General features: G+C 71.6%; 99 protein-coding genes, 1 tRNA gene and 2 pseudogenes. 59 read left to right on the top strand and 43 right to left on the bottom strand.

The annotated features are described in order from the left end of the window. A pseudogene (locus tag CGQ25_RS13310) lies at window positions 1-984 on the bottom strand (pyruvate dehydrogenase (acetyl-transferring), homodimeric type); the annotation flags it as partial. Between the two features lie 153 nt (window positions 985-1,137). Here CGQ25_RS13310 and CGQ25_RS13305 point away from each other — a divergent pair. After that, a complete protein-coding gene (locus CGQ25_RS13305) occupies window positions 1,138-1,905 on the top strand; it encodes an SDR family oxidoreductase (RefSeq protein ID WP_208710351.1) in 768 nt (255 codons plus the stop codon). On the opposite strand, the gene CGQ25_RS13300 is transcribed toward CGQ25_RS13305, so the two are convergent. Further along, the gene (locus CGQ25_RS13300; protein ID WP_208710350.1) at window positions 1,906-2,313 is read right to left on the bottom strand and encodes a sterol carrier family protein; all 408 of its coding nucleotides are present in this window, start codon (window positions 2,311-2,313) and stop codon (window positions 1,906-1,908) included. A gap of 14 nt (window positions 2,314-2,327) precedes the next feature. Then, window positions 2,328-3,338 (bottom strand): asparaginase, encoded by a 1,011-nt coding sequence (locus CGQ25_RS13295; protein WP_208710349.1) that lies wholly within the window; start codon window positions 3,336-3,338, stop codon window positions 2,328-2,330. A 34-nt stretch (window positions 3,339-3,372) separates the two neighbouring features. On the opposite strand from CGQ25_RS13295, the gene purD reads away from it, so the two are divergent. Together purD and CGQ25_RS13285 are read left to right on the top strand one after the other, a co-directional pair. Beyond that, window positions 3,373-4,695 carry a phosphoribosylamine--glycine ligase gene (purD, locus tag CGQ25_RS13290; RefSeq protein WP_208710348.1) on the top strand — a complete coding sequence of 441 codons (1,323 nt, stop codon included), beginning with the start codon at window positions 3,373-3,375 and terminating at the stop codon, window positions 4,693-4,695. Continuing rightward, entirely contained in the window at window positions 4,695-5,606 is a 912-nt protein-coding gene (locus CGQ25_RS13285; protein ID WP_208710347.1) for a phosphoribosylaminoimidazolesuccinocarboxamide synthase, read from the top strand. Before purD ends, CGQ25_RS13285 begins: the two co-directional genes overlap by 1 nt. 60 nt (window positions 5,607-5,666) lie before the next feature. Here the strand turns inward: CGQ25_RS13285 and CGQ25_RS13280 are convergent, their stop codons facing one another. Beyond that, window positions 5,667-6,938 (bottom strand): helix-turn-helix transcriptional regulator, encoded by a 1,272-nt coding sequence (locus CGQ25_RS13280; RefSeq protein ID WP_208713085.1) that lies wholly within the window; start codon window positions 6,936-6,938, stop codon window positions 5,667-5,669. A gap of 201 nt (window positions 6,939-7,139) precedes the next feature. Between CGQ25_RS13280 and CGQ25_RS13275 the strand changes: the two genes are divergently transcribed. From CGQ25_RS13275 to CGQ25_RS13270, 3 genes are all read left to right on the top strand, one after another. Further along, window positions 7,140-7,316, top strand: a complete 177-nt coding sequence (locus tag CGQ25_RS13275; protein WP_208710346.1) for a hypothetical protein — start codon at window positions 7,140-7,142, stop codon at window positions 7,314-7,316. A 173-nt stretch (window positions 7,317-7,489) separates the two neighbouring features. After that, on the top strand, window positions 7,490-7,639 hold the full coding sequence (locus CGQ25_RS18725) for a cation-transporting P-type ATPase (protein WP_369802227.1): 150 nt from the start codon (window positions 7,490-7,492) through the stop codon (window positions 7,637-7,639). Between the two features lie 42 nt (window positions 7,640-7,681). Beyond that, window positions 7,682-10,210, top strand: coding sequence for a cation-translocating P-type ATPase (locus tag CGQ25_RS13270; protein WP_369802226.1), 2,529 nt, complete (start codon window positions 7,682-7,684; stop codon window positions 10,208-10,210). Window positions 10,211-10,278: 68 nt separating this feature from the next. Here CGQ25_RS13270 and CGQ25_RS13265 read toward each other — a convergent pair. The 5 genes from CGQ25_RS13265 to CGQ25_RS13245 all read right to left on the bottom strand — a co-directional run bounded on the left by CGQ25_RS13265 (window position 10,279) and on the right by CGQ25_RS13245 (window position 17,663). After that, window positions 10,279-10,355: transfer RNA gene (locus CGQ25_RS13265), tRNA-Pro, on the bottom strand. 166 nt (window positions 10,356-10,521) lie between these two features. Then, window positions 10,522-12,432: an ABC transporter ATP-binding protein gene (locus tag CGQ25_RS13260; RefSeq protein WP_208710345.1), complete on the bottom strand. Its 1,911-nt coding sequence runs from the start codon at window positions 12,430-12,432 to the stop codon at window positions 10,522-10,524. Continuing rightward, window positions 12,429-14,303: an ABC transporter ATP-binding protein gene (locus CGQ25_RS13255; protein WP_208713084.1), complete on the bottom strand. Its 1,875-nt coding sequence runs from the start codon at window positions 14,301-14,303 to the stop codon at window positions 12,429-12,431. Before CGQ25_RS13255 ends, CGQ25_RS13260 begins: the two co-directional genes overlap by 4 nt. A 95-nt stretch (window positions 14,304-14,398) precedes the next feature. After that, window positions 14,399-15,370 carry a metallophosphoesterase gene (locus CGQ25_RS13250; protein WP_208710344.1) on the bottom strand — a complete coding sequence of 324 codons (972 nt, stop codon included), beginning with the start codon at window positions 15,368-15,370 and terminating at the stop codon, window positions 14,399-14,401. A gap of 4 nt (window positions 15,371-15,374) precedes the next feature. After that, on the bottom strand, window positions 15,375-17,663 hold the full coding sequence (locus CGQ25_RS13245) for a transglycosylase domain-containing protein (protein ID WP_208710343.1): 2,289 nt from the start codon (window positions 17,661-17,663) through the stop codon (window positions 15,375-15,377). Window positions 17,664-17,699: 36 nt separating this feature from the next. Between CGQ25_RS13245 and CGQ25_RS13240 the strand changes: the two genes are divergently transcribed. From CGQ25_RS13240 to CGQ25_RS13230, 3 genes are read left to right on the top strand one after another with little or no spacing between them, the layout of a single operon-like run. After that, entirely contained in the window at window positions 17,700-17,858 is a 159-nt protein-coding gene (locus tag CGQ25_RS13240) for a DUF4177 domain-containing protein (RefSeq protein ID WP_208710342.1), read from the top strand. Then, complete coding sequence (locus CGQ25_RS13235; protein ID WP_208710341.1) at window positions 17,855-18,358, top strand: RidA family protein; 504 nt, start codon at window positions 17,855-17,857, stop codon at window positions 18,356-18,358. Before CGQ25_RS13240 ends, CGQ25_RS13235 begins: the two co-directional genes overlap by 4 nt. Further along, entirely contained in the window at window positions 18,342-19,310 is a 969-nt protein-coding gene (locus tag CGQ25_RS13230) for an NUDIX hydrolase (protein ID WP_255405313.1), read from the top strand. The genes CGQ25_RS13235 and CGQ25_RS13230 overlap by 17 nt, the downstream gene beginning before the upstream one ends. Before the next feature lie 117 nt (window positions 19,311-19,427). Here the strand turns inward: CGQ25_RS13230 and CGQ25_RS13225 are convergent, their stop codons facing one another. Continuing rightward, on the bottom strand, window positions 19,428-20,105 hold the full coding sequence (locus tag CGQ25_RS13225) for a Crp/Fnr family transcriptional regulator (protein WP_208710340.1): 678 nt from the start codon (window positions 20,103-20,105) through the stop codon (window positions 19,428-19,430). Between the two features lie 204 nt (window positions 20,106-20,309). Between CGQ25_RS13225 and CGQ25_RS13220 the strand changes: the two genes are divergently transcribed. Continuing rightward, window positions 20,310-21,494 (top strand): MarP family serine protease, encoded by a 1,185-nt coding sequence (locus tag CGQ25_RS13220; protein ID WP_208710339.1) that lies wholly within the window; start codon window positions 20,310-20,312, stop codon window positions 21,492-21,494. A 13-nt stretch (window positions 21,495-21,507) separates the two neighbouring features. Here CGQ25_RS13220 and aroQ read toward each other — a convergent pair whose 3' ends face one another. Further along, on the bottom strand, window positions 21,508-21,981 hold the full coding sequence (gene aroQ, locus CGQ25_RS13215; protein ID WP_208710338.1) for a type II 3-dehydroquinate dehydratase: 474 nt from the start codon (window positions 21,979-21,981) through the stop codon (window positions 21,508-21,510). An 87-nt stretch (window positions 21,982-22,068) separates the two neighbouring features. After that, on the bottom strand, window positions 22,069-24,036 hold the full coding sequence (gene acs, locus CGQ25_RS13210) for an acetate--CoA ligase (RefSeq protein WP_208710337.1): 1,968 nt from the start codon (window positions 24,034-24,036) through the stop codon (window positions 22,069-22,071). A 285-nt stretch (window positions 24,037-24,321) separates the two neighbouring features. Here acs and CGQ25_RS13205 point away from each other — a divergent pair, with 285 nt between their 5' ends. The 3 genes from CGQ25_RS13205 to CGQ25_RS13195 are packed head-to-tail and all read left to right on the top strand — an operon-like array spanning window position 24,322 to window position 27,439. Further along, window positions 24,322-25,932: a hypothetical protein gene (locus tag CGQ25_RS13205; RefSeq protein WP_208713193.1), complete on the top strand. Its 1,611-nt coding sequence runs from the start codon at window positions 24,322-24,324 to the stop codon at window positions 25,930-25,932. Further along, window positions 25,929-26,765 (top strand): endonuclease III, encoded by an 837-nt coding sequence (gene nth / locus CGQ25_RS13200; protein ID WP_208713083.1) that lies wholly within the window; start codon window positions 25,929-25,931, stop codon window positions 26,763-26,765. Before CGQ25_RS13205 ends, nth begins: the two co-directional genes overlap by 4 nt. Beyond that, complete coding sequence (locus CGQ25_RS13195) at window positions 26,762-27,439, top strand: CoA pyrophosphatase (RefSeq protein ID WP_208710336.1); 678 nt, start codon at window positions 26,762-26,764, stop codon at window positions 27,437-27,439. Before nth ends, CGQ25_RS13195 begins: the two co-directional genes overlap by 4 nt. A gap of 22 nt (window positions 27,440-27,461) precedes the next feature. On the opposite strand, the gene CGQ25_RS13190 is transcribed toward CGQ25_RS13195, so the two are convergent. Then, entirely contained in the window at window positions 27,462-29,156 is a 1,695-nt protein-coding gene (locus tag CGQ25_RS13190) for a bifunctional 3'-5' exonuclease/DNA polymerase (protein ID WP_208710335.1), read from the bottom strand. 122 nt (window positions 29,157-29,278) lie between these two features. Between CGQ25_RS13190 and ssd the strand changes: the two genes are divergently transcribed. The 7 genes from ssd (at window position 29,279) to CGQ25_RS13155 (ending at window position 34,398) form a co-directional block, all read left to right on the top strand. Beyond that, window positions 29,279-30,430, top strand: coding sequence for a septum site-determining protein Ssd (gene ssd, locus CGQ25_RS13185; RefSeq protein ID WP_208710334.1), 1,152 nt, complete (start codon window positions 29,279-29,281; stop codon window positions 30,428-30,430). Beyond that, window positions 30,427-31,611, top strand: coding sequence for a TadA family conjugal transfer-associated ATPase (locus tag CGQ25_RS13180; RefSeq protein ID WP_208710333.1), 1,185 nt, complete (start codon window positions 30,427-30,429; stop codon window positions 31,609-31,611). The genes ssd and CGQ25_RS13180 overlap by 4 nt, the downstream gene beginning before the upstream one ends. Before the next feature lie 155 nt (window positions 31,612-31,766). Next, entirely contained in the window at window positions 31,767-32,483 is a 717-nt protein-coding gene (locus CGQ25_RS13175) for a type II secretion system F family protein (protein WP_208710332.1), read from the top strand. Beyond that, window positions 32,480-33,082, top strand: coding sequence for a type II secretion system F family protein (locus CGQ25_RS13170; protein ID WP_208710331.1), 603 nt, complete (start codon window positions 32,480-32,482; stop codon window positions 33,080-33,082). Before CGQ25_RS13175 ends, CGQ25_RS13170 begins: the two co-directional genes overlap by 4 nt. Window positions 33,083-33,195: 113 nt before the next feature. Then, window positions 33,196-33,621 (top strand): DUF4244 domain-containing protein, encoded by a 426-nt coding sequence (locus tag CGQ25_RS18515; protein ID WP_255405309.1) that lies wholly within the window; start codon window positions 33,196-33,198, stop codon window positions 33,619-33,621. 74 nt (window positions 33,622-33,695) lie between these two features. After that, entirely contained in the window at window positions 33,696-34,001 is a 306-nt protein-coding gene (locus CGQ25_RS13160) for a TadE family type IV pilus minor pilin (protein ID WP_369802225.1), read from the top strand. 16 nt (window positions 34,002-34,017) lie between these two features. Continuing rightward, the gene (locus tag CGQ25_RS13155) at window positions 34,018-34,398 is read left to right on the top strand and encodes an Rv3654c family TadE-like protein (RefSeq protein ID WP_208710329.1); all 381 of its coding nucleotides are present in this window, start codon (window positions 34,018-34,020) and stop codon (window positions 34,396-34,398) included. Between the two features lie 70 nt (window positions 34,399-34,468). Here CGQ25_RS13155 and CGQ25_RS13150 read toward each other — a convergent pair whose 3' ends face one another. Both CGQ25_RS13150 and CGQ25_RS13145 read right to left on the bottom strand, forming a co-directional pair. Next, window positions 34,469-36,859 (bottom strand): DEAD/DEAH box helicase, encoded by a 2,391-nt coding sequence (locus tag CGQ25_RS13150; protein WP_208710328.1) that lies wholly within the window; start codon window positions 36,857-36,859, stop codon window positions 34,469-34,471. A 57-nt stretch (window positions 36,860-36,916) separates the two neighbouring features. Beyond that, window positions 36,917-37,603 carry a GNAT family N-acetyltransferase gene (locus CGQ25_RS13145; RefSeq protein ID WP_208710327.1) on the bottom strand — a complete coding sequence of 229 codons (687 nt, stop codon included), beginning with the start codon at window positions 37,601-37,603 and terminating at the stop codon, window positions 36,917-36,919. A 94-nt stretch (window positions 37,604-37,697) separates the two neighbouring features. On the opposite strand from CGQ25_RS13145, the gene CGQ25_RS13140 reads away from it, so the two are divergent. After that, complete coding sequence (locus CGQ25_RS13140) at window positions 37,698-38,642, top strand: rhodanese-related sulfurtransferase (RefSeq protein ID WP_208710326.1); 945 nt, start codon at window positions 37,698-37,700, stop codon at window positions 38,640-38,642. Here CGQ25_RS13140 and CGQ25_RS13135 read toward each other — a convergent pair. Beyond that, window positions 38,621-39,205, bottom strand: a complete 585-nt coding sequence (locus CGQ25_RS13135) for a hypothetical protein (protein WP_208710325.1) — start codon at window positions 39,203-39,205, stop codon at window positions 38,621-38,623. The two genes, CGQ25_RS13140 and CGQ25_RS13135, sit on opposite strands and share 22 nt — an antisense overlap. 143 nt (window positions 39,206-39,348) lie before the next feature. On the opposite strand from CGQ25_RS13135, the gene CGQ25_RS13130 reads away from it, so the two are divergent. The 7 genes from CGQ25_RS13130 to proC all read left to right on the top strand — a co-directional run bounded on the left by CGQ25_RS13130 (window position 39,349) and on the right by proC (window position 48,230). After that, the gene (locus CGQ25_RS13130) at window positions 39,349-40,917 is read left to right on the top strand and encodes a methyltransferase (protein ID WP_208713081.1); all 1,569 of its coding nucleotides are present in this window, start codon (window positions 39,349-39,351) and stop codon (window positions 40,915-40,917) included. A 76-nt stretch (window positions 40,918-40,993) separates the two neighbouring features. Next, complete coding sequence (locus CGQ25_RS13125) at window positions 40,994-41,665, top strand: MarR family transcriptional regulator (RefSeq protein WP_208710324.1); 672 nt, start codon at window positions 40,994-40,996, stop codon at window positions 41,663-41,665. A gap of 156 nt (window positions 41,666-41,821) precedes the next feature. Further along, window positions 41,822-44,602: a type I DNA topoisomerase gene (gene topA, locus CGQ25_RS13120; protein WP_208710323.1), complete on the top strand. Its 2,781-nt coding sequence runs from the start codon at window positions 41,822-41,824 to the stop codon at window positions 44,600-44,602. Further along, on the top strand, window positions 44,599-45,075 hold the full coding sequence (locus CGQ25_RS13115; RefSeq protein ID WP_208710322.1) for an SseB family protein: 477 nt from the start codon (window positions 44,599-44,601) through the stop codon (window positions 45,073-45,075). The genes topA and CGQ25_RS13115 overlap by 4 nt, the downstream gene beginning before the upstream one ends. Window positions 45,076-45,082: 7 nt before the next feature. After that, window positions 45,083-46,102 carry a Ppx/GppA family phosphatase gene (locus tag CGQ25_RS13110; RefSeq protein WP_208710321.1) on the top strand — a complete coding sequence of 340 codons (1,020 nt, stop codon included), beginning with the start codon at window positions 45,083-45,085 and terminating at the stop codon, window positions 46,100-46,102. Beyond that, the gene (locus CGQ25_RS13105; RefSeq protein ID WP_208710320.1) at window positions 46,099-46,938 is read left to right on the top strand and encodes a sugar phosphate isomerase/epimerase; all 840 of its coding nucleotides are present in this window, start codon (window positions 46,099-46,101) and stop codon (window positions 46,936-46,938) included. Before CGQ25_RS13110 ends, CGQ25_RS13105 begins: the two co-directional genes overlap by 4 nt. 461 nt (window positions 46,939-47,399) lie before the next feature. After that, window positions 47,400-48,230 (top strand): pyrroline-5-carboxylate reductase, encoded by an 831-nt coding sequence (gene proC / locus CGQ25_RS13100; RefSeq protein WP_208710319.1) that lies wholly within the window; start codon window positions 47,400-47,402, stop codon window positions 48,228-48,230. A 61-nt stretch (window positions 48,231-48,291) separates the two neighbouring features. Here proC and CGQ25_RS18720 read toward each other — a convergent pair whose 3' ends face one another. Beyond that, window positions 48,292-49,812, bottom strand: coding sequence for an HD domain-containing phosphohydrolase (locus tag CGQ25_RS18720; protein ID WP_208710318.1), 1,521 nt, complete (start codon window positions 49,810-49,812; stop codon window positions 48,292-48,294). Window positions 49,813-49,904: 92 nt separating this feature from the next. On the opposite strand from CGQ25_RS18720, the gene CGQ25_RS13090 reads away from it, so the two are divergent. The 3 genes from CGQ25_RS13090 (at window position 49,905) to CGQ25_RS13080 (ending at window position 52,487) form a co-directional block, all read left to right on the top strand. Next, window positions 49,905-50,771, top strand: a complete 867-nt coding sequence (locus CGQ25_RS13090) for an alpha/beta fold hydrolase (protein ID WP_208710317.1) — start codon at window positions 49,905-49,907, stop codon at window positions 50,769-50,771. Window position 50,772: 1 nt separating this feature from the next. Further along, window positions 50,773-51,594, top strand: coding sequence for an alpha/beta fold hydrolase (locus tag CGQ25_RS13085; RefSeq protein ID WP_208710316.1), 822 nt, complete (start codon window positions 50,773-50,775; stop codon window positions 51,592-51,594). Window positions 51,595-51,656: 62 nt separating this feature from the next. Next, window positions 51,657-52,487 carry a uracil-DNA glycosylase gene (locus CGQ25_RS13080; RefSeq protein WP_208710315.1) on the top strand — a complete coding sequence of 277 codons (831 nt, stop codon included), beginning with the start codon at window positions 51,657-51,659 and terminating at the stop codon, window positions 52,485-52,487. Between the two features lie 65 nt (window positions 52,488-52,552). On the opposite strand, the gene CGQ25_RS13075 is transcribed toward CGQ25_RS13080, so the two are convergent. Together CGQ25_RS13075 and CGQ25_RS13070 are read right to left on the bottom strand one after the other, a co-directional pair. Then, window positions 52,553-53,191 carry a TrkA family potassium uptake protein gene (locus CGQ25_RS13075; protein ID WP_208713080.1) on the bottom strand — a complete coding sequence of 213 codons (639 nt, stop codon included), beginning with the start codon at window positions 53,189-53,191 and terminating at the stop codon, window positions 52,553-52,555. Between the two features lie 52 nt (window positions 53,192-53,243). Continuing rightward, window positions 53,244-54,656, bottom strand: coding sequence for a TrkH family potassium uptake protein (locus tag CGQ25_RS13070; RefSeq protein WP_208710314.1), 1,413 nt, complete (start codon window positions 54,654-54,656; stop codon window positions 53,244-53,246). Between the two features lie 119 nt (window positions 54,657-54,775). Between CGQ25_RS13070 and CGQ25_RS13065 the strand changes: the two genes are divergently transcribed. Together CGQ25_RS13065 and CGQ25_RS13060 are read left to right on the top strand one after the other, a co-directional pair. Next, window positions 54,776-56,017 (top strand): acetoin utilization protein AcuC, encoded by a 1,242-nt coding sequence (locus CGQ25_RS13065; RefSeq protein ID WP_208710313.1) that lies wholly within the window; start codon window positions 54,776-54,778, stop codon window positions 56,015-56,017. Between the two features lie 71 nt (window positions 56,018-56,088). Then, window positions 56,089-56,802 carry a helix-turn-helix transcriptional regulator gene (locus tag CGQ25_RS13060; RefSeq protein WP_208710312.1) on the top strand — a complete coding sequence of 238 codons (714 nt, stop codon included), beginning with the start codon at window positions 56,089-56,091 and terminating at the stop codon, window positions 56,800-56,802. A gap of 533 nt (window positions 56,803-57,335) precedes the next feature. Here CGQ25_RS13060 and CGQ25_RS13055 read toward each other — a convergent pair. Beyond that, a complete protein-coding gene (locus CGQ25_RS13055; protein ID WP_369802332.1) occupies window positions 57,336-58,064 on the bottom strand; it encodes an IclR family transcriptional regulator in 729 nt (242 codons plus the stop codon). Between the two features lie 216 nt (window positions 58,065-58,280). Here CGQ25_RS13055 and CGQ25_RS13050 point away from each other — a divergent pair, with 216 nt between their 5' ends. The 3 genes and pseudogenes from CGQ25_RS13050 to CGQ25_RS13040 all read left to right on the top strand — a co-directional run. Continuing rightward, window positions 58,281-58,997, top strand: coding sequence for a CoA transferase subunit A (locus tag CGQ25_RS13050; protein WP_208710311.1), 717 nt, complete (start codon window positions 58,281-58,283; stop codon window positions 58,995-58,997). Window positions 58,998-59,112: 115 nt separating this feature from the next. Then, the gene (locus CGQ25_RS13045; protein ID WP_208710310.1) at window positions 59,113-59,811 is read left to right on the top strand and encodes a CoA transferase subunit B; all 699 of its coding nucleotides are present in this window, start codon (window positions 59,113-59,115) and stop codon (window positions 59,809-59,811) included. Next, a pseudogene (locus tag CGQ25_RS13040) lies at window positions 59,811-60,266 on the top strand (thiolase domain-containing protein); the annotation flags it as partial. The gene CGQ25_RS13045 and the pseudogene CGQ25_RS13040, both read left to right, overlap by 1 nt. 166 nt (window positions 60,267-60,432) lie before the next feature. On the opposite strand, the gene CGQ25_RS13035 reads toward CGQ25_RS13040, so the two are convergent. From CGQ25_RS13035 to CGQ25_RS13020, 4 genes are all read right to left on the bottom strand, one after another. Then, complete coding sequence (locus tag CGQ25_RS13035) at window positions 60,433-61,464, bottom strand: YihY/virulence factor BrkB family protein (RefSeq protein WP_208713078.1); 1,032 nt, start codon at window positions 61,462-61,464, stop codon at window positions 60,433-60,435. Window positions 61,465-61,564: 100 nt separating this feature from the next. After that, window positions 61,565-62,257: a nucleoside/nucleotide kinase family protein gene (locus CGQ25_RS13030; RefSeq protein WP_208710308.1), complete on the bottom strand. Its 693-nt coding sequence runs from the start codon at window positions 62,255-62,257 to the stop codon at window positions 61,565-61,567. 497 nt (window positions 62,258-62,754) lie between these two features. After that, entirely contained in the window at window positions 62,755-63,477 is a 723-nt protein-coding gene (locus CGQ25_RS13025) for an ANTAR domain-containing protein (protein ID WP_208710307.1), read from the bottom strand. Window positions 63,478-63,713: 236 nt separating this feature from the next. Beyond that, window positions 63,714-64,733, bottom strand: coding sequence for a LacI family DNA-binding transcriptional regulator (locus CGQ25_RS13020; protein WP_208710306.1), 1,020 nt, complete (start codon window positions 64,731-64,733; stop codon window positions 63,714-63,716). 131 nt (window positions 64,734-64,864) lie between these two features. Between CGQ25_RS13020 and gdhA the strand changes: the two genes are divergently transcribed. The 4 genes from gdhA to CGQ25_RS13000 all read left to right on the top strand — a co-directional run bounded on the left by gdhA (window position 64,865) and on the right by CGQ25_RS13000 (window position 68,025). Further along, window positions 64,865-66,205 (top strand): NADP-specific glutamate dehydrogenase, encoded by a 1,341-nt coding sequence (gdhA, locus tag CGQ25_RS13015; RefSeq protein WP_208710305.1) that lies wholly within the window; start codon window positions 64,865-64,867, stop codon window positions 66,203-66,205. 242 nt (window positions 66,206-66,447) lie between these two features. Further along, window positions 66,448-67,593, top strand: a complete 1,146-nt coding sequence (locus tag CGQ25_RS13010) for a 3-deoxy-7-phosphoheptulonate synthase (protein ID WP_208710304.1) — start codon at window positions 66,448-66,450, stop codon at window positions 67,591-67,593. Between the two features lie 10 nt (window positions 67,594-67,603). Then, complete coding sequence (locus CGQ25_RS13005) at window positions 67,604-67,813, top strand: helix-turn-helix domain-containing protein (RefSeq protein WP_208710303.1); 210 nt, start codon at window positions 67,604-67,606, stop codon at window positions 67,811-67,813. Between the two features lie 113 nt (window positions 67,814-67,926). Continuing rightward, a complete protein-coding gene (locus tag CGQ25_RS13000; RefSeq protein ID WP_003792170.1) occupies window positions 67,927-68,025 on the top strand; it encodes a 30S ribosomal protein bS22 in 99 nt (32 codons plus the stop codon). A gap of 154 nt (window positions 68,026-68,179) precedes the next feature. On the opposite strand, the gene CGQ25_RS12995 is transcribed toward CGQ25_RS13000, so the two are convergent. Continuing rightward, a complete protein-coding gene (locus CGQ25_RS12995) occupies window positions 68,180-68,989 on the bottom strand; it encodes an HAD family phosphatase (protein WP_208710302.1) in 810 nt (269 codons plus the stop codon). Between the two features lie 54 nt (window positions 68,990-69,043). Between CGQ25_RS12995 and CGQ25_RS12990 the strand changes: the two genes are divergently transcribed. Together CGQ25_RS12990 and CGQ25_RS12985 are read left to right on the top strand one after the other, a co-directional pair. Further along, window positions 69,044-69,298, top strand: coding sequence for a glutaredoxin family protein (locus CGQ25_RS12990; protein WP_208710301.1), 255 nt, complete (start codon window positions 69,044-69,046; stop codon window positions 69,296-69,298). A gap of 153 nt (window positions 69,299-69,451) precedes the next feature. Continuing rightward, entirely contained in the window at window positions 69,452-70,195 is a 744-nt protein-coding gene (locus tag CGQ25_RS12985) for a redox-sensing transcriptional repressor Rex (protein ID WP_369802222.1), read from the top strand. Window positions 70,196-70,321: 126 nt separating this feature from the next. Here the strand turns inward: CGQ25_RS12985 and CGQ25_RS12980 are convergent, their stop codons facing one another. The 4 genes from CGQ25_RS12980 to CGQ25_RS12965 form a co-directional block, all read right to left on the bottom strand. After that, a complete protein-coding gene (locus CGQ25_RS12980) occupies window positions 70,322-70,990 on the bottom strand; it encodes a hypothetical protein (protein WP_208710299.1) in 669 nt (222 codons plus the stop codon). Between the two features lie 4 nt (window positions 70,991-70,994). Further along, window positions 70,995-71,516, bottom strand: a complete 522-nt coding sequence (locus CGQ25_RS12975; RefSeq protein ID WP_208710298.1) for a hypothetical protein — start codon at window positions 71,514-71,516, stop codon at window positions 70,995-70,997. A 435-nt stretch (window positions 71,517-71,951) separates the two neighbouring features. Continuing rightward, entirely contained in the window at window positions 71,952-72,704 is a 753-nt protein-coding gene (locus tag CGQ25_RS18500; protein ID WP_255405307.1) for a hypothetical protein, read from the bottom strand. A 121-nt stretch (window positions 72,705-72,825) separates the two neighbouring features. Beyond that, window positions 72,826-73,374, bottom strand: a complete 549-nt coding sequence (locus CGQ25_RS12965; protein ID WP_208710297.1) for a YceI family protein — start codon at window positions 73,372-73,374, stop codon at window positions 72,826-72,828. Between the two features lie 207 nt (window positions 73,375-73,581). On the opposite strand from CGQ25_RS12965, the gene CGQ25_RS12960 reads away from it, so the two are divergent. From CGQ25_RS12960 to ccsB, 5 genes are read left to right on the top strand one after another with little or no spacing between them, the layout of a single operon-like run. Further along, window positions 73,582-74,250: a histidine phosphatase family protein gene (locus CGQ25_RS12960; RefSeq protein WP_208710296.1), complete on the top strand. Its 669-nt coding sequence runs from the start codon at window positions 73,582-73,584 to the stop codon at window positions 74,248-74,250. Between the two features lie 20 nt (window positions 74,251-74,270). Further along, window positions 74,271-74,906, top strand: coding sequence for a TlpA disulfide reductase family protein (locus CGQ25_RS12955; RefSeq protein WP_208710295.1), 636 nt, complete (start codon window positions 74,271-74,273; stop codon window positions 74,904-74,906). 1 nt (window position 74,907) lies between these two features. After that, complete coding sequence (locus tag CGQ25_RS12950) at window positions 74,908-75,657, top strand: cytochrome c biogenesis CcdA family protein (protein ID WP_208710294.1); 750 nt, start codon at window positions 74,908-74,910, stop codon at window positions 75,655-75,657. After that, window positions 75,657-77,435, top strand: coding sequence for a cytochrome c biogenesis protein ResB (locus tag CGQ25_RS12945; RefSeq protein ID WP_208710293.1), 1,779 nt, complete (start codon window positions 75,657-75,659; stop codon window positions 77,433-77,435). The genes CGQ25_RS12950 and CGQ25_RS12945 overlap by 1 nt, the downstream gene beginning before the upstream one ends. Next, window positions 77,435-78,547 (top strand): c-type cytochrome biogenesis protein CcsB, encoded by a 1,113-nt coding sequence (gene ccsB / locus CGQ25_RS12940; RefSeq protein WP_208710292.1) that lies wholly within the window; start codon window positions 77,435-77,437, stop codon window positions 78,545-78,547. Before CGQ25_RS12945 ends, ccsB begins: the two co-directional genes overlap by 1 nt. Before the next feature lie 47 nt (window positions 78,548-78,594). On the opposite strand, the gene CGQ25_RS12935 is transcribed toward ccsB, so the two are convergent. After that, on the bottom strand, window positions 78,595-78,858 hold the full coding sequence (locus CGQ25_RS12935; protein WP_208710291.1) for a PLD nuclease N-terminal domain-containing protein: 264 nt from the start codon (window positions 78,856-78,858) through the stop codon (window positions 78,595-78,597). A 25-nt stretch (window positions 78,859-78,883) separates the two neighbouring features. On the opposite strand from CGQ25_RS12935, the gene CGQ25_RS12930 reads away from it, so the two are divergent. Next, window positions 78,884-79,258: a DUF4229 domain-containing protein gene (locus CGQ25_RS12930; RefSeq protein WP_208710290.1), complete on the top strand. Its 375-nt coding sequence runs from the start codon at window positions 78,884-78,886 to the stop codon at window positions 79,256-79,258. On the opposite strand, the gene CGQ25_RS12925 is transcribed toward CGQ25_RS12930, so the two are convergent. From CGQ25_RS12925 to CGQ25_RS12910, 4 genes are read right to left on the bottom strand one after another with little or no spacing between them, the layout of a single operon-like run. Then, window positions 79,255-80,985, bottom strand: a complete 1,731-nt coding sequence (locus CGQ25_RS12925) for an HNH endonuclease signature motif containing protein (RefSeq protein WP_208710289.1) — start codon at window positions 80,983-80,985, stop codon at window positions 79,255-79,257. The two genes, CGQ25_RS12930 and CGQ25_RS12925, sit on opposite strands and share 4 nt — an antisense overlap. Before the next feature lie 45 nt (window positions 80,986-81,030). Beyond that, window positions 81,031-81,912, bottom strand: coding sequence for a 1,4-dihydroxy-2-naphthoate polyprenyltransferase (locus CGQ25_RS12920; protein WP_208710288.1), 882 nt, complete (start codon window positions 81,910-81,912; stop codon window positions 81,031-81,033). A 53-nt stretch (window positions 81,913-81,965) separates the two neighbouring features. After that, window positions 81,966-83,138, bottom strand: coding sequence for an AMP-binding protein (locus CGQ25_RS12915; RefSeq protein WP_208710287.1), 1,173 nt, complete (start codon window positions 83,136-83,138; stop codon window positions 81,966-81,968). An 8-nt stretch (window positions 83,139-83,146) separates the two neighbouring features. Then, complete coding sequence (locus CGQ25_RS12910; protein ID WP_208710286.1) at window positions 83,147-84,109, bottom strand: 1,4-dihydroxy-2-naphthoyl-CoA synthase; 963 nt, start codon at window positions 84,107-84,109, stop codon at window positions 83,147-83,149. Between the two features lie 77 nt (window positions 84,110-84,186). On the opposite strand from CGQ25_RS12910, the gene CGQ25_RS12905 reads away from it, so the two are divergent. Further along, the gene (locus CGQ25_RS12905) at window positions 84,187-85,140 is read left to right on the top strand and encodes an L-lactate dehydrogenase (RefSeq protein ID WP_208710285.1); all 954 of its coding nucleotides are present in this window, start codon (window positions 84,187-84,189) and stop codon (window positions 85,138-85,140) included. 55 nt (window positions 85,141-85,195) lie between these two features. On the opposite strand, the gene CGQ25_RS12900 is transcribed toward CGQ25_RS12905, so the two are convergent. After that, window positions 85,196-85,633, bottom strand: a complete 438-nt coding sequence (locus tag CGQ25_RS12900; protein WP_208710284.1) for a VOC family protein — start codon at window positions 85,631-85,633, stop codon at window positions 85,196-85,198. Between the two features lie 247 nt (window positions 85,634-85,880). Here CGQ25_RS12900 and CGQ25_RS12895 point away from each other — a divergent pair, with 247 nt between their 5' ends. Then, complete coding sequence (locus CGQ25_RS12895) at window positions 85,881-87,533, top strand: ATP-binding cassette domain-containing protein (protein WP_255405306.1); 1,653 nt, start codon at window positions 85,881-85,883, stop codon at window positions 87,531-87,533. Between the two features lie 41 nt (window positions 87,534-87,574). Here CGQ25_RS12895 and CGQ25_RS12890 read toward each other — a convergent pair whose 3' ends face one another. Together CGQ25_RS12890 and CGQ25_RS12885 are read right to left on the bottom strand one after the other, a co-directional pair. After that, complete coding sequence (locus tag CGQ25_RS12890; RefSeq protein ID WP_208710282.1) at window positions 87,575-88,276, bottom strand: YceI family protein; 702 nt, start codon at window positions 88,274-88,276, stop codon at window positions 87,575-87,577. Window positions 88,277-88,282: 6 nt separating this feature from the next. After that, window positions 88,283-89,017, bottom strand: a complete 735-nt coding sequence (locus CGQ25_RS12885) for a CPBP family intramembrane glutamic endopeptidase (protein ID WP_208710281.1) — start codon at window positions 89,015-89,017, stop codon at window positions 88,283-88,285. Between the two features lie 158 nt (window positions 89,018-89,175). Between CGQ25_RS12885 and CGQ25_RS12880 the strand changes: the two genes are divergently transcribed. The 6 genes from CGQ25_RS12880 (at window position 89,176) to CGQ25_RS12860 (ending at window position 94,275) form a co-directional block, all read left to right on the top strand. Further along, window positions 89,176-90,402, top strand: coding sequence for an acetyl-CoA C-acyltransferase (locus CGQ25_RS12880; protein WP_208710280.1), 1,227 nt, complete (start codon window positions 89,176-89,178; stop codon window positions 90,400-90,402). 62 nt (window positions 90,403-90,464) lie between these two features. Then, on the top strand, window positions 90,465-91,235 hold the full coding sequence (locus CGQ25_RS12875; protein WP_208713076.1) for an enoyl-CoA hydratase/isomerase family protein: 771 nt from the start codon (window positions 90,465-90,467) through the stop codon (window positions 91,233-91,235). A 4-nt stretch (window positions 91,236-91,239) separates the two neighbouring features. Beyond that, window positions 91,240-92,109 (top strand): 3-hydroxyacyl-CoA dehydrogenase family protein, encoded by an 870-nt coding sequence (locus CGQ25_RS12870; protein ID WP_208710279.1) that lies wholly within the window; start codon window positions 91,240-91,242, stop codon window positions 92,107-92,109. A 155-nt stretch (window positions 92,110-92,264) separates the two neighbouring features. Next, window positions 92,265-92,918 (top strand): hypothetical protein, encoded by a 654-nt coding sequence (locus CGQ25_RS18495; RefSeq protein ID WP_255405304.1) that lies wholly within the window; start codon window positions 92,265-92,267, stop codon window positions 92,916-92,918. Between the two features lie 29 nt (window positions 92,919-92,947). Beyond that, on the top strand, window positions 92,948-93,706 hold the full coding sequence (locus tag CGQ25_RS18490) for a tyrosine-protein phosphatase (RefSeq protein WP_255405303.1): 759 nt from the start codon (window positions 92,948-92,950) through the stop codon (window positions 93,704-93,706). After that, window positions 93,685-94,275 carry a GNAT family N-acetyltransferase gene (locus CGQ25_RS12860; protein ID WP_208710277.1) on the top strand — a complete coding sequence of 197 codons (591 nt, stop codon included), beginning with the start codon at window positions 93,685-93,687 and terminating at the stop codon, window positions 94,273-94,275. The genes CGQ25_RS18490 and CGQ25_RS12860 overlap by 22 nt, the downstream gene beginning before the upstream one ends. 64 nt (window positions 94,276-94,339) lie before the next feature. Here the strand turns inward: CGQ25_RS12860 and CGQ25_RS12855 are convergent, their stop codons facing one another. The 3 genes from CGQ25_RS12855 to CGQ25_RS12845 form a co-directional block, all read right to left on the bottom strand. Then, complete coding sequence (locus CGQ25_RS12855; protein WP_208710276.1) at window positions 94,340-95,245, bottom strand: SGNH/GDSL hydrolase family protein; 906 nt, start codon at window positions 95,243-95,245, stop codon at window positions 94,340-94,342. Between the two features lie 204 nt (window positions 95,246-95,449). Further along, a complete protein-coding gene (locus CGQ25_RS12850; RefSeq protein ID WP_208710275.1) occupies window positions 95,450-96,271 on the bottom strand; it encodes an SGNH/GDSL hydrolase family protein in 822 nt (273 codons plus the stop codon). Window positions 96,272-96,459: 188 nt separating this feature from the next. Beyond that, the gene (locus CGQ25_RS12845) at window positions 96,460-97,269 is read right to left on the bottom strand and encodes an SGNH/GDSL hydrolase family protein (RefSeq protein WP_208710274.1); all 810 of its coding nucleotides are present in this window, start codon (window positions 97,267-97,269) and stop codon (window positions 96,460-96,462) included. A 256-nt stretch (window positions 97,270-97,525) separates the two neighbouring features. Here CGQ25_RS12845 and paaZ point away from each other — a divergent pair, with 256 nt between their 5' ends. From paaZ to CGQ25_RS12830, 3 genes are all read left to right on the top strand, one after another. Further along, entirely contained in the window at window positions 97,526-99,700 is a 2,175-nt protein-coding gene (gene paaZ / locus CGQ25_RS12840) for a phenylacetic acid degradation bifunctional protein PaaZ (protein WP_208710273.1), read from the top strand. A 133-nt stretch (window positions 99,701-99,833) separates the two neighbouring features. Beyond that, window positions 99,834-100,238, top strand: a complete 405-nt coding sequence (locus CGQ25_RS12835; RefSeq protein WP_208710272.1) for a VOC family protein — start codon at window positions 99,834-99,836, stop codon at window positions 100,236-100,238. 135 nt (window positions 100,239-100,373) lie between these two features. Continuing rightward, the gene (locus tag CGQ25_RS12830; protein WP_208710271.1) at window positions 100,374-101,792 is read left to right on the top strand and encodes a CoA transferase; all 1,419 of its coding nucleotides are present in this window, start codon (window positions 100,374-100,376) and stop codon (window positions 101,790-101,792) included. Between the two features lie 19 nt (window positions 101,793-101,811). On the opposite strand, the gene CGQ25_RS12825 is transcribed toward CGQ25_RS12830, so the two are convergent. The 3 genes from CGQ25_RS12825 to CGQ25_RS12815 are packed head-to-tail and all read right to left on the bottom strand — an operon-like array spanning window position 101,812 to window position 106,048. After that, complete coding sequence (locus tag CGQ25_RS12825) at window positions 101,812-104,259, bottom strand: HAD-IC family P-type ATPase (protein ID WP_208710270.1); 2,448 nt, start codon at window positions 104,257-104,259, stop codon at window positions 101,812-101,814. A 44-nt stretch (window positions 104,260-104,303) separates the two neighbouring features. Then, a complete protein-coding gene (locus CGQ25_RS12820; protein ID WP_208710269.1) occupies window positions 104,304-105,389 on the bottom strand; it encodes a beta-propeller fold lactonase family protein in 1,086 nt (361 codons plus the stop codon). A 2-nt stretch (window positions 105,390-105,391) separates the two neighbouring features. After that, entirely contained in the window at window positions 105,392-106,048 is a 657-nt protein-coding gene (locus tag CGQ25_RS12815; RefSeq protein WP_255405302.1) for a GrpB family protein, read from the bottom strand. Window positions 106,049-106,247 lie beyond the last annotated feature (199 nt).

Genomic DNA, 106,247 nt, shown 5'->3' with positions numbered 1-106,247 from the left:
GTGCCCCTCGCGGTCCTTGGACAGGAGCGAGTCCCACTCGCGGCCCCAGACGACCTTGATGACGTTCCAGCCAGCGCCGCGGAAGAACGCCTCGAGCTCCTGCATGACCTTCCCGTTGCCGCGCACCGGGCCGTCGAGGCGCTGCAGGTTGCAGTTGACCACGAAGGTGAGGTTGTCCAGGTTCTCGTTGGCGGCGAGCTGGAGCAGGCCGCGGGACTCGGGCTCGTCCATCTCGCCGTCGCCGAGGAAGGCCCACACGTGCTGGTCCGAGGTGTCCTTGATCCCGCGGTTGTGCAGGTAGCGGTTGGACTGGGCCTGGTAGATGGCGTTCATCGGCCCGATCCCCATCGAGACGGTCGGGAACTCCCAGAACTCCGGCATGAGGCGGGGGTGCGGGTAGGAGGAGAGGGCGTGGCCCTCGCGGGACTTCTCCTGGCGGAAGCCGTCGAGGTCCTCCTCGGACAGGCGCCCCTCCATGAAGGCCCGGGCGTACATGCCGGGGGAGGCGTGCCCCTGGAAGAAGACCTGGTCGCCGCCGCCGGGGTGGTCCTTGCCCCGGAAGAAGTGGTTGAACCCGACCTCGTAGAGGGTCGCCGCGCCCGCATAGGTGGAGATGTGCCCGCCCACACCGATGCCGGGACGCTGCGCCCGGTGCACGAGCACGGCGGCGTTCCAGCGCATCCACGCGCGGTAGCGGCGCTCGGTCTCCTCGTCGCCCGGGTACTCGGGCTCCTGGTCCGCCGGGATCGTGTTCACGTAGTCGGTGGTGTGCACCATCGGCACACCGACGCTCTGGGCGCCCGCGCGCTGCAGGATGCTCTTGACCATGAACTGGGCGCGTTCGGTGCCGCGCTCCGCGACGAGCGAGTCGAAGGACTCGATCCACTCCGCGGTCTCTTCCGGGTCACGGTCCAGCCCGGCAGCTGCGCTGCCGCCAACCTGGCCGCTGAGGAACTGGGTAGGCTCTCCAGTCAACACGTCCAACCTCTTTCTGCGCGCTCAGGTGGTGCGCGCGGAGTCTGGGGGGACCTCGTCATCCCCAAAATTCCGTAATACGGAACCCAAATACTACGATGTGAAACTAGACTGGCGTCCTGACGTGATGCCCGTCAAATTCGCGACGAACGGAGACAAACGATGACAGACACCGCGGGGTCCCGTGTGGCCGTCGTGACGGGCGCGGGAAGCGGGATCGGGCGAGCGGTCGCCCGCCGGCTGCTCGCCGAGGGCTGGAGCGTGGCGCTCGCCGGGCGCCGAGAGGCGCAGCTCCGCGAGACGGCGGCTGCCGTCCCTGCTCCCGGCCGCGTGCTCGTCGTGCCCTGCGACGTGACCCGGCCCGACGACGTCGAACGCCTCTTCGCCGAGACGAAGGCCGCTTTCGGCCGCGTGGACGTCCTCTTCAACAACGCCGGGACGTTCGGGCCCGCCGGGGATGTGGGCGAGATCGACCTCGCCGGCTGGGAGTCGACCCTCGCCGTGAACCTCACGGGGAGCTTCCTGTGCGCGGCCGCGGCGTTCCGCGTGATGAAGGCGCAGGAGCCCCAGGGCGGCAGGATCATCAACAACGGCTCGATCTCCGCGCACAGCCCGCGGCCCCGGTCCGTCGCGTACACCACGACGAAGCACGCCATCACGGGCCTGACCAAGAGCGTCGAGCTCGACGGCCGCCCCTACGGGATCAGCTGCGGGCAGATCGACATCGGCAACACCCGTACCGAGATCATGACGACGCTCGGCGTCGGCGAGGGCGCCCTCCAGGCCGACGGCACGCGGCGGGTCGAGCCCACGTTCGCCGTCGAGGAGGCCGCGAAGGCCGTCGCGTTCATGGCGTCGCTTCCCCCGGAGGCGACGGTCGGGAACCTGCTCATCACGGCCGCGGGCATGCCCTTCGTCGGCCGCGGGTAGCTACGCGAGCGGCAGGAACTCGCTCAGGTCCGTCCTGATGCCCGAGGCGCTGAGCTTCCCGGACGCCAGCGCCTCGGGCCATGTCTGGGCCCCGGTTGCGAGCGCGAGCCACGTGTCGGCGTCGGTCTCCACCACGTTCGGGGGAGTGCCGCGCGTGTGCCGCGGCCCCTCGACGCACTGCGCGACCCCGAACGGCGGCACCCGCACCTCGACCGAGTTCCCCGGGGCCCGCTCGGCGAGCTCCTCGAGGAGGTAGCGCACCGCCGTCGCGAGCGTCTGCCGGGGAACGGTCCCGCGCACGACGGCGCCCTGGTCGCCTTCCCCGCTGCCGTCGCCCGAGCGCGCGGCGCGCCAGTCGGCGACGGCGGCGCGCCCGGCGTCGTGCGCGATCCTGCGTCGGACAGCCATGTGCGTCGGTCCTCCTAGTCCAGCAGCGCCGAGACGGCGCGCCCGAGGCGGATGCGGCCCACCTGGCGCCCGCCGCCCATGACGGGTTCGACGACGCGTTCGAGGACGCGGGCGACCTCGGGGACATCCACGGCGTCGGCGGCGGCGAGCATGGTCAGGCCCACGAGCGTCGTGGCGCGGAGGCTGCCGTCGAGGACCTTGACCGCGGCGGCGGCTCCCTGCGGGGTCGCGAGCACGAGGACGCCCTCGGCCCCGATCTTGGCCAGGATCCCGAGCTCCTCCATGACCACGGTGTTCTCCCTGTCGCGGCCCTGGACGGCCCACGGGTAGTCGAGCATCGAGGTCGCGACCGTGGCCGCCCGGGCGTTCGCCCCGGGGTCTCCCGGGGCCTTCGCGAGCTTCGAGTACGCCCTGGCCAGGCCCTGCAGCGAGAGGGCGGCCACCGGCGCGCCGCATCCGTCGATCCCCAGGTGGGCGATGAGCTCCTCGGCATACTCCTCGATGGTGGCCCGGACCCGGTGCTGGAGGGGGTGGTTCGGCTCGAGGTAGCTGCGCCGGTCCCATCCGTTCTCCACACACGCCCAGAGGAACGCCGCGTGCTTGCCGGAGCAGTTGTAGGCCAGCTTGCGCCGCCCCTGGCCCGCGCGGACAAGCCACGCGCGGGCGTTCTCGTCGGCCGGCCAGTCGGCCGGGCAGAGGAGGTCGTCCTCACGCAGGCCCGCGGCGTGCAGCATTCCCTCCACGACGTCCATGTGGTCCAGCGAGCCGGTGTGCGAGGCGCACGCGAGCGCCACCTGGCTGCCCCTCAGTGGGACCCCCGAGATCATGGAGGCGAGCGCCTGGAACGGCTTGAGCGTGGACCGGGCGAGGATCGGGCTGCGGATGTCGCCCAGCTCGGTCACGACGCTGCCGTCCCCGGCGACCACGACGCCCGCGCCGAGGTGCCGCGACTCGATGAAGCCGCTGCGCTCGATCACGGCGAGCTCGACCGCGTCGTCCGCCGCGAAGGTTGCGTGAGAGGCCATGGCGACAGTCTATGGTCGGGATACCCTTGGGGGCGTGAAGGTTCTCGTGATCGGCCCGGGTGGCCGCGAACACGCCATTGTCCGCTCCCTCCTCGCCGACCCGGGCGTCTCCGAGGTCCACGCGGCGCCCGGCAACGCCGGAATCGCGCAGGACGTCCCCGTGCACCCCATCGACGCCAACAGCCCCGAGGCCGTCACGGCCCTCGCCCAGGAGCTCGGCGTCGACCTCGTGGTGGTCGGCCCCGAGGCGCCACTGGCCGCCGGGGTCTCCGATGCCGTCCGCGCGGCCGGTATCCCGGTCTTCGGCCCGAGCCGGGCCGCGGCGCAGCTCGAGGCCTCGAAGTCCTTCGCCAAGCAGGTCATGGCCGAGGCCGGAGTCCCGACAGCGATGGCGCGCGTGGCCGTGAATGCCCAGGAGGCCGCTGACGCCCTCGACGCGTTCGGCGCCCCCTACGTCGTCAAGGACGACGGGCTCGCCGCTGGCAAGGGCGTCGTCGTGACCTCGGACCGTGACGCGGCGCTCGCCCACGCCCAGGCCTGCTTCGACGCCGGCGGCTCGGTGGTGATCGAGGAGTTCCTCGACGGGCCCGAGGTCTCCCTCTTCGTCCTCTCGGACGGCTCGACCGTGGTCCCGCTCGCTCCCGCCCAGGACTTCAAGCGGATCTTCGACAACGACGAAGGCCCCAACACCGGCGGCATGGGCGCCTACAGCCCGCTCGAGTGGGCCCCCGAGGGCCTCGTCGACGAGGTGGTCGAGCGCGTCGCCCAGCCCACCGTGGACGAGATGGCCAAGCGCGGGACCCCGTTCGTGGGCGTCCTCTACTGCGGCCTCGCGCTCACCTCCCGCGGCACGCGCGTGATCGAGTTCAACGCGCGCTTCGGCGACCCGGAGACCCAGGCCGTGCTCGCCCGGCTCACGACGCCGCTCGGTGGGCTCCTGCTCGCGGCCGCGACCGGGCGGCTGGACCGGGCCGAGGAGCTGCGCTGGGCGCCCGAGACCGCGGTCGCCGTCGTGCTCGCCTCGAAGGACTACCCCGACACGCCCCGCACGGGCGACCGCATCCGCGGCCTGAAGAAGGCCAACGCGCTCGAGGGGGTGCATGTGCTCCACGCGGGGACGAAGCTCAACGACGCCGGCAAGGTCGTCTCCTCGGGTGGTCGGGTCCTCGCGGTCGTCGCCCTCAGGGACGGACTGGCCCAGGCGCGCCAGCGGGCGTACGAGGGCATCGCCCAGCTCGAGCTCGACGGCGGCCAGTACCGCACGGACATCGCCGCCAAGGCCGAGCGCGGTGAGATCACCGTGCCGGGTGGGCGCAATCCGGTGGAGTCCGGTGCTGCCGGGACGGGGGCCGAGTGATGGCCGGCTACCAGACCGAGACGCTCGATCTCCCGGGGTGGCGCCACGTCTACTCCGGCAAGGTCCGCGACCTGTACGAGCCGGCGGACTCCGGGCCGGGCGAGAGCGACCGCGTCCTCGTCGTCGCGAGCGACCGCATCTCCGCCTACGACTTCGTGCTCGCCAGCACCATCCCGGACAAGGGCCGCATCCTCACCCAGCTGAGCCTGTGGTGGTTCGACCAGCTCAACGTGGCCAACCACGTGCTCGGCTCGACCGCCGAGGACGGCGTCCCCGCGGAGGTCGAGGGCCGTGCCATGGTCTGCCGCCGGCTCGAGATGTACCCCGTGGAGTGCATCGCGCGCGGCTACCTCACGGGATCCGGCCTCGCCGAGTACCGCGAATCCGGCACGGTCTGCGAGATCCCGCTGCCCGCCGGGCTCGTGGACGGCTCGCGCCTGCCCGAGGCCATCTTCACGCCGTCGGCCAAGGCCGCCGTCGGGGAGCACGACGAGAACATCACCTACGAGGACGTGACGGGGATGGTGGGCGACGACGCCGCCGCCCAGCTGCGCGACCTCACCCTCGAGATCTACCGGGAAGCCGAGAAGATCGCCCGTGAGCGGGGCATCATCCTCGCGGACACGAAGGTGGAGTTCGGCCTCGACCCGGTGACCGGGTACATCACCCTCGGCGACGAGGTGCTCACGCCGGACTCGTCGCGCTTCTGGGACTCCGAGACCTGGGAGCCGGGGAAGGCGCAGCCCTCGTTCGACAAGCAGTACGTCCGGGACTGGCTCACCTCGGCCGAGTCCGGGTGGGACCGTGCCTCCGGCCAGGAGCCGCCCGCGCTGCCGGCCGCCGTCGTCGAGCGCACCCGCGCCCGCTATGTCGAGGCCTACGAGAAGCTCACGGGCCGCAGGTTCGCGTGACGCGCCTGCGCAGACCGGGCGCCTGACGCGTCCGCCGGGACGCGTGCCCGGCAGAGGCGCTCAGCTTCCGTTCGAGACGGCGCCCTTCTCGGCCCGCTGCTCGGCGAGGCGAATCTCGAGGATGGCGTCCATGGTCTGCTGGACCTTGTCCGAGGCGCCCGCGTAGCTGAACTGCTCGCGGGCGTCCTTGAGCATCTCGAGGGCCTCGTCGTTCCGGGCGAGGGCCTTGAGTGCGCGCCCGTAGAGCAGTGCCACCTCGCCGGCGGTGTGCCGCCCGAGCACGGACTTCTCGGCGTGGATCGACTTCAGGATCTCGATGGCGCGCGAGATCTCCCCGTTGAGGTAGAGCCAGCGCGCGCGGATGAAGTTCACCTCGAGCTGCTCGGTGCGCGAGCCGCCCACGATGCTCAGGGCGAGTTCCGCCCGCTCGATCGCCGCGAGGGTTTCCGGCTCGATGATGCCGCCCGAGAGGCGGACGGCCGCGGAGGCCTTGTTGAACCGGGCCCACAGCTCGATGTCGTTGGCGGGGGAGAGGAGCTTGGCCGCACGCTCGTGGTGCTTGACGCCCTCCTCGTAGTCGGCGCGCATGAAGGCGACGTTCCCGATCACCCATTCGACCTCGCCGGCGAGCTGGCCCATGGAGTCCTCGTCGATGAGCGTTGCGAGGATGCGGCACTGGTCCCACGCCTCCTCGAGCTTCCCGCTCTCCGCGAGGGCGCCGATGAGGGCGCGGAGCGCCCCGACATAGATGGTCGAGCCGGCCGGCAGCTGCGCGCCGAGCCGCACCGCCTCGCGGGCGTGCTCGATCGCGGTCCCGAGCTGCCCGAGCCCGTGGCAGACGGCGGCGAGCATCTGGCGCGCGCGCACGGCCAGGCCCTTGGATTCCGAGACAATCGGGTGCTCGAGGAGGTGCTGGACGATCCGCTGGCACTCCGCGAGCTCGCCCTGCTTCATGAGGCACTCGGCCTGCATGTAGGTCATGTTCCACCACGCGCTGTTGTTCTTCCCCTCGAGGGCGAACTGGGCGGCGGTGGCGGCGTGGGTCGCGGCCTGCGCGTAGTCCCTCAGGTCCCACGCCTGGCGCGCGTAGAGGCCGGCCAGCACGTATTCGGCATCGTTGGCGCTCACAGGCTGGCTCCAGGCCTCGAGCGCCTTGGGCGCGAGCTGCAGCCTGCGGGCCAGCTCCTGGATCACCTCGGCCGTGGGCTCGCGGCGGCCGGTCTCCAGCAGGGAGATGTAGCTGGGCGAGTACAGGTCTTTCCCGAGTTCGGCCTGCGTGAGCCCGCGTTCGAGCCGCTCCGCGCGCAGCTTCTCGCCGAATCCACTGCCCACACTGTCCTCCTGGCCCCCGGCGCCGGTCGTACCGGCCATCAACACCTTCTACTATGGACAATCATCGCGGACCCCGCCGCGTCTTGACAGGCCATGTGGAAATTATTTTACTTGGTGTGTCAATCATGACAAAGCACGCTCTGCCCGATCCACGCACCCTTTCCCGGGTCGCTCCCGGGATGAACCCACAAGGACATGATCATGCTCAAGAAACTCATTGCCGCCCTGGCCGTGGCCGGTTCTCTCGCGATCTCCGGGGTTGCCGTTGCTCCCACCGCGATCGGCAACTCGCCTGACTCGGTGAGCGGCCCGGTCGCCGGCTCCGCCAAGGGCGGCTCGACGACCCCGATGATCGGCAACTGGCCGGACCCGATGTAAGAGGCACGCTCTTCAGCGGGCTTCGAGAGGGTCGCTTCGGAGATATTCTCCGAAGCGACCCTCTGCTGTCTCCCGGCGGGCTGTCTTCCGGCTGTCAGTCCTGGTTCCGAGCGCACCGCCGCGGGACCTTCGTCCCCTTCCCGCCCCGGCGCTGCTGACGAAGAATGAATGGCGTGAGCGCAACGGACCATGCACCGGTCGGGTCCCGCCGTCCTCACTCCGCCGTGCACGGCATTCCCGCCGGGCTGGACGAGGCCGCCGCCGCAGCGCTCAGGGAACGGGTGGGGCCGAATGTCCTCCCGCGGGAGAGGCCGCGCCCCTGATGGGTCCGGCTCGGCGCCGAGCTGGGCCACTTCTTCGCGCTCATGCTGTGGGCGGCGTCGATCCTCTCGTTCGTCGCCGGGATGCCCGAGCTCGGCTGGGCCATCGCCGCCGTTGTCGTGGTGAACGGACTCTTCGCGTTCCTCCAGGAGGCCAGGGCAGAGCGCGCCTCGGCGAAGCTGCGCGAGCTGCTCCCGAACCGCGTCCAGGTCAGGCGCGGGGGCCACACACGCGTGGTCGACGCCGCGGACCTCGTGCCCGGGGACATCGTCCTCCTCGCGGCGGGGGACAGGGTGCCGGCCGACCTCGACCTCGTCTCCGCCTCGTCCCTCACCCTCGACGAGTCCATGCTGACCGGCGAGAGCCTTCCGGTCCCCCGCGAGGCGGGCGACGCGGCAGCCGGCGGCACGTTCGTCGCGGCGGGAGACGCCGTCGGGCGTGTGATCGCCACCGGAGCGGCCACGAAGCTCGCGGAGATCGCCAGCCTCACCACGCGCGCGGTGCCGCCGGCGAGCCCCCTCGACCTCGAACTGCGGCGCATCGTGAGGATCATCGCCATCGTCGCGGTGACCGTGGGCGCGGTGTTCTTCGTCATCTCGCTCCTGATCGGGAACCCGATCACCGGGGCGTTCCTGTTCGCCATCGGCGTGACCGTGGCGCTCGTGCCCGAGGGGCTCCTCCCGACGGTGACGCTCTCGCTCGCCATGGGGGCCCAGCGCATGAGCCGCAGGCACGCCCTCGTCCGCAACCTCGAGGCCGTCGAGACGCTCGGGTCGACCACCTTCATCTGCACCGACAAGACCGGGACGCTCACGCAGAACCGCATGAGCGCCGTCGAGGTCTGGACCCCGCACGGAACCGTCGTCCTCGAGGGGACCGGCTACGCTCCCACGGCGGCGGTCGAAGGCCCCGACGCCGCGCGGTCGGCGGCCGCGCGGCTCGCGACGGGCGCCCGCGCCGCCTCGCAGGGCGACGTCGAGGAGCACGACGGCGAGTGGCGCGCCGTGGGCGACCCGATGGAGGCGGCCCTCGTGGCCCTGGACCGGCGGCTCGGCGGGACGGAGGCCGGCGCCGTTCCCACGGCGGGCTTCGCCTTCGACGAGGAACGCAAGCGGCAGAGTGCAGTCCTGGCGGATGCGGGCGCCGCGGAACTGTGGGTCAAGGGCGCGCCCGAGACGCTGCTCGGACTCTGCACCGGCGACGGCGCGGAGCGCGGCGCGCCGGGAGGAGCGGACGACGGCGCGTGGCTCGCCCGGGCCGAGGAGGCCCTCGAGGCGCTCGCGTCTCGGGGCCTGCGCGTGCTCGCCGTGGCGTCCCGCGGGCTCGCGCCCGCCGAGGCGGCCGACGCCGAGCAGGGCCGGGCGGACGCCGTCGTGCTCGAAACGGGACTGGTGCTGCGCGGGCTCATCGGGCTACACGACCCGCCTCGGCCCGCCGTCGCGGGAGCGATCCGGCAGGCGCGGGAAGCCGGGATCCGCCTCGCCATGGTGACCGGGGACCACCCGACGACCGCGGCGGCGATCGCCCGAGAGATCGGTCTCATCGGGCCCGGCCGCGGCGCCGACGCGGTGATCGAGGGCGGTTCCCCGCCGGAGGACCTCCAGGTCCTCGGCGCACTCCTGGACCGGGACGGCGTGGTCATCTCCCGGGTGAGCCCCGAGCAGAAGCTCGACGTCGCGCGGGCGCTGCAGGCCCGTGGGCATGTCGTCGCGATGACCGGTGACGGCGTCAACGACGGCCCGGCGCTCGAGGCTGCCGACATCGGGGTCGCAATGGGCCGCAGCGGGACCGACGTGGCGCGGAACGCGGCCGACCTCGTGCTCCTCGACGACGACTTCGCGACCATCATCGCCGCCGTCGAGCAGGGCCGGGCGACCTACGCCAACATCCGGCGCTTCCTCACCTACCACCTCACCGACAACGTCGCCGAGCTGACGCCGTTCATCGTCTGGGCGCTCTCGGCCGGGCACTTCCCGCTCGCGATCGGCGTCCTGCAGATCCTCTTCCTCGACATCGGCACCGACCTGTTCCCGGCGCTCGCCCTCGGGAGCGAGCGGCCGAGCGAAGGGGTGCTCAAACGGCCTCCCGAGCGGCGGCACCTCATGGACGGAAGCCTCCTGTTCCGCGTGTTCGCGGTCCTCGGCCCGGTCGAGGTGCTGTTCGAGATGGCCGCATTCACCGTGGTCCTGTGGCTCGGGGGCTGGCGCCCGGGCGGGGACCTCCCGGCGCCCGACGTCGTGGCGGCCGCCTCGGGGGCCGCGTTCACCGCCGTCGTGCTCGGCCAGCTCGCCAACGCCTTCGCGTGCCGGACGGCGAGCAGGCCCGCGTGGAGGCTTCCCTGGGCGGGGAACCCGCTCCTGCTCTGGGCCGTCGTGGTCGAGGGGGCCCTCCTCGCGGTGTTCCTCTTCGTGGGGCCGATCGCCCGGCTCCTGGGCCAGGCGCCGCCGCCATTGGCGGGGTTCATCCTCGCGGCGCTCGCGATCCCGGGAGTCCTCGCCGTGGACGCGCTGCACAAGTGGTCCCGCCACCGGCTCGGACGGGGACTCACGCATCCCGTCCTGCCGCACCACTGACCCGGCGGGCTCCCGGCGCGGTCCGGGCATGCGAGAGGCCCCGCAGCTCAGGCTGCGGGGCCTCTCCGTGGTCGGGATGACAGGATTTGAACCTGCGACCTCTTCGTCCCGAACGAAGCGCGCTACCAAGCTGCGCTACATCCCGATCCGTCCCCCGGGTCTCCCCGGAGCAACTCATCCAGAGTACCCGATTCGCCCCCGAAGGCGAAATCGACGAGCCCTGCCGCGAGGGGGTCAGGTCACCGCGTCGAGGGGTCACTTCCTCCGCGTCGTGCGGGCCGGGTCCATGCTGTGCGCGGGGCCCGCGGGAGTCAGACGAGCGAGTCGCGCCACGCGCTGTGCAGCGCTGCGAAGCGGCCGCCGCCGGAAAGGAGGTCTGCGGGGGAGCCGTCCTCGACAATCCGGCCCCCCTCCATGACGAGCACCCGGTCGGCGATCTCCACCGTCGAGAGCCGGTGCGCGATGATGATCGCCGTCCGGGCTGCGGGCGGCGCCGGACTCCCGCCGCCCGCCCCGGGTGAGCGGGCGCCGTCGTGCGCGCTGCCGCCCAGCAGTCGCGCCAGCCCGGCCTGGACGAGCCGCTCCGAGGGAATGTCGAGCGAGCTCGTGGCCTCGTCGAGGATGAGCACGGCCGGGTCCGCGAGCACCGCCCGCGCGAACGAGATGAGCTGCCGCTGCCCCGCCGAGACGCGGCCGCCGCGCTTGGTCACGTCCGTCTCGTAGCCCTCGGGGAGGGCGGCGATGAAGTCGTGGGCGCCCACGGCGCGGGCCGCCTCCTCGATCTCGGTCCGGGACGCCTCGGGCCTGCCGAGCGCGATGTTGTCCGCGACGGAGCCCGAGAAGAGGAACGCCTCCTGCGTGACCATGACCACCGCCCGGCGCAGGTCCCGCGTCGAGAGCCTGCGGAGGTCGACGCCGTCGAGCGTCACCGAGCCTGCCGCGGGATCGTAGAACCGGGCCACGAGTTTGGCGAGGGTCGACTTCCCCGCCCCGGTCGCGCCGACGAGCGCAACGGTCTGCCCGGCAGGGATCCGCAGCGAGAACTCCGGCAGGACCTCGGGACCGTGGCCGTAGGCGAACGCGACCGACTCGAACGCAATGTCGCCGCGAGCCTGGGGGAGGGGGATCGGGACCCGGGGCGGCTGGACCGTCGGGACCTCCTCGAGCAGTCCCGACACCTTCTCCAGTGCGGCCTGGGCGCTCTGGAAGGAGTTGTAGAACATCGCCATCTGCTCCAGCGGGGCGAAGAACCGCTTCGTCGAGAGCACGACGGCGAGGAGCACGCCGACCTCGAGGCTTCCCCCGAGCACACGGAACCCCGCGACCAGGAGCACCACCGCGACCGTCACATTCCCGATCAGCACGAGGCCCGGCTGGAACACCCCGTGCAGCCTGATCGAGCGGAGGGTCACGCCGGCATAGTCGTCGGCGAGCCGCCCGTACGCGTCCGCGTTCTCGCGCTCCTTCCGGAACGCCTTGACGGCGCGGATCCCCGTCATCGTCTCCACGAAGTGCACGATCAGCCGCGCCGACACCACCCGCGACGCCCGGAAGGCCCGCTGCGAGCGGATCTGGTACCAGCGGGCCAGCAGCGCCATGGGAACCGCGGCGCCGAGCATGATCAGCCCCGAGGGCCAGTCGAGCAGGAAGACGGTCACCGCCGTGAAGCCCATGAACAGCAGCCCGGACGCGAGCGCGCTCACCCCCGAGTCCAGGAGCTCGCGCAGGGCCTCGAGGTCGGAGGTCTGGCGGGAGATGATGCGCCCAGAGGTGTACGACTCGTGGAAGTCCAGGCTCAGCCGCTGGGTGTGCCGGAACACCCGCACGCGCAGGTCGAGGAGCATGCTCTGGCTCATCGCCGCGGTGGAGGTCACGTAGCCAGCGGTGAGCAGCGCCGTCGTGAGCGCGGCGGCGAGGTAGCCGCCCCCCGCGAGCCAGAGGGGCGCGGAGTCGCCGGCCGCGAGAGCGGGGAGCGCCCGGTCGATCCCGAACGCGATGAGCGCCGGGCCGGTCGCCCGCGCCGCCTGCGAGACGACGACCATCGCGAGTGTCGCCCACAGCCGGGTCCGCACCGGCCGGATGAGGTCGCCGAGGAGCCTGAGCGAGCGCCGCCGCGCGGCGCGGCTCTCCTCCCGGGAGAGGTCGACGGCGTCCTCCGCCGCGGTGCCGCGGCCCACCGGCCGCCGGGGCTGCCCGTGCCCCGCGCCTGACCCGTGGCTCATCGTGCCTCCTCCAGCGTCTCGTCGAGGTCCGGGTCCGCGCGGCCGTCCAGGTCGCGCGGTCCGGCCGGGAGGCTCGCGATGACCCAGCGGTAGTGGGCGCTGCGCCGGAGCAGCTCCGTGTGGGTCCCCACGTCCTCGACCACGCCGTCGCGCAGGAGCGCGACGCGGTCCGCGAGGGCGACGGTCGAGGGCCGGTGGGCCACGATGAGGGTCGTCACCTGGGCGAGTGCGTCGCGCAGGCGTGCCGAGACGCGCTCCTCGGTGGCGACGTCCAGTGCGGAGAGCGGGTCGTCGAGGACGAGCACGGCAGGCCTGGCCGCGATGGCCCTCGCCAGCGCGACGCGCTGCCGCTGGCCGCCCGAGAGGCTGAGCCCTTCCTCGCCGATCGTCGTCGCGAGGCCGTCTGGGAGCGAGTGCGCGAACTGGGCCTGGGCGACCTCGAGCGCCTCCTCGAGCGCGGCCTCCGCCTCGGGCCCTTCCCGCACCGGAGCCCCGAGCAGGACGTTGTCCCGCACGGAGGAGGAGAAGAGGGTCGTGTCCTCGAACGCCACGGCGACCAGTCTCCGCAGTTCCGCGAGCGGCAGCCGGCGGACGTCGACGCCGTCGATCTCCACGGCGCCGCCGGTCACGTCGTAGAGCCGCGGGACGAGCTGCAGGAGGGTGCTCTTCCCGGAGCCCGTCGCCCCGACGAGTGCCATCGTCTCGCCAGCACGCACCTCGAGGTCGACGCCGCGCAGCACCTCCCCGGACGAGCCGGCTCCCGCCGTGGTCCCGTCCGCACCCGGCCGCGCGGCGCCGTCGTGCGCGAATCCGAACCGCACCCCACGGAAGGTGAGCGCACCGCGGGGGGACGGAAGATGCACCGGCTCCGCAGGGTCGGTGACGGTGCTGCGCGCGTCCATGACCTCGAAGTGCCGGTCCACGGCGGTCTTCGCGGTCAGCGCCATGCCCACGAGCATGCCGCTGGCCTCGACCGGCTGCGCGACGGCAGCGGCCGTGGCGAAGAAGGCCGCGAGGGACCCGATCGAGATCTGCCCCGTGGAGGCCAGCCAGATCCCCGTGACGAGCCCGGCGCCGAGGGCGAGCTCGGGCAGGAGCGTCACCACGAGGCTGAACAGGGCCTGGTGCCGGGCCTTCGCGACCTCCGTGTCGCGCAGCTGCTCAGCCTGCTCCGCGAAGCTCTCGAGCGCCTCCCGTGCACGGCCGAACGCCTTGAGCACGCGGATACCGTGCACGGACTCCTCGACGGTCGTGGCGAGGTCGCCGGCCTGGTCCTGGCTGCGTCGTGTCGCGAGGGAGAACCGCCGGCGGAACACGGCCCCGTACACCATGATGGGCAGCGCCGCGGCGAGGAAGATGAGTGCGAGCTGCCACGAGATCGAGAACAGGAGCACCACCCCGAGTGCCACCGTGCTGACGGAGACGACGAGGAAGATCGCGCCGAAGGCGAGCCAGCGGCGCAGGAAGCCGAGGTCGGCGACCGAGCGCGAGAGAAGCTGCCCCGAGCCCCAGCGGTCGTGGAAGGCCACCGGCAGGTCCTGCAGGTGGCCGTACATGGTCAGGCGCATCTCGCGCTCGAGCCGGACGCTCGGCTCGATCACGAGGCGCCGGCGCAGCACCATCATCCCCGCCTCCGCGGCGCCCAGCACGAGCACGACGCCGGCCGCCCACCACACGGCGGACGGCTGGGTCCCGGGGCGCACGAGCTCGTCGATGACGCGGCGCAGCACCTGCGGGATCGACAGGGCGAGGGCGGCCCCGGCGAGGGCGACGACGAGGCCGAGGACGAGCCGGGGCACGATGGGGCGCACGATCGGCCCGAGACGGGCGATGGAACGGATGAACGAACTCTGCGGGACCTGCTGGCGCATGCCGGCGCTCACGACCTTCCGGGGAGGAGGAAGTCAGCTGGGGGTACCTACCCTACGCCCGAGAACCGGTTTCCGGCGGTCCGGGGGCGCCGATGTCAGGGGCGGGCGGCGAGGGTCAGCAGGACGGCCTCGGGCCGGCAGGCGATGCGGACGGGCGCGAAGCGGGAGGTCCCGATGCCTCCCGAGACGTTGAGCGGCACGACGCGGCCGTCGTTCTCCCACGGCGTCAGGCCCTTGGCCCGCCACGTGGGCAGGTCGCAGTTGGAGACCAGGGCGCCGAAGCCGGGGAGGCAGATCTGGCCCCCGTGCGTGTGGCCGGCCAGGATCAGGTCCGCGCCGGCGTCGGTGAAGTGGTCCAGGACGCGCTGGTACGGGGCGTGGATCACCGCGACCCTGACGTTGGGCTTCGTCTCGTGGCCTGACGCTCCGCGGGGCCAGTCGGCGTACCGCTCGCGCCTGAGATGGGGGTCGTCGACTCCCGAGAAGTCGAAGCGGACGTCTCCCAGGCTCAGAGACTGGGAGCGGTTCGTCAGGTCGATCCACCCCCCGGCGCCGAAGCCGGTGAAGAGGCGCCGCCAGTCGAGCTCGATCCTCTTTGGCAGCGGCTTCCGGTTCGAGGGCCCGGCGAGGTAGCCTGCGGGGTTCTTCAGGACGGGGGCGTAGTAGTCGTTGGACCCCGGGACGAAGACCCCCGGGAACCGCAGCAGCGGTCCGACCGCCGCGAGCAGCGGTCCGACCGCCTCCGGGTGGCTCAGGTTGTCGCCGGTGTTGACCACGAGGTCCGGCTCGAGGTCGGCCAGGCCGGACAGCCACCGCGCCTTCTTCTCCTGGCCGGGCACGAAGTGGATGTCACTCAGGTGCAGGACGCGGACCGGCCGCGACCCGGCGGGGAGGACTTGGACCGTCTCCCTCCGCAGCACGAACTGCTCCTTCTCCCACCATCCGTAGGCGGCCGCGGCGGCGCCGGCACTGGCGCAGAGCCCGGCGGCCAGCGCAGCCCGGCGAGCCCCTGTGAGCGTGGCCGCGGACAGCCGGGTCGCCGTCGTGCGCGGTGCGGTGCGGTGCATGCGGCTAGCCGTTGCCGTTGCCGTTGTTGCGCTTGGTGCTGTTCCCGCCGGGCGCCGGAGCCGGCGCGGGCTGGGGCGCCTGCGGCTGTGCCGGCTGCTGCTCAGGCGTGGACGCCTGCGGGGACGTCGTGGTCCTGTTCGTGGTGCTGCCGCCGGTCATCGAGGCGGGCGGGGCCTCGAAGGGGTCGGTCTTGTACAGCTTGGCGACCTGGGCCATGTAGTCCCCCCACTGCGGACCGGCGATGTACGCGCCGTCCACCACCGGGTAGAACTTGCCGTTGATCGTCACGTTGCGGCCGAGCCGCGAGCTCGGATCCTGGAGCGCCTCGCCGAAGAACGACGCCGTGACGAGGCCCGTGGTGAAGCCGAGCACCCACGTCTGGCTGTTGAAGTTGTTCGTACCGGTCTTCGCGGCCGAAGGCGCGCCGATCTTCGGGATCTGGTAGCCGGAACCGCGGATCAGGACGTCCTGGAGCGCGAAGTTCACACCCTTGGCGACATCCGGCTTGATGACGTTCTGCTGGCAGCTCGGGGCCTGCCCGCCGATCTTGTCGCCCTTGACGTCCGTCACCTCGGCGATGCTCATCGGGGCGCAGTAGGTGCCGCCGCTCGCGAACACCGCGAACGCGCTCGCCATGGTCATCGGGGAGACGTTGTACGGGCCGAGGAGGCTCGAGAGCGTGGACATGTCCAGCTTCTCCTTGCCCTCGCCGTCGTGGAGCTGGACGGCGTCCGCGATCCGCTGGATGTCGCAGAAGTCGTTCAGCCCCGCGGCCGTCGCGTACGTGGCGGTGTTGATCGAGTTGTAGAGGCCGTAGTTGATCGGCATCGACCGGTAGAAGCCCTCGTCGTTGTTCTGCAGCGTCGGGGCGGCGCCGAGGCTCTCCTCGGCGCTGTTGAAGGCGCCGGTGACCCGGTTGCACGTGGTCTTCCAGGGGTAGTTCAGCGGGTAGACGCGCCGGGACGCGTCGATCGTCTGCGTCGCGGACTTGCCCTCGGTGAGCCACGCGGAGAACGTGAACGGCTTCATCGTCGAGCCCGGCTGGAACCCGCCGGCGCCCCCGATGTCGTTGCCGTTGGCGTCCTTGCGGTCCACGTTGAAGTTGTAGACGGTCGAGAAGTTGGAGCCCTGACCCGGGAGCATCCGGGAGTTCTGCGCCATCGCGAGGACCTTGCCGGTGCCCGGCTCGATGGTCAGGAGCGAGGCGCCCCACTTGTCCGGGTTCGCGCCGGCGGTCGCGTCCACCCGGGCCTGGGCCGGGGCCTGGAGCCGCGGGTCGAGGGTGGTCTTGATCGTCAGGCCGCCACGGAAGACCTTCTTCTCGCGATCGTCCGGGGTGGCCCCGTAGGCCGGGTCATTGAGGATCTGGTGCAGGACGTAGTCGCAGAAGTACGCGGCCTGGGACGCGTACGCGCAGCCCTGCTTCGGCGGGTTGACCTTCAGCTGGATCGGCGTGGCGATGGCCTCGTCGTGCTGCTGCTGGTTGATCTTGCCGTGCTGGAGCATCGCGTCGATCACGAGGTTGCGCCGCTGCAGCGCGTTGTCCGGGTTGATCTCCGGGTTGTACATCGTCGGGCTGTTCACCAGCCCGGCGAGCATCGCGGCCTGCGGGATCGTCAGGTCCTTGGCGTCCGTCGAGAAGAAGTACTGGCTCGCTGCCTGGATGCCGTACGCGTTGCGGTTGAAGAACACGATGTTGAGGTAGCCCTCGAGGATCTGGTCCTTCGAGTACTGCTTCTCGAGTGCGATCGAGAGCTTCATCTCGCGCAGCTTGTCGCCAACGCCCTTCTGGCCGTTGAGCACGACGTCGGCGTCCTTGCCCTGGGCCACGAGCGACTCGTTGATCACGTTGGTCACGTACTGCTGGGTGATCGTCGAGGCGCCCTGGCGGCTGCCGCGGACGTTGGCCGCGAGGGCGCGCAGGATGCCGGTGGTGTCGACGCCGCCGTGCTCGTAGAAGCGCGCGTCCTCGATCGCGATGATGGCGTCCTTGATGTTCGGCGACATCTGGTCCAGCGGGACGCGCGTGCGGTTCTCCGCGTAGAGGCTCGCGATCTCGGAGCCGTCCGCGGCGAGCACCCGGGTCACCTGCCCCGGCTGGTCCACCTTGAGCTCGCCTGGGAGGCTGTCGAAGAACTGGACGGAGCCGTTCGCCGCGCTGCCCGTGACGGCCGCTGCGGGCACCATGAGCCCGGCCACGAGCACGCCGCAGATCGCACTCACGCCAAGGAATGCGAGGATCTTGCCCAAGGTGGTGGCCGTGTCAAAGACAGGGTTCTTGCCAGACGCCATGTGTGCCAGTCTACCGGGAGGGGCTAATCTGGCCTCATGACCGCCTGGGAATACGCCACCGTGCCGCTGATCGTGCACGCCACGAAGCAGATCCTCGACCAGTGGGGCGCGGACGGCTGGGAACTCGTCCAGGTCGTTCCCGGGCCCGGCGGAAACGGGCTCGTCGCCTACATGAAGAGGGAGAAGCAGGCATGACCCAGGAGGCATCCAAGACCGGCGCGGACGCCGAGGTGGCCAGCGCCGTCGAGCGCCGTCTGGCAGACCTCGGCCTCGCGCTGCCGGAGGTGGCCGCCCCCGTTGCCGCGTACGTCCCGGCCGTGGTGACCGGCTCGACCGTGTACACGTCCGGCCAGCTGCCCTTCGTCTCCGGCCAGCTCCCCGCCACCGGGAAGGTGGGCGCCGAGGTGACCGCGGACGACGCGAAGAAGTACGCGGAACTGTGCATCATCAACGCGCTTGCCGCGGTCAAGGCCCAGATCGGGGACCTCGACCGCATCACGCGGATCGTCAAGGTCGTGGGCTTCGTGGCCTCCGATTCGCAGTTCACCGGCCAGCCCGGGGTCGTCAACGGGGCTTCGGAACTGCTCGGCAAGGTCTTCGGCGATGCGGGGACCCACGCCCGCTCCGCCGTCGGCGTCGCGGTCCTGCCGCTCGACGCCCCAGTGGAGGTTGAGTTGATTGCCGACTTCGCTTAGGCGCCGTTTCATCCTGCCCAAGCGCCTGCAGGGCGCGGCGCGCAGCTGGCTCGACGAGGTCGAGCGCGCGCCCCGCAAACCCCGCTTCGCCTCGTCCGTGGCGCTCGTGCGCGACTCCGCGGACGGGACCGAGACCTGGCTGAGCTACCGCGGGGGTGAGTCACCGCTCGGCGTCGTGGGCTTCCCTGGCGGTTCGGTCGAAAACACCGACCTCGACAGCTTCGACTGGTTCGGCCCCTCCGTGGGCCAGTGGGCCGAGCTCCTCGGCACCGAGGACTACGCGCTGGCCCGCACGCACGTCGTCGCGGCCATCCGCGAGCTCTTCGAGGAATCCGGCGTCCTCCTCGCCGGTTCCGACGAGTCCGTCGTGGTCGAGGGCACGAGCACCCCGGACTGGACGCGCGCCCGCGAAGCCCTCGCCGGGCAGGAGATCAGCTTCGCCGAACTCCTCGCCAAGAGGGGACTCGGGCTGCGCACGGACCTCCTGCGGCCGCTCGTCCACTGGGTCACGCCGGACTTCGCCCATCGCCGCTTCGACACGCGCTACTTCGCCGCGACCCTGCCCGTCGGGCAGACTCCGACCCTGCTGCCGAGCAAGGGCGTGTGGGGCCAGTGGGTGTGCGCCGGGAAGGTCGTCGCCGAGCGCGAGACCTCTGCCCTCGGAGACGAGATCGGCCAGCCGGACACCCGCGGGCTGCCGCTGCCCGAGCTGCTGGTGCCGGCCACGGAGATCATCCTGGCCAAGATGGCCAAGGCCAAGGGCTGCATCGCCTACCTGAACATCCGGCGCACCACCCACACCTACCAGGCCCAGCTGGCCGAGGACTCGGGCCAGCTCTTCCTCGAGGTCGAGGCGCCGGGCGCGGTCGCGCCGCCCACCGAGGCCCTCCACACCGTTCCGCACGGCGGCGCTGCGCACCCGTCCGCGGTGGCGCACGACGGCGGGGCCTGACCGCCGCCGCGTCCTCGCCTGAGCATGGGGCGCGGCGAACAAGCAGACAAGGAGCCGGTCCCCTGCAGGGGACCGGCTCCTTGCCTTGTCGGCGGCGCCTTGTCGGCCGCCGGGCGGTCAGCGCGAGCGCTGGCGGAGGCGCTGCATGTCCAGGATCACCACGGCGCGGGCCTCGAGGCGGATCCAGCCGCGCTGGACGAACTCGGCGAGCGCCTTGTTGACGGTCTCGCGGGAGGCGCCCACCAGCTGGGCCAGCTCCTCCTGGGTGAGCTCGTGGGCCACGAGGACCCCGTCCGTCGCGGGACGGCCGAAGCGGTCCGCGAGGTCCAGGAGGGCCTTGGCGACGCGGCCTGGGACGTCGGAGAAGACCAGGTCCGAGAGCGAGTCGTTCGTGCGCCGCAGGCGCCGTGCGAGGGCCTGGAGCAGCTGGGCCGAGACCTCGGGACGCGAACGGAGCAGGGCGTTGAGGGACTCGTTCTTGAGGCCGGCGAGGCGGGTCTCGGAGACGGCGGTGGCCGTCGCGTTGCGCGGAGCCGGGTCGAAGAGGGCCATCTCGCCGAACAGCTCGCCCGGGCCGAGGATGGCGAGGAGGGATTCGCGGCCGTCGGGGGAGGTGCGCCCGAGCTTCACCTTTCCGGAGACGATGAAGTAGAGCTGGTCGCCCTGGTCGCCCTCGCGGAACACCGACGCGCCGCGGGACAGGTCCACCTCGGTGAGCTCGTCCGTCAGCAGGCGGAAGGCGTCGTCGTCGAGAGTCGCGAAGAGGGGGGCCCGGCGCAGTACTTCGATGTCCAATTCAATCTCCTCTGGTGATGTTCAGTGCAGGCGCTGCGGTCATTGTTTCAGATTCCGCGCGGGTTTGTGACGTACTTGGCAGGCGACACAGGGGCGGCGAACCCGAATTGGGCGGCACCACAGCTATAGCAAACGTAAAGCCCTCGCGTTCTGTTCCGCTATCGCGGTCAGTGTGCGCTCAGGCCCCGCCGATAGACTCCGAGGGTGCTTCTCGGCGTGAACCTCCTCGACGTGCTCCTCCTGCTCGTCCTTGTCGGCTATCTGGCCAACGGGATCCGGGCCGGGTTCGTCGTGAGCCTCGGCGGGATCCTCGGCTTCGTGGCGGGCGGCGTCGCGGCGTTCTTCGCCGTGCCCCTTGTGAGCGGCTGGCTCGTGGACTCCGGGTGGCGCGTCGCGGGGATCATCATCACCGCCGTCCTGCTCATGGCGGCCGGCAACGCCGTCGGCTCCGCGCTCGGCCACCGCGTCAAGCGGGGGATCCGCTGGAAGGGGGCCACCGCCGTCGACCGTGGGCTCGGCGGGCTCGTGAGCGTCGTCGTCGCCGCCCTCGTGATCTCGATGACGGCCTTCACGGTCTCGAGCATCGGGGTCCCACTCCTGTCGCAGCAGATCGCCGACTCGAGGGTCGTGCGCGCGATCGACGATCTCACGCCCGATCCCGTGAAGGAGCAGGCGGCAGGGTTGCGCGCCTTCGTGATCGGCGACGGCCTGCCCAAGCTCATCGAGGGCATCGGCCCGATCCAGCCGGTCCCGGTGCCCGACTCGGTCGACACGCCTGAACTGCGGGCGGCGTCCGAGTCTGTGCTGAGGATCACGGGCACCGCGTACCAGTGCGGGCAGAACCAGACAGGCAGCGGCTTCGTCGTCTCGCCCGGGCGTGTCGTCACGAACGCGCACGTGGTGGCGGGCGTGTCGGAGCCCGTCGTCGAGGTTCAGGGGGGAGGCGCACGGACCGGGCGCGTCGTGTACTTCGATGCGGTCCAGGATCTCGCCGTGATCGCCGTCGACGGACTGCGCGCGCCGCAGCTCGCGCTCACCTCGACGAGCCCGTCGGGGACCACCGCGGCGTTCGCCGGTTACCCGCTCGGCGGCCCCTACCAGGTGCGGCCGGCCGTCGTCCAGGGCACCACCACGGTGCTCGCCCCGGATATCTACGGCGCCAACGAGGTGCCCAAGCGCGTGTACCAGCTCTCGGGCAATGTCCAGCAGGGCAACTCCGGCGGCCCGCTCCTGACCCTCGACGGACACGTCACCGGGGTGGTCTTCGCCAAGAGCGAGTCGACGGCGGACGTCGGCTACGCCCTCACGATGGAGGAGCTGAGCCCGGTGGCGCAGGAGGCCGCGTCGCTGAGCCAGCCCGTCCAGCCCGGGACCTGCACCCGCAAGTGAGCCGCTGCCGGGCTCAGACCTGGACGGGAAGGCGCGTGTCTGTGAGGTCTGCGAGGTAGTCGATGCCGAAGCGGTACCCGAGGACGCCCGCACCGGCAATCACGGCCTTGGCGATGTCGCTCAGGTACGAGTGGTGGCGGAAGGGCTCGCGGGCGTGGACGTTGGTGATGTGGACCTCGACCGTCGGAAGCTGCGCCGCGGTGATCGCGTCCCGGATCGCGACCGACGTGTGGGTGTAGGCGCCGGCGTTGATGACCAGGCCCAGGGCCGTGCCCCGGGCGGCGTGGATCGCGTCGATGATCTCGCCCTCGTGGTTGGACTGCACGCAGTGGACCTCGAGGCCGTGGGCCGCCGCCGCTTCCGCGCACAGCCGCTCGACGTCCATGAGGGTGTCTGTGCCGTACTTCTCGGGCTCGCGTGCACCGAGCAGGTTGAGGTTGGGTCCGTTGACCACGAGGATCATGCCGCGGGGGGTCTCTTCCGTCATGGCATCACTCTAGGCGCTCACGCCATACGACGGCGGCGCCCCACCCCCCGGGGGTGAGGCGCCGCCGTCGTGCGCTGGCGGGGCGCGCTACTTCCGCAGGTCCGCAGCGATCTTCTGCATGACCGTGGGGTCCGCCAGGGTCGTGGCGTCGCCCGGATCGCGGCCCTCCGCGACGTCCTTGAGGAGGCGGCGCATGATCTTGCCCGAGCGGGTCTTGGGCAGCTCGGGGACCACCAGGACGTGGCGCGGCTTGGCGATCGGGCCGATCTCGTGGCCCACGTGGGCGCGCAGGACGGTCGAGGGATCCTCTCCCTCGGCGATCTGCGCCTCGCCGCGCAGGATCACGAACGCCACGACGGCCTGGCCGGTCGTCTCGTCCGCTGCGCCCACGACGGCGGCCTCGGCCACCCACGGGTGGGAGACGAGGGCAGACTCGATCTCGGTCGTGGAGAGGCGGTGGCCGGAGACGTTCATGACGTCGTCGACGCGGCCCAGCAGCCAGATGTCGCCGTCGTCGTCCTTCTTGGCGCCGTCGCCCGCGAAGTACATGCCCTCGAAGCGGGACCAGTAGGTGTCCTTGAACCGCTCCGGGTCGCCCCAGATGTTGCGGAGCATGGCCGGCCACGGCTCGCGGATGACGAGGAAGCCCCCGTGGCCGTTCGGGACCGCGTGCCCGGCCTCGTCCACGACATCCACAGCGATGCCGGGCAGCGGGACCTGCGCCGAGCCCGGCTTCGTGGCCGTCACGCCGGGGAGCGGAGCGACCATGATCGCACCGGTCTCGGTCTGCCACCACGTGTCGACGATCGGCGCCTTCCCGTGCCCGATGACCTCGCGGTACCACATCCAGGCCTCGGGGTTGATCGGCTCGCCCACGGACCCGAGCACCCGGATGCTCGAGAGGTCGTACTTGGCCGGGATGTCCTGACCCCACTTCATCATGGTGCGGATCGCCGTCGGGGCGGTGTAGAGGATCGAGACCTTGTACTTCTCGACGATCTCCCACCAGCGGCCCTGGTGCGGGGAATCCGGGGTGCCCTCGTACATGACCTGGGTGGCGCCGTTGATGAGCGGGGCGTACGCGACGTAGGAGTGGCCGGTGACCCAGCCGATGTCCGCCGTGCACCAGTACACGTCCGTGTCCGGCTTGAGGTCGAACACCGCGGAGTGGGTGAAGGCGGTCTGCGTGAGGTAGCCGCCCGTGGTGTGCAGGATGCCCTTGGGCTTCCCCGTGGTGCCCGACGTGTAGAGGATGAACAGCGGGTGCTCTGAATCGTGGCCCACCGCGGTGTGCTCGGGGGAGGCGGCGCCCATGACCTCGGACCAGTGCAGGTCCCGGCCCTCGGTCCACTCGACGTCCTGGCCGTTGCGCTTGACCACCACGACGTGCTGGACGGTATGGCCGTCCTCGGCCAGGGCCTCGTCGACGGCCGGCTTGAGGGACGAGGGCTTGCCGCGGCGGTAGGTGCCGTCCGCGGTGACCACGAGCTTGGCCTCCGCATCGTCGATGCGCGAGCGCAGCGCCTCGGAGGAGAAGCCGCCGAACACGACAGAGTGGACCGCGCCGATGCGGGCGCAGGCCAGCATCGTCACGACAGCTTCAGGGATCATCGGCAGGTAGACCGCGACCCGGTCGCCCTTGGTGACCCCGAGGGACTCGAAAGCGTTCGCCGCGCGCTTCACCCTCTCAGTCAGGTCCGCGTAGGTGATGGTCTCGGTGTCTCCGGGCTCGCCCTCGAAGTAGATGGCCACCCGGTCGCCCAGACCGTTCTCGACGTGGCGGTCCAGAGCGTTGTACGCGGCGTTGACCTCGCCGCCGACGAACCACTTCGCGAACGGCGGGTTGGACCAGTCGAGCGCGGTCTCGAAGTCCTTGGACCACGTCAGAAGGGCCCGGGCCTGATCGGCCCAGAACGCGGGGCGATCGGCGCTGGCCTCTGCGTAGATGTCCTCCTGGACGTTCGCGGAGGCCGCGAACTCCTTCGACGGCGGGAACTGCCGCTCCTCGCGGAGCAGGTTCTCGAAGGCGTCTCCTTTGACGGTTTCCTGGGACATTGATGTCCTTTCGGCTCGTTCCTCGCGTGTTCCAGCCGGCGCTTCGCCCAGCCGGAGGACTCCCGCCTCCGGATGTGACGCCGCGCACTTCTGCTGCCTCTTCCACAGTAGCGCGGCTGGAGTCGCACGAACGTTGCGTCGATCACATTCCGGCGGTGGGCGGTCCGTTCCCTGCGCCGGGCGGTACGCGTCCGACGGCGAGCGGTCGCCTTCCGGAGCCCGCCCCATCTAGGTGGAGGCGCCGGGGTTTGGCTAGGCTGAACGGGAAGACCGAAGGAGTGACTCATGTCTGTTCCCAGCCAGAGCCCGTCCGAGGGGCGCCACAGCCAAGCCGTTCTCGGGCCGTTCACCGTCCGCGACCTGACCCTCTTCGGCGGTGTCCTCATCCTCTTCGTGGGCTCGCTCCTTCCGCTCCTCGAGCGCACCGTGCTGCTGAACCTGTGGAATTCGCAGAGCATCTTCTTCCTCGCGATCGGATTCCTCGTCCCGGCGGCGGCCGCTGCCCTCTTCGCCTGGCGCCGCGTCGAGCCGCACCGGCCCCTGCGGGTCGGGTCGCTCTCGGTGGACCAGTTCGCGTCCGTGGCGGCTGTCCTCTGCGCCTCCTACTTCTTCGTCTTCACGGTCATGACCCTCACACCGGGCGCCGTCGTCGGCCTCCTGGGCGCCGCGGGACTCCTGGCCTCCACGACCTTCGCGAGGCTGATCCCGGCGTTCGCCGCCGACTTCGCCGACCGGCCGGAGTCGCCCGCGCACATCGTGGCCCGTGACGCAGCACGCCCCGCTCCCAAGGCCCCTCACGGGAAGTCGGAAGACCGGGCTGCGCGCGAGCCCCGAGCCTCAGTGCCGGCGGGGGGTGCTGTGCAGGCGGGGGGTGCTGCGCCGGCTGCAGGGGGTGCTGCCGCCGCCGCGGCCGCCGCAGGAGCGTGGGGAGCGTCCACTGCCGGAGCGTGGGGCTCGCACCCGGGCGAGCCCGAAGGCGCGGGAGAGCCGTCGCCTGCCGAGTCTCCCCGCCCAGCAGCGGCGTGGGCGCGCCCGGCCGAGGCGTCCTCGTCCCCGAGCGGCGCGTCGTCGGCGGCCGGGGAGCTGCCCGAGGACACCCCTGTCGCGGACGACATCACTGCAGGCGGCACAGACCAGGGACCCTCGGCCGGGCGCGGCACTGAGGGCGGCTCCCATGCGGCGGGTGCCCGCTCGGAATCCGACGGCGCCGCACCGGCGGACGTCGCACCGGCGGAGGTCGCACCCGCCGAGGCCACCCCCACGGATGCCCCGAGTGCGGGCGGCGGTGACCTCGCCTCGCGGATCCTCTCTACCGAACCGCAGCCGCCCACTCGCGTCTCCCCAGCGGTGGATCCCACCCTCGGTGGGGGAACCTACGCGCAGGCCGACGGCGAGGCGTACGGTGCTCCGCAACCCGCCGTCGCCGAACCGGTGTCGGTCGAACATGCAGCACCGGAACCGGCGGCACCCGGAGCGGCAGCGCCGGGACCAGCAGCACCAGGGCCGGCGGCACCCGAGCAGGCGGCGTCGAAGGCTCCTGGAGCCGGGCGGGAACCGGAGGAATCTGTGCGCTCCGCTGGCGAGCCTGCGGCGTCGGCACCCCCAACCGCAGTCTTCCCGGCGTGGTCCGGCCAGTCAGCGGACGAGCCCGACCGTTCACAGGGAATTGAGGCGAGCGGGCCCTACGAGGAACCGGAAGCCCAGTATGAGGCGTTCTGGTTCGCGGTGAGCCAGCCCCGCACTGCCGTGGATCCCACCACTGGCCAGCCCGTGTTTCCACTCGAGCCCGGCCAATGGATCCTCGCCCTTCAGGACCGCGGGCATGAGTTCGTGGTCCAGAGCACGGACGGGCGCGTGGGAGTCCTTCGCGACCTGTCCGGAATCGAGCGGGGCTGAGCCGGCCGGCGGGGGCGTCGACGCGTCGCCGCCTCACCCCGGACGAATCCCCGCTCGCGCTCAAGCGGCGGGCCCGGAAGATCAACCGGGTGCTCGCCGAACAGTATCCGTACGCGCACGCAGAGCTCGACTTCCGGAATCCGTTCGAGCTTCTGGTCGCCACCGTCCTGAGCGCCCAGACCACCGACGTCCGCGTGAACCAGGTGACGCCCGTCCTCTTCGCCCGCTACCCGGACGCGCGGTCCCTCTCTGAAGCCGAGCTGACGGGCATCGAGGAGATCATCCGTCCCACAGGGTTCTTCCGGGCCAAGGCGAAGAGCCTCCACACCCTCTCCCAGCGCATCGTGGACGAGTTCGACGGCGTCGTCCCCGGCACGCTTGCCGAGCTGGTCACGCTTCCTGGAGTGGGACGGAAGACGGCGAACGTCGTCCTCGGCAACGCCTTCGGCGTTCCCGGCATCACGGTCGACACACACTTCGGGCGACTCGCCAAGAGGTTCGGGTGGACGGCCTCGGACGACCCCGTCGTGGTGGAGCGCGACGTGATGGAGCTCTTCGAACCCCGCGACTGGACCATGCTCTCCCACAGGGTCGTCTTCCACGGCCGGCGGGTGTGTCTGACACGTCGGCCCGCCTGCGGCGCCTGCGCGGTGGCGGCGCTGTGCCCCTCTTTCGGGGAAGGCGAGACCGATCCCGCGAAGGCGCGGAAACTGCTCCGCTTTGAGCTCGCCCCGGGGAAGGAAGCACTCCACGCCGAGATGCTCGCGAACACCGACAACGCCGCGGCCATCCGGCAGCGGGCCGAGTCCGACGCCGCGGGGGTGTCCCCGTGAGCGCGCGCAGCGACCTCCAGGCTCTCGTGGCCGCGATCCTGGCCGGTGAGAAGGATCCCTTCGATCGGCGGTGGCACCCCCGGACGCTCAAGGGGGACTACCGCTCGGCTGCGGTGCTCGTCCTCTTCGGCGTCCTCGACGAAGTCCCTGCCGTCTCCCAGCGCCCGATCGCCCCCGCGGACCTTGACGTGCTGCTCCTCGAGCGCGCTCCGGAGCTCGACGCCCACCCCGGCCAGGTGGCCTTTCCCGGCGGCAGCCGGGACCAGGAGGACGCCACGCTCGTCGCCTGCGCCCTTCGGGAAGCGGCCGAGGAGACCGGACTGGACCCGGCAGGCGTCGAGGTTCTCGGTGAACTCCCGCCTCTGGGCATGGCGTACACCGGGTTCCTCGTGACCCCGGTGATCGGGTGGTGGGCATCGCCGTCGCCGGTCGATGTCGTGGACTACCGGGAGTCCGCGCAGGTCTTCAGGACCCCAGTGCGGGACCTGCTCGACCCGGACAACCGGGTCATGGTCGTGTTCTACCGGGGCGGGTCCCGGTTCGCGAGCCCCGGCTTCACCGTCAACGGTGTGCTGGTCTGGGGGTTCACCGCCATGGTGCTCGACTCGCTGTTCACCGCCCTCGGCTGGACCGTCCCGTGGGACCGCACCCACGAATACCGCCTCGAGCTCTGACCCGCGGTCCCTCCTGCGTGCGCTATTTCGCCTGATCGTACGATTCGACGACGGCGACGCTCAGCGGGAACTCGACCGGCACGCCTGGGAACAGGAGCCTCCCTGCGGCACGCGCTGCGTCCCGTACCGCGTGCGCACACGCCTCGGCGGCCGCCTCTTCTGCGTGGACCATGACCTCGTCGTGGAGGAAGTACGTGAGCTCGGCGCGGAGCCCCCGCTCGCGGAGCCCGCGCAGCCGTCCACGCAGTTCCGCCATCCAGCACTCGGCCCACTCCGCGGCCGTTCCCTGGACGACGAAGTTGCGCGTGAACCGCCCCCGCTCCCTGGCGAGCGCGTCAGCGCGTCGCTGCTCCTCGGCGCTGCCCGTGCGCTGGGACGCCGTCCAGCGCGCGGATGGCGGTGGTGTGCTGCGGCCGAGGTGCGTCGTGACCGTGAGGCCGCGTTCGCCGTCGCGCGCGGCCTTCTCGACGAACCCGACCGCGTGGGGGTAGAGCCGCGCAAGCTTCGGCATGAGGCGCCCCGATTCGCCCGTGGTGGCGCCATAGATCGCCCCGAGCAGGGCGACCTTCGCCTGCGACCGGTCACCGCCGAACCCGGCCGCGGCAATCCCGGCGTAGAGGTCCCGGTCGCGTGCGGCCTCCGCCATCGCGCCGTCCTCCGCGAGTGCGGCCAGGATCCGCGGCTCGAGCTGGGAGGCATCGGCGACGATCAGGCGGTGGCCCGGGCGTGCCCTCGCCGCTGGCCGGACCTCTGCGGGGATCTGCATCGCGCCGCCGCCGCGCGAGGACCAGCGCCCGGTCACGACACCTCCGACCGTGTAGTCGGGACGGAAACGGCCGTCGATGACCCACGTGTCGAGCCAGGCCCAGCCGTGCGCGGACAGCAGGCGAGCCATCTTCTTGTACTCCAGCAGCGGCAGGATGGCCGGGTGGGTGTACCTGCGGAGTTCCCACGCCCGGGTTGTCTGCGCCTCGATGCCCTCGCGGCGCAGCGCGCGCATGAGCTCCTGAGGCGAGTCGGGGTTGAGCGCAGGCGCGTTCAGCAGGGAGCGGAGCTCGCGGGCCTTCTGCTCGAGCAGCGCGGGCCGGGCTGTTCCCACGGGACGCGGCCCCAGGCGGTCGCAGAGGATGGCGTCGTGGACGGTGGCGTCCCAGGGGACTCCGGCATGCCGCATCTCCGCGGCAGCCAGGGCCCCGGCCGATTCGGCGGCCAGGAGCAGGGCGAGGCGGGGCCTGTGGGGCGAACCGGCGACGGCCGCCAGCTGGCTGTGCAGCTCCTCGGCCAGCAGCTCAGGCCCGAAGCCGCCCGCCGGCCCGTTCTCGATCGGCACCTCGTCGAAGAGCGCGTCCTGATAGGGCGATGCTCCTGACGGCAGGCGGTGCGGAATCCCGTCGCCGGCGTCGTGAGGGGATCCGGCGACGCCGGCAGCCGGCGCGTACTGGCCTCCGACGACGTACGACGAATGGCTGAGGATCGCCGCGCAGAGCGACAGGTCGTGGCACCGTCCCAGGGGGACGCCAGCGTGGAGCAGCCGGGGATACCAGTCCCCGGTGCGCAGCCACACCCACCGCGGGCCGTCCTGTGCCTCGATGCGCGCAGCCTCCGCGGGGAAGCGGCTTCGTGGGACCACGTCCGGTCTGGCGACGGGACGGCCTGCGCGGTCCAGCCTCTGCAGTGCCACGCCTCCGTCCGGAGTGGTTGCCACGAGTTCGTACACCCGTCCATTCTTCCCCGCGATCAGCCGCCCCTTTACTCCTCCACAGGCGGGGGTCGGGGCGTGTTGTCCACATAGGCGCAGCCCAGCTTCCAGTGGTCGCGTTGCCTCGTGAGGCTGGGGGCATGGACAGGCAAGAGCAGGGCAGGCCGGAAGCGGGCGGATGGGTCCCCGGCACCGCCGCAGCGGTGTGCTGCATCACCGCCGACGAGGGCCTGAGGGAGGACTGCGCGCGGGCTGCGGCGGTTGCGGGCGCGGCGTTCGAGGCGGCGTCGTCCGCGGGGGAGGCTGCGGCGCTCTGGTCCCGAGCCGACCTGGTGCTCGTGGGTGCCGACGTGGTGGAACTTCCGCCGCAGCGCAGGGATGCCGCGGTCCTTGTCGGGCGCGGGTCCGACCGCGGCCTACTCTGGCAGCGCGCGGCGGATCTGGGCGTCGACCACGTGGCGGAGCTGCCCGAGGCCGCCGAGTGGCTGGTCGAGTTCCTGGGACGCCGCGGATCGGACCGGTCATCGGGGTCCGTCGTGGGCGTGGTGGGCGGCTGTGGGGGAGCGGGGGCGAGCACCGCCGCGGCTCTGATCGCCGGGGCCGCCGCGCTCGACGGCGCTTCCGTCCTCCTCGTCGACGGGGACCGCTTGGCGGGGGGCCTTGAGGCGTCGGTGAGCGAGCGCGGCGCCGAAGGGCTTCACTGGCCGGATCTGATCTCAGCGAGCGGGACGATCAACCCGGAGCAGCTCCGTTCGGCCCTCCCCCGTGTCAGGGGCGTCGGACTTCTGTCCTGGCCAGCGAGCTCCCAGCGGGCAGCGAGGATCGGCGCCGCGGCGGTGTCGGGGGCAATCGAAGCAGCGCGGTCCGCGTTCGACCTCGTGGTCGCGGACGTCGGTCGGGGACGGGAAGGACTGGAGGACTTCGCATGGGCGTGCGACCGTCTCCTCGTCGTCGTCCCGGGCCGTCTGGGCGGCGCGCTGTCCGCGGCGCAGCTTCTCCACGAGCTGCCGCCGGTGCCGGTGGGAGCCCTGGTGAGGGGACGCCCCGCCGAGGGAATCGATGCGGAGCAGCTCGCCGAGGCGGTCGACTGCCCGCTGGTCGGCACGGTGCCGCACGTCCGCGGCATCCCCGTCGCGGCGGAGGCAGGGCGCCTCCTCGAATTCTCCCGGCTCCGGGCCTTCCGCCGGCTCGCGGGCACGGTGCTGGACGGAGCTCACCTGCCCATGGACGACGGCGAGGCGCTCGCCGTGGGCGCGAGGCTGGCCTCACGCGGTCGGAGGGCCGGGCGATGAGGGTGCAGCGGGTCATCGACCGCGACCTCCTCGACTCCGTGCGCCGGACCGTCCTGTCGGAGCCGGGTCCGGTGACGACGGCGCGCATCGCGGCAGCCGTCCACGACAGCGGCCGGCTGCTGGGGACGGCCGGTGCGCTTGCCGCCGTCGAGCTCATCTCCGCGGAGCTGCGCGGACTGGGCCCGCTGCAGGTCCTCGCCAACGACCCCGCAGTGACGGACATCTTCGTCAATGCCCCGGACGACGTCTGGTTCGACCAGGGACGCGGTCTGGAACGGAGCCGCGTCTCGTTCCCGTCCGAGGACGCGGTGCGCTCGCTGGCCGTACGCCTCGTGGCCGCTGCTGGACGCCGACTGGACGAGAGCTGCCCGTGCGTGGATGTCCGGCTTCCCGAAGGATACCGGGTCCACGCAGTCCTGCCGCCCGTCTCCACCGGTGGGACGCTCCTGTCCGTGCGCATCCGGCGGGAACGCAGCCTGACCCTCGACGAACTCGTCGATGCGGGCACCGTCCTGCCTGACCAACGGCTGGTCCTCGAGGCCCTGGTCGAGCAGCGGTGCAGCTTCCTCGTCAGCGGTGCCACCGGGTCGGGGAAGACAACACTGCTGAGCACCCTCTTGGGACTTGTCCCCCAGAGCGGGCGCATCGTCCTGATCGAGGACGCAGCAGAACTGGCCCCCAACCACGATCACGCCGTCACCCTGGAGGCGCGCCACGGCAACGTCGAGGGGGCCGGGAGCGTGGACCTCGCCGACCTCGTCCGGCAGGCGCTGCGGATGCGGCCGGACTGGCTCGTGGTGGGCGAGTGCCGGGGTGCGGAGGTCCGCGAGCTGCTTGCTGCCCTGAACACCGGCCACAGCGGCGCTGGCACGATCCATGCGAACACGGCCCGGTCCGTCGTGGCCAGGCTCGCAGCGCTCGGCGCTCTCGCGGGGCTCGGCCCCGAGGCAACGGCCCTGCAGGCCGCCAGCGCACTCGACGCCGTGGTCCACCTCGAGCGCAGCGCGGCGGGCCGGAGGGTCGCGAGCATCGCGGCAGTCCGCGAACAGGGCGGGGTGCTCGTCATCGAGGACGCCCTCGTCCGGCCACCCGGGGAGTCTCGGTCGTGCGGGCGCGGACCGGGATGGCCGGCGCTCGCTGCGCTGACCGGAGCGGGCCTCGGACGGGAGACGGGGGCATGAGCGGCGACTGGGGTGCCTCCGCTGCGGTCACGATAGGCCTGTTCGCGGGGGCCGTGCTCGCGCAGCACCGTGCGGGAGCGGCATGTCTGCGGAAGCCCCTGCGGTCCGCCGATGGCGCCGTCGGAGGGGCAGCGGGGAGGCGGAGGGGAGTCCCGGTGTCCGTTGCCACGGGTCGGGCCCCGTGGCGCGGCAGGCGGCATGCGAGTCCCGCGGAGGAACTCCAGAGCGTCGCGATCCTCGTGGCCGAGCTCTCGGCGCTCCTCCGGGCCGGCCGCAGCCCCGTCCAGATGTGGCACCAGGCCGCGGCAAGCCACGCCGGTCCGGGATCCAGCGAGGAACGGGGACCGCGGGCGGGCCGGAGCGCGTCGGGTGGCGCCACCGACCCGGAGGGCGCGCACGGGCCCGCGGGGGAGGCCGCGTTCGTCCTCTCGGCCGCTGCGCGCGCCGCGCAGCTCGGGCGACCCGTCGGCGACGCGATCCGTTCGGCGGCCGCTGGCCGGCGCCGGGGAAGCCGCGGCAGTGCGCTGTGGGAGGGACCGTGGACCAGCGTCGCAGCGTGCATTGAGACCGCGGAGGCCTCGGGCAGCCCGCTGGCAGGAGTTCTCGACAGGCTTGCTGCGCTCCTCGAGGCAGACGCGGATGCGGCGGCCGCGCGCGCCGTCGCCCTCGCCGGACCCCGCGCCACAGCGCAGGTGCTGAGCGTCCTCCCCGTGGCAGGGCTCGGTCTCGGGTTCCTCATGGGAGCCGATCCCGTCGGGGTGCTGCTGTCCACGCCGGTGGGTGCCGCGTGCCTCTCGCTCGGCGCGATCCTCACCCTTGCCGGGCGCTGGTGGTCAGCCCGGCTGGTTCGTTCCGCATCGGAGGCCCGATGAGCGTCCTCCTGGCGGTCGGCATCCTGGCTGGGGTGCTGGGGAGTTCACTCGCGCTGCGCGGGGCCACCTTCCGACTCCCTCTGCATCTTCCACCGGACTCCCGTGGGCGGCAGTCTTCCGCGCGCGATGCGGGAACCCGTCTTCTGGGCGCGCCGTCGGTCCGCTCGGGCGCCGACGAGGTCCCGCTGCTCCTGGAGCTGTTGGGGGCAATGCTCCAGGCGGGACTGAGTCTGCAGCGCGCGCTGGCAGTCGCGGCACGCATTCCCGGTCCCGAGTCAGAGGCCCTGGGGAGAGCGGCGGCCGCCCTCGAACTCGGCGTCGCATGGGAGCACGCCTGGCCGGCCTCGGGACAGGACATGTCGGCGGCGGGCCGTGAGCTCAGGGACGCACTGCATTTCGCCGCCGCGACCGGCGCGCCATCGGCCGAGCTCCTCTTCTCAAGAGCAGGCCAGATCCGCCGGCGCCGGCACCGCGAGCTTGAACGCCGCGCCGCCGCTCTGGGAGTCCGGCTGGTCGTCCCCCTGGGCGTCTGCTCGCTGCCGGCGTTCCTCTGCCTCGGCGTCGTGCCCGTCCTCCTCGCCATGCTTCCTTCCCCCTGATCCACGCCCCGGCTGACCGGCCACGAAGACTCCTGCCGCTTCCCGGCAGGCGGCGTCCCGACGCCACCTCCTTCCGACAGCAGTCGGAGGGACCCCACCCACAAGGAGGAACCATGTCCACCACCGCGATGGCAGCCGCTTGGCTCGATCCCAGCGCCGGCCCGGCTCCAGAAGCACTCCCGCGCTCAGAATCGATCCGGACCAAGGAACCGCTCGCGGGCTCCGCATCCCTCCCGGTGCACGCAGAAAGGCTCGCCCAGGTCGTCGAGCTGTATCCGGCGACGGGCAGACGACGCCCCGACGGCGCTCCCCGCCGCTCCGGCCGGCCGGTGCGCCGTCGCTGGTCGGCCAGGCTTCAGAGGCTGGCCCGCGGACTCGCGCGGCGGATGTCTGGGCAGGCCGGCATGGCGACCGCAGAATATGCGATCGCCACTCTGGGCGCTGTGGCCTTCGCAGGGCTGCTCGTGGTGATCATGCGCAGCGACGAGGTCCGCGGATTCCTGCTCGGCATCATCCGCGCGGCCCTCGCCCTGCCGTGACCAGGACCCCGAGGGACGTCAGGCGCGGGAAAGGTCCGGCGTCCCTCCGGGGAGCAGTCACCGCAGAATTCGCGGTGGCCATCCCGGCGGTCATTCTGCTCCTCGGCCTCCTGCTTGCAGCGGTGTCGGCCGGCGTGGCGCAGATACGCGTCGAGGAGGCCGCCCGTTCGGCGGCGAGGACGCTTGCCCGAGGAGACGATCCGGATGCAGTGGCCCAGGAGGTCCGCCGCATCGCGGGAGGGGAGGCGGAGCATACCGTTGAGCCAGGCGCGGGCACGGTGACCGTCAGGGTCTCCTCCGCCGTGCCGGGTCCGGTCGCCGCGGCCGCCGGACTGCGCGTCGCGGCCTCGGCGACCCTGGCCCTCGAGGGATCCCGATGACCATGGCCGGGTACCCATGACGGGCTGGCTCGGAAGGACGCGCCCGAGGGGAACCGAACGAGAGCGCGGCGCCGGCACCGTCCTTGCCCTCGGACTGGGCCTGCTCCTGATCGCGGCCTGCGCGGCCGTGCTGACGCTGGCGCAGGCTCTCTCCTCGGCAGCCAAGGCGGCGTCCGCCGCTGACCTCGCGGCCCTCGCGGCGGCCGACGCCGAACGCGGCCTCCGCAGCGGGAATCCGTGTGAGCTCGCGGGGACCGTGGCTTCCCTCAACGGTGCAGGCCTTGCCTCGTGCGAGGTCGAGGTCGCCGGACGCACCGTGCGCGTCGTCGTGCAGGTCACCACCGGAGCGCCGTGGGGGCCCGCGATCGGACGCGCCAGAGCTGGCCCCCCGGCGTGAGCACGCGCGGCAGCAGGGCCCGGCGGATCTGCACTGCGCACCGACCTCGCGCGTCTACTCCTGGGGCCTACTACTGCGCATCTACCCCTGCCGGCCTTCCTGCTGCGGGCGTGGCCTGCGCGGACGACTCCGGGCGACGCGAGTGGGCGAGGATCGTCCCGAGCAGGGATACAGCCCCCGCCTTGTCCAAGGGGTTGTTCTTGTTGCCGCACTTGGGACTCTGGACGCACGAGGGGCACCCGGCCTCGCATTCACAGCCCTCGATGGCCTCGCGGGTCGCAGTGAGCCACTCCCGGACCCTCTCGTACCCGCGCTCCGCGAACCCGGCGCCGCCCGGGTGCCCGTCGTAGACGAAGATCGTCGGCTGCTCGGTGTCGGCGTGCAGAGCCGTTGAGACGCCGCCGACGTCCCAGCGGTCGCTCGCCGCCACCAGCGGGAGGAGACCGATTGCGGCGTGTTCAGCTGCGTGCAGGGCTCCGGGGAACTGGGCCTCGAGCAGGCCGCCCGAGGCGATCGTCGGCGCGGGGACCGTCAGCCAGACGGCCTTGGTGAACAGGTCGCGCGCGCCGAGGTCCAGGGGCTCCTCGCCCAAGACCTCATTCGAGACGAGCGCCTTGCGCTGGAAGGAGACCACCTGAGTCGTCACCCTGACCTCGCCGAAGTGGACGCCCACCGGGCCCCACTGCTCCGCACGGAGCTCGCTGATCACCTCGACGGTCGTGATGTCGCGCGCCGTCGTGTAGTAGTCGGGGTTCACCCTCTCGACCACCACGCAGTGCTCCGCCTCGTTGAGCTCGCGCACGAGGTAGCTCGCGCCCTGATGGACGTAGATCGCGCCCTCGTGGGCCTGGTAGTGGGTCTGAGGCGAGTCCATCGAACCCAGCAGCAGCCCGGTCTCCGCCTCGATGATGCTCACCGGGCCACCCCCGTCTGCGCGCAGGCTGACCATCGCCGCCGCGCTTTCCGGGTGGGTCCAGAACCAGCCGGACGGTCGGCGGCGGAGGTAGCCCTGGGCCTCGAGCTGGGCAAGGAGCCCCTCCGCGGCGGGGCCGAACAGGGCCAGGTCGGCCGGACCGATCGGCTTCTCCGCCGCGGCTGCGCACAGGTGGGGCCCGAGGACGTAGGGGTTGGAGGGATCGAGGACGGTCGCCTCGATCGACGTGTCGAAGATGGCCTCCGGATGGTTGACGAAGTAGGTGTCCAGCGGATCGTCGCTGGCGACAAACGCGGCAAGCGCCTCCTGGCCCGAACGGCCGGCCCGGCCGATCTGCTGGAAGAACGACGCGCGGGTCCCCGGCCACCCTGCGACGAGCACGGCGTCGAGCCCCGAGATGTCGATGCCGAGTTCGAGCGCCGACGTGCTGGCGACACCGAGGAGCTCCCCCGAGCGGAGCCGACGCTCCAGCTCCCGGCGCTCCTCCGGCAGGTATCCGGACCGGTAGGCCGCCACACGGCCCGGGAGGCTCGGGTCCACATCGTCCAGGTGCCGCTGCGCGATCGACGAGATCGACTCGGCTCCGCGGCGGGACTTGATGAACGCGATTGTCCGCACCCGCGCGGAGACCAGGTTCGCGAGGAGGTCCGCTGTTTCGGCGATCGCCGTGCGCCGCTGGGGGGCGCCGTTCTCTCCCTTCGCCTCGGTCAGCGCCGGCTCCCAGAAGGCGACCTCCGTCGCGCCGTGGGGAGAACCGTCCCCTGTGACGGCGCAGACCTCGGCGCCGACGAGCCGCCCCATCGACGCCTCGGGGTCGCCGGACGTGGCGGAGGCGCCGATGAAGGTCGGGGTGGAACCGTAGTGCTGGCAGATCCGGCGCAGGCGGCGGAGCAGGTTTGCCACATGGGAGCCGAAGACCCCGCGGTAGCTGTGCGCCTCGTCGATCACCACGAAGCGGAGCCGGCGGAAGAACGAGGACCACCAGGCGTGATTGGGCAGGATCCCGAAGTGCAGCATGTCCGGGTTGGCCAGGACCACATTCGCATGCTCGCGGATCCACCTCCTTGCCGACTGCTCCGTATCGCCGTCGTAGGTTTCCGCCCGGACGGTCGGGAGCCGAAGCGCCCGGATCGCGGCGAGCTGGTCCGCCGCGAGCGCCTTCGTGGGGGACAGGTAGAGCACGACGGCGCCGTCGTCGTGAAGGCGGCCCGGATGTGCGGCGGTCCGCAGTTCGGACCGGTGGACGGCGTCCAGGGCGGGCAGCTGGTAGGCAAGAGACTTCCCGGAGGCGGTGCCGGTGGCGAGGACGACGTGGGTGCCGCCATGGGCGAGATCCGCCGCGGCGACCTGATGGGTGTACGGCTCGTGGATGCCCAGGGTGCGGTAGGCCTCGATGAGGTCGGGATGGGCCCACTGCGGCCACGGCGCGAACTGGGCGCTGCGGGCAGGCAGGACGCGGAGGTGGCGCAGTTGGTCAGGATCGGCTGAGAAGCCGAGGAGGGTCACGAGGGAGTCAAGCGCTGCCACCCGAGCATTCTGCCAGCCTCGGCTGGAGAGCGTCGGGGAGCGCTGCAGCGCCCGAGGTCAGTCGCTGAGCGACCCGCCCTTCGTGGTGCCGGGGTTGGCGAGCATGAGCACCCCGGAGATGTCGCTCCACCCGAGGTGGTGGTACAGGTGCTGGCCGTCGGTGGAGGCGATCAGGAGCCCCTGCTCGAGATCGTGCTCGCTCACGGCGGCGGTGAGCGCGCGCATCACGAAGCTTCCGAGGCCGCGGCGGCGGAAGTTCGGCTCCGTGACGATCCGGTCGAAGACGGCGTAGCCCTGGGTGACCGCGACATGTCCGCGGGCCGCCAGAGTCCCGTCCACTGTCCCCACTGTGACCGTCGCACTGTGGTCCTCGAGGTCCGTGGTCAGCTTCAGCTCGTCGTCGTTGAGCCACGGCTCTTCGACGTCCTTGCCCTCGAAGTCCATGATCATGAGCTCCTGGTCCGCGGCGAGGACCGCGAGGCCGTGCTTCTCAGCGAGGGAGCGGTAGGCCGCGTGGTCGTCGGTGAGGACCGTCAGCAGGCGCGGCGCGGAGTCCTTCACGAACGCTGCGAGACGGGCGAACTCGTCATCGCTCGGGTTTGCAGCGAAGACCTCCCAGTCCCCGGACTTGTCGAGGAGCTGCACTGCCTTGAAGGCATCCACGTCTCCCACCGGGTAGTGGCGCGTCGAAGCCCATCCCTCGACCCAGATGCCCAGAAGCTCGCTCAGAGTTGCCTCGCCCATAGCCATGACCATAACGGGTACGACCGAGGCCTGATAAGGGCCGTGACAGAACTGTCACCGCATCGCCCAGGCACCGCCCGGCTACCCTTGATGGGTGGCTCTGCACCGTATTGTCCTTTTCTACTGCTTCACCCCTCTGCCGGATCCGGAAGCCGTCCGGCTGTGGCAGCGCGCCCTGTGCGAGGGGCTCGGACTCCGCGGCCGCATCATCGTCTCCCCGGACGGGATCAACGCAACGGTGGGCGGCGAGCTCACGGCCGTGAAGCGGTACGTGCGCGCCACGAAGGAGTATCCGGCGTTCCGTGCGCTCGACGTGAAGTGGTCGGAGGGCGGCGCGGAGGACTTCCCCAGGCTGAGCGTGAAGGTCAGGCCCGAACTCGTCTCCTTCGGAGCACCCGACCAACTCGTGGTGGACTCCAAGGGAGTGGTAGGCGGCGGCACGCACCTCACGCCGGAGCAAGTGCACGATCTCGTCGACGCGGGCCGGTCGGCGGGACGCGAGGTCGTGTTCTTCGACGGGCGCAACGCGTTCGAGGCGCAGATCGGTCGCTTCAAGGACGCGGTGGTCCCGGACACGACGACGACGCACGACTTCCTGGACGAACTCGACTCGGGCAAGTACGACCACCTCAAGGACAGGCCTGTCGTCACCTACTGCACCGGAGGGGTGCGCTGCGAGGTCCTGAGCGCGCACATGCGCACCCGCGGGTTCCAGGAGGTCTACCAGCTCGACGGGGGGATCGTGCGCTACGGCGAGCGGTTCAAGGACTCAGGACTGTGGGAAGGCTCCCTGTACGTCTTCGACCGCAGGATGCGGATGGAGTTCAGCGAGGATGCCGTGACCATCGGCCGGTGCGCCCGCTGCGCTTCGCCCACGAGCGACTTCCACAACTGCTCGAATCCTGCGTGCCGCAGCCTCACCTTGTACTGCAGCGACTGTGCCTCCTCTCCGACAACGCTCCGCTGCCCCGAGGGCTGCGACAGCGGGTCCCCCACCGCGGTGGGTTCCGCCGTGAGTCAGGGGCGCACCAGCCGATAGGCGACATTCGACGGCGTGCTCCCCGCCATGAAGGCGATGTCGACCGCCCCGGACCCCGCCAGTGCGACGGTGCGCGCCCAGGGCCGATTGCAGTCGAAGGCCAGATCGACCGCGGGAACGCCCTCGACGGTGGCGATGATCCGGGCCGTGGTCGTGCCCCGGCAGGCGAACCTCAGGGTGGCAGTCCCGGGCGGTCCCTGCGCCGTCAGGGTGAGCTTCGCCCCGTCCGGCCAGACTGCACCGGAGCCGGACGCCACCGAGGTCCCGCCCTCGTCAGGGAGCACCGTGTCGGCCCATCCCCGCAGCGCATAGCCCGAGAGGATCTGGTCCAGCGGCGCCCGCAACCCGCTCCGGGCTGCTCGCTCCCGCAGCTGCGCCGCCTCCCCGGCAGCGGAGGCAGAGGCGGAGGCCTGAGCGGCTTCCCCCGAGGCCTGGGCCGCCGCCTCGCGCTGGCCCAGCGGCGGCAGGCCGTCGTCGTACTGGTAGGAGCAGCCCGCCGCGGCGAGGCCCACCACGACGGCGGCGAGCCGCAGCGCGGCACTCGCCACGGGCGTCGACACCATGCCCCCATTGTGGACCCGCGAGGGCCCCCGGTCTCCGGACCCCCGGTGCCGGGCCGCCCTCCGCCTAGACTTTCGGGGTGACAAGCGCGCCCCCCGACCAGCCCGCACCCGGATCCGCCCCGGGTCCGGAACCGCTCCCGGCCCTGCGGGATGTCCCCCGCTCGGACCGCCCCGGCCTGCTCGCAGCCCTCGCGGAGGACCTGGCCGCCGCCGAGTACCGGGTCGATGCCGTGGCCGGGCTCCTCGGCCCCGAGGCCCATGCGGCGCTTTCCCGCGACCAGATCGTGCCCGCCCTCGTGGCGACCCGGCGCGCCGGCGAGGATCCCGCCCGACGGCACCTGGCCGCCGTCGTGCGCTTCTTCCTGCTCGCCCGGCCCGCGTCGCGCGAGGAGCTCGACGCCGCCCTGCCCACGCTGGGCGCCGAGGGCCTGGTCGCGCTCGGGCTCGGGGAGGCGCACGACGACGGGCGGCTCGCCGCCACGCTCGACCTCCGCCCGTACGGGTGGGACGGGCCAGAGGCCCCGGTCGAGATGTGGGTCGCGTCGGACCTTGCAGCCCACCAGAGGCCAGGTGTGCTCCGGGCCGACCACGTCCTGGGGATCGGCCACGCGTCGGCGACGCTCGTGCAGACGACTGCCCGCAGGCCGGTCGCCCGCGCGCTGGACCTGGGCACGGGGTGCGGAATCCAGGCGTTCCACCTGCTGGCCCACGCGCGCCACGTCGTGGCGACGGATGTCTCCGACCGGGCCCTGGCGTTCGCCCGGTTCAACGTCCTCCTCAACGCGCAGGTCCTCGGCGTCGACCCGGACCAGCCTGAACGGCGCATCGAGCTGCGCCACGGCTCCCTGCTCGAGCCGGTGCAGGGGGAGCGCTTCGACCTCGTGGTCTCGAACCCGCCGTTCGTCATCACCCCGCGCATGGCCGAGGAGAGCGCCGAGGACAGGTTCACGTACCGCGACGGGGGCCTGCCGGGGGACCGCCTCGTGGCTGACCTTGTCGCCGGGCTGGGCGATGTGCTCGCGGAGGGCGGCACCGCCCAGCTCCTCGGCAACTGGGAGATCCCCGACGGCGCGCCGTGGCACGAGCGTGTGCGGACGTGGGTGCCGGCCGGCGTCGACGCCTGGGTCCTCCAGCGCGAGCAGCTCGGCCCGGGGCAGTACGCGGAGACGTGGCTCGCCGACGCGTCCCAGCAGCGCGACCCGGATGCCTACGGGGAGGCGTACGCGGCCTATCTGGACGACTTCGCCTCGCGGGGGACGGCCGCGATCGGCTTCGGCGCGGTGTGGCTGAGGCGCCCTGCTCCCGGGCAGGCGCGTCTGGACCGGTTCGAGGAGCTGACCCATCCCCTCGAACAGCCGATCGGCCCCCACTTGTCCGCGGCCGTGGACCGCGCCGACTGGCTCGCGGCACACCCCGACCTCAGCCCGGAACGGCTCGTCGTGGCCGAGGACGTGACCGAGGAACGCCACCAGCGGCCGGGGGCCGAGCACCCCGGGGTCATCCTCCTGCGCCAGGGCGCCGGCTTCCGCCGCACGAGCCTGATGAGCACGGAGCTGGCCGGGTTCGTCTCCGCGTGCGACGGCGAGCTGACGGCTGGGCAGATCGCGTCGGCGCTCGCGGCACTCCTGGAGCGGGACGACGATGCGTTCCGTCCGGGCCTGCTGGCCGAGGCCGCGAACCTGGTCGCCGACGGGTTCCTCGTGCCCGCGTAAAGCGTGAAAAAAGAGCTTGACATCTCTGAAACTGTGGCGTTAATTACATTCAACATCCGCACGACGAAAAAGCAGCATGACTGAGAAGAAGCGCAGCCCCCGCACCGAGAACCCCGTGCGGATCACCGATCCCAAGGCCATCCGAGCCCTCGCGCACGCGGCGCGGCTCGAGGCCATCAACGAGCTCTACTCGAGCCAGAAGAGCCGCACGGCCACGGAGCTCGCGGCCTTCACGGGCCTCACCCCGAGTGCCATGAGCTACCACCTGCGCGCGCTGAAGAAGTGGGGCATCGTGGTGGATGCGCCGAGCGACGGCGACGGCCGTGAGCGCCGGTGGAAGGCTGCCGGCACGGACCTCAACCTCGACACCGCGACGACCGGCCAGACACCGGGCCTCGCCATCGTGGACATCGAGCTGGAGGCGCTGCGCAAGCGCATCGCAAGCCACGCGAAGCTGCGCGACGCCGCGCGCCGCCGCGGGGAGCCCGACGAGACGCCGGTGATGGTCGTCTCCGGCAACGTCCTCAAGCTCACGCTCGAGCAGCGCGCGGAGTTCAAGCGCCGCATGTCCGAGCTGCTGGACGAGTTCGAGCCGGACGACACGGGGGAGGCGGACCCGGAGGGCACGGAACGGATGTACGTCCTCTGGTCGATGCTCCCCGAGGGGCGGGAGGCTGCCAGGCCCAAGTCCCCGCCGAAACGGGCCGCCGAGAAGGTCGCCGAGAAGAAGGGTGCTGCGGGCTCCTGACGACGCCGGCCATGCCGGGCCGTTGTCCACACGCGAGGGCCGCGGCTTGCACTCCGACCGCAGTCGTATGGTGAACTAGGGACTTGCGCGGTCCGCCGCGCCCCCACGCTCCCGCAAGATCGGGCGGGAGCGGTGCAGCTGTTCTCGAGGAGTACCGTGGCCACCAAGGCTAAAACCGGCAAGAAGCTCGTGATTGTGGAGTCGCCGGCGAAGAGCAAGACCATCGCCCAGTACCTGGGCGAGGGCTTCGAAGTCGACGCCTCGATGGGCCACATCCGCGACCTCCCGCAGCCCTCCGATCTCCCAGCGGAGCTCAAGAAGACCTCGGTGGGCAAGTTCGCCGTCGACATCGAGAACGGGTTCGAGCCCTATTACGTGGTCTCGCCGGACAAGAAGAAGAAGGTGGCTGAGCTCAAGGCGAAGCTCAAGGACGCCGACGAGCTCTTCCTGGCCACCGATGGCGATCGCGAGGGCGAGGCCATCGCGTGGCACCTCCTCGAGGTCCTCAAGCCGAAGGTGCCGGTGCACCGCCTGACCTTCCCCGAGATCACCAAGGAAGCGATCCAGCGCGCCATGGCCGAGCTGCGCGACGTCGACGAGTCGCTCGTCGACGCGCAGGAGACCCGCCGTGTCCTCGACCGTCTCTACGGGTACGAGATCTCGCCGGTCCTGTGGCGCAAGGTGGCCAGCGGCCTGTCCGCAGGCCGTGTCCAGTCTGTCGCGACCCGCCTCGTCGTCGAGCGCGAGCGCGAGCGCATGGCGTTCCGTGCTGCTGACTACTGGGACCTGACGGCCATCGTGGCCCCTGCATCCGGCGACGCTTCACAGGCGCACGACGCCGCCGCGCGGCAGAGCTTCCAGGCCCGCCTCGCGCAGGTGGACGGCAAGAAGGTGGCTTCGGGCCGCGACTTCGACGACCGCGGGCGGCTGACCGCCAAGAACGCCGAGCTCCTCACCGAGGCCACCGCACGGGCCCTCGCCGAGGGGCTCGAGGGCGCCGCCTTCGCAGTCCGGGCCGTGGAGGAGAAGCCCTACACCCGTCGGCCGGCTGCCCCGTTCACCACCTCGACCCTCCAGCAGGAGGCGGCGCGCAAGCTCCGCTTCTCCGCCCGGGTCACGATGCAGGTCGCGCAGCGCCTGTACGAGAACGGCTACATCACGTACATGCGTACCGACTCGACGGCGCTCTCCGACCAGGCGGTCACGGCTGCGCGCCGGCAGGCCTCCGAGCTGTACGGTCCCGAGTACGTGCCCGGCCGTCCGCGCGTGTACGCCTCCAAGTCCAAGAACGCGCAGGAGGCCCACGAGGCCATCCGCCCCGCGGGCGACTCGTTCCGCACGCCGGCGCAGGTCGCCAAGCAGCTCTCGGGGGACGAGTTCCGCCTCTACGAGCTCATCTGGAAGCGCACGGTCGCCTCCCAGATGGAGGACGCCAAGGGCTCCACCGCGACCGTCAGGCTCGGTGCGCAGGCGCTCTCCGGCGAGGCTGCGGGGCGCGACGCCGAGTTCACGGCCTCCGGCACGGTGATCACGTTCCGCGGGTTCCTCGCGGCCTACGAGGAAGGCCGGGACGAGGTCCGCGAAGACTCGGAGAACGGTGGGGGCGGATCCGCTGCGGGCGAGAGCGCCCGGCTGCCGGTGCTGGCGAAGGGCCAGGCACTCGACGCGCTCGAGCTGACTGCGAACGGCCACCAGACCTCCCCGCCCCCGCGGTACACCGAGGCCTCCTTGGTCAAGACGCTCGAGGAGCGGGGCATCGGCCGCCCGTCCACGTACGCAGCGACGATCTCGACGATCATGGACCGCGGCTATGTCCGCAGCCGCGGAACGGCCCTCGTGCCGAGCTGGATCGCGTTCTCGGTGGTGCGGCTGCTCGAGGAGCACTTCCACGACTACGTCGACTACGACTTCACGGCGGAGATGGAGGAGGACCTCGACCGGATCGCTGCAGGCGAGCAGGCCGGCGCGGACTGGCTGAGCCACTTCTACTTCGGCGACGACCACAACCCGGGCCTGACCAAGATCGTCGGCGGCCTCGGCGAGATCGACGCGCGGGAGGTCAACTCGGTCGAGATCGCGCCGGGCATCGTGCTGCGCGTGGGCAAGTATGGGCCGTACCTCGAGAAGCCCCTCCCGGCGGACGCGCCCGAGGGCACGGCCCCCGAGCGGGCGAACGTCCCGGAGGACCTCGCCCCCGACGAGCTCACCGCCGACAAGGCGCGCGAGCTCATGGAGAGCGCCGGGCCGGAGGAGCGCGTGCTCGGCACGGACCCGCTCACGGGTCACACGGTGGTGGCGAAGAACGGCCGGTACGGCGCATACGTCACCGAAGTCATCCCCGAGCCCACGCCTGAGCAGCTCGCGGCCCAGCCCGTGGAGTACTACAAGAACGGCAAGCCCAAGCCGCCCAAGAAGCCGGCGAAGGTCAAGCCCCGCACGGGGTCGCTCTTCAAGTCCATGTCGCTGGACACCGTCACGCTCGAGCAGGCGCTGGACCTGATGAGCCTGCCGCGCCGCCTCGGCGAGGACGCGGAGGGCAACGCCATCACCGTCCAGAACGGCCGCTTCGGCCCGTACCTGAAGAAGGGCACCGACTCGCGCTCGATCGGCTCCGAGGAGGAGATCTTCACGATCACCCTCGAGCAGGCCCTCGAGATCTACTCCCAGCCCAAGACGCGCGGCGGCCGCACGGCGGCGGCCCCCCTGGCCGAGTTCGGCGAGGACCCGGCGTCCGGCAAGCCGATCGTGGTCAAGGAGGGCCGCTTCGGCCCGTACATCACCGACGGCGTCACGAACATCACCGTCCCGCGGTCGACCGCGATCGAGGAGCTCACTCGCGAGCGCGCGATCGAGCTGCTCGCCGAGAAGCGGGCCAAGGGACCCGTGAAGAAGCCCGCCCGGCGGACCGCCGGCCGGACAAAGGCGGCGGCGAAGTGAGCGCGCACGGCGGCGAGCATGTTCCGGCGCACCTCGACCCCACCCCATTGACGCGCCTCGAGGAGGTTCTCGACTCGGCCGCGCGCGGCCAGGGCGAGGAGGACCCGATGGCGCCGATCCTGGAGTTCCTCAACAGCCTCGTGTGCCTGCTCGTCCCGGAGCCGGCCGCGGGGGAGACGGACACGGTGGAGCCCCTCGTGCTGAACAACGCCGACGGGAATCCGGTCGTGGCAGCCTTCACGCATCGGGCCCGCATCCGGCCGGACTTCCTCGAGTTCGCCCCGACAGTGGTGGAGACGCAGGGCGCGCTCCTGCTGCAGAACCTCGGCACCGAGCTCGGGCTCGTGCTCAACCCGGGCAGCGCGTTCGGGTTCGAGCTGAGCACCGAGCACGTCGCCGCGGTGCTGCGCGACTTCCGGCCCGCGGAGCCGGGCGAGCACCCAGACGTTCCGCCCGGTCCGGCCGGGGAATAATAAGCTCATGCGTCTAGGCGTCCTCGACATCGGTTCGAACACCGTGCACCTGCTGCTGGTGGACGCCCATCCCGGCGCGCAGCCCATCGCCTACGCATCGCACAAGAGGCCGCTCTCGCTCGTGAAGTTCCTCGAGGATGACGGAAGCATCAACGAGAAGGGCCAGGGTGAGCTGGTCGACTTCGTCAAGGAGGCCTGGGAGTTCGCCGGGCGCCACAAGGCGGAGGACCTCCTGGCGTTCTGCACCTCTGCCATCCGCGAGGCCGCCAACGGCGACGCAGTCCTCGCGCGGGTCCAGAGTGAGGCGGACGTCATCCTCCAGGAGCTCACGGGACGTGAGGAGGCCGCGATGACCTTCTTCGCGGTCCGCCGCTGGTACGGCTGGGGTGCCGGCACCCTCCTCGACCTCGACATCGGCGGCGGCTCGTTCGAGCTCGCGATGGGCCATGACTCCCTCCCCGCGGCGGCGACCTCCGTGCCGCTCGGGGCCCAGAGGCTCACCCGCGACTGGCTCCCTGAGGACCCGCCCACGGCGAAGAGCATCAAGGACCTGCGCCGCTACGTCCGGGACACGCTGAAGCCCGTGGTGAAGGAGTTCAAGGACCTGGGCGTCCCCAACCTCGTCGCGGGAACGTCGAAGACGTTCCGCTCGCTCGCGCGCATTGCCGGTGCGGCCCCCTCCGGTGCAGGCCCCTACGTGCGCCGCGTGCTGACACGCACCGACCTCGGCCTCTGGGCCCAGCGGATGTCCGCGATGGCGGCCTCCGACAGGGTCCACCTTCCCGGCGTCTCCGAGGCCCGCGCCAGGCAGCTCCTCGCCGGGGCGCTCGCCGCAGAGGCCGCGATGGAGCTCTTCGACATCGATGAGCTCGAGATCTGCCCCTGGGCGCTGCGCGAAGGCCTCATCCTCCGCAGGCTCGACCAGCTCGTCTTCGAAGGGCCGCTCGAGCCGCCTGCCCACATCGGTCCGATCCAGAGCGAGCGGCAACGCGCCGAGCGCATGCACCCCGCGAGGTCCCGCGTATGAGCATTGCTGAGTCCACCCCGGCCCCCCGCCACATCCCCGTCGCGCTCTCCAGCGCATCCGTCTACCCGCTCAGCGTCCACGACGCCTTCGCGGTCGCGGCGGACCTGGGCTTCGACGGGGTCGAGGTGATGGTGACGAACAACTCGACGAGCCAGAAGGCCGACGAACTCGTCCACCTCGCGGAGCGGTACGAGCAGCCCATCGTCTCCATCCACGCCCCCACCCTCCTGCTGACCCAGCAGGTGTGGGGTTCCGCGTGGAACAAGATCAGCCAGTCCTGCCGGATGGCGCTCGACGTGGGGTGCGACACCGTGGTCGTGCATCCGCCCTTCCGCTGGCAGGGCTCGTACGCGGAGACCTTCTCCCAGGGCGTCCGGGACCTCGCAGAGGCGTTCGGCGTCCACATCGCAGTGGAGAACATGTACCCCTGGCGCGTCCGCGGCCGGGAGACCCTCGCCTACCTGCCGCACTGGGATCCGATCGGCCAGGGCTATCAGGACATCACCTGGGACTTCTCCCACGCCGCCACCGCCAGGATGGACAGCCTCGCGGCACTCAAGGCCCTCGGCAACTCGATCCGCCACGTGCACCTCACTGACGGCTCGGGGCGCTCGTTCCGGGACGAGCACCTGGTGCCCGGGCAGGGGACCCAGCGGGTCGGGGAGTGCCTCGCGCATTTGGCGGGGAACGGGTTCGAGGGCGCGGTCGTCGCGGAGATCAGCACCCGCAAGGCCCGCGGAGCGGGAGACCGCGAACATCTCCTGGCGCAGACGCTCGACTTCGCCCGCACGCACTTGGGCCAGCAGGCCGGTGTCGAGGCGGGCGGGGGGATCTGAGGCGCCGGCAGACCGCACCCGAGCTGGGAAGCGCATCTGAGATGCGGGACGCCGGGCGGCCTGCAGGAGACATTGGGGGGAAATCTCCTGGCCGCCCGGCGCTCGGGGTCCAGCCGGCTGACCGGTGGAACCCGTCACTCGCACCTAATGAGTAATTCCACTGTACGGGGCCGTCCCTCAAGGGAAGCCCCGATTTCTCTGAGAGAAGTCTGAGAATCAGCAGGGTGCACATCCGGTTCTTAAATGAGTTCGGCACTGGCAGTCGAGCGAATCCCGAGGGGATTGGAAACTCGAACTGCCAGTGCCGTGGCGGCCGGCCTTGGGGGGAGGCCGGTCGCCCCATCACTCGCACCCTGTGAGGTAGTTACTACTCTAAGGACCGACCTTGTGAGGGCCCTTGGGGACGCATGGGAGGATGCTGGGAATGCGGGCCGCACCCCGTGGCTGGCAGGATGGGCAGCATGACGAATCACATCGCATTCCTCGGCACAGGGTCCATGAACGAGGCCATCATGGCCGGGCTCCTCGCGGCGGGCTTCCCCAAGTCGGACGTCACGGCCACTGTGCGCCGGGGCGAGCGGGCCGCGGAGCTCGCCCAGCGGTACGGGGTGACCGCCATGGCCACGGCGGAGGACGACGACGTCAACGCTCAGGCGGTCCGCGGTGCCTCGGTCGTGGTCCTCGGGGTCAAGCCTGTCGGCATCGCCGACGTCGCCCGCGAGATAGCATCCGCGCTGCGTCCCGATGCCATCGTCGTCAGCGTCGCCGCGGCCGTCTCGATCGCCCAGCTCGAGAAGGCGCTCCCCGCCGGCCAGCCGGTCGTCCGCACCATGCCGAACACGCCCGCGCGGCTCGGGCACGGCGTCGTGTCGGTGTCGGGTGGCACCAACGCCTCGCGCGACCACGTCGAACGCGTCGTCAAGCTCTTCAAGTCGGTGGGCCTCGTCGTCGAGGTGCCCGAAGACCAGGTCGAGGCCGTGGGCGCGCTGAGCGGGTCGGGCCCCGCGTACGTCTTCTACCTCGCCGAGGCCATGGCGAAGGCCGGGGAGTCGCTCGGGCTCGACCCCTACCTCGCCCTCAAGCTGGCCCGCGAGACGGTGGTGGGCGCCGCCCACATGCTCGCCGAGCCCGGTGCGGACCCCGTGGCGCTGCGCCGCGCCGTCACGAGCCCGAAGGGGACCACCGAGCGGGCCATCGCGGTCTTCGAGGAGCGCGGCCTGCCCGCCATCATCGCCGACGGCGCCCGCGCGGCCGCCGAGCGGTCCCACGAGATCACCCGCGAACTCGACTGACCCTTGAGCGAGCTCGACTGACCGACCCCGCGCCCGCCCCCCACGCCCGTACCGGGACGGGCTAGAGGAGATCGTGCTCGACGGCGAACAGGGTCGCCGCCGCACGTGAGGAGACGCCGATCTTGCCATAGATGTGCCGGACGTGGTGGTCGGCGGTGCTGGGCGAGATCCGCAGTGCCGCGGCGACGTCCTTCTTCCGTGCGCCGCGGCACAGGAGCCTCAGGACCTCCACCTCGCGCTCGGTGAGCCCTCCGGGCCATGCGGGGCGCGTCCGCCGTGACCGCACGCCTGCGGAGGCCAGCACGGCGTCGACCGCGTCGGCGTCGAGCTGGGCCGGCGCGAGCCGCAGGAGCCCCTCCGCCGCCCGGGCGGGCGTCCGGGCCTCGTCTGGACGCCCCGGCGGTGCGAGGAGGAGGGTCTGGAAGGCGTCGGCTGCGGCGAGGATGCGCGCCTCCCACGGGATCTCGGCCGCGATGGCTCCGCGGTAGTAGCCGGACCCGTCGAGGCGTTCATGGTGCATGCCGGCCAGCCGCGCGAGGGGAGCGGAGGCCGCGAGGCGCCCGAGGATCCGTTCGCTGTAGTAGGGGTGGAGCCGGAGCCGCTCGTCATGGGCTGGGGACGCAGTACCGGCTGGACCGGCGGGGACGGCGGCGCGACCCAGATCCTGGGCCAGGCCGGTGCTGTGCAGGACGGCCCGGTGGTCGGGCGCCGCCCCGGCGGCGAGGGCGGCCACATCCCGGGAGAAGCCCGCGCGGGCCGGGTCTTTGAGGTCGGCGAAATCGGCGAACACGGTCAGGACCTCGTCGAGCCGATCAGCCGGGATCGAGGCGACGGGCCGGGGCTCGCGCGCGAGCACCGCCTCCCACGGCATATCCGTCAGGCTGGCGTCGATGAGGGTGTCCAGGGAGCCCAGGGCAGCCGAGGCCAGCTCCGGATCGAGCGCGGCGCCTGCCCGCTCGCGCAGCACCGCCGCCAGCGCCTCGCGCCCGCGCAGCCGCCCGATCACCTCCACGTCCCTGGCGAGGAAGACGATGCGGGCCGCGAGCGGGATCCTCTCGCCGGAGAGCCCGAGCGGGAACCCGCTGCCGTCCCAGGCCTCGAACGAGGCGGCCAGGGAGGCCCGGGTCCCTTGGGGGAGCCCGAGCCGCACGGCGAGCATCTCCGCAGCCTCGCAGTGCGCCCGCACGCCCTCGCGCATCCGCTGCTTCCCGGTGGCGAGGAAGCGGGCGGCGAGCGCCGCGCGACGGGGGGCCGGCGTCCCGCCGCCCAGCGCCGGCAGCACCGCCCTGAGGAACTGCGCGGGCGGCGCCCCGAGGACAGGGGCGATCGCCGCGCGGAGGGCCGTCTCGTCGCCTCCGGCGAGGGACGCCGCGTCAGAGGCGTCCGCGGTGCAGCCGAGGAACCGCAGGAGGGCGCTGTAGTACACGGTGCGCAGGTCCTCGGGAGGGATGCGGGCGCCGTCCGCGAGCTCGAGCGCGATGAGGCATGTCCGCAGGCCTTGCTCGAGGGGCTGCCCCATGCCAAGGTCCGTCGCGAGGGACATTGCCCCGATGAACTCCGCGAGGCGCAGGGGCTCGGTCATGGTCCGATCATCGCCCCGCGGGGCGCCCGCGGATAGCCCCGGCGCGCGAACGCGCGATGCGGCCCGGACAGCCCCGGGCACACACTCGGTCCATGGACATCACCCCAGCATCCACCCACCGCGTGATCCTCCTCCCGGGCAGCGTCCTCCCCGCCGCACCGGCCTACGGGGCGCTCCTCGCCGCGCTCCGCACCAGACTCGGCGACGCCGTCCAGGCTGTCGCGAAGGACCTCGAGGTGTACTCGGGCCCGACGCCACCCCGGGACTACTCCCTCGACACCGAGGTGGCGGGCGTCCTGCGCACGGCCGACGGGCTCGGGTGGGACACGTTCCACCTCGTCGGCTACTCGGGCGGGGGAGCCTCCGCGCTCGCCGTCGCCGCGAAGCACCCCGAACGGCTTGAGTCGCTCGCACTCCTCGAGCCCGCGTGGGCGGGCCGGTGGGGGTGGAGCCCGGCGCACCGGGCGCTGTGGGAGCAGTACCGCCAGCTCGAGGGGCTCGGACCGGAGGACTTCATGCGGCGCTTCGTCCGGCTCGGCATCCGTCCCGGGGTCACCGCCGGGCTGCCCACCGGCGGCGGCGAGCAGCCGCCGTGGATGGCCCAGCGGCCCGCCGGCATACGCGCCTTCCTGGCCACCTTCGCCACCTACGACTTGGACCGGGAGGCGCTCGCCCGGTTCGACCGGCCGGTCTACTTCGCGCTCGGGGCGCTCTCGAATCCGGACGACTACGGCGAGGTCGCCGAGCGTCTCTCGGCCGTCTTCCCGCACTTCAGGCCCGAAGTCTTCCCCGGCCGCCACCACTTCGATCCCCCGCACCGGGTCGAGCCGGAACGCGTGGCGGCGTCGCTCGCGGCGCTCTGGGCGGAGGCGCGCACCAGTCCGGTGCGCAGCACACCGGCAGGCCCAAGCTCGGCTTCCACTTCGCCGAGCGCCAGCGGCCTGCGGATGGAGGTGTGAGGTGCAGCCGACGCGCAGGGTGACTGTCGCCTCCGCAGACGGGACGCTGATCGCCGTCTGGATCACCGGGGAGGGCCCGACGCTGCTCGCGGTCCCCGGAACCGCGGCCGACCACACCGTCTGGGACCGGGTTGTGCCACTCCTTGCCCCGCACGCGACAGTCGCCGTCGTCGACCGTCGCGGCCGCGGCGAGAGCGGAGACGTCGAGCCCTACCGGATCGGGCCCGAGGTGGACGACCTTGTGGCCGTCGCCGCCGCACTCCCCGGCCCGGTGCACCTCTATGGGCACTCCTTCGGCGGATACCTCGCCCTGCACGCCGCCGCGCGGGTTCCGAACCTCGCGAGCCTCGCGCTGTACGAGGGCGGACTCCTGCCGCGCAGTGTGCAGCAGTTCTCGGCCTCATTCATCGCCGAGCTCGACCGGCTCGTCTCTGCCGGACTCCGGGAACAGGCGCTCGAGCTCTTCATGACCCATGCCGCTGGCCTGCGAACCTCGGAGCTGGCCGCTCTCAGGGCGCAACCGAACTGGCAAGGGCGGCTCAGGTCGGCGCACACCATCCCGCGCGAACTCAGAAGCCTCGCCGAGCACGGCGCCGATCCAGTGCCGACAGAGCAGATCGCGGTGCCTGTGCTGCTCATCGTCGGGGCGGAGACCGAAGCGATGCGGCGGTCCTGGTTCGAATCCATGGCCAGCCTCTTCGCGGACGCCCGGGTTGCCGTGCTTCCGCGGCAGGGCCACGCTGCCCACATGACGGCCCCAGAGCTCCTCGCGGGAGCCCTCGCGGAGTTCGTAGGCACGGGGACGGCCGCCACCGCCCGCTGATCTCCCCGCCGCCCCGGCAGTGGCGGTCCAGCCGCGGTGGTCCCCGAGGCTACGGTGGAGCCATGCACGCCGAACCCCATCCGATCACGGGCCAGCCGTTCGACTCGCCCGTGCCGCCGGGAACGGGATGGCCGGGCGACCCGGCGACGGCGCAGACGCCCGTGGCGCACACCGCGGCTGAGGCCGCGCGCCTCGCGGCGTCGGCCTCCACGATCCGCGACCTGGATGCCCTCAGCTCGGTGTGCCGGGCGTGCCCGCGCCTGGTCACGTGGCGCGAGTCGGTGGCCGTCTCGGGGCGCCGGGCCGCCTTCGCCCATCAGCCGTACTGGGGCCGGCCGGGGCCCTCGTTCGGCGACCAGTCGGCGTCGCGCCTCATCGTGGGCCTGGCGCCGGCGGCGAACGGCACCAACCGGACGGGTCGGATGTTCACCGGCGACCGCTCCGGCGACTGGCTCTACGCGGCCCTGCACCGCACCGGCTTCGCGAACCAGCCCGCCTCCACGGGCGCCGGGGACGGGATGGTGCTCACCGGGGTCCGCATCGTCGCCTCAGTGCGGTGCGCTCCGCCCGAGAACCGGCCGACGCCGTCCGAGCTCGCCGCGTGCGGGCACTGGCTCGACCGCGACCTCGGGCTCACCGCCGCATCCCCGGGGCTCGACGCGGTCCTGGCCCTCGGGGGAGTGGCGTGGAACGCCGTGCTCGCCGCGGCCCGGCGCCTCGGCTGGACCGTGCCCCGGCCCAAGCCGCCGTTCGGGCATGGCGCCGAGGCACGGCTCGGCCTGCCGAACGGCGGCGAGGTGCGGCTCCTCGGCTGCTACCACGTGAGCCCGCACAACACCTCGACCCGCAGGCTCACCGAGGAGATGCTCGACGCCGTGCTCCGCCGCCTCTGACTGCAACCGCCGCCGGCGGGCGGCAGCCGGCCACGCGCCGTCGTGCGGGACAGGGGTGGTACAGCCTATGGCCGTGCGGCGAACCGCTCGAGCAGGTCCACGTGGCCGGACACGATCAGCATGTCCCGGCTCGTGACCTTGGTGTGCGGCTGCGCGTACGTGAAGTCCTCGCCGGGGCTCTTCACGCCGACGATGGTCACGCCGTACTTCGAGCGCACCGCCGATTCGGCCAGCGTGAAGCCCTGGGTCTCCTTGGGCGGGTACATCTTCACGATGGCGAAGTCGTCGTCGAACTCGATGAAGTCGAGCATGCGCCCGCTCACGAGGTGCGCGGCGCGCACGCCGGCGTCCGCCTCGGGATAGATCACGTGGTTCGCTCCGATGCGGGCGAGGATCTTGCCGTGCGAGGGAGTGATCGCCTTCACCCACAGGTGCTCGATCCCGAGGTCCACGAGGTTCGCCGTGATCAGCACCGAAGACTCGATCGAGGTGCCCACCCCCACCACCGCGGACTGGAACTCCTGGGCGCCCAGCTGCCGGAGCGCGTCGATGTTCGTCGCGTCGGCCTGCACCACATGCGTGAGCGTCCCCGACCACTTCTGGACGAGGTCGACGTCGCGCTCGATCGCGAGGACCTCGCGGCCCTGCTTCACGAGCTGCTCCGCGGTGGCGGACCCGAACCGGCCCAGGCCGACCACGAGCACGGGCGCGTTGGGATTGGGGCGGCGGCTCGCGGCCGCTGCAGAGGTAGTGGGATTAGCCAATGATCGGCCTCTCTTCCGGGTAGTGGTACAGCTGGATGCGCTGGCGGACCGCGAGGGCGGAGGCGAGGGTGATCGTGCCGAGGCGGCCGGCGATCATCAGCCCCGTCAGGACGTACATGCCGGCCGGCGGGGACTCGGCGCTCAGGCCGGAGCTCAGCCCACAGGTCGCGAAGGCGGAGATGACCTCGAACAGGACCCTGTCGAGGGACTGCTGGGTGATCGCGGACATGAGGAACGAGCCCACGAGCACGAGGGTCGCTCCGGCGACGATGACGGAGATCGCGACCCGCAGCGCGCTCTGGGGGATGGTCCGGCCGTAGACCTTCACGTCGGAGTCGCCCCGGCCCTCGGCCACGATGGCCAGGAACAGAACGGCGATGGTCGTGACCTTGATGCCGCCGGCGGTCGACGCCGAGCCGCCGCCGGCGAACATGAGCGCGTCGGTCAGCAGCTGCGTGGTGCCCTCCATCTGGTTCTGGTCCACGAGGTTGAAGCCGCAGGAACGCGTCATGATCGACGCGAAGACGGCATGGATGAGCTTGTCGCCCACTCCCATGGCGCCGATGGTGCGCGGGTTGTCCCATTCCATCCAGCCCCACAGCACGCTCCCGACCAGGACCAGGATCGCCGAGACCTGGATTGTCAGCTTCACATGGAGGGTCCACTTGGACCAGCGCAGCCCGGACTGGCGCAGCCCGAGGATCACGGGGAAGCCGAGCGATCCCACGAAGGCTCCGACGGACAGCGGCACGAGGATCCAGAGGTCCTCCTCGTACGGGACGATCCCGTCGGAGTGCGGCGTGAAGCCCGCGTTGTTGAACGAGGAGATGGAGTAGAAGACCCCGTGCCACACCGCCTGCCACCAGTCCTCGCCCAGGCTCAGGAACCTCCCCGTGAGCACGACGGCGAGTGAGCCCTCGATCACGACCGACGTGATGATGACGATCCGCAGCAGCTCGCCGACCTCCCCGAGGCGGCTCGAGTTGTTCAGCGCCTCCTGGGCGATGAGCTTGCTGCGCAGGCCCAGCCGGCGGCTCACCATGAGGGTCAGGAGCGAGGCGATCGTGAGGGTTCCGAGGCCTCCGACGAAGATGGCCAGCAGGATCACGAACTGGCCGAAGAACGACCAGTGCACCGCCGTCGAGACGACCGTGAGGCCCGTGACGCACACCGCGGACGCGGCCGTGAACAGGGCCTCGTGCAGAGGCGTGACCGCGCCGTCGGCCGCCGATACCGGAAGGGAGAGCAGGAAGGTGAAGACGACGATCACGACGGCGAACGCCAGCATCGCGAGGCGGGCGGGGGAGGACGCGGCGAGCCGGTCGACGACGTCGCGCAGCCCCGTGAGCGGACCGAGGCCCTCCCGGTCAGGGGCTGGATGCCATGTCGGCGGGGTCTCGGGCATGGAATGCGCGTCCTGTGGAGGTCCGGGCAGCCCGGGTGCCGGGCGGCGCTACGTGTCACAGTAAACCACCAACCGCCCGCGGGAGCGGGACGCGGAGGCCCTTCCGGTAGCCTAGGCGCATGTCCGAAGGTGCACCGCCGCAGCAGGCTCCGACGTCTGCGAGCGCCGTGGTCCGGACGGAGTACGCCACCCGCGTGGTCTGGGGCGAGGACCTCCTCGAGTACAACTTCGGCAAGCACCACCCCATGAGCCCCACCCGCCTCGACCTCACGGCCCGCCTGTGCCGGGACCTGGGCCTGTTCGGCCTCCCGCGGGTGAGTGTCGCCGAGCCCTATGTCGCCTCCGACGACGAGCTCGCCACCGTTCACACGCGCGAGTACGTCGCCGCCGTCCGCCGTGTGAGCGCCGACCCGCACCGGCCCGAGCCGGAACGCGGCCTCGGGACCGAGGACGATCCGGCGTTCGCCGGGATGCACGAGGCGAGCGCCCGCATCGTGGGAGGCTCCCTCGTCGCCGCGGAGGCGATCCTCGAGGGCTCCGCGGTCCACGCGGTGAACTTCGCCGGCGGCATGCACCATGCCGCGGCGGACCGGGGCTCGGGCTTCTGCATCTACAACGACGCCGCGGCCGCGGTCCAGCGGCTGCTGGACCGGGGCGTGGGGCGCGTCCTGTACGTCGACGTCGACGCCCACCACGGCGACGGCACCGAGCGGATCTTCTGGGACGAGCCGCGGGTCATGACCATCTCGCTCCACGAGAGCGGCCTGACGCTCTTCCCCGGGACGGGCTTCCCGAGCGAGGTCGGCGGACCCGGGGCGGAGGGCACGGCGGTCAACGTGGCCCTGCCCGCCGGGACGCGCGACGCCGGGTGGCTGCGCGCGTTCCACGCCGTCGTCCCGCCGCTCGTGGAGGCTTTCCGGCCGGAGGTGATCGTCAGCCAGCACGGCTGCGACGCCCACCACCTCGACCCCCTGACCAACCTCAAGGTCACCGTCGACGCCCAGCGGGAGCTGGCACTGTCCGTCTCTGCCCTGGCCCGGCGGTTCTGCGAGGGCCGGTGGATCGCCACCGGCGGGGGCGGGTACGAGGTCGTGCAGGTAGTGCCGCGGGCGTGGGCCCATCTCGTGGGCATCGCCGCCGGCCACCCGGTCCACCTGCAGACGCCTACGCCGCAGCCGTGGCGCGACTACGTCCGCGAACGGTACGGGAAGGACGCCCCGACCCTGATGGGGGAGGGCGCGGACACCTGGTGGCGTTCGTGGGAAATCGGCTTCAACCCGAACGATCCGGTGGACCGTGCGGTGATGGCCACGCGCAAGGAGGTCTTCCCCCTGCACGGCCTCGACCCGTGGTTCGACTGAGCGTGTGGAGCAGGCGGCAGGGTCTGGCGGCAGGGTCAAAGGGGGCGCTCGACAGTGGGTAGGCTGGAGGCATGGTGACTGACATCTTCGCCGTCATCGCGGACCGCACCCGCCGGGACATCCTGGAAACGCTGCGGTCGGGGGACAAGGCGGTGGGCGAACTCGTCGAGGCGCTGGCTGCGAGCCAGCCGACGGTGTCCAAGCACCTCAAGGTCCTCCGTGACGCCGGCCTCGTCACCACCCGCGCCCAGGGACAGAAGCGGTACTACACGCTCCGCCTCGAGCCGCTCGACGACGTCGGCGCCTGGCTCGCCGGCCTGCGCACGACGCCGGAGTCCCCGGCCCCCGACGCATCCTCGTCCGCCGCGGCGGCCGGGGATGGCGCGCGGGGTCGGGACCTCGCCTTCGCAGGCGGCGTTGCTCTGGCGGACGCCACGGTTGCGGACGCTGCCTTCGCGGCTGCGGACGGCCGGCAGGCTGACGACGGCCTCGTTGCCGAGGACACCCCGGCGAGCCCGACGGGCCGTCCGGAACCGGCGGCTGAGGTCCCCGGGGCCCCGCTGGCAGGGACCGAGCCGGTCGAGGCGACCACGACGACCGGCGACGAGCTCGTCCTGGTGCCGGCCGCCGTCGTGCCCGCCCCGGTCCAGAAGCCCTCGGCCGCGGGCGACCACAGCCGGCCCGCCCAGATCCAGCGGACGGTGGAGCGTACCGTGGAGCGCGCTGCCGCCCGCGCCACCGAGATCATGGCGAACCTGCCGAAGTTCGGGCGGCGGAGCAAGTAGACGCTAGGGTCTTTCGGCCCTGTCTCGGGCCCGGCAATTCGGCGATTCTGTGGAAGACGCCCTCCGTCGGTGACGGAGGCCGAACCGCGCATGCGACAAGGGACCGAGGACGTCCCGCAGTCCTGCTCGGCGACGCGACGTCGCCTCGCCTCAGGCCTCAACCCCCGGTCCACTGCCCACGACCGTGACGCCCTCCCGGGCCCGACCGAAGCCGAGGACTGAGAACATGCATCGAGCCACCGCCCGTCCGTCCGCCGCCCAGCGCCCCGCCGGTCCCCACACGGGCGGCCCCCACGCTGCCGGGCCTCACCCGGGTGAAGGGGGACTCGTGCTGCCGCACCGCGCTGAGCCGCACCCTCAGAGGTCTCGGGAGCGCCGGGCCCACGGGCGCGGGCTGGAGAGCCTGGTGCAGGCCGGGCTCAGCCACGAGGACGCGCAGGCCCAGATGGTCCGGCTTGCAGCGGGAGACGTCTGGGGAGGCTGACCCCCACGGCGTCCGCGCGCCCGCGCCGGTGCCCGCGTCCCGGCCTGGTTCAGGGCCTGGGCGCGGCGATCGCGGTCGAGAGCCTGTGGGCCTCCGCCAGGAGCAGTTCGCCGAGCTCCTCGCGCCGCCCGGGCCGGAAGCGCGGCTCGATGCCCGTGAGCGACAGGGCCCAGGCAGGGCGCCCGGCCGGGTCGAACACCGCTGCCCCGAGGCCGTAGGACCCTTCCACGACGAGTCCCGGATTCACCGAGTAGCCCAGCTCGCGCGTCTGGGCCAGCCGATCCCGCAGGGGGCCCGCCGCGTGGGTGGGCCCGAAGCGCTCGGTGCGATCGCCGTCGTCGTCGATGATCGCCTCCGCCTCCGCCTCGGGCAGGAAGGCGAGGATCGCGATGCCCGCCGACGCCACGCCGAGCGGGAAGCGCACGCCCTCGTACAGCACGAACGAGCGGACGGGGAAGCTGCCCTCTTCCCGGGCCAGGCAGACGGTCTCCTCGCCACGGCGGATCGAGAGGAATGCGGATTCGCCGGTGGCCTCGGCGAGCCGGCGCAGGGCGGGCCGGGCGAGGTGCTCGACGGCGAAGCGTCCGGCTGCGACCGTGCCCATGACGTAGAGCTCGGGGCCGAGGTGCCATCGGCCGGTTGCCTCGTCGAGGTCGAGGAGCCCGTTCGCGGCCAGGGCCTTGAGGAGCCGGTGGACCGTCGGGCGGGAGAGCCCCGAGGCGCGGACGATTCCCGGGAGCGAGAGGCCGGTGCCGCCCGCCTTCGCCACGATGCGCATCAGCAGGGCAACCCGTCCCACCACCTGCGTGCCCTGGATATCGCTCACGGTGCGCTCCTCCCGGAAATCAGCCACATTGTGGACAGTCTACGGGCGGACTGCCACCACGTGAACAGTCGTGCTGCGCGATGGTTGTGACGCAGGCGACATCCTGCCTAGGCTCGCTCATCAGATCGGTCCACAACGTGGATAAACCGTCAGCTCGAGGAGGAGCACATGCCCATGCTGCACACCGACGCCACCGAGGCCCTGGCGGGAGCGCTCGCCGACGGGATGACGCTCGCCGTCGGAGGCTTCGGCCTCAGCGGGATCCCCGCTGACCTCATCGACGCCGTCCGCGACTCGGGGGTCCGGGACCTCACCGTCGTCTCGAACAACATGGGCGTCGACGGGAAGGGCCTGGGCGTCCTCATCGAGGCCGGCCAGGTCGCGAAGGTCATCGCGAGCTATGTCGGGGAGAACAGGCTCTTCGCCGAGCAGTACCTCGCCGGACAGCTCGAGGTCGAGTTCACCCCGCAGGGCACCCTCGCCGAGCGGCTCCGCGCGGGCGGCGCCGGCATCCCGGCCTTCTACACGAAGACCGGCGTGGGCACCCTCGTCGCGGACGGCAAGCCGCACGAGACGTTCGACGGCGAGCTGTACGTGCGGGAGCGGGGGATCGTGGCCGACGTCGCGCTCGTCCACGCGCACACCGCGGACACCGCGGGCAACCTCGTCTACCGCTACACCGCCCGGAACTTCAACCCCGTCGTCGCGACGGCAGGCCGGCTCACCGTGGCCGAGGCAGAGCACATCGTGCCCGCCGGGGAGCTGGACCCGAACCACGTCGTCACCCCCGGCGTCTACGTCCAGCGGCTCGTCCAGGCCACGGAGCGCGTGAAGCACATCGAGCGGGTGACGACGCGCCCTAGGCCCGCGGCCCTCGCTGGCTGACCCGCCATCTGTGGGTCACCTCCTGGGGGTCACCTCACGCGACACCCAGAAGGTGACCCCCAGAAGGTGACCTTCAAACCTCACTGACAGACTTCGACTTCCCAAGGAGACCTCCATGCCCTGGACCCGCGACGAGATGGCGGCCATCGCCGCCACCGAGCTTTCCGACGGCGACTACGTGAACCTCGGGATCGGCATCCCGACCCTCGTGGCCAACCACCTGCCTGACGGCGTGACCGTGCACCTGCAGAGCGAGAACGGCCTGCTCGGCATGGGCCCGTTCCCCTACGAGGGCGACGAGGACGCCGACCTCATCAACGCTGGCAAGCAGACCGTGACCATCCTTCCCGGCGGCTCCATCTTCGACTCGGCGACGAGCTTCGGCATGATCCGCGGCGGACACGTCAAGGTGGCGATCCTCGGCGCCATGCAGGTCTCCGCTTCCGGCGACCTCGCCAACTGGCAGATCCCCGGGAAGATGGTCAAGGGCATGGGCGGAGCGATGGACCTCGTCGCGGGGACGCCCCGCGTCGTCGTGCTCACCGAGCATGTCGCCAAGGACGGCACCCCCAAGATCGTCGCCGACTGCACGCTCCCGCTCACGGGAGTCGGCGTCGTGGACCGCATCGTGACGGACCTCGCGGTCTTCGACGTGGTGACGGCGCACGACGGCGCGCGGCGGCTGACGCTCGCGCGGCTCGCCCCCGGCGTCGGGATCGAGGAGCTGCGGGGGAAGACGGGCGCTGCCTTCGACGTCGATTTCGAGGCCGACGCCGCAGCGGGCGCCGAGGCCCTCGCGGAGGCGACCCGCTGATGCCGCTCAAGGACCAGTTCGGAACCGACGTCCTCATCGCCGGGTGGGGCCACACGAGGTTCGGCAAGCTCGAGGGCGAAACGCTGGAATCGCTCCTCGTTGCGGCGGCAGGCGAGGCCATCGCGAACTCCGGGCTCGAGCCCGGCCAGATCGACGAGGTCTATGTGGGCACCTACAACGCAGGCATGGTTCCGCTCGCCTTCGCCTCCTCGCTCGCGCTGCAGGTCTCGGACGAGCTGGCGAACGTACCCGCGACCCGCGTGGAGAACGCCTTCGCGTCCGGGTCCGGGGCGTTCCAGCAGGGCGTCAAGGCGCTCCTGGCGGGGACGGCCCGCAAGGTGCTCGTGATCGGGGCCGAGAAGATGACCGCGGCCGGGCCCGAGGCCGTGGGCGCCGCGCTGCTGGGCGCGGGCTACGAGTCGGCGGGCCACCCGTCGCGCACGGGCTTCACCGGCTGCCCGAGGCCAGGCGGGCGGCGGTGCACAACATGGGCGGCCTTGCGATCGCGAACTATGTGAGCGTGCTCGAGGCGGTCTGACACGGCTGGGGCCCGCCCCGATCCCCCACCGTGGGGGACCGGGGCGGGCCCCGAGGCAGTCCTGAACGGGCTCGCGCCTGCTCCTACTCCGCCGGCCGCTCCCCGCGGTTCTCGCGCAGGGCCTCGCCATCGCGGATGATCTGCTCCTCCTGCTTCTGCCGCTTGTCCGAGGCCTTGGTGTCCTTCGGGGGAAGCTGGAGCGTCTTCTCCGCCTCCATGCCGGCCTGGAGCTCGCGCCCACGCTCGACCTCGGCGTCGAACTCCGCACCGAAGAGCAGGGACATGTTCAGGAGCCAGACCCACAGGAGCAGGATGATGACGCCACCGAGCGCCCCGTAGGTCTTGTTGTAGTTGGCGAAGTTGGCCACGTAGAAACCGAACCCGGCCGTGGCGATCGCGAAGACCAGGAGCGCGATCAGGGAACCGAGGCTCATCCAGCGGAACTTCGGCTGGCGCACGTTCGGCGTGAAGTAGTACAGGACCGCGATGAGCGAGATCGCGAGGGCGATGGCGACAGGCCACTTGGCGATGTCCCAGACCATCACTGCCACGTCGCCGAGCCCGATGGCGCCGCCCACGGCCTTGGCCACCGGCCCGCTGAGCACCAGCATCGCCGAGACGACGGCCGCGACGACGACGCCGGCGACCGTCACGCCGAGCATGGTCCCGCGCAGCTTGATGAAGGGCCGGCCCTCGTCGATCTCGTAGATCCGGTTCATGGCACGGCCGAACGCTCCTACATAGCCCGAGGCGGACCAGAGAGCGCCCACGACGCCGCCGACGAGCGCGAGGCCGGCGGCGGGGCTGTGGACGAGCTCCTCGATCGGCTTGCGGACCGTGTCAGCCGTCGATCCCGGCGCCACACTCTCGATGATGTCCATCACGCCGTTGGTCGTCGTCTCGGCCTGCCCGAAGAGGCCCAGGAGGGAGACCAGCGCGAGAAGCGCTGGGAAGAGGGAGAGGATGCCGTAGTAGGTCAGGGCCGCGGCGAGGTCGGGGCACTGGTCGCGGCTGAACTCGCGGAACGTCTTCTTGACGATGAACTTCCACGAGGGCTTGGTGACCTTGGGCGGACTCTTCGGCTTCCGGGAGTCGTTCGGGTCCGGCGCCGTCATCTCCTTGTCGGTGCTTGCGGTGCTCGAGGTGTTCGCGTTGTCTGACGCTCCGGTTCTGCCGGACGTGCTGGCGCTCGCCGAATGTCGCTGGCTCACAGGATCACTCCTTCGAGGGACGGTTACACGTCCACTCCCCCAAGGGGCCCCACCTGAAACCGCCCCGCTGTCCCACAACCAGGTCCGCGCGGCGCCTCGTGGCTTCCACCAGCCGGGCGTTGGCCTCGTCTGAGCGGAGCACCCATTCCCGCGCGTCCTCCGGCGTCTTGCCGAACTGGACATGGCGGGCGATGAGCCGGTCCCGCCGCAGGGCGGGATCCGCGTCCACGTACCAGACTTCACGCATCCAGGACCGCGCGGCAGCCCACGGGGGGTCCTCGAGGAGCAGGTAGTTCCCTTCGGTGACCACAAGGCGCGTTTCGGGAGGGACGGCGATCGCCGCGGCGAGGGGCTGCTCGAGGTCGCGTTCGAACCCCGGGGCGTACACGACCGCGCCGCTGCCGGAGGCGAGCCGGCCCAGCAGCGCGGCGTAGCCGTCGGGGTCGAAGCTCTCGGGAGCGCCCTTGCGGTCCGCCAGCCCGAGCCGCCTGAGCTGGACGTCGGCGAGGTGGAACCCGTCCATCGGCACGTGGACGGCCCAGCGCTTCCCATGGCTATCCGTGAGGTTCCGGACCAGGTCCTCCGCGAGCGTCGTCTTGCCCGCCCCGGGCGGCCCGCAGATCCCGAGGATGGCCCGCCGTCGTCCATCGGCGGGGACGAGGGCTGTCGCGCGGCGGCTGAGCTCGCAGAGGTCCATGAGCCCATGATGGCTGGCTGTCCCGCCGTCCGCGCACCGGGGGTGGCCGAGAGCGGGATCCCGGTCATCCTGTGTGCTGGCTCCCCCTTGCCGCGAGGAACGCCGAGGTCTCCGGGCTGCAGCGTGAGGGGCTGCAGGACTCCGCGGACCGGCTGAAGCGTCAGGGCGAGGGCGCGCGCGTCCTTGAGCTCGGCCGCGGCGCGGTGGCTCCTCAGGCGCGTCGCGGCGTCGGACCAGAGCTCGTCTGCGGCGATGCGCGCCACCTCGGTCCAGGCCTGCTCCTCGTCGAGCCCGGCGTTCACGAGTGTTGCGTGGAGGCGGCCCCATCGTCCCGCGAGGTCCTCGTCGGTGGCCGGCCGCGGTGCAGACGCCGGGACATGGCTCGACGGGTGGGCCCGCAGCACAGCGGAGCGGCGTAGGCGAAAGGGCTGGCGGTCTGGATCTCTGGAGGGCCCAAAAGTCCCGCGTCCTGCCGCGCAGCCGCCGTCAGGACCGCCTCACTCGCTGAAAGCGGTCTCCGGCAGGGCGGGGTGGATACGCTGCACGAGCTCAGCGGCGACCGTGTGCAGCTTGACGTTGCGGTTGTTCGAGGCGCGCCGGAGGACATCGAAGGCCTCCGCGGCGGAGCAGCGGCTCTGCGCCATGATCACGCCGATCGCCACATCGATGACGGTGCGGTTCTGCATGGCCTGGGCGCGGTGCTCGGCGAGCTCGTTCCAGTCGCTGAGCCTCACGGCGAGCTGGAGAGCCCAGGAGGCCTGATTGCGCACACGTCCGACGACGGCCAGCAGCATGCGCCGCGCGTCGTCGTCGACCGGGTCGGTGCCCACGACGACGAGCGCCGCCGCCGCGGAGGAGCCCGCCGGGGTGGGAACCACGAGGAGGCCCGCGTCGACGCCCCACGCCATCCCCGAGGTCCAGGACGCGGGCAGGCGGGGCTCCATGGTCAGCTGGGAGCGCTCGAGGGCGGCGGCGAGCCGCTGGTCGTCGTCGGACAGCCGCTCCTCGACGACGGCCGCGAGCGCTTCGCTGCTGGCGCCGGTGATCGCGGGCCGGTTGCGGCGGCGGAGAATGAGGGCGCAGTCATGGGGCTCGAGGGCGGTCAACCGCCGGTGCGTCCTCTCCGCGAGCGCGGGGAGGAAGGCCGTGAGCGACGAGCATGCCAGCAGCAGGTGCATCAAGTCGTGCGTGGCGTCGTCGTTCTGAGGCCGGGCGGCCATTGGTGCGCTCCTTTAGGGCAGCAGCCACTGCGGGGGGCATGGCCGCGTGGATAGCGGATGCCCATTTCTTGAGCGCACGGGGGCCACGCGAGCGTTGCCCTGCGGATCATCTTTGACGAAGTGCGAGGACCGGTCAAATCGGGGGCCTGTGCTGTGAAGGGCGGTGACGGCGGCGTCGGCTCTCGGGATGTGACTCCCAGGAGGTGACCCTTCGAGGGAGGCGGGGGTCGGGCGCGTCAGGGGGCCGGCGCTGGCCCGGAGCTGGCCCTGGGCTCAAGCCGGGGCTTGATGTCGACGTCGGGCGGGGGCGCCTGGCCGTGGAGCAGCGCGGAGAGGCGGTCCCACGCCTGCTCGCCGAGCTGCGTCTGGGGGACCGACGCCGTCGTGAGGGCCGGCGACGTGTAGCGCGCGAAGGCGATGTCGTCGAAGCCGGTGACGGAGAGCTGCTCCGGGATCGCAACCCCGGCCTCGTGCAGCGCGCCGAGCAGGCCCATGGCCACGACGTCGTTGAAGCACACCGCAGCGGTCACGCCCGAGCGGAGCACCTCGTCCCGCACGGAGTAGCCGTCCTCGAACATCGCCCCGCAGGGGATCACCACGACCTCGGTCTTCGTTGCTTCGGGAAGGGGGTGGCCGAGGCCCTCGCGGCGGGCACGGTCCCCGGCGCTCGCGCTCGGTCCCGCGACGTAGGCGATGCGCCGGTGGCCCAGCTGGGCGAGGTGGGCGACCATCGCGCGGATGCCCGAGGCGTAGTCGACGGCGAGCACGGGCACGCCGGGGGTCCCCGCAGTCCGGTTGACGAGGACGACCGGTGCAAGATCGGGCAGGAGTTCCTCGAGCTGCGCGTTGTCCATGCGAGGCGCGACGAGCACGAGACCGTCGCACCGGCGTCGTGCCTCACGTGCGAGGATCACCTCCTCGGCGGGGTTCTCCACCGAGTCCGCGACGAGGACCCGGTAGCCCTCCCGGGCGGCGGCGCGCGAGAGGCCGCGGAGTGTCTCCTGGAACATGGGGTTCGCGAGGTCCGGCACCACGATCGCCACGGTCTGCGTGCGCCCGATGGCGAGGCTCCGAGCCACCGTGCTGGGGGAGTAGCTGAGCTTCGCCGCGGCGGCGCGGACGCGTTCCCCGATCGCCGGGTCCACCGTCGGGAGCCCGTTCATCACCCGGGACACGGTGGCCCGGGAAACTCCGGCCTCCGCGGCAACGTGGGCGATCGTGGCGCGGCCGGAAGCACGGGTGCTCGTGCGGGCCATGGAACCTCCGTCGGTGGGCTGCGCCCAGCTTAGCAACCGCGTTGCGGCCTGTGACGTGCCCGTTTCGTATCTGGAATACTTGCGGTGCCCGTGGGGTATACCGGGCATCGCACCGACAACGAAGGGTCACCATGCACGCGAAGCTGCTTGCCGCCCGGGACCAGGTTCTGGCCCGCAACCCAGGGGAGGTCGAGTTCCACCAGGCCGTGGACGAGGTCTTCGAGAGCCTCGGCCCAGTGATGGACCGGCACCCGGAGTTCGTCGAGGCGGCGGTGCTCGAGCGGCTCTGCGAGCCGGAACGGCAGATCATCTTCCGCGTGCCGTGGACCGACGACTCGGGCAAGGTCCAGATCAACCGCGGCTTCCGCGTCGAGTACAACTCCGCCCTCGGTCCCTACAAGGGCGGCCTCCGGTTCCACCCCTCGGTGTACCTCGGCATCGTCAAGTTCCTCGGCTTCGAGCAGATCTTCAAGAACGCCCTCACCGGCATGCCGATCGGCGGCGGCAAGGGCGGCTCCGACTTCGACCCCCGCGGGCGGTCCGACGCGGAGGTCATGCGGTTCTGCCAGTCCTTCATGACGGAGCTCTACCGCCACATCGGCGAGTACACGGACGTGCCCGCTGGGGACATCGGGGTGGGCGGTCGCGAGATCGGCTACCTGTTCGGCCAGTACAAGCGGATCACCAACCGTTACGAGTCCGGCGTGCTCACGGGCAAGGGGCTCTCCTGGGGCGGATCCCTCGTCCGCCCCGAGGCGACCGGCTACGGCACCGTGCTGTTCGCGAACGAGATGGCCAAGACCCGCGGGCGCAGCATCGAGGGCCGTCGCGTCGTCGTGTCCGGGTCCGGCAACGTCGCGATCTACGCGATCGCGAAGGCCCAGCAGCTCGGAGCGCAGGTCGTGGCGTGCTCGGACTCGTCCGGCTATGTGGTGGACGAGGACGGAATCGACCTCGACCTCCTCCGGCAGATCAAGGAAGTCGAGCGTGGGCGGCTCAAGGATTACGCCCTCCGCCGCGGCTCGGCTGTGGCCTACGTGGAGGGCGGAAGCGTCTGGGACGTCGACGCCGAGGTGGCGCTTCCCTGTGCGACCCAGAACGAGCTCGGCGAGGCTGCCGCAGTCCGTCTCGTCAAGGCCGGGGTGAAGGTGGTGGCCGAGGGTGCGAACATGCCGTCGACTCCCGAGGCGGTGGCGGTGTTCCAGAAGGCCGGCGTCCTGTTCGGTCCCGGGAAGGCGGCGAACGCGGGCGGGGTCGCGACGTCGGCCCTCGAGATGCAGCAGAACGCGAGCCGCGACTCGTGGACCTTCGAGCACACCGAGGAGCGGCTCAGCGAGATCATGGTCGGCATCCACGACCGCTGCGCCGCGACGGCGGAGGAATACGGGCAGCCCGGGAACTACGTGCTGGGCGCCAACATCGCCGGCTTCGTCAAGGTGGCCAAGGCAATGCTCGCCCAGGGCCTCATCTGATCGGCGGGTCAGCTGTCCACCATGCGGGCGCACGTTTGCGCTGCGGACGCGGCGCCCGCTATGGTGAGCGCATGATCAAGCGTTGGTATGCGTATTTTGCGTTGGCTCTGGAGGGCCAAGCGTAGGATTTCGCGTACCGACTCCAGAGCCAACAGGGCAGGGACCTCACGGTCCTTGCCCTTTGCCATTCCAGCGGCAGGCTCTGGTCCTTCGGGGCCTGTCACAGACAAGGACAGGACCCCATGAACCCGCTCACCGCAACAGCAGCCCCGGCAGCCGGCGTCGTCTCCTCGACGACCAACAACCTCCGCGTCGCCGAGTTCACCCCGCTCCCCACCCCGGGTGAGCTCCTGGCCGAGCTGCCGCTCGCCGGGGAGGCGCAGCGCACCGTGGCCCGCGGCCGCGACGAGGTGAGGGCCATCATGGACGGCCTCGACGACCGCCTCCTGGTGATCGTGGGCCCCTGCTCCATCCACGACCCCGAGGCGGGCCTCGACTACGCGCGGCGACTCGCCGCCGTCGCCCGCGACCTTCGCGAGGACATCCTCGTCGTCATGCGGACCTACTTCGAGAAGCCGCGGACCACGGTGGGCTGGAAGGGCCTCATCAACGACCCGCACCTCGACGGCAGCCACGACATCGCCGCCGGGCTCCGCGCCGCGCGGGAGTTCCTCCTCGGCGTGCTCGAGCTGGGCCTGCCCACCGCGACGGAGTTCCTCGAGCCCATCAGCCCGCAGTACACCGCAGACGCCATCGTGTGGGGCGCGGTCGGCGCCCGCACCACCGAGAGCCAGATCCACCGGCAGCTCGTCTCCGGCCTGTCCATGCCGGTCGGCTTCAAGAACGGGACTGACGGCGGCCTCCAGGTGGCGATCGACGCGTGCGGCGCCGCCTCCGCGCCTCAGGCGTTCCTGGGGATCGACGACGCCGGGCGCGCGTCGCTCGTCTCGACGGCCGGCAACGCCGACACCCACGTGATCCTCCGCGGGGGATCCGACGGCCCGAACTACTCGCCCCACCAGGTCCGGGCCGCCTCCACGGCGATGGCCGGCAAGGGCCTGAACCCCCGACTCATCGTGGACGCGAGCCACGCCAACAGCGGCAAGGACCACCACCGCCAGGCCGAGGTGGCCCTCGAGATCGGCGCCCAGCTTGCGAACGGGGGCGACGCGGCCGAGGCGGTGGCCGGCGTCATGCTCGAGAGCTTCCTCGTCGGCGGAGCCCAGGCGCTCGACGTCGTCGAGCACGCGGCCGGCCGCACACAGCTGGTCTACGGCCAGAGCGTGACCGACAAGTGCATGGAGTGGGACGTCACCCGGGAGGTCCTGGAGCGGCTCGCGGAAGCTGCCCGCACGCGCCGCGTTCACAGGAGCCACTCCAGCCACTAGAGTAATTTGCATGACTGCGATGGATTTCTCTTCCTCGCGTTTCCTCACCGTCGCTGAGGTCGCCGAGATGATGCGCGTGTCCAAGATGACGGTGTACCGGCTGGTCCACTCCGGGGAGATGCCGGCGGTGAGGTTCGGGCGGTCCTATCGGGTGCCCGAGGCGGCCGTCGAGCAGTACCTGAAGAACGCCGTGGTCGACGGCCGGAGCGAGACCGCCTGACGGGTACGGTATTCTGTTCAGGAACGTTTTACGTCACGTCACCAGCAGTTGGTTGAAGCCGCCCTGTGCGCGCGCCCGGCCAGCAGCCGGGACAACTACTGTAAGGAACTTACGTGGGTTCGGTTATCAAGAAGCGCCGCAAGCGCATGGCCAAGAAGAAGCACCGCAAGCTGCTCCGCAAGACTCGTCACCAGCGCCGCAACAAGAAGTAGCCGCGCCGCCCCCGCCCGGGGGCGCCAGTGACACGAGGCCCGTCCCCGCCCGGGGGCGGGCCTCGCTGCGTCCCCGCCGAGGTCACCCCGTGTGCCGCCGAGGTCACCCCGTGTGCCGCCGAGGTCACCCCGTCCCCGCGGTGCGTACGCTGCGCTACCTGCGCAGTCGGGCGTAGCCGCGCCAGAGGCCGTACGCGGCCCCTCCGACGGTGGCGAGCTTGAGCCCGAGGGTGGCGGCCTGCCGTCCCGAGCGGAAGTCGTAGATGGGCCAGTTGCGCGCATGGGCGTGCATGCGCAGCCGCGTGTCGGGATTGATCGCCACGGGATGCCCCACCATGGTCAGCAGCGGGATGTCGTTGTGCGAGTCGGAGTACGCCCAGCAGCTCCGCAGGTCGAGCCCCTCCCGCTCGGCGAGCTCGGCGACAGCCTCGGCCTTGGCCGACCCGTGCAGGATCTCGCCGACCAGCCGGCCCGTGTACGCTCCGCCCTCGATCTCGCCCACCGTTCCCAGCGCCCCGGTCAGGCCGAGCCGCTCTGCGATGACCGAGGCCACCTCGATCGGTGTGGCGGTGACGAGCCAGACCCGCCGGCCGATGCGGAGGTGCTGCTCGGCCAGGGCCTTCGTGCCGGGCCAGATGCGGGACTCGATGAACTCGTCGTACACCTCGTGCCCGAGGCTCCTGACGTCGTCGCTGAGAATCCCCGCGGCGAGGGACAGCGCCGAGGCCTGGATCGAGTGGATGTCCTTCAGGCTCTCGCCGCGGAAGATGAAGGCCGCCTGCTTCCACGCGAAGCCCAGGGCGTCGCGGAACGTGAAGGCCCCCCGCTCGTACATCTTGCGCCCCACGTGGAAGAGGCTCGCGCCCCGCATGAGGGTGTTGTCGACGTCGAAGAACGCCGCCTCCCCCGGCCGGTGGGGCTGTGCTGCGCGCACGCCGGCAGCCGTCTTCCTCTCCAAGGGCATGGTCCGAGTCTAGCGACGGGCCCCGCAGCGCGGCGGCGCGCTACCGTTGGTCGCATGCGCACGCCCGAGATCGTCCTCGTCACGAAGCACCAATGCCATCTCTGCGACGACGCGCGCGACGTCGTCACCCGCGTCGCCTCCGAGGCGGGGCTTGCCTGGGAGGAGCGCAGCATCGACGACGACGCCGCCCTCCACGACCGCTTCGCGGAGGAGGTTCCCGTGGTCCTCGTGGACGGGACCCAGCGCGACTTCTGGCGCATCGACGAGGCCCGCCTGCGCCGCATCGTGGAGGCCGCGCGGGCCGTGTGACGGGCTTGCCCCTGCAGGCCTCAGGGGCGCTGCGGGCCGCGTGCGCTTTTGGCCGAGCCCTCGCGGCGGTTCTAGAGTGGATGGGGCCGCCGAAGCGGCCGCGTGTGAGGGAAGATTCCGCGCGAGGGAATCGCGGGGGAATGAGGTGTGCAGGTGGCAGGACGGGCCCGGACGGGGAACGAGGGGCCTGCCGCTGCGCCCGACGGGAAGAGGCTCCCGCCTGCGGTGGTCGCCCGCCTCACCGTGTACCTGCGAGCCCTCAACACCTTCATCGCGGACGGCACCGAGCGAGTGTCCTCCGACGCCCTCGCCGACGCCTCCGGGGTGAGCTCGGCGACCCTCCGCAAGGACCTCTCCCAGCTGGGCTCCTACGGCACGCGCGGCGTCGGCTACGAGGTGGGGAACCTCGAGGAGCACATCTCGGCCGCTCTCGGCCTCACGCGCCACTGGCGGGTCGCGATCGTCGGCGCGGGCAACCTGGGTCGCGCGCTGGCCCGCTACGGCGGGTTCGGAACCCGCGGGTTCGACGTTGTGGCGCTGCTGGACACCGATCCTCAGATCATCGGCAACGAGGTCGGCTGGCTGCGGGTCTCCGACGCCGCCAACCTCGAGGCGATCTTCGACCGGACCCGCACGAACATGGCGGTGCTCGCGCTGCCGGCGTCGGTCGCGCAGACGGTGTGCGACCGCGTCGTCGCCGCCGGCGTCCGCAGCATCCTCAGCTTTGCCCCGACCATCCTGCAGGTTCCTGAGGGCGTGACCCTGCGGAAGGTGGACATGGCCACCGAGCTCCAGATCCTCGCCTACCACGCTCAGCGCGGGGAGTCGGGCGGTGAGAGCGGCCTGCCTGCACCGGCGCACGACGACGATGCCCACCCGGGCGGGGAATCCGCCTGACCACGGAGCACGATCTGGGCGCAGCCCGAAGAGCCCGCCCAGAGAACGCACGACGGCGGCACGCGCCTGGGGTGCCGGGCCCCGGCTGAGGCGTGGGCCGGCGTCGTGCGCTGGTGAGGCGGCAGGTCAGCGGAGGTATCCGCCCCCGAGCTTGGCAGCGCGCCGGGCTGCGACATAGCGGCTGGAGGACGGCAGCCACGAGACGACGACCGCTGCGAGGAAGAGGGCAACGGTCGCGAAGGAGACAGCGTAGGCCCCCGCCGGGAGGGGGAACATGAGCTGGGCGGGAAGGCCGAGGGCGGCCATGAGGGCGAAGGAGCCGACGGTGCTGAGCAGCGAGAGGCCGGCCCACACGGTGAGCAGGATGCGCACCCAGTTCATTCCGGCGCGCAGCCCCAGACCGAGCAGCACGGCGATGCCCGCACCGATGATCCCCGAGACCCACGCCATCGGCGTCATCATCGACGTGAACTGCTGCATGAAGCCCGGCGGGACGTTGCGGCCGCTCTGGGCAGCGGCCATCGCGATGCTGTCCCGCATGTACGCCTCGGCCCACTCGATGATGAAGGGGATGCTCAGGAGCGGCAGGACCCCGTACGCCACCATGAGCCAGAACGCTACGGTCAGGCTGACCGGCCGCTGCAGGCCGACCACGGGCATGCCCGGGAAGGTACCGCTCGGGAGCTGGCTCGGCCACGGTCCTTGGTACGAGCCCTGCGGGGGCATCGGCTGGTAGGCCGGAGGCTGGGGCTGCTGGCCTGAGGAGGGGTACGGGTTCCCGTGGGGCTGGGTCATGGCGTCACTGTCCGTAGGGGTTTCCGAGGGAGGGGCCCTTGGGCCCCGAGTACGGGTTGGCGAACTGGTTCTGCGCGGCGAGGAACGCCGTCACCGGCGACCGGAACAGGGCCACGATTGCCGCGACCGCGAGCGCGATCGTCACGAGGGCGAACAGGCCTCCCGAGAAGACGCTGCCGATGGTGAGGCACAGGAAGATGGTGCCGGTGGTGCGCGCCCAGCGTCTCCCCTTCGGGAGGAAGATCCCGCAGACGACCAGCACGGCGGCGTTGACGACCACGCACGCGAGGGCGAACCAGACGAATCCGCTGATGAACTGGCGGAACTGCGCGAAGGACATGCCCGACGACGACCCGCTCGCCTGGTCGTACAGCTCCCGAAGCGCGTCGGCCGGGATCGCCAGAGCCACGATGGTGGCGATCACGGCGATCACGAGCTCCGCCGCCGCCGTTGCGAACATGAGCACGGACGCCGACCGGACGGCAGACCGCTGCTGCTCTGGGGACGGGGCGCCGAAAGCTGCCATGGTGCCGTAGGGCGGAGGATACGCGGGCTGACTGTACTGGCCTTGGCCGTATTGGGGTGGCTGCTGCCCGTACTGCGGTTGGCCGTACGGGGGCTGCCCATACTGCGGTTGGCCGTACTGCGGCTGCCCGTACTGCGGCGGCTGCTGTCCGAACTGCGGTTGGCCGTACTGCGGCGGCTGCTGGCCCTCGTGCCCGGGAGCGTATTGACCGTAGCGGGGTGCGGGGCGGCCGGCTGTGCCCGGGCCCTGCTCGGGTGGATTGCCCGCGGGCTGTCCACCGGAGTCGCCAGTCTCCCGGCGCTCCGGCTGCTCGCTTCCGGGCGGGACGGAGGGCGTGCTCATGAGGGTCCAATCATCGAAGGACCGACGGGAGCGGATGCGCGCCCCCGCCGCGTTGACCACAGCCTACCTTCTGGCCGCTGGCGCGTCCGCGACTCAGGCGTGCCTCGCCACGCCGTCGAACCAGGCGCGCGAAGTGGGCACCCACATGAGGACCGCGGCGGTGACCGAGACGAGCGCCCCGAACCAGTTGGGCCCACCGTTGCCGCCGGAAGCCATGATCGCAAGGATCAGGTTCAGGGCCGCGACGCCGGACAGGGCAAGGCGGGCCCACTGCCGGCCCTCCTTCATCTTCATCGCGAGGATGACCTGCGCCGCGGCGAGCACGAGCCCGATGAGCACCAGGACGAGCAGGAGGGCACCGAATGCGCCCGCCAGCGCGAGGGCCGCGAGCCCTGCGAGGATGCCGAAGAGGCCGAAGACCACGCCGAGCGCTCCGCCGATGAGCCAGATCCAGTAGGACACCTTGAGTTCTGTCGGCAGCCCGTTGGTCGTGAAGATGCCCGAGAAGCCCCCGACAGGCATGACGTCCTGCACGCTGCGCGGGGCGTCTGTTGGCATTTCGAAGCGGAACCCTCCCGGCTGCTGGCCCCCCGGTTGCTGCTGGCCCCCGGGCGGCGGCGCGTACCCCGGCTGTTGGTACCCCGGCTGCTGGTACCCCGGAGCGCCCCCGTACGGACCGGTCCCGGGTGGCGGCGGCGGAGGAGGGTTCTGGCCGTAGGGGTTCGGGCCCTGCGGGTTCTGGCCGTAGGGGTTCGGGCCCTGCGGGTTCTGGCCGTAGGGGTTCGGGCCCTGCGGGTTCTGGCCCTCTGGGCTGTCCGAGGCCGGCTGCTCATACGGGGTGCTCATGGCGGTCACTGTATCCCCGCGTGGGCATGCGTACTAGAGGCCGTCGCCCACATGGAAAGGCCCCGCTCCCTCAACGGGAGCGGGGCCGGCCGTCTCGGCCCGGAGGCCGGGACGGAAGGGGTCACGCCTGGGCGGCGACGAACGCGAGGTCGAGGGAGATGACGACCTTGTCGGAGACCAGGACACCGCCGGTCTCGAGCACAGCGTTCCAGGTCAGGCCGAACTCCTTGCGGGAGATGGTCGTCTCGCCGGAGACGCCGGCGCGGGTGTTGCCGAACGGGTCGACGGCCACGCCGTTGAACTCGGTCTCGATGGTGACCTGCTTGGTGGTGCCCTTGATCGTGAGGTCGCCGGTCACGTCGAACTCGTCGCCGTTCGCCTCGATCGAGGTCGCGGTGAAGGTGATCTCGGGGAACTGCTCGACGTCGAAGAAGTCGGGGCCCTTGACATGGGCGTCGCGGTTGGCGTCGCCGGAGTCGAACGAGGCGGTCTTGATGGAGGCGGTGGCCTTGGTCTCGGCGAGCGAGTGCCCGACCTCGACGGTCGCCGTCGCGTCCGCGAAGCGGCCGCGGACCTTGCTGATGCCCGCGTGGCGGACGGTGAAGCCGATCTCGCTGTGCGAGGCGTCGAGGTTCCAGGTTCCGGTGGTCAGGCCGTGGGGCAGCGTCACGGGGCTCATCTCCTTGAGGTTGATTGAAGCGTCAACTAAACGATGTATCCATCAAAGCATGCATTTGCATATAAGCACAAGGGGTGTGATGCGGTTCATGCAGGGAACTCTCGGGTACGCGTGATAGTTCTACCTTCCGTAGAACTGGCTGCGCGGGCCGAGCCGGCGATTTCGCTGCCGCCCGCAACCTTTGAGAAACTGGATGTCATGCCCACCTCCACCGTCCATCTTCTGCGCCACGGCGAGGTTCACAACCCCGCCCGGGTGCTCTACGGCCGACTGCCGGACTTCCACCTGTCCGCGCTCGGCCGGGAGATGGCCGAGTGCCTCGCCGAGCACTTCGCGCAGCAGGCGCACGACGGCGCGCGGTTCGTCCTGCTCGCGGCGTCGCCCCTGACCCGTGCCCAGGAGACGGCGGCGCCCACCGCGGCCGCGCTCGGACTCGAGGTGGAGACGGAGCCGCGCATCATCGAGGCCGAGAACCACTTCGAGGGCCTGCGGGTCACCAAGGGCGAGCTCCTGCGGCCGCGGCACTGGCGCTACCTCGTCAACCCGCTCCGGCCCTCCTGGGGCGAACCCTACGAGGAGCAGGCGTCCCGCGTGCTCGAGGCCGTCGCGGACGCGGCGCGCGTCGCCGTCGAACGCGGGGGAGACGGCGCCGAGGCGATCCTCGTCGCGCACCAGCTGCCCATCTGGGCGGCCCGGCTGAAGGCCGAGGGCCGCAGGCTCGCCCACGATCCCCGCCGCCGCGAGTGCACCCTGACCTCGGTCACTTCCCTCGACATCGACGCGGACACCGGCGCCGTCATCCGCGTCCGCTACTCCGAACCCGCCGCCCGGCTCCTCCCCGGAGCAGCCTCGACCCCCGGCGCATGATGCGCGGAAGAACGAAGAGCATGACCCAGCAGACCCCCGTCCCCGGAACCTCGAACGGCCTCTCGCGCCGGCGGATCCTCTCCGCAGCAGGAGCGGCGACCGCGCTCGGGCTCGCAGCCGTGCTCTCGGGCTGCGCCGCAGACGACCCGCTGGCCTCGCAGGCCCGTGCAGGAGACAACAAGAACTACGTAGCCGGCGACGGCTCGGTGACCGAATACGCGAAGGAGGCGCGCAAGCCGCCCGTCGCGTTCACCGGGACCCTTTACGACGGCACCAAGGTCAACTCGGCCGACTTCGCGGGGAAGGTCACGGTCCTGAACTTCTGGTTCGCAGCCTGCGCGCCGTGCCGCGTCGAGGCCCCCGAGCTCAGGGACCTCCACACCGAGTTCGCCGCTCAGGGCGTCGCCTTCTACGGGGTGAACCTCCGCGACGAGCAGGGCACCGCGCAGGCATTCGAGCAGAACTTCGGCATCACCTATCCGAGCTTCAACGACAAGGACGGCCAGGTCCTCCTCGCGCTCTCCGGCATGGTCCCCCCAGGCGCCGTTCCCACGACCCTCGTGCTCGACAAGCAGGGCCGCGTGGCCTCGCGCGTGCTGGGGCAGCTCGAGAAGGGCACGCTCAAGGCCCTCATGACGTCCGCGGTGGGCGAGTAGCGTGGGCGGCGTCTTCAGCGACACCGTCCTCAACGGCTCCCTCCTGCTCGCCCTCCCTGTGGCGCTCCTCGCGGGGCTCGTCTCGTTCCTCTCCCCGTGCGTCCTCCCGCTCGTGCCCGGATACCTCGGCTACGTCACCGGCCTGACCGGCGTCGACCTCGCGAAGCAGCGCCGCGGGCGCATGGTCGCGGGCATCGGCCTGTTCGTGCTCGGCTTCACGGCGGTCTTCGTCGCCACGGGCGCCGTCTTCGGCCAGCTCGGATCGTGGCTCGCGATCTCCTCGGGCTGGCTCACGCGGGTGCTGGGCATCGTCGTCGTGATCATGGGCATCGTCTTCATGGGCGGCCTCGGGATCTTCCAGCGCGAGGCCCGCGTCCACGCCCGGCCCCCGGCGGGGCTCTGGGGGGCGCCGCTGCTCGGCATCACGTTCGGCCTGGGCTGGGTCCCGTGCATCGGGCCGACCCTCGCGGCCGTGCAGCTGCTCGCATTCTCCGACGGGGCGAGCGCTTACAAGGGGGCGCTCCTGACGTTCGTCTACTGCCTCGGGCTGGGCGTGCCCTTCCTGCTCATCGCCTTGGGCATCCGCCGAGGCCTCGGGGCCATGGCCTTCTTCAAGAAGCACCGTCGCGCGCTGCAGGCGACCGGCGGCGGCCTGCTGATCCTCGTCGGAGTCCTCATGGTCTCCGGCGTGTGGAGCCACTGGATCAGCCAGCTGCAGATCTGGATCGGAACCGTGGAGCTGCCCGTCTGATGACCGAGACAAAGACCAACACCCCCAAGGGCGCGAAGGGCCGCGGGAAGCAGGCGCGGCGCGACGACGTCGCGCTGCCGGCCCTCGGCGTCGTCGGGATGCTCCGCTGGGCCTGGACGCAGCTGACGAGCATGAAGACCGCGCTCTTCCTGCTGCTCCTCCTCGCGGTCGCCGCCGTTCCGGGCTCCCTGTTCCCCCAGCGGCCGGCCAACCCCGCCGTCGTCACCCAGTACCTCAAGGACCACGCGGACTACGGGCCGATCCTCGACGCGCTGCAGATGTTCGACGTCTACTCGTCGGTCTGGTTCTCGGCCGTCTACCTGCTGCTGTTCATCTCCCTCATCGGGTGCGTTGTCCCGCGGGCGATCGCCCACTGGAAGGCGTGGCGCTCCAAGCCCCCGCGCACTCCCGCACGGCTGTCCCGACTTCCTGTGTACGGGACGCTCGTCGTTCCCGCCGACCGCGGCCTCACCGCCGCCGACGCCGCCGGGCAGGCCGCGGCGCTCCTGAAGAAGCGCGGCTACCGCGTGGACCTCCGCACGCCCGACGGCGCCCTGCCGAACCGTGCGCTCTACTCCGTGGGGGCCGAGAAGGGGTACCTGAAGGAACTCGGAAACCTCTGCTTCCACTCGGGCCTGGTCGGGGTGCTGGTCTCGGTGGCACTCGGCGGCCTGTTCGGCTACAGCGGCCAGCGCACCCTCGTCGAGGGGGAGACGTTCGTCAACACCCTCGTCGGCTACGACACCTTCAACCCCGGCACGAACTTCCAGTCGGGCTGGCTCCAGCCGTACTCCTTCCAGCTGGACAAGTTCGAGGTCCGCTACGACCGCGAGTCGGTCAAGCAGTTCGGCCAGCCGCTCGACTTCACGGCGAGGGTCACCACGAAGGACTCGCCTGACGCGCCCTCGGAGGAACGCGTCCTCAAGGTCAACGATCCCGTCTCGATCGGCGGGACCAACGTGTACCTCGTCGGGAACGGCTACGCTCCGGTCGTCACGGTCCGCGGCGGCGACGGGCAGATCGCCTTCCAGGGCCCAGTGCCCTCGATCCCCACCGACGCGGTCTACACCTCGACCATCGTGGTCAAGGCGCCGGACGCGAAGCCGACCCAGCTCGGATTCGTCGGCTTCTTCCTGCCCACGTCCCAGATGGGCGAGAACGGCGTGGCGTTCAGTGCAGACCCGGATCCGCTCAACGTCCAGCTCAACCTCAACTCCTACGTGGGGGACCTCGGCCTGGACAAGGGCAAGCCGCAGAACGTCTACGCCCTCGACGTCGCCAAGCTCACCCAGGTCAACGGCCGTGACAAGCCGGCGGGCGGCATCGTGCTCGGCGCCGGCCAGACGTACACGCTTCCGGACGGTCAGGGCTCCATCAGCTTCGACGGCCTCAAGCGCTACGTGGCGCTCGACATCCACCACAATCCCGGGCAGGAGTGGGCGCTCGGCTTCGCGCTGTTCTCCCTTGCCGGGCTCATCGGCTCCCTGTTCCTCTCACGCCGCCGCCTCTGGGTGCGTGCGGGCCAGCACGAGGATGGGCGCACCATGGTGGAGTACGGTCTCCTCACCCGTGGGGAGGACCGTGGCGGCCTCGCGGCGGAGGGTGCCGCCGTGAAGGCCGCGCTCGCCGAAGCGTGGGGCGTCTCCGCCGAGGCGCCGCCAGACAGGAACGCCGGTGCCTCCACCCCCGGATCGACCAGCCCGGATTCGACCGGCTCCCACTCGACCAGCCCCGACTCGACCAGCCCCGACTCGACCAGCACTGCGAAGGACGTCTGATGCTCTCCACGATCAACCAGTCATTGGGTGCGTACAGCGAGCTGTTCATGCTGCTCGCGGCGGGAACGTACACGGTTGCGTTCCTCGCCTTCGCGTGGGACATGGCCACGAGCGGACGCGTCGCCCAGCGCGACGCCGCCCTGCTCGCGGACGCCAAGGATTCTGCGGCCTCGGCCCAGGCTGGCAAGCAGCGCTCGCTTGCGGCCGTCGGGGCCGCAGGGTCCGCCGGAGCGGTCGACGCCGCCGGTGACAGTGCGGCGTCGTCCGCACCGGCCGCGAGTGGCGGGCAGGGCGCCCGGACCGGAGCGACCGCCGAGGTCGCCGAGTCCGACCTGAAGTACCGCGACCGGCGGAAGGCCGCCCGCGTGGGCGTCGCGCTGAGCGCCCTCGGCCTCGCGATCCACGCGGCCGGAGTCCTGACCCGTGGCGTTGCTGCAGGGCGTGTCCCGTGGGGCAACATGTACGAGTTCTGCACGACCGGCGCGTTCATCGTCGTCGCGGTCTTCCTCGCCGTGCTCATCCGCCGCGACCTGCGGTTCCTCGGCACGTTCGTGCTCGGTCTCGCGGTGGTCATGATGGTCGCCGCCTCGGTGGCCTTCTTCGTTCCCGTGGGGCACCTCGTCCCGGCACTGCAGAGCTACTGGCTCGTCATCCACGTCTCGATCGCGGTCCTCTCGTCCGCGCTCTTCACGCTGACCTTCTCGATGGGTGTCCTGCAGCTGATCCAGGGCCGGCGTGAGGCGAAGATCGTCGCAGGGGAGCCCGACCGCGGAGGGTTCATGCGCCTCGTCCCGAGCGCGCTCACGCTAGAGACGCTTGCCTACCGCATCAACACGATCGCGTTCGTCGGCTGGACCCTGACCGTCATGTTCGGTGCCATCTGGGCCGAGAAGGCCTGGGGCCGCTTCTGGGGCTGGGACACCAAGGAAGTGTGGAGCTTCGTGATCTGGGTGGTCTACGCCGCCTACCTGCACGCCCGCGCGACCCGAGGCTGGACCGGCGCCCGCGCCGCGTGGCTCTCGATCGTGGGGTACCTGTGCGTGATCTTCAATTTCACGATCGTGAACGTGTACTTCTCAGGCCTGCACTCCTACGGCGGCGTCACGCCCTGAGCGTCGTCAGGCCCTGATCGGGGCTGCCGGAACGCGTGCCGGGAGCCTCAGAGGCCGCGCAGGAAGTCGGGGTCGTCGTCCGGAGCAACCGGGCGGCGGCCCTGTCCCTTGTCCGCGCGGGGCGGAGTCGTGCCGCGGGGCCGGCCCAGCAAGAACCACAGGACGATGCCGACCACCGGAAGGACCGAGATGAGGAACCACGTGGTCTTCGACAGGCCGCCGCGGACCTGGCGGCGGTCGCTCAGCGCGCAGTCCACCATGCCGTAGAGCCAGAAGACCAAGACCAGGAGGTAGGGGAGAACGCGGAGCATATGGCCATTTTAGTAAGCTCGTCCAGTGGCATCCCTCAAGTACTTCCTGATCCGCACCGTCCTGTTCGTCGTCCCGTTCGCTGTGTGCATGGCCTTGGGGGTCGGTCCCATCTTCTCGGCGGTGTTCGCCGTCCTGATTGCGTTCGGGATCAACTACCTGTTCCTCTACAAGCAGCGCGACGCGGCAGCCGCCGAGGTGCGTGACGTGTTCGGCGGCCGGAAGCAGGCCCGTACGAAGCGCGAAGTGGAGGACGCGGCGGCGGAGGACGCCGCCGATGAGGCGCTGCGCGCCCAGGAACCGGGTCCGCAGACGCGCGGCCACGACGGCCCGTCTTCGGACACCTCGGAGCGCAGGCAGCCGCGCACGGACGACGGCAACGACGGGCAGGGGCCCCGCTAGAAGGGCAGCGGCGGATCCGCCTCGGGGCGGGTGAGGTAGCGCCGACCCGTGGGCGACGTCCACTCGATCGTCCCCGGGGGCCCACCCCGCGCCTCTCGGGTGGCTGCGGCAGCGCCGCCGGAACCGGAGCCGGAGCCCGAACCGGAGCCCATGCCCGCCGCCGTCGTCGCGGGGTCCCGTCGCGGCTCTCCGGCCCGGCCGACCTGTTTCGCTCTCCAGTATCCGAGCGTCTTGAGCCGGTGATGTTCCGGACAGAGCAGGGCGAGATTGTCTGTGCTCGTCGGACCGCCCGTGGACCAATCGCGCGTGTGGTCCGCCTCGGCGGCAGCCCCGGGCTTGTCGCAGCCGGGGAAGCGGCACGTGCAGTCTCGTGCGCCCAGGAAGCGACGCATCGCTGCTGTCGGCGCGTACCGTCGACGCCCTACGGCGAGCGGCGCGCCGCTGGCCGGATCGACCCACATGCACGTCCAGGTCGAGGCGTGGGCGGCGAGGAGCCGGGCGGCGTCGGCATCGATGTCCCCGTAGCCGAGGACCTCTGCGACGTCGTCGCGAGCGTGTTCTCCGCGCCCCCTCGCCTCCCGGACTCCACCGTCGGTGCATCCCGTCGTTGTGACGGCACCCCCGAGTACGCGCGCCGGGATGGTCACGATCACCTCGGTGCGCGTGCCGCCTGCGGAGCCGCTCTTCGGCACTCCTTCGGCGAGGAGCTCGGCGAAGGCGTCGGCCCGGCGCTGGGCGAGGGTTCGGGCTTCACATGGCGAGGCGAGCGAGCCGGCGATGGCCTCGAGACGGGTGTCGATGGCGGCAGCAGTCTCAAGGGGTAGATAGGCGGTGAGCCAGCACATGCCGTCTCCGGCCGGCTCGATGTCCACCTTGCGGCGCTCCAGCGCCGCGGCCTTCCGGGCAGCGAGGGGCTCAGCGGCGTGCTTCTCGGCGAGCCGGCGCAGACGCCTGCCCAATGCTCCGGGGCTCGGCACGCTGTCCGTGTCCAGAGTCCCGTCGGGGCGGGAGGGGCCGGCAACGGCCGCCGCCTCGGCGGCGAAAGCGGCGAGGTTCTGCGCGGGAACCGGCACGGCGGCGTCGAGGATCGCACGGACACGACGGTGCGGGATGCGCCCGGCGGACATGGCTTCCAAGACCGGTGCCCAGGCGCCGCGCGTCAATTCGAGGGCCTCGTGGACCATGGCCTTGGCTGAGCGGGCGGAGACCCGGAGCGCCGCGGAGACCTCGCCGCTGGCGAGTGTGGGTGCGTCGAGCCGACGGAAGGGGTCCTCTGAGGTGCCGCCGAGGCATTGGACGAGGGCGGCCAAGGTCGCGGCGCGTTGGGCCGAGAGCGCCGACTCCTCGCGGTCCAGCCGCTCGATGCGGGCGACCAGGAGATCGGCAGCCTCGTCCTGCAGTCCCACGACAACTGCCTCAGGAGGCGGGAGCGGAAAGCCGTCCGTGCCGCCGCTGCTATCGCAGTCGTCACCGCCGTCGCCACACTCCTCTGCGACGAGGTCGACGAGTGACTCGTCGAGGCTCGGCGCTCTGACCCGTCGGCTCCGGGGATCGTCGAGCAGTTGCCACTCCTGGAGCATCCAAGGCTCTGGTTCCGGCGGTGTGGAAGCGTCGGCGCTGGCCCACGCGGCCTCCGACTCGCGGGTGTCGGCGAGCTCGAGCTCGAGCCACCACGGCCGGCCCGATGAAGCCCTCCCCGATACCTCGAACCTGCGTTCCCCATCCATGACCAAAGGCTAGAACAGGGCTACGACAGTTCTCGCTGGAACAGGCTAGAAGACCGTCCCCAGGACGATCGCGAGGGAGAACAGCGCGGCGTAGCCGAGGTTGATGAAGCCCGTCTGCTGGAGGACCGGGATGAGGCGCGGCCCCTTCTTGCCGCCGAGCATCAGCCACGCGGGAGTGAGGCAGGCCGGGACCAGCAGAAGGACCATGAGCATCCACGGGTTCCACGGCACGAGCAGGAGGGAGGACAGCACCGCCACGCCGAGCATCCCGACGTACGCCCGCCGGGACCGGTAGTCGCCCAGGCGCACCGCGAGGGTGCGCTTGCCGGAAACCCGGTCCGTGGGGATGTCCCGGACGTTGTTGGCCATGAGCAGGGCGTCCGCGATGAGCCCCGTGCCGAACGCACCGATCCACGCGGACGGGCTGAGGGTCAGCGCCTGCGTGTACGTGGTGCCGAGCGTCGCGACGAGGCCGAAGAACACGAACACGAACACGTCGCCCAGGCCGAGGTAGCCGTACGGGTTCTTCCCGCCCGTGTACCCCCAGGCCGCCGCGACGCAGCCGAGGCCCACGAGCAGGAGCCACCACGTCTGGGACAGGACCACGAGGACCAGCCCGAAGACCATCGCCGCACCGAACGCGATGAACGCCGCGCGCTTGACCTGTGCCGGCTCAGCGGCCTTCGACCCGGTGAGCCGGAAGGGGCCCACACGGTTGTCGTCGGTGCCGCGGATCCCGTCGGAGTAGTCGTTGGCGTAGTTGACGCCGACCTGCAGCAGGAGCGCAACGAGCGCGGCGAGGACGGCGTTCACCGGCTTGAACTCGCCCAGGCCGAAGGCGGCCGCACTGCCGATCACGACGGGCGCGACCGCCATCGGCAGCGTGCGCGGCCGGGACCCGGCGATCCATTGGGCGAGTGTTGCCACGGGTTGAATCCTCTGCAGTTGGTCGTTGATGGGTGCGGGGGCGGAGGCGCGCCTCATGCCCGGTGCTCCGCCCGGAGGAGCTCGGCGATGGCCTGCCGGTCCGGCTTGCCGTTGGGCAGGAGCGGGATCTCGGCGAGCACGAGCCACGTCTTCGGCGCGAGCCGCCCCAGACGTACGACGGCGGCGCCCCGCACCGCCTCGAGGGCCGCCTCGGGCGCACCCTCCTCGCCCGGCTGGAGCACGACCGCCGCGGCGAGCGCCTGGCCCCACTCGGCGTCGTCCACCCCTGCGACGAAGGCCTCGCGCACGGCGTCGAGCGCCTCGAGCTCGGCCGCCACGCGCGCGGCGGAGGCCTTGACGCCGCCGGTGATCACGACGTCGTCCGCGCGGCCCAGGATGTGGAGGCGGCCCTGCCCGTCCACCTCGCCCAGGTCCGAGCTCACGTACCAGCGCGTGCCGTCGTCGTCGGTCCGGAAGTGCTCCGCCGTGCGCTCCGGGTCGCCTACGTACCCGGCCGCCACGACCGCTCCTCCGAGCCACACGCGCCCGTCGACGAGCTGGACCTCGACGCCCTCGAGCGGCTCGCCGTCGTACACGCAGCCGCCGCAGGTCTCCGCCGAGCCGTACGTCGTCACGACCCGTACGCCGGCCTCGCGCGCCGTGTCCAGGAGCCCCGGCGGGATGGCCGCGCCCCCGAGCAGGACCGCGTTGAAACGGCGCAGGGCGGCGAGGATACGCGGCGTGCCGTCCTCGAGCAGTCGGCGGAGCTGCGTCGGGACGAGCGAGGTGTAGCGGATCGGGTCGGTGAGGCCCTCCGCGGCCTCCGCGAACGCCTCGGGTCTGAATCCGCCGGTGAGGTCCATGGCCCACGGCCGGGTCCCGGCGAACAGCGACCGCACGAGCACCTGGACCCCCGCCACGTACTCGAGGGGAAGCGCGACGAGCCACTGCCCCTCGCCCCTGAGCCGGATCGCCGTGGCCATCGAGGAGGCCGCGAGCGCGTCGACGGTCAGGGCCGTCGCCTTCGGCGCCCCCGTCGAGCCAGAGGTGCGCACGACGACGGCCGTCCCCTCGGGGAGGTCGGCGGCGGCCTCCGTGGGGCGCCAGAGCCGCCACGCGGCGTCGTGCGCGGCCGGGTCGTGGCGGCCCGAGGGGCCGAACTCCACAGCAGGCCCTTCGCCGGCGAGCGCGGCGGCAAGCGCCTTGAGCACAGGGTCCAGGTTCACGGTGCGCCTCAGAAGTAGTAAGGGAAGGGGGACCAGTCGGGATCGCGCTTCTGCAGGAACGCGTCCCGGCCCTCGACGGCCTCGTCGGTCATGTAGGCCATGCGCGTGGCCTCTCCGGCGAACACCTGCTGCCCGGCGAGGCCGTCGTCGGCGAGGTTGAACGCGAACTTGAGCATGCGGATCGCCTGCGGGGACTGGCGTGCGATGTCCTCCGCGTACCCGAGCGCGACCTCCTCGAGCCGCGCGTGGTCCACGGCCTCGTTCACGGCACCCATGGCGACCATGTCCTCGGCCGAGTACTCGCGGGCGAGGAAGAAGATCTCCCGCGCGCGCTTCTGCCCGATCTGGCGGGCCAGCAGCGCCGAGCCGTATCCGGCGTCGAAGGAGCCGACAGTAGCGTCGGTCTGCTTGAACTTCCCGTGCTCGCGGCTCGCGATCGTGAGGTCGGCGACGACGTGCAGCGAATGCCCGCCGCCGGCCGCCCATCCGTTCACGACCGCGATGACCACCTTGGGCATGGTCCGCATGAGGCGCTGCACCTCGAGGATGTGCAGGCGCCCGGCGCGCGCCGGGTCGATCGTCTCGGCGGTGTCGCCCGAGGCGTACCTGTAGCCCTCGCGGCCGCGGATCCGCTGGTCCCCGCCCGAACAGAATGCGTGGCCGCCGTCCTTGGGGGAGGGACCGTTGCCGGTCAGGAGCACGGTCGCGACGTCGGGGGTCATGCGCGCGTGGTCCATCGCACGGTACAGCTCGTCCACGGTGCCCGGGCGGAAGGCGTTGCGCACCTCGGGCCGGTTGAACGCGATCCGCACCGCGGGGAGGTCGCGCACGACGGCGCCGCTCGCGTCCCGCTCGACCTGGCGGTGGTACGTGAGGTCCTCGAGCTCGAAGCCCTCGACAACGCGCCAGTGCGTCGGGTCGAAGGTGTCGGAGACTTTCTCGGGCAGGGCGGGAACGGCGGAGGTGGTCACATGAGGAGAGTCTAGTCGGGGCCGCTACGCTGGCCTCAGTCGGCCGCACGGGCGGCCACGGACCCCAAGGGGCTGGGATGGCAGCACAGGCAGGGAAACTCGTGGTGGTCGGTGCCGGGGCGGTGGGGAGCTCGACCGCGTATGCCGCGTTGATCCGCGGCTCGGCCCGCGATGTCGTGCTCTACGACATCGACCAGGCCAAGGTGGATGCCGAGGTGCTCGACCTCGCCCACGGCACCCAGTTCACCGGCGCCTCGAGCATCACCGGCGGGACCGACATCGCGCTCACGGCGGGGGCCGACGTCGTCGTGACCCCCGCCGGCGCCAAGCAGAAGCCGGGCCAGACCCGCCTCGAGCTCGCCGGCACCAACGCCCGCATCCTCGAGGCGCTCATGCCGCAGCTCCTCGAGCACTCACCCGAGGCGGTGTTCGTCCTCGTGACCAACCCGTGCGACGTGCTGACGGTCGTCGCGCAGCGGATCGCCGGGCTTCCGGCGGGACGGGTCTTCGCATCCGGGACCGTGCTGGACACATCGAGGCTCCGCTGGCTCCTCGGCGAGCGGGTCGGGGTCTCGCGGTCCTCCGTGCACGCCTACATCGTCGGCGAGCACGGCGACACGGAGTTCCCGCTCTGGGCCTGCGCGACCATCGGCGGCGTCCCGCTGCGCGACTGGGCAGCCGACGGCGGCGGGAAGGCCTTCAGCCCCGAGGCCCTGGAGGAGCTTGCGCAGGAGGTGCGCACTGCCGCCTACCGCGTGATCGAAGGCAAGGGGGCCACGAACTACGCCATCGGGCTCTCGGCGGCGCGCATCGTCGAGGCGGTCCTCGGCCGGGAGGACGCGGTGCTGCCCGTCTCCACGGTCCTGTCCGGGCAGTACGACATCGATGGGGTTGCGCTGAGCCTCCCGTCGGTGGTCGGTGCCGGGGGAGTGCGGCGCGTCCTCGAGGTCCCGATGGACGAGGGCGAGCTGGCGCGGCTCGCGCGCTCTGCCGAGGCGCTGCGGGCCTCGGCGAGGTCGCTGGGCTACTGACTGCGGGGCTCGGGGCGGCCCGCGGCCACTGAGGGCCGCCGCCGGCCGGCCCGGCTCACGAGATACAGAACTCGTTGCCCTCCGGGTCCGCCATCGTGTACCACCAATTCGGGCCCTCGCTGCCCTTCCAGAGGAAGGTGGCGCCGCGGGCCTCAAGCGTGGCGCGCACCTCGTCCTTGTCGTCGCCGTCGAGCCGGACGTCCCAGTGGACGCGGTTCTTGACCGTCTTGCCCTCGGGCACGGTCTGGAAGAGGAACCGCTGCCGACCCTGCTGGCCGACCTGATCCGGCGGGCAGATCGCCTGGGCCGATGCCCAGACCAGGACGCCGTTGTGGGTGGTCGTCTCGGCTTCGGTGGCGAAGCCCTGCTCGACCATGCGGCGGATGAAGTCCTCATCGCTCGGCTCGACCGCCCAGCCGAGCGTCTCGGCCCACCAGTCTGCCTGGGCGTGCGGATCACGGCTGTCCACGACCACCTGGAACCTGTATGCCATGCCCCAACGCTAGGGGCGGCGCCGCGACGGCGGAAGGCGGTAGAGGACAGGTGGCGTCCGCAAGCGCTCTTGACACCCCGCCTGCCGCCCGGGACTCTTGAAGGCATGCTCCGCTGACGCTTCCCGTCCCCCAGTCCGCCCGGGCACTTGTGTGCGCCCGCGAGCCGCCGAAGCGAGGCCAGCCATGCATGCACCCCTCAACCGTTTCCAATCCAGTCGGCACGAGCCGCACGAGCACGCCAGTGCCGTGTCCAGCCGCTCCATCCACATCACGGCCTCCGACGTGAGCCACGGCTACGGCGATCGGCTCCTCCTCGACCATGTGGACCTCGTCATCGCCGACGGCGAGCGGATCGCCGTCGTGGGCGAGAACGGCGCCGGCAAGTCCACGCTCCTGCGTCTCCTCGCGGGGCACGAGGAGCCCGAATCGGGGACGGTCACCGTCCACGGCCGGACCTCGCGGCTCACACAGACGCACGACGCCGCCACGCCCCTCGGCGATCTCCTCGCCGCCGCCGCGGAGCGGGTCGCGGAGGCCGAGGCCGCCGAGCGCGGCGAGCAGGACGACCCGGAGGCCGATACGGACGAGGTGAGCAGCGCCGTCGTGCGCGCGGAGGTCGCGGCGGCGATCGCCCTGGAACGCCTCGGCGTGGGCCATCTGGTCCGCGGGGCCCGCGACCGCCCCCTCGGCAGCCTGTCCGGCGGGGAGGCTGAGCGGGTGGCCCTCGCTCTCGCGCTCGCGGATCCGGCACCCATCCTGCTCCTCGACGAGCCCACCAACCACCTCGACGCCGAGGCCCTCGCCTGGCTCGAGGCCGAAGTGGCCGCGCGGCCCGGGATCGTGGTCGCTGTGTCGCACGACCGCGACTTCCTCGAACGGTTCGCCCGCGTGATCCTCGAGGTCGACGCCGACCGCCGCGCCGTGCGGCGCTACGGCGCCGGGTACGCCGGCTACCGCGCCGAGAAGGCCCGCGAACGGCGCGAATGGGAGCGCCAGTATGCGGCGTGGATTGCGGCCAAGGAGCGCGAGCGCGGGAAGGCCGCAGCCGTCACCGATCGGGTCGCCTACGGGCGTCGCACCGACAACGACAAGTCCGGGTTCAACTACTTCGGACAGCGTGTCTCGGCCGCGGTCGAGAGCCAGATCCGGTCCGCCCGCGAACGGCTTCGCCGGCTCGAAGCGGCCCCCGTGCCGCCTCCGCCCCGCCCGCTTCACCTCGCCGCGGCCTTCGAGGTCGAGACTGGTGCTGCGGTCACCCTGGGCGCCGTCTCGGTGCCGGGGCGGCTCTCACCCGTGGACTGTTACCTCGCGCCCGGGGAGCGGCTGCTGGTGACCGGGCCAAACGGCGCGGGGAAGTCGACCCTGCTGGGCGTGCTGGCCGGGGCCGTCCGGCACGAGGGCACGGCGGAGGTGTCGGCGTCGAGCGAGCGGCCGCCTGCCGTGGGCATCCTGCCGCAGGAGGTCCCGCCTCCGCAGGACCCCCACGTGCGGCTGCTCGCCGCCTACGCCGCGGGCCTGCCCGGCGACCTCGACGACCACGCGGAGGCCCTCATGCACACGGGGCTGTTCCGGGTCGAGGACTTCTTCGTGCCGGTGGGCTCGCTCTCCGCGGGCCAGTACCGCAGGCTTGCCCTCGCCCGGCTCCTCGCCGGCAGGGCGGAGCTCCTGCTCCTCGACGAGCCGACGAACCACCTCGCGCCACTGCTCGTGAGCGAGCTCGAGGAGGCACTGACGCGGTACCGGGGCACGCTCGTGGTGGCGAGCCACGACCGGGCGCTCTCCCGCTGGTTCTCGGCGCTGGACGAGCAGGTCGGCGGTGGGGAGGCTCGCGGTGGGCGGAGCCGGAGGCTTGCCCTTGACCCGCTGGGCGCCCGGGGCAGACTGCACGCGCACCACTAGCGGCTCAGCCCCTGAGGCGAGGGGCCCGGGAATGGGTGGGTTCAGCGGCCCTGAGTCAGGTTCACGAGGAACTCGACCTGCCCGGTGTCCTCGACCTTGACGAAGCCGAGGTTCGGCGGGTCGATGCCGTAGTCCCGCACGGCGATGGGGATGGAGCCCGACGCCGAGACGCGATCGCCGTCCCGCACCACCTTCAGCGTGACGGTGACGTCGCGCTTCTTCCCGGCGAGCTCCAGCGTCCCCGGTGCCGTGACCTCGACAGGCGAGGCGCCGATCTCCGGCAGTGCGACGGGGCCGGTGAGGGTGAAGGTCGCGTTCGGGTACTTCCCGGCGGCCATGACGGTGAAGCGGAAGTAGTTGTCGCGGCCGCTGTTGTCGGTGGCGATGCTCGCCGCGTCCGCCGCGATGGTGGCCGCCGTCAGCTTCCCGTCCGCCACGGTCCCCGAGCCAGTGACCTTGTCCGTCCGGCCGACGACGGTCACGTCTGCCCCATTGAGGACCTCGCGGATGCGGTACCCGGCCTGTGAACCTGTCCCCACGGTCCAGGTGCCGTTGTCCGCGGTGGCCGGGCGCGACGTCGTGCCCGGGGAAGCGGACGACGGCGGGGCTACCGCCGTGACGCTGAGCGGATCCCGGGCCTCCGGCTGGGCCGCGGCGTAGAGGCGGGGTCCCGCGGCGGCGGCGACGATGCCGAAGACGATGACGAAGAGGCCGACGACGATCCAGAGTCTGCGCTTGCTCACAGGGTCCTAGGGGGTCAGGGAACTGATGTCCACGGTGTACATGACGACCACGGACAGCAGGTTCTTCAGGGCGTGCAGGAAGTAGCTGAACATCAGGTTGTTGGCCGTCCACGCGTACGCGAACACGAGGACAAGGCCTAGACCAAGGTACGGTGCGAGCGACTGGAACGTGATGTCCTCCCTCCCGGCGATGTGGAGGGCCGCGAAGAGCACCGCCGAGAGGACGTAGCAGATCCACCGGTTCAGGTAGAGGCTCAGCTTGCCGATCATCAGGTGCCGGAAGATGTACTCCTCGACAAACGGGCCGATGAGCACGAGCAGGGGAGCGGTGAGGTACCAGGGGACCTGCCGGGTCATGTCCTCGAGGCCCGTCTGGTTCACGGACTCCCGGATCCCGCCGGCGAGCATCACGACGATGACCGTCACGATGAGCATCGCGACAAGCAGCAGGGGCAGGACCCCGAGCGTGAACCACGGCCGTGTGCCGAGGATCCTCAGGTCCCGCACCACGTACTGCCGCGCGGCAACGAGGGCTGCGACGAGCACCACCGCGTAGACGCCGAGGTTGAGCAGGTACGAGCCGACCAGCGGATTGCTCCGCAGGGCCGTCACCTGCTCGAGGGGGAGGATCGCCGCCGCGACTGGGAGCCCGATGTAGAGCACGACGGCGAGCGCGTCCGTCGCGGTGTAGCGGCCGAAGCGCCGCGGCTTGGCTGGCTGGGTGGAGGTTGGGTGCAGCATCGTTCGGTGAACGAACGAAAGCGCGGCCTCGTTCCGGCATGCCTTGACCCGCAGCGCCGGGGGTGAGAATCTTTATAGAACGAACGGTCGGTAACTATTTGCGCGCCTCTGCGCGCTCCGGTCCGACCCGCGCGAGACCTAGGCATAAGGAAGTGCACATGGCTGAGGCCTTTCTGATCGGTGGCGCCCGCACCCCTGTGGGACGCTACGGCGGTTCCCTCTCCTCCGTCCGTCCCGACGACCTCGCCGCGCTGACGGTGCGTGCCGCCGTCGAGCGCGCGGGGATCGACCCGGGCGCCGTAGACGAGGTCATCCTCGGCAACGCCAACGGTGCGGGCGAGGAGAACCGGAACGTGGCCCGGATGGCGTGGCTGCTGGCCGGGTACCCGGACGCGGTGCCGGGGATCACGGTGAACCGTCTGTGCGCCTCGGGCCTGTCCGCGATCATCATGGCCTCGCACATGGTCAAGGCCGGTGCCGCTGACCTCGTGGTGGCCGGTGGTGTGGAGTCGATGTCCCGGGCGCCGTGGGTGATGGAGAAGCCGGACAAGGCGTTCGCCAAGCCCGGCGCGGTGTTCGACACCTCGATCGGCTGGCGCTTCACCAACCCGAACTTCCTCTCGGGAGAGCTCTCCCGGGACGGCAAGGCCACGTACTCGATGCCGGAGACGGCGGAGGAGGTCGCCCGGGTGTTCGATACCTCCCGTGAGGACTGCGACGCGTTCGCGGTCCGCTCCCACGAGCGCGCACTGGCTGCCATCTCGGCGGGCCGCTTCGCTGACGAGATCGTCCCGGTCACGGTGACCGGCCGCAAGGGCGCGCAGACCGTGGTGGACACGGACGAGGGCCCGCGCCCGGGAACCACGATGGACGTGCTCGCAAAGCTGCGGCCCGTGGTCAAGGGCGGCTCGGTCGTCACGGCGGGGAACGCCTCGACGCTGAACGATGGCGCCTCGGCGATCGTGGTGGCCTCCGAGGCCGCGGTCGAGCGGTTCGGCCTGGCCCCGCGCGCCCGGATCCTGGACGGGGCCTCGGCGGGGGTGGCGCCGGAGGTCATGGGCATCGGCCCGGTCCCGGCGACCCGGAAGGTCCTCGAGCGCCAGGGCCTCTCGGTGGGGGATCTGGGGGCGGTGGAGCTGAACGAGGCCTTCGCGTCCCAGTCGCTGGCCGTGATGCGGGAGCTGAAGCTGGACGAGGACATCGTCAACAGGGACGGCGGCGCGATCTCCCTGGGCCACCCGCTCGGGTCCTCGGGCTCGCGGCTGGTCGTGACGCTGCTGGGCCGCATGGACCGCGAGCTCACCGGGCAGGGGCGGAAGCTGGGCCTCGCCACGATGTGCGTGGGCGTCGGGCAGGGCACCGCGCTGCTCATCGAGGGGGTCTGAGCGTGGCAGAGGCCCTGGACGAGTCGGTGCAGCAGGAGCCCGCGGGCGAGGCCGGGCCGCGCCTGGACGCCTCCGGCTTCGCCACGCTGGTGGTGCAGGAGCGGGGAGACCGGCTGCACGCCAGGCTGCACCGCCCGGCGGTGCGCAACGCGATCGATGCGGCCATGGTGGACGAGCTCCACCATGTGTGCGCGCACCTGGAGGCGCACCCGAAGGTCCTGATCCTCTCCGGCACCCCCGCCGATCCGGAGTCGGGGGCGAAGGGGATCTTCGCCTCCGGGGCGGACATCGCCCAGCTGCGGGAGCGGCGCCGGGACGATGCGCTGGCGGGGATCAACTCGACGATCTTCGACCGCATCGCCAGGCTGCCCATGCCCGTCATCGCGGCGCTGGAGGGGTATGCGCTGGGCGGCGGGGCGGAGCTGGCCTATGCGGCGGACTTCCGGATCGGCACCGAGTCCCTGCGCGTCGGGAACCCCGAGACGGGGCTGGGGATCATGGCCGCGGCCGGGGCCACGTGGCGGCTGCGCGAGCTCGTCGGCGAGCCGCTGGCGAAGGAGATCCTCCTGGCCGGGAAGGTCCTCAACGGGGCCGAGTGCCTCGCCGCCGGCCTGGTCACGGAGCTCGTCGAGCCGGCGGACCTGATCCCGGCCGCGCACCGGCTGGCGGACCGCATCGGTGCGCAGGACCCGCTGGCGGTGCGGATCTCCAAGGCCGTGTTCCACACCCCGCGGGAGGTGCACCCCCTCATCGACACCCTGGCCCAGGGGATGCTGTTCGAGTCCCAGGCCAAGTTCGACCGCATGCAGGCGTTCCTCGACCGAAAGAAGTAGACACATGGGCAAGATCAACCTGGCCGAGGGCATTCCGGCGAACGTCGGGGTCCTGGGCGGCGGGCGCATGGGCGCCGGCATCGCACACGCGTTCCTCATGGCAGGGGCCCGCGTGGTCGTCGTTGAGCGTGACGAGCAGGCCGCGGAGGGCGCGCGAGAGCGTGTCGAGTCCTCAGTGGCCAAGTCCATCGAGCGGGGAGCCGTCGACGGGAACCTGGACGAGATCCTCGAATCCTTCTCCACCAGCCTGGACTACGCCGACTTCGCCGGCAGCGACCTCGTGGTCGAGGCGGTGCCGGAGGACCCGGCCCTGAAGACCACGGCCCTGACCGCGGTGGAGCGCGAGCTTGCCCCGGGGGCGTTCCTGGCCACGAACACCTCCTCCCTGTCGGTGTCCAAGCTCGCCGAGTCCCTGGCCCGGCCCGAGCGGTTCCTGGGCCTGCACTTCTTCAACCCCGTCCCGGCCTCGACCCTGATCGAGGTCGTCATCGCGGAGAAGACCTCCGAGGAGACCGACGCCGCCGCCCGCGGCTGGGTTGCTGGCCTGGGCAAGACCGCCGTCGTCGTCAAGGACGCCCCCGGCTTCGCGTCCTCCCGCCTCGGCGTGGCTATCGCGCTCGAGGCCATGCGCATGGTCGAGGAGGGCGTCGCGACCCCGGAGGACATCGACAACGCCATGGTCCTGGGCTACAGGCACCCCACCGGGCCCCTCAAGACCACCGACATCGTGGGCCTGGACGTCCGCCTCGGCATCGCCGAGTACCTCCACCAGACCCTCGGGGACCGCTTCGCGCCCCCGCAGATCCTTCGGGACAAAGTCGCCCGCGGCGAACTCGGCCGCAAGAGCGGCAAGGGCTTCTACGACTGGGACTGACACCCGCCCCCCACCCGCAGGGACACGACTCCGCACCCGCAGGGACACGACCCCGCAACCGCAGGGACAGGACCCCTCAACCCCGCCCGGGTTGAGGGGTCATGTCCCTGAATCTGCCTGTGTTGAGGGGTCACGTCGTGCGGGAGGATGGTGAGGTGCTCCCTTCCGGACAGTCGCCGCGGCGGTTCTTCCTCGCATGGCTCGGGTGGGTTGCCCTCGGCGAGTTCGCGGGCTTCCTGACCCCGACGGCCGCCGAGGCACTGACCATCTCCCTGAGGCTGGGCGAGCTCTCCGGCGCTGCACTCGTCGTCGTCGCCGGCGCCGGTGAGGGGGCCGTCCTCGGCGCCGTGCAGGGATGGCGGCTGTCCCGAGAGCTGCCGAACCTGAACCGCAGGCGGTTCGTCGTCCTCACCGCCGCCGCCGGGATGCTCGCGTGGGCCCTCGGCATGCTCCCCGTCGTCACGGCCGCAGCGTGGGCGGACTGGCCGACGGCCGCCGTCCTTGCAGCCGCCGTCGTGCTCGGCTTCGCCCTGCTCACGACCATCGGCGCGGGCCAGTGGCTGGAGCTCCGCCGCCACGCCGCCCGCACGTGGCTCTGGATCCTCGCGACGGCGGGGGCGTGGCTGGTCGGCCTCGGTGCCTTCTTCGCGATCGCCCCGCCGCTGTGGAACGAGGGGCAGCCGCTCGTCGTCGTGCTCGCGATCGGCGCCCTCGGCGCTGCTGCCATGGCCGTCTCCATGGCAGCTGTCACCGGCTGGGCGGCGCTGCACCTCCTGCGCCGTCCCGCGGGGCCGCGCACGAGGGCGTGAGCACGCCTCGCCCGTGGAACACTGGAGCGGTGGGCGAAGTCTCCTGGGAGGGCGCGGTCAACGCGCGCCGTGTGGCCGGCAGCGTGTACCGGATGGGCCGCCGCGAATGGCTCACCGAGCGCGGCTGGCGGCAGATGCACGACGACGGCGTCCTCACCGTCGTCGATCTGCGGAACCCCGGCGAGCAGCGCCGTCGCCCGACCGACCCCGAAGTGGGCGCGGAGGCCATGGCCGGTGTCGACGTTGTGAGTGCTCCGACCGAGGATCCCGACCATCCCGAGCACGCCGAGCTGTACGGCGGCCAGGTTCCGCCGTACCTCAACCACCCCCGAGGGTATGAGGGGATAGTCCGGCTCTTCCCCGACAGGATCGTCGCGGTCTTCCGCGCGATCGCCCAGGCGCCGGCCGGCGTCGTGCTCCACTGCTCCGCAGGACGGGACCGGACCGGCCTCATCGTCACCATGCTGCTCCAGCTCGCCGCCGGCGCGGACGGGCGGGACGCCGTCCGGTCCGTGGCCGAGCAGTACGAGGCGAGCGTCCGCGGCATCAACGCGTGGCACCGCATCAGCCCGGTCAAGCACCCCTACGAGCGGTGGCACGACGACGCGGAACTCGCACCGATCATCGCCGAGCGGCAGGAGGCGCTTGCGGTGTTCGCGGCCGGACTCGACGTCGAACGGTTCCTGCTCGAGCATGGCCTCAGCGCGGAGGAGATCGAGCGGGTGCGCGGGAAGATGCGGGGGCAGCCGGGCTGTAGGCTCTCGGCATGCCCTTCGCCGAACCCGTGACGCTGCACGGCCTCCTCGTGACCCTCGAGCCGTTGTCGCGCGAGCACTGCACAGAGCTCGAGGACGCTGTGCGCGACGGCGAGCTGTGGAACCTCTGGTACACCTCGGTGCCTCGCCCCGAGGGCGTCGCGGCGGAGGTCGACCGCCGGCTCGCGCTCCAGGACGCCGGCAGCATGCTGCCCTTCGTCACGCGGCGCGTGACCGACGGCCGCGTCATCGGCATGACGACGTACATGAATATCGATGCCGCCAACCGCCGGGTCGAGATCGGCTCGACCTGGAACGCGCAGAGCGCCCACGGCACCGGCACCAACGCCGAGTCCAAGCTCCTCCTGCTCCGCCACGCGTTCGAGACCCTCGACTGCATCGCGGTGGAGTTCCGGACGCACTGGATGAACGCGCAGTCGAGGGCGGCCATCGAGCGGCTCGGCGCGAAGCAGGACGGAGTCCTCCGTAGCCACCAGATGATGCCCGACGGTTCGCTGCGCGACACCGTGGTCTACTCGGTGATCGCCTCCGAGTGGCCGATGGTCCGCAACGGCCTCGAACTGCGCCTCGCCCGGCGCTGACAGCCGGCGCCACGCACGACGACGACGGGGGCCGCCCGCCGTCGTCGTGCGTGGGTGAGGGGTGCTAGGGGAGCACGCGGTCGTTCACGAGCGCCTGGTAGTAGCCATAGCGGTAGCCGGAGGCGTTCGGGTGGAAGTCCTCGTTCGGGTCGGTGGAGCCATAGTTGATCCACTGGCCGGAGAACGAGCCGATCTCGTGGCCGTTGAACTCGTCGCGGACGTCCACGAAGGTGACGCCGTTCGCCGCCGCGGCGCTCTTGATCACGGCGTCGAGGGTGTCGATCGAGGCATTGAGCCGGCGCGGGAAGTCGCTGAAGAGGTAGATGCCGGTGAAGAACCGCGGGTAGCCGGCCGCGACGACCTTCGCCTTCGGGAACTTGGCCTTGACTGCCTTGTACGCGCCGGTGAGCTTCGTGGTCAGGTCGGCCTGCTCGGCGGTCGTGAGCGTCAGCAGGTCGCTGCAGGTCTGCGTGACTGTCCCGTTGGGGCAGGCCGTCGCGACCTGGTTGGAGCCGGCGTCGATCCCGCCGACCGTGAGGGTCACGAGGCCGACGGTGCTCGGGTCGACGGTCGTGGGGAGCGCGCTGAGCTGGGCCGGGATGTCGGCGGTCGACGCGCCCGAACAGGCCTGGTTGGTCTTCAGGTCCACGCGGGAGTTGAGGGTGTCGGCGAAGATCGGGTAGCTCGAGGTGGTGCTCCGGTAGCACGTCGTGTCGAAGTAGGGCCCGGCGCCCTGCCCCGCGGTGTAGGAGTCGCCGAGGGCCACGTACGCGACCGTGGTGGAGGGGGCCGGCTTGCCGCCCCCGGCCTTGGCGGCGCTTTGGACCGCACGGGCGACGCCAGTGTCCTGGTCGCCGGGCGGCGCCGCGGACGCCGGCATGATGCCTGCTCCGGCGGCGAGGCCGACCGCTGCGGCGAGCGCGAGGAGCCCCCGGGCGATGAAGCGTGGACTGTGGTTCGAGCGGCTCATGGTGTCCCCTTGCATGAAGTCATAGGCCTGTCCGGGCGTCCGGCACGTCCAACCGCGCCGCCCCCTCACCGTAGGTTGGCGGCGTTGAGGGCAGATAGGGCCGAACGGCACGCGTGGGCGCGGCGAGCCACACAGGAACGCACGACGACGGCGGGTGCGGCCGCCGTCGTCGTGCGCTGGGTGGTGTGTCGGTAAAGGGTCGGATCAACCCGCGGGTGCGGGCACTGGCAGGCCGAGCGCGGCGCCCACCAGAGGTGCGTAGCCGAGAAGATACCCGGCATCGTTGGGGTGCAGGGCGACGCCTTCGTCAGTCGGCGCGTGGATCCAAGGGTCGGCGGACGGCCAGCCGTGGCCGGAAAACGCTTCCGTGACCGAGACGAAGCGAACGCCGTTGCGAGCCGCGGCCGCCTCGATCGACTGGTTGAGCACATCCGCTCCGTTGTTCAGGGCTTGCGCGAGTTGCTGGAGGGCGGGGTTGCTGCCAAGGTTCTGAACTTCGAACAGGTGCGGGTACCCGGTCAACACGATCCGAGCGTTGGGTGTCCGAGCGCGGATCGCCGCGATCACACCCTCGAGCTTGTCGGGAAGAACCGTTGCCGCTGCCGTTGTCGACTCTGCAATCATTTGGCTGCACAGAGGTGAACCCTGCAGGCATGCGGCAGTGGTCTGGAGTGCGAGCACGTCATTGCCGCCCACCGTCACCGAGATGAGGCCAGTGTTCGGGGGGATGGTCTTCGCCTGCTTGAGCACGTCCTCCGTTGTTGCACTGCCGCACGCGATGTTCTTCTTGGCGCCGAGAAGGACGGGGTAGGCATCGTAGGTGCGGCCGCAGTCGGTGGCGTCAAGAACGGGATCATCGCCGCCCACCCCGGCCGCGAACGAGTCGCCTAGCGCGTAGTACCAGCCCGACTGTGGCGGTGCCGCCGAAGCCGGAAGGGCGCCGGCCCCCGCGACAAGTCCGACGGCGGCGAACAGGGCCGCCAGGACCCTTGCCGCCGGATGTGCTGTCCGTACAGGTGTGCTCACTTCTGCCTCCTTGCATGGAGCGAACGCCTGCGGACGCAGGCGGACCGGGTGCGGCCGTGCCCATACGCTACGGTGCGAGGTCGCCGGGCGGGTAGGGACCAACAGCACTGGCCCGAACATGACGAGACCCCGCGCCCGAACGGACGCGGGGCCGGACAGCGCTGCGGGTATCGGAAACGCTGCCAGTGTCAGCCGACGAACGGACGGACGGCGGGCACGTAGCCGTAGGTGTAGCCCTTCGAGGTCGGATGGAAGGCTGCGCCCGGGGTGAGGCCGGGCTCGTCGGGCCGGTGGATCCAAGAATCTGCGGATCCGATGCCGTGGCCGAGGAACCGCCACGTGACGTCCGCGTACAGCGCCCCGCTCTGCAGGGCCGTGCTGGCGATCGTGAGGTTGAGCTGGGCGGTTGCGGCGTTGATCTGGGCCGCAACCAGTCGCTGGCTCGCCGGGAGGCCCGCGACCGTGAACAGGAGCGGGTACCCCGTGAGCGTGATGACGGCGTTGGGCGCCTTGGCGCGGACCGCCGCGATCATGGGAGCGAGCTTGCCCGGGAGTGTCTGGAGATCCGCGGTCGACGCGGCGATCGCCGACTGGCAGGCGCCGGCATCGGGTCCGAGGCACACCTGCGCGACGTTTCCGGCTCCGACGTCGTTGGCTCCGACGGTGATGGTCACTCGCCTCAGCGATGGGTTGACGGCTGTCCCCACTTGGGCCGGGACATCACTCGTCGACGCCCCGAAGCACGCCGCATTCGTCCCGTTGAGCTGGGTCGAGTAGGCCTGCAGCGTCCTGAGGCATCCCGCGGGCCCGGTATAGTCCGTGCCCCCTGTGCCGGCGGCGACCGAGTCGCCGAGGCCGAAGTAGGTGGATGGCGTTGCGGCCGATGCGGGGACGGCCGAGATGCCGGCGACGAGGCCGAGGGCGGCGATGAGGGAAGGGAAGGCCCGCAGGAAGCGTGAGCGCGCGCTCGACGGCGGGGGGCTGGGGTGGGTCTGCATGGTGCGGCTCCTGGCGTGAGGCGCCCCGCCGTCGTCGTCCATCCCCCAGCCGGTGGACTGGCGCCGGAGAGGCTGACAGTCCTGACGTCCGCCATGGTAGGCCCGCGCCCGCTTGAGAAGAAGGCCCGGCGAGGGGTGAGAGCCGTGAGCGCCCTCGTGCACGGAAGGACGACCGTGTATCCTGAATCTATTACCGAACGGCCGGTCAGTAATTTGGCTGCGCCCCAGGCCCATCCACCGGAAGGATCCGTCGACGATGACCACTGCCCCGGAAGCACCCGCCAAGGACGCCGCTGCCGCCGCCGTCGTCCCGAGCTACGTCCGCGACTCGTGGTGGACGCCTGCCAGCGGCACGGACAGGACCGCTCGCGGAGCGGGCGCCGAGGTCCGCGACGCGAGCACGGGCGAGCTGCTCGCCGTCGTGAACGCCGACGGCCTCGACCTCGCCGGCATGGTCGAGTACGGCCGCACCGTGGGCCAGGCGGAGCTCGGCAAGTTCACGATCCACGAGCGCGCCCTCAAGCTCAAGGAGCTCGCGCAGTTCCTCAACGGCCACCGCGAGGAGCTCTACGAGCTCTCCTACAAGACCGGCGCCACCAAGATCGACTCGATGGTGGACATCGACGGCGGCATCGGCGTGCTCTTCACCTTCGGATCGAAGGGCCGCCGCGAGCTGCCCAACACGAATGTGATTGTCGAAGGGCCCATGGAGACCCTCTCCCGTGACGGCTCGTTCGTCGGCGAGCACATCTACACCCGCATCCCGGGCGTCGCCGTGCAGATCAACGCGTTCAACTTCCCGGTCTGGGGCATGCTCGAGAAGTTCGCCCCCGCATTCGTCGCCGGCGTCCCGACCATCGTCAAGCCCGCCACCCCGACCGGCTACGTCACCGAGGCGATGGTCCGCCTCATGGTCGAGTCCGGCATCCTCCCTGCCGGGTCGATCCAGCTCATCTCCGGCTCCGCCCGCTCGCTGCTGGACGAGCTGGACTACCGCGACCTGGTCTCCTTCACGGGCTCGGCCTCGACCGCGAACCTCCTCAAGTCCCACGACAACGTGGTCCACGGCGGGGTCCGATTCACCTCGGAGACCGATTCGCTCAACGCCGCGATCCTCGGTCCCGACGCCGTGAAGGGCACCCCGGAGTTCGACGCCTTCGTCAAGTCCGTGGTCACCGAGATGACGGTCAAGGCCGGCCAGAAGTGCACCGCCATCCGGCGCACCATCGTCCCGGCCGAGCTTGTGGACGACGTCGTTGCCGCCATCGGCGCGCGCGTCACCGAGCGCGTCGTCGTGGGTGATCCCCGTGCGGAAGGCGTCACCATGGGCGCCCTTGCCTCCGTGGACCAGCTCAACGACGTCCGCGACGCCGTCCAGTCCCTCGTCGACGCGGGCGGCCGGATCGCGTTCGGTTCCCTCGACGCTCCCGAGGTCGTCACGGCCAGCGGCGAGAAGGCCGTCGTGGCCGACGGCGCGTTCATGTCCCCGATCGTCCTGACGTGGGAGGACGCTCTCGCCCCGGCCCTCCATGGCAGGGAGGCGTTCGGCCCGGTTTCCTCGGTGGTCGGATACTCCTCCCTCAAGGAGGCCGTCGACCTCGCCGCGATGGGCTCGGGCTCGCTCGTGGCCTCTGTGTGCACCAACGACCCCTCCACGGCGCAGTACCTCGTCACCGAGATCGCCGCCCACCACGGCCGCGTGCTCGTCCTGAACCGGGAGGACGCCAAGACCTCGACCGGCCACGGCTCCCCGGTCCCGCACCTCGTCCACGGCGGCCCGGGCCGCGCGGGCGGCGGCGAGGAACTCGGCGGCATCCGCTCCGTCAAGCACCACATGCAGCGCACCGCCGTCCAGGGGTCGCCGAACATGCTCACCGCCGTGACGGGCGTCTGGCACACCGGCGCGGACCGCAACCTCGCGGATCCCGCCGACCCGTCGACGCACCCCTTCCGGAAGTCCCTCGAGACCCTCCGGATCGGCGACGCGATGCGATCCGAGCTGCGCGAGGTCACCCTCGAGGAGATCAGCAAGTTCGCCAACGAGACCGGCGACACGTTCTACGCCCACACCGATGCCGACGCCGCCCGCGCCGCCGGCGTGTTCCCGGGGATCGTGGCGCACGGCTACCTGCTCGTGAGCTGGGCCGCCGGCCTGTTCGTCTCCCCCGAGCCCGGCCCCGTGCTGCTGAACTACGGCCTCGAGAACCTGCGCTTCCTCAAGCCCGTCCCCGCCGGGGACTCCATCCGCGTGACCCTCACCGCGAAGGAGATCACCCCGCGCGTCACCGACGAGTACGGCGAGGTCCGCTGGGACGCCGTCCTGACGAACCAGGACGACGAGCTCATTGCGAACTACGACGTGCTCACGCTCGTCGCAAAGACGTGGCCGGGCCAGCAGGCCCCCCAGCACACGGTGGGCCAGGCCCTCTGAGGCTGAGGCAGCGACGGTGACGGCAGGGCCGGGGCACGTCCCCGGCCCTGCCGTCGTCTGCGGAATCTCCGGGCCGAACTCGCCCGTACGGGATTAAAATGGGCCCGTCAGTTACCCCTCGTGGAGGTGCGCCATGAATCTGGCGAGCAGACCGGCAACAACGATCCTGACGGTGGCCGACGAGGCCCGCGCCAAGGACTTCTACGAGGGAGCGCTGGGGCTCCCCGTCCGCGGGAAGGACCCGACCGGGATGATGATCCTCGGTCTGGACGGATCCGCATCACTGGGCCTCATGGTGGACCCGAACGCGGTCCACTCCGGCCACACCGCCCTGACCTTCGAAGTCGACGACATCGAGGGAGCCATGGCGGAACTCGAAGGGCGCGGTGTGCACTTCGAGGACTACGACCTGCCTGACCTGAAGACGGACGAGCATCACATCTTCAGCACCGAGGGCGAACGCGCCTCGTGGTTCGCGGATCCTGATGGCAACATCCTCTGCCTGCACCAGGGCGGGGCGGTCGAGTACAACATGTAGCGCTGGGCACTGCCTGCAGCGCTGCGACGCGCTCGACGGCGGCGGGCCGGGTACGCCACCCGACCCGCCGCCGTCGTGCGTCCTGAAGGAGGCCGGCCAATTGCCCTGCGCGCGCCTTCCGGCCACTCTGGATCCATGCACGACGACCTGCCCCCGGGGCTCCTGGACCTGCGCCGCCACCTGGCGCCCCTGGTTGATCCGCGGCCCTCGCCTGAGGGCTGGTGGGACGGGCCCCGGAGGTGGTGGGGAGGCCCGCTCGACGTCGAGGGGCTCGCGCTCGGGTCCGTCGGCGCCCTGATCGCAGCCCTCACAGCCCTGGACGGTGCCCAGGGCGCACGACGCCGCACGTCCACGACCGCTGCCGGCGTCGCGGCTTCCTTCGACTCCATCCGCCACCTCCGCGTCGACGGCCGGGCCCTGGACATCTGGGCGCCGATGTCCGGCTTCCATCCGACGGCGGACGGCTGGGTCCGCCTGCACGCGAACTACCCGCACCACGCCCAGCGGCTCCTCGCCGCGGTCGGCATCGCCTCCCCGGACCACCTCGGCGCCGCGCTGCTGGAGCAGTCCGCGCTCGACGTCGAGGCCACCGTCCGCGCCGCGGGCGGAGTCGCTGCCGCCGTCCGCACGCGGGGCGAGTGGGCGGCGTCGCCCGCGGGCCAGGCCGCGGCGGGCGAGCCGTGGGTGCGCTTCTCCCTCGCCGCAGCGGACCCGGTCCGGCCCCTCCCACAGACGGAGGCCGCGGGCCTCCCGCTCGCCGGCGTCCGGGTCCTGGACCTCACGCGCGTCATCGCGGGCCCGAGCGCCACACGCCTCCTCGGCGCCCTCGGCGCAGACGTGCTGCGCGTCGACCCGCCCCAGCATCCCGAGCTGCCCGACGCGCACCTCGACACGGACTTCGCCAAGCGCAGCGCAGTGGCTGACCTCCGGGAGGCCGAGCAGCTTCTCCGCGTCCGTGCGCTCGCGGGGGAGGCCGACGTGGTCTTCCTCGGCTACCGCCAGGCCGCGCTCGCGCGTTTCGGGCTGGACACGGACGCCCTGCGTGCGGACTTCCCGCACCTCGCCGTGGTCAGCCTGAACGCGTGGGGATGGGACGGGCCGTGGGCGGACGGGCGCGGCTTCGACAGCATCGTTCAGGCCGCCTGCGGGATCGCCCACGTGTACGGGACCCCGCCGAAGGAGGGCACGCACGACGGCGCGCAGCGGCCGCCGGGGTGGCGTCCCGGGGCGCTGCCGGTCCAGGCGCTCGACCACGCGACCGGGATGGGCATGGCCGCAGCGGCCGTCGGACTGCTGGCCGCGCGTGGCCGAGGGATCGCGGGCAGCGCCCGCCTGAGCCTCATCGGGACGGCCAACGAGCTGCTCGGTGCCGTGCCGCCGGAGGTCCCGGGAGCGCAGGCAGACCTGCCGGTGCCCCTGAACAGCGCGGAGTCTCCCTACGGGACGCTCGACTTCGTCCCGCCACCCCTCCTCCTCGACGGCGCACAGCTCGCCTACCCGCGGGTCCCGGGACGCTACGGCTCCTCGCCGCTGGCCTGGGGCACGGGGGCGTAGCCCTCCCGGGCGCGGCTCCTCAGCCCCGTACCGCCTTGGCGCGGCGCAGCCACCCGTCGATCCACCACGCGAGCTCCACGAGCACGATCCCCACGCCCGCGCATGCCAGCGCCGACCAGGTGTGCTGCCAGTTGCTCGGGTCCAGCTCGAAGACGGTCCGCGTGAACGGCAGGGCGAACATCGCGAACGAGGCCGCCATCATCACCGCGACGAGGCCGACCTTCCACCACGCGTACGGCCGCGCGACGATCGCGAGGACCCACAGGGCGATGGCGATCAGGGTGATGAGGGCTGACGTGCTGGCCTGGACCTGGGTGGTGCCGCCGGCGAGCACCGACGGTCGGACCATGAGGTACGAGGTGTAGCACGCCACGGCGATCACGACGCCGGCCGGGATGGCCATGCGCATGACTCGGCCCACGAACCCGGGACGGGCGCGGTCGTGGTTGGGGGCGAGCGAGAGGATGAAGGCCGGCACCCCGATCGTGAACCAGCCGGTGATGGTCACGTGGCGCGGCAGGAACGGATAGGGGAGGGCCTCGAGCCCGATGAGCCCAGGGATGCCCACCATGATGGCAAGGAGCACCGAGTAGACGGTCTTGGTCAGGAACAGGTTCGCGACCCGCTCGATGTTCCCGATGACCCGCCGCCCCTCGCCGACCACATGGGGGAGCGTTGCGAACCGGTTGTCGAGGAGGACGATCTGCGCGACGGCCCTCGCGGCAGGGCTCCCAGCGCCCATCGCGACGCCGATGTCCGCGTCCTTGAGCGCGAGGACGTCGTTGACGCCGTCGCCCGTCATGGCCACGGTGTGGCCGCGGGACTGGAGGGCCCGGACCATGCCGCGCTTCTGTGCGGGGCTCACCCGGCCGAACACGGTCCGCTCCTCGAGCGCCCCGGCCAGCCGCTCGTCGTCGTCGGGGAGGCGGCGCGCGTCCACGGGGGACTCGGCGCCGGGCAGGTCGAGCTGGGCCGCCACCGCGCCCACCGACGCCGCGTTGTCGCCCGAGATGACCTTGACCGTGACCTTCTGCGCGGCGAAGTAGTCGAGGGTGGGCCGGACGTCCTCACGCACCTTCTGCTCCAGCACCACGAGGGCGGCAGGCTCCAGACGGGGCACGACGCCGGCGGGCCCGGTTCCCGCGGCAGGATCGGCGGATCCCTGGCCCCCGGTCGCCGGTGCAGCGGCGGGGAGCGAGTCGGCGCGGGCAAGCAGCAGGACCCGCAGGCCGCGCGCACCCACCTCTTCGGCCTCATGGCGGGCCCCGGCGCCCTCGGGCAGCAGGATGTCCGGCGCGCCCAGCAGCCACGCGCCGTGCTCCGCGAAGCGCACGCCCCCGTACTTCCGGGCCGAAGAGAACGGGAGGGTCTCCTCGACCGTCCATCCGGGGGAGTCGGGGAACGCGTCGCGGATGGCCTGCATGCTCGCGTTCGGCCGCTTGTCCGCGGCGGCCAGCGCCGCGAGCGCGAGGCCCGGGTCGCCGTCGTCCGCCAGCAGCCGCATGTCGGCGAGCTCCATCGCATTCTCGGTCAGGGTTCCCGTCTTGTCCGCGCAGACGACGTCCACGCGGGCCAGCCCCTCGATCGCGGGGAGCTCGTTGACGAGGCAGTTGCGCCGGCCCAAGCGGACGACGCCGACCGCGAAGGCGATCGTCGTCATGAGGATGAGTCCCTCCGGGACCATCGGGACGAGGGCCGCGACCATGCCGCGCAGCGCGTCCGGCAGGTCCTCCTGGCCGGTGAGCTGGTTGTAGACCGAGAGGATGCCCGCAGGGATGAGCAGCCAGGTGATGACCTTGAGGATCGTGTTGATGCCGTTGCGCAGTTCCGAGTTCACGAGCGTGAACTTGCTCGCCTCCGCCTCGAGCTGCGCCGCGTACGCCTCGCGGCCCACCTTCGTGGCCCGGTAGAGGCCTGTCCCAGAGGATACGTAGGAGCCGGACAGGACGGGGCTTCCCGGGCCCTTCGGGATCGGGTCCGCCTCGCCGGTGAGGAGGGACTCGTCCAGTTCGAGCCCGTCGGCGGCGAGGACTTCGCCGTCGACCACCGCCTGGTCGCCGGGGCCGAGCTCGATCACGTCGTCGAGCACGATCTCGTGGGGCGGGATCTGCGCGGTGCGGCCGTCGCGGCGAACGTGCGGGTGCGCCTGGCCCACGATGGCCAGCCGGTCCAGGGTGCGCTTGGCGCGGAGCTCCTGGACGATGCCCACGATCGAGTTGGCGACGATGAGCCCGGCGAACATGCCGTCGAGGATGTGCCCGGTGGAGAAGATGATCACCGCGAGAACGGCGAAGATCGCGTTGATGCGCGTGAAGACGTTCGAGCGGACGATCTCCCACGTGCTGCGGCTCGCGCGCGGGGGCACGTCGTTCGTGGCGCCGTCGGCGACCCGCCGGGCGACCTCGACGGCGCTGAGGCCGGATTCGCCCCCGGTCGTCGTCGTCCCGACGCCTGCTTCAGAGCCCACACGACAACCTTAGTGCCGCCGCGCGCGGGTGCGTCAGCCTCGGCTCAGGCCTGCGGTGCCCAGACCTCGATCCACAGCGGATTGCCGGCCGTCGCGGCGCGCGAGACGGGGGTGAGGCCGCCGTCGTCGCCGATCCGGTAGGCCGTCAGGTGGTCGGAGCGCTCACCGCAGGCGAGGAGGAAGCGGCCGGAGGGGTCGACGGCGATTCCGCGCGGCTGCGTCTCCGTCGGGGTGTGGCCGAGGAACGCGAGCCGGCCGTCGCCGTCGACCGTGAACCGCGCGATGGTGCTCGTGGAGCGCTCCGTCGCGAAGAGGAACCGGCCGTCCGGGGTGAGGCGGAGGTCCGCGCACCACACGACGTCGGGGCCGGGGTCCGGGTTGCCCGTGGAGCGGATCGAGCCGGGGCCCAGGCCCAGGCCCTCGACCGCCGAGATGCGCTGCAGGAGCGTGAGCGCGCCGGTGGCGGCGTCGCGCGCGTAGACGGTCACGTCGCCCGAGAGCTCGTGCAGGGCATAGGCGCGGTCGGCCGCCGCGTTGAAGCGGAGGTGCCGCGGCCCCGATCCGGGCTGCTCGGCCACCTGCCCGTCGGGACGCACGACGCCGCGCCCCGCCTTGCCGGCCGAGCCTCGGCCGGGTGCGGCGTCCAGGGCGAACCACGAGATGCGGTCCTCGCCGAGGGATGCGGCGTAGACGAAGCGGCCGTCCGGGCTGGGGACGGCGGAGTGGGTGTTGCGCCCTGACTGGTACTCGACCGCATCCCCGGGCCGTCCCGGCACCGGGTACGCCACCATGAGGCCCTCGTGGTAGGACGCGCTGAAGATCCTCCCGCCTCCGGGCGCGAGCGAGATGAAGCACGTGCTCGCCGGGACCTCCCGGGCGGAGCGGCGCGTGGCGGCGCCGGTCGCGGGATTCAGGGCCAGGGCGACCGTGCGCCGCGGATCGGCGTTGAGGCCCGCGTAGAGGGTGGCGGCGGAGCCACCCGGGCCGGCCGGGTCGAGGGCGAGGGCCGAGACGCGGGGGAGGCCCTCGGCGCGGGAGAGGTGCTCGAGCGCACCTGTCTCCTGGTCGAGGGACAGCGTGTCGACGGCCCCTCCGGTCTGGCAGGCCACGAAGACATAGGCAGTGGGCATCGCTACTCCTCAGCGTCGTCGAGCCAGCCGGCCGCGCGGAACATCCGCTCGTAGATCCGGCGGATGGTGGGCTCCTTGTGTCGGTTGTAGTCCATGACGACCTGCTCGCCTGCCGCGCTCGCCGCCGCGAGCTTCGCGTCCCGGTACTCGGCGCGGTCCGCCGGGGTGGCTCGCAGCCAGTCGCGGAACATGCGGTGGCGTTCGGTCTCGGGACAGCGCGGGCCGAAGACGTGGAGGTTGACCGCAGGCTCTTCGGCGGGATCCGCACGGACCAGGCAGCGGTGCTCGTGCCACTCGGGCTCGCGCACGCGGAGCCGGTACCCCGCCGCTTCGAGAGCCGGCACGTAGTCGGCCTCGCGCTCGGGGTGCGCCACGGTGAGGTCGACGTCGATCACCGGCTTCGCGGGCAGGCCGGGCACCGAGGTGGATCCGACGTGCTCGATGACGAGGGCATGGTCGCCGAGGGCGGCGCGGATCCCGGCGGCGACGGCCTCGAACTGCGCCGGCCACGCGGCGTCGTACTCCACTACCCGCACCGGCGCGGCCACCGGAGGCGGCCCCACCCAGGGGTCCGCGCCGGGGGCCGGCTCGTGGTGGTGCATGACTGCGGCCCGCCATTCGTGCTCGGTGAACCCGGCGTGGCTGTTGGGGGATGGCATGGGCCCACGCTAGCAGCGGGCCAGCGAGGGGGCCCGGAGATGAGTCCTACCGGTCTTCAGAGGCCGAGGGTGGTGAGGATGGGGAGGTGGTTGCGGGTGGTGTCGCGGGCGTGTTGGGCGGTGGGGGCGGCGAGGGCGAGGGTGGCGAGGTGCTGGGCTTGGGGGAGGGTGATGGTTTCCAGGACCTTGTTCACGGCGG

The organism is Sinomonas sp. R1AF57 (genome assembly GCF_002224485.1).
Lineage (GTDB): Bacteria > Actinomycetota > Actinomycetes > Actinomycetales > Micrococcaceae > Sinomonas > Sinomonas flava.
This window is presented reverse-complemented; position numbering and strand designations above follow the sequence as displayed.

Coding starts and splice junctions, on each gene's coding strand:
- CGQ25_RS13305 (WP_208710351.1), top strand. CDS start 1,138: ATGACAGACACCGCGGGGTCCCGTGTGGCCGTCGTGACGGGCGCGGGA.
- CGQ25_RS13300 (WP_208710350.1), bottom strand. CDS start 2,313: ATGGCTGTCCGACGCAGGATCGCGCACGACGCCGGGCGCGCCGCCGTC.
- CGQ25_RS13295 (WP_208710349.1), bottom strand. CDS start 3,338: ATGGCCTCTCACGCAACCTTCGCGGCGGACGACGCGGTCGAGCTCGCC.
- CGQ25_RS13285 (WP_208710347.1), top strand. CDS start 4,695: ATGGCCGGCTACCAGACCGAGACGCTCGATCTCCCGGGGTGGCGCCAC.
- CGQ25_RS13275 (WP_208710346.1), top strand. CDS start 7,140: ATGCTCAAGAAACTCATTGCCGCCCTGGCCGTGGCCGGTTCTCTCGCG.
- CGQ25_RS13270 (WP_369802226.1), top strand. CDS start 7,682: ATGCTGTGGGCGGCGTCGATCCTCTCGTTCGTCGCCGGGATGCCCGAG.
- CGQ25_RS13260 (WP_208710345.1), bottom strand. CDS start 12,432: ATGAGCCACGGGTCAGGCGCGGGGCACGGGCAGCCCCGGCGGCCGGTG.
- CGQ25_RS13255 (WP_208713084.1), bottom strand. CDS start 14,303: ATGCGCCAGCAGGTCCCGCAGAGTTCGTTCATCCGTTCCATCGCCCGT.
- CGQ25_RS13250 (WP_208710344.1), bottom strand. CDS start 15,370: ATGCACCGCACCGCACCGCGCACGACGGCGACCCGGCTGTCCGCGGCC.
- CGQ25_RS13245 (WP_208710343.1), bottom strand. CDS start 17,663: ATGGCGTCTGGCAAGAACCCTGTCTTTGACACGGCCACCACCTTGGGC.
- CGQ25_RS13240 (WP_208710342.1), top strand. CDS start 17,700: ATGACCGCCTGGGAATACGCCACCGTGCCGCTGATCGTGCACGCCACG.
- CGQ25_RS13235 (WP_208710341.1), top strand. CDS start 17,855: ATGACCCAGGAGGCATCCAAGACCGGCGCGGACGCCGAGGTGGCCAGC.
- aroQ (WP_208710338.1), bottom strand. CDS start 21,981: ATGACGGAAGAGACCCCCCGCGGCATGATCCTCGTGGTCAACGGACCC.
- acs (WP_208710337.1), bottom strand. CDS start 24,036: ATGTCCCAGGAAACCGTCAAAGGAGACGCCTTCGAGAACCTGCTCCGC.
- CGQ25_RS13205 (WP_208713193.1), top strand. CDS start 24,322: ATGTCTGTTCCCAGCCAGAGCCCGTCCGAGGGGCGCCACAGCCAAGCC.
- ssd (WP_208710334.1), top strand. CDS start 29,279: ATGGACAGGCAAGAGCAGGGCAGGCCGGAAGCGGGCGGATGGGTCCCC.
- CGQ25_RS13180 (WP_208710333.1), top strand. CDS start 30,427: ATGAGGGTGCAGCGGGTCATCGACCGCGACCTCCTCGACTCCGTGCGC.
- CGQ25_RS13170 (WP_208710331.1), top strand. CDS start 32,480: ATGAGCGTCCTCCTGGCGGTCGGCATCCTGGCTGGGGTGCTGGGGAGT.
- CGQ25_RS18515 (WP_255405309.1), top strand. CDS start 33,196: ATGTCCACCACCGCGATGGCAGCCGCTTGGCTCGATCCCAGCGCCGGC.
- CGQ25_RS13155 (WP_208710329.1), top strand. CDS start 34,018: ATGACGGGCTGGCTCGGAAGGACGCGCCCGAGGGGAACCGAACGAGAG.
- CGQ25_RS13145 (WP_208710327.1), bottom strand. CDS start 37,603: ATGGGCGAGGCAACTCTGAGCGAGCTTCTGGGCATCTGGGTCGAGGGA.
- CGQ25_RS13135 (WP_208710325.1), bottom strand. CDS start 39,205: ATGGTGTCGACGCCCGTGGCGAGTGCCGCGCTGCGGCTCGCCGCCGTC.
- CGQ25_RS13125 (WP_208710324.1), top strand. CDS start 40,994: ATGACTGAGAAGAAGCGCAGCCCCCGCACCGAGAACCCCGTGCGGATC.
- CGQ25_RS13110 (WP_208710321.1), top strand. CDS start 45,083: ATGCGTCTAGGCGTCCTCGACATCGGTTCGAACACCGTGCACCTGCTG.
- CGQ25_RS13105 (WP_208710320.1), top strand. CDS start 46,099: ATGAGCATTGCTGAGTCCACCCCGGCCCCCCGCCACATCCCCGTCGCG.
- proC (WP_208710319.1), top strand. CDS start 47,400: ATGACGAATCACATCGCATTCCTCGGCACAGGGTCCATGAACGAGGCC.
- CGQ25_RS18720 (WP_208710318.1), bottom strand. CDS start 49,812: ATGACCGAGCCCCTGCGCCTCGCGGAGTTCATCGGGGCAATGTCCCTC.
- CGQ25_RS13090 (WP_208710317.1), top strand. CDS start 49,905: ATGGACATCACCCCAGCATCCACCCACCGCGTGATCCTCCTCCCGGGC.
- CGQ25_RS13080 (WP_208710315.1), top strand. CDS start 51,657: ATGCACGCCGAACCCCATCCGATCACGGGCCAGCCGTTCGACTCGCCC.
- CGQ25_RS13070 (WP_208710314.1), bottom strand. CDS start 54,656: ATGCCCGAGACCCCGCCGACATGGCATCCAGCCCCTGACCGGGAGGGC.
- CGQ25_RS13065 (WP_208710313.1), top strand. CDS start 54,776: ATGTCCGAAGGTGCACCGCCGCAGCAGGCTCCGACGTCTGCGAGCGCC.
- CGQ25_RS13060 (WP_208710312.1), top strand. CDS start 56,089: ATGGTGACTGACATCTTCGCCGTCATCGCGGACCGCACCCGCCGGGAC.
- CGQ25_RS13055 (WP_369802332.1), bottom strand. CDS start 58,064: ATGCGCATCGTGGCGAAGGCGGGCGGCACCGGCCTCTCGCTCCCGGGA.
- CGQ25_RS13050 (WP_208710311.1), top strand. CDS start 58,281: ATGCCCATGCTGCACACCGACGCCACCGAGGCCCTGGCGGGAGCGCTC.
- CGQ25_RS13045 (WP_208710310.1), top strand. CDS start 59,113: ATGCCCTGGACCCGCGACGAGATGGCGGCCATCGCCGCCACCGAGCTT.
- CGQ25_RS13035 (WP_208713078.1), bottom strand. CDS start 61,464: ATGACGGCGCCGGACCCGAACGACTCCCGGAAGCCGAAGAGTCCGCCC.
- CGQ25_RS13030 (WP_208710308.1), bottom strand. CDS start 62,257: ATGGACCTCTGCGAGCTCAGCCGCCGCGCGACAGCCCTCGTCCCCGCC.
- CGQ25_RS13025 (WP_208710307.1), bottom strand. CDS start 63,477: ATGGCCGCCCGGCCTCAGAACGACGACGCCACGCACGACTTGATGCAC.
- CGQ25_RS13020 (WP_208710306.1), bottom strand. CDS start 64,733: ATGGCCCGCACGAGCACCCGTGCTTCCGGCCGCGCCACGATCGCCCAC.
- gdhA (WP_208710305.1), top strand. CDS start 64,865: ATGCACGCGAAGCTGCTTGCCGCCCGGGACCAGGTTCTGGCCCGCAAC.
- CGQ25_RS13010 (WP_208710304.1), top strand. CDS start 66,448: ATGAACCCGCTCACCGCAACAGCAGCCCCGGCAGCCGGCGTCGTCTCC.
- CGQ25_RS13005 (WP_208710303.1), top strand. CDS start 67,604: ATGACTGCGATGGATTTCTCTTCCTCGCGTTTCCTCACCGTCGCTGAG.
- CGQ25_RS12995 (WP_208710302.1), bottom strand. CDS start 68,989: ATGCCCTTGGAGAGGAAGACGGCTGCCGGCGTGCGCGCAGCACAGCCC.
- CGQ25_RS12990 (WP_208710301.1), top strand. CDS start 69,044: ATGCGCACGCCCGAGATCGTCCTCGTCACGAAGCACCAATGCCATCTC.
- CGQ25_RS12980 (WP_208710299.1), bottom strand. CDS start 70,990: ATGACCCAGCCCCACGGGAACCCGTACCCCTCCTCAGGCCAGCAGCCC.
- CGQ25_RS12975 (WP_208710298.1), bottom strand. CDS start 71,516: ATGGCAGCTTTCGGCGCCCCGTCCCCAGAGCAGCAGCGGTCTGCCGTC.
- CGQ25_RS18500 (WP_255405307.1), bottom strand. CDS start 72,704: ATGAGCACCCCGTATGAGCAGCCGGCCTCGGACAGCCCAGAGGGCCAG.
- CGQ25_RS12960 (WP_208710296.1), top strand. CDS start 73,582: ATGCCCACCTCCACCGTCCATCTTCTGCGCCACGGCGAGGTTCACAAC.
- CGQ25_RS12955 (WP_208710295.1), top strand. CDS start 74,271: ATGACCCAGCAGACCCCCGTCCCCGGAACCTCGAACGGCCTCTCGCGC.
- CGQ25_RS12945 (WP_208710293.1), top strand. CDS start 75,657: ATGACCGAGACAAAGACCAACACCCCCAAGGGCGCGAAGGGCCGCGGG.
- ccsB (WP_208710292.1), top strand. CDS start 77,435: ATGCTCTCCACGATCAACCAGTCATTGGGTGCGTACAGCGAGCTGTTC.
- CGQ25_RS12935 (WP_208710291.1), bottom strand. CDS start 78,858: ATGCTCCGCGTTCTCCCCTACCTCCTGGTCTTGGTCTTCTGGCTCTAC.
- CGQ25_RS12925 (WP_208710289.1), bottom strand. CDS start 80,985: ATGGATGGGGAACGCAGGTTCGAGGTATCGGGGAGGGCTTCATCGGGC.
- CGQ25_RS12905 (WP_208710285.1), top strand. CDS start 84,187: ATGGCAGCACAGGCAGGGAAACTCGTGGTGGTCGGTGCCGGGGCGGTG.
- CGQ25_RS12900 (WP_208710284.1), bottom strand. CDS start 85,633: ATGGCATACAGGTTCCAGGTGGTCGTGGACAGCCGTGATCCGCACGCC.
- CGQ25_RS12885 (WP_208710281.1), bottom strand. CDS start 89,017: ATGCTGCACCCAACCTCCACCCAGCCAGCCAAGCCGCGGCGCTTCGGC.
- CGQ25_RS12880 (WP_208710280.1), top strand. CDS start 89,176: ATGGCTGAGGCCTTTCTGATCGGTGGCGCCCGCACCCCTGTGGGACGC.
- CGQ25_RS12870 (WP_208710279.1), top strand. CDS start 91,240: ATGGGCAAGATCAACCTGGCCGAGGGCATTCCGGCGAACGTCGGGGTC.
- CGQ25_RS12860 (WP_208710277.1), top strand. CDS start 93,685: ATGCCCTTCGCCGAACCCGTGACGCTGCACGGCCTCCTCGTGACCCTC.
- CGQ25_RS12855 (WP_208710276.1), bottom strand. CDS start 95,245: ATGAGCCGCTCGAACCACAGTCCACGCTTCATCGCCCGGGGGCTCCTC.
- CGQ25_RS12845 (WP_208710274.1), bottom strand. CDS start 97,269: ATGCAGACCCACCCCAGCCCCCCGCCGTCGAGCGCGCGCTCACGCTTC.
- paaZ (WP_208710273.1), top strand. CDS start 97,526: ATGACCACTGCCCCGGAAGCACCCGCCAAGGACGCCGCTGCCGCCGCC.
- CGQ25_RS12835 (WP_208710272.1), top strand. CDS start 99,834: ATGAATCTGGCGAGCAGACCGGCAACAACGATCCTGACGGTGGCCGAC.
- CGQ25_RS12830 (WP_208710271.1), top strand. CDS start 100,374: ATGCACGACGACCTGCCCCCGGGGCTCCTGGACCTGCGCCGCCACCTG.
- CGQ25_RS12820 (WP_208710269.1), bottom strand. CDS start 105,389: ATGCCCACTGCCTATGTCTTCGTGGCCTGCCAGACCGGAGGGGCCGTC.
- CGQ25_RS12815 (WP_255405302.1), bottom strand. CDS start 106,048: ATGCCATCCCCCAACAGCCACGCCGGGTTCACCGAGCACGAATGGCGG.